Genomic DNA, 115,343 nt, shown 5'->3' on the forward strand with positions numbered 1-115,343 from the left:
ATGAGATTCATTTCCCTAAACGTTTTACCTATATATTGAAATGTTTAGCTTGTTTACCTTCGGGATTGATTAACAATTTACTTGCGCCTAAAGCGCAGAAGCACACTTAAAATGGTTAAAACTGAGATTTTGACCTCTAGAACAGTATAAATGGTCTAAAACAATAATAATCATAAAGGATTAATATGAAAAAAATTGCAGTGGTTGGATCAGGTATTTCAGGGTTAACATGTGCTCATTTACTCAGTCAATTACATGAAGTGACTGTATTTGAAGTGAATGACTATATCGGTGGGCACACGGCAACAATTGATGTCGAGGTTGGAGGGAAACCCTACGCCATTGATAGTGGTTTTATTGTATTTAATGACCGTACTTATCCAAGATTTCAGAAATTAATGGCACGTTTAGATGTAAAGTCTTTGCCTACAGAAATGAGTTTCAGCGTTCAAAACACCCAAACAGGTTTAGAGTACAATGGCCACACGCTTTGGAGCATGTTTGCTCAGCGTCGTAACTTATTAAAACCTGATTTTTATCGATTTCTAGCTGAAATCGTTAAGTTTAATAATCAATGTAAAGCCATTTATGATGCAGAAGACTATCAAATTGACACGTTAGGCGAGTTTTTAGATAGCCAAGGGTTTTCTGATTTTTTCAGTGAACACTACATTTTACCTATGGGCGCCGCCATTTGGTCTGCCAGCATTAACGATATGCGTGCCTTCTCGTTACGATTTTTCATTCGATTCTTCCATCACCACGGATTGTTGAATATCAGCGACCGTCCGCAGTGGTATGTACTTGAAGGTGGCTCTCGTAGTTATATTCCTGCACTTATTGAACCATTCAAACAGCGCTTGTTTCTCAATTCTCCGGTAACGTCAATTGAACGTAAGCATGATGGGGTCAATATAAAAATTAACGATGGAGAAGTGCAGTACTTCGATGAAGTCATATTGGCTTGTCACAGTGACCAAGCGCTAGCTATGCTAACTGACGCTTCTGAAGATGAGCGTCAAGTTCTGGGGGCGATGGCTTATCAAGATAATGAAGTTGTATTACACACCGATGTGAACCTATTGCCAAAGCGAAAAGCAGCATGGGCAAGCTGGAATTATCGTTTACAAGGGGTTGATGCGAGTGATATTGCGAATAAACCCGCCAGTGTGACTTACAATATGAACATATTACAGCGTCTTCCTAAAGATGCCCCCACCTTTTGTGTCACCTTAAATCAAACTCATTTGATTGATGAGAGTAAAATTCTTCGCAAATTTAACTATGCTCATCCGGTATTTAATGAAGCGAGTATGGCAGCTCAAAAAGAGCGAAGCCGAATTTGTGGCGTGCGTCATACTCATTTTGCTGGTGCATATTGGTATAACGGCTTTCATGAAGATGGTGTGCGCAGTGGCTTAGATGTATGTAATAACTTCGGTATTAGCCTATGACATCAGTGGTAGAGTCTGACAAATTCCAAAGTGGTATTTACCAAGGAGAGGTAAGCCACAGACGGTTTACGCCTAAATCTCATTCTTTTGAATATGAGATGGCTTTGATGGCGATAGATTTAGATGAGGTTAACCAACTAGAAAAAGTCAGTAAAATTTTTGGTTTGTCGAAATGGAGTTTGCTGAAGTTTAATCCAAGTGATTATTTAAACAATCTTACTAGCCAATTTTCTAATGAAGCAGTGATTGAATTAATGGCAGATTGTGATGTTATGTCTCCTGAGGCTGGCTTAAAGCATCGAGTGCTTTGGACCATTACACAGTTGGGGGCTAGCACTCAATGTGACTCGGTTATCTTTGCTGGGCAAATCAGGCATTTTGGCTTTTACTTCAGTCCTGTTAACTTTTACTTTTGCTATCAAGACGGCGAACCTATCTATATGCTCGCAGAGGTGAGTAATACACCATGGGATGAGCGACATTGTTATTTAGTGGACCTGCAAGATACACAACACACTGATAAAGTGTTCCATGTTTCGCCTTTTCTTGATCTTGATATGCATTATCAATGGAAAATTACCCCACCCAGTAAGCGACTTAACGTCACGATTCAAAACCGAGATGACGCTAATAACAAACTATTTGATGCGAGTCTTTACTTAAAGCGTCGAACATTTACTGCCGCAAACATTCGCAAGATGTTGATAGGGTTTCCTATTATGACAGTGAAAATAATGTGGGGTATTTATTGGCAAGCTTTAAAACTGTTTGTAAAGCGGATCCCGTTTGTGGTTCACCCGCAAACTTAAATTAAACCAAATGACAACTTGTTACGTATATCAACATCATAATGATAAACAGATTAACGTAGGACGCGGAGAGTGATATGGAAAATACAGCAACAGGTGCCAACTTAGCTCAAGCAACTATTTCCGAAGGTTTTGCCAAGAAAATTTTATTAAGAGCATTAACGCATCTTTCTGATGGCTATTTAACGATTGTGAGCTCCGATGATCAAGCTAGCGCAGAACAAAGTGTGAGTTTTGGCAATTTTGATTCAGATTTACATGCCACTATCCAAGTCTCTCATCCTAGTTTTTACAAGCAAGTTATTTGGGGTGGTTCAATTGGCGCTGGTGAAGCCTACATCCAAGGGCATTGGTCCAGTCCAGACTTGACTAAAGTGGTTCAATTGTTTGCTCGAAACCTCGCACTTTTAGACAATATTGAGCGGTACTTTTCATGGTTTAGTGTTGGTGTTAATCGCATCAAACACGTATTCAACCGCAACTCTACATCAGGCTCTAAGCGTAATATTCTAGCGCATTATGATCTAGGTAATGCGATGTATGAGCAATTTCTGGATAAAGAAATGCTCTATTCAAGTGCGTTATATCCGCATAACAGCGCCAGCCTAGAAGAAGCACAACTACACAAATTGCACACCATTTGTGAGCGATTGGATTTAAAACCTGGCCAAACATTGCTTGAAGTGGGAACGGGTTGGGGAGCATTAGCGATTTACGCAGCGAAACACTTTGATGTCAATGTCACCACAACCACAATTTCAGACGCTCAGTATGAATACGCAGCTAACAGAGTCGAGCAAGAAGGCTTGAGTGATCGTATTACGTTACTTAAACAAGATTATCGATTATTGACTGGTGAATATGACCGGGTTGTATCGATAGAAATGATTGAAGCTGTGGGTCATGAGTATTTACCGAGCTTCTTTAAGAAGCTTGAAACCTTATTAAAGCCTGAGGGAAGAATGCTTATTCAGGCTATTACTATTGCCGATCAGCGCTATGACAGCTACCGAAAAGGTGTTGATTTTATTCAACGTTACATATTCCCTGGTGGTTGTTTACCATCAGTAAGTGAAATGAACAAACATGTTGCAAAACAAACCGATATGGTTGTTTGGTCAATTGATGATATGGGGAAAGATTACGCACAAACATTACTTCACTGGCATCAACGTTTTGATCACGCGCAGCAAAAAGTTAAACAGCTTGGGTACGGTGAAGACTTTATTCGTATGTGGAAGTTTTATCTAAGTTATTGCGAAGGTGGCTTTTTAGAGCGCACAACGAGTGCGGTGCATTTGGTGGCTGTTCGTCCCAAGTATCGTACTGCTTTAGCAAGCGGTGCTTAACAATGAAAAGCCATACTAACATTATTAATGCTTGTACATTTCAGGTTATTTGGTGGGCAGGTGTATTAGCCGGAAACCAATTAATTGTCATACCCGCATTGTTAATCGTATGGCATTTTGTGGTGAGTCAGCAAAAGAAGTGGGACCTTAAGGTTATGCTGGTAAGCGCCTTAGCGGGCTGTTTAGTCGACTCATTGCTGACGGTATTTGGAATATTTGAGTTCGCTTCATTCCCTATTTGGTTAGGGCTACTTTGGGCATATTTTGCTATCTCATTAAATTACAGTCTGGCACTGTTTAACCATTTGCCCGTTGCTATTCAAGCACTGCTAGGTGGCGTATTTGGCAGCTTAAGTTATATCGGTGGTGCTAACCTTGGGGCTGTGACTCTACCTCAAGGAACTGCTACAACGGCGATTGTATTGTTTGTAATTTGGTTTGTGTTGTTTCCATCTTTTTTGCATCTAGCAAAATCTATCGGTCTAAAGCAAGCTAAACACTATTCAAATAACGTCTTTAATCAGCTGTCATAAAGGAGGAAGGATCATGAAACTATATAGTAGAGCGGCAATGTTAACGTCATCAATAACGACAAAAAAACGTTGGTTAGCCAGTTTTAATATTAAACATGATACTAAGAATTCTTTGCGAACAATCGCTGCGACTTTATGCCTGACTCTGAGCCCATTTTCTTCAGCCGCAGTTACCGCTGATTTTGAAGCTGCAACGACAGCTATAACAGTTCAAGAATCAATGCCTGCGACTAAACAAGATACTAATGAATCAAGTGTGTTGAAAATGGTAGGGCAGGCAGATATGGACTTACTGTGGTTTTCTATTTATAGCGCAAAATTGATGTCTGTAGATGGAGAATACCAACAAGACCAATTTCCTTTAAAGCTTGAGATTGAATATCACCGCGATATTGATGCTGAAGATTTGATTGAAGCGACGGTCGACCAATGGCAGCACATAGGTATCGACAGTGAAGAAATTGTTCGATTACAACAGCAGATCGAACAAGCATGGCCAGATGTTAAGGAAGGCGATAGATTAAGTTTTATGATGCACAGCCAAGATAGAGGCCAGTTTTACTTCAATGAGCAAGCATTACCAATTATTCAAGAACCGGGGTTTGCTGCCGCATTTTTGGATATTTGGCTTTCGGAGCAAACCAGTAGACCAGAACTTAGACAGCAATTAATTGGAGCCAATAAATAATGACTCAACTAAATAGAATAAAGTCATTTTGCATAGCAACCTTGGCAGCTTTATCTTTAATGTCTTGCTCATCGGCTTCAATCGAGGATTACGATAAAACTACCCCTGTATTGGATTTGCAGCAGTTTTTTGCTGGTAAATTGACTGCTGCCGGCATTGTTCAGGATTTTTCAGGCACTGTGACTCGTAAATTTACAGTCTCGATGGATGCTAGCTGGCAAGATAATCAAGGTATTATTGACGAGCGATTTATTTATGATGATGGGGAAAAACAAACCCGAATTTGGCATATTACCGATTTAGGTAATGGCCAATATGAAGGAAAGGCTAACGATATTTTAGGTATTGCTACAGGCGAAGCTAAGGGCAGTGCGTTACGTTGGGCTTATGACATGAACTTGATTGTAGATGAGTCAGAATATGAAGTGCACTTTGATGACTGGATGTTCTTAGTGGATGAAAATACTATCATTAACAAAAGCGATATTATTAAGTTTGGGGTAACAGTTGCCCAAGTGACTTTGGTTATTCAAAAGCAACCATAGTTATTAAAAGAGTTATTTAAAAGAGTTATTTAAAAGAGTTATTAAAAAGCTAGCTAACTGTCTAAAATATCTATAGCAGATTGAGCAAAACTAAGGTTATTAAGAAGACAATAACCTTAGCAGTATCGCAATTAGCCTTTTAATTTTGAATTATCAGGCTGTTTTTTATCGTAATATTCAAATGGAAACACATTTCTAATTCGTTGGGTTAACTTATCTGGCACGTTGGCTGATACGTGTAATCTGACATCACCTTGCTTTTCAGCACGTACTGTACAAGTTAACTTTTCAGCTTTTGCTATGGCTTTACACTCTCTTGAGAAACGTTCAGGTATTTTGCCCGAATGTTTATTCAGTTTCCCTTCTTTGAAATGCATTTCAAATATTGTTAGTCCACGAGAACCTGAAAAAATAAGTTTGTAAGCAATGACAAAAAAACTAATACAAAGAGGACTTTAAAACCCGTTTCAAGCATATATCGATCCTTTTAATTTCAATCCTTTAAAGACACACTATCAATAATAAAGATACTCCGCTGATATAAGATTGCAATCCATTTAGGGCATTAATACGTTGGATGACGGTTAGATCACATCGCTGAAGCACGACATTTGAAGCATCATTGAATACACAATTGATCTTGGGTCGTTATGTCTATGAAACTTAGTTACTATTAACTTATTCGAGTAAGCCATCCCAATTATTGATGAGTCAGTTTTTGAGTGTTGGTTAGGTACTTATTTTCGTTAAAAGGTCATGCTATGCACCGAGTTCAAGATGCCTCTCTTTTTCGTCAACAAGCTTATGTTAATGGTCAATGGATTGATGGGGATTCTGGTTTCACTCAAGATGTAATCAATCCCGCTACCAATGAGCTTGTTGCCTGTGTGCCACAACTTAGTGAATCACAAGTTCATTCTGCGATTAGCGCAGCGCAGCAGGCATTAGCCCCTTGGCAAGCGTTAACGGCTAAAGCACGCCAACAAATACTGCTCAAGTGGCATCAGCTTATACTGCAGCATAGTGACGACCTTGCCAGGATTATGACGTTAGAGCAGGGAAAACCCCTCGAGGAAGCTCAAGCTGAAGTGAATTATGGCGCATCGTTTATTGAGTGGTTTGCTGAGGAAGCAAAGCGTGTCTATGGAGAGACTATTCCGGGGCACCAAGCAGACAAACGCATATCCGTCATAAAGCAAGCCATAGGTGTGACTGCGGCTATTACGCCATGGAACTTCCCCTTAGCAATGATTACTCGCAAAGCAGCACCTGCATTAGCGGCAGGCTGCAGCATGATTGTTAAACCAGCACCACAAACGCCATTAACTGCACTTGCACTAGCCGAGCTTGCTCATAGGGCAGGAATTCCTAACGGGGTGTTTAATGTGGTTATCGGAGAGGCAAAGAAAGTAGGTCAAATCTTGTGTGAAAGCCATCAGGTAAGAAAGTTATCTTTTACTGGCTCAACAGCCGTGGGGGTTAAATTAATGCAACAATGTGCCCCCACAGTAAAAAAGTTATCACTAGAGCTTGGCGGCAATGCGCCTTTTATTGTGTTCAATGATGCAGATATTGAAGCTGCTGTAACTGGGGCTATTCAAGCTAAGTTTAGAAATGCTGGGCAAACATGCGTTTGTGCAAACCGTATCTATGTGCAATCAGGGATCATAAAACAGTTTACTGAGAAGTTCGTCAAAGTGGTTACAGCGCTTAATGTAGGCGATGGCTTTGATGTAGAGACTGATATTGGACCGCTGATAAACCAAGATGCCGTTGATAAAGCCAAATCGCACATTGCTAATGCCTTATCACTTAATGGCAAAGTATTAGTTGGTGGTAAGCCACTTACAGACTCTGGTCACTTTTTTGCTCCCACAGTGATAAGTGATTGCCAGCAAAACATGTTAGTAGCAAAAGAAGAAACCTTTGCACCCATCGCCCCTATTTTTGAGTTTGATGATGAAGCACAAGTGATAGAAATGGCTAATGATACAGATTTTGGTTTAGCTGCATATTTTTATGCAAACGACGTTAGTTTAGTTTATCGGGTTTCAGAGGCGTTAGAGTTTGGCATGGTTGGGGTTAATACAGGGCTGATTTCAACTGAAGTTGCTCCGTTTGGTGGGATTAAGTCTTCTGGTATTGGTCGAGAGGGATCCAGACACGGTTTGGATGAGTACCTTGAAATGAAGTATGTTTGCGTTTCAATATAAAGCGTTTCTCTTTTTATCGAGCGTTTAGCGTTACATGCAGTAGCGCGTTTACAGCAAATAGATTGAATACGTAACACTAACCGCTCAATTAACCGAATAATGTTTTATTAATAAAGCGGTTTAAGCGTTAGAGAATGTGATGCATAATTAAACACATCACCAATAACCAATTGAGAGCGATGCTTTTTTCTTTATTCGATATTTTAGCGCTTGTCTGTTTCTTCCTTTGTTGGGTGGGATACACCATTTTTGCTCGAAAAAAGCAAAAAATACTAACTGTATTGCTCGATGCTTACACCAACACCGAATTCATTGGATGGCAGAGGTTATGACCAAGGAGATCCGCGTAGGTGAAGCGTCTTTATTGGCCAATTTAGAACGAAATATCGCATTTTTTGCCTCGACAACCTTACTGGTCTTAGCAGGTGTGTTAACGCTGTTTGCGCAAGTAGAGCGACTTGAAGACGTCATTAGCTCGATACCATTTGCTGCAGAGCCCAATCATGCATTAGTGCAAGTTAAGCTCGCTTTGCTTGCGGGTATTTTTGTATTAGCTTTTTTCAATTTACTTGGTCAATGCGTCAATATGGCTTTTTGAATGTGATGATAGGCGCAGCACCCATAGACCCAACAGGTCAAAATAAAAATTTAGCTGCCTATTCCCGACAAATGGCCACTGTAGGTGATCAGGCTGCTCATTCCTATAATTATGGTCTACGCTCTTATTATTTCTCAATGGCGGCGCTGTGTTGGTTCTGGAACCCTATGCTATTGATTGTGGCGAGCTTGCTGGTGGTATATACCCTTTATCAACGAGAGTTTAAGTCTAGAGCGGTCAGAGCGATTACGGCAGCTCAAACTCATTTAGAGATTGCCAAAGCAGTCAAAGACAAAGCCCATGAAAGGTCAACGTTATAAGCTGTGACTATTTGATTGGGAGTGTTGAACTCCATTTTGTTGAAAAATAGACATGAAAAAGCCGCTTAAATTTCTTTAAGCGGCTTATCAAAATTGGTGGCCCCTCCCAGACTCGAACTGGGGACCTGACGATTATGAGTCGTATGCTCTAACCAACTGAGCTAAGGGGCCTACTTAAGTTAGTCGTCACTACCAAAAGCGGAGGGAAGTATACGAAGTTTATTGTTACTTGTCACCACTGAATTTGCCAGAAATTGACTTCTGAGTATCGTTTGGTTATCTGTTAAGCAATATAGGAAGGCTATTGAATAGATATTGCTGATTTATAACAACAAAAAAGCCCGCTTTATGCGGGCTTTTTAATCTTTCGATTATCTTAGTTCTATTAAGACTTACTCGTCTAAGAACGACTTTAAGATTTCTGAACGAGAAGGGTGGCGTAGTTTACGCAATGCTTTCGCTTCAATCTGACGAATACGTTCACGTGTGACATCAAACTGTTTACCGACTTCTTCAAGCGTATGGTCGGTGTTCATATCGATACCAAAACGCATACGTAATACTTTAGCTTCACGAGCTGTTAGACCTGCTAATACTTCGTGAGTCGCATTCTTTAAACTTTCGCTTGTCGCTGAGTCTAAAGGAAGCTCTAAGGTATTATCTTCAATAAAGTCACCTAAGTGCGAATCTTCATCGTCACCAATTGGTGTTTCCATTGAAATCGGTTCTTTAGCGATTTTTAACACTTTAAGAATCTTATCTTCAGGCATTAGCATACGCTCAGATAATTCTTCAGGTGTTGGCTCGCGACCCATTTCTTGTAACATTTGACGTGAAATACGATTTAATTTGTTAATCGTTTCAATCATATGTACTGGAATACGAATAGTACGCGCTTGGTCAGCAATAGAACGAGTAATTGCCTGACGGATCCACCATGTTGCATAAGTCGAGAACTTATAACCACGACGGTATTCAAACTTATCTACTGCTTTCATCAAACCAATGTTACCTTCCTGAATCAAATCCAAGAACTGTAAACCACGGTTGGTGTACTTTTTAGCGATAGAAATTACAAGACGTAAGTTTGCTTCAACCATTTCTTTCTTCGCACGACGAGCTCTAGCTTCACCGATTGACATGCGACGGTTGATGTCTTTAATAGCACGGATGATTAAGCCGGTTTCTTCTTCGATTGCAGCGAGTTTAGTGCTACAACGAACAACGTCTTCTTCAACCATTCTTAAGCCTTCAGCGTAAGGCTTATTACTGTCTTTTTCAGCGTGGAACCAAGCTAAATCAGTTTCATTGCCAGTGAAGAACTTAACAAAGTTTTTCTTTGGCATTTTAGCTTGTTCAACACAAAGCTTAAGGATTAAACGCTCTTGAACACGAACACGATCCATCATGGTGCGCATGCTTTTAACTAAGCGATCAAACTGTTTTGGGATTAAACGGAATTCTTTGAAAAGCTCGCCAATCACGAATAAAGCGCCAATGGCTTCAGGGTGATCACGACCTTTCTTTTCGATTACCAATAAGCCTTTTTCGTAAGCTTCACGTAATTGGGTGAATTTTTCTTTGGCTTCTTCAGGATCAGGACCTTTTGGACCTTCTTCTTCATCGTCCTCGTCATCACCGTCATCATCTTCGTCTTCTAGTTCTTCTTCTGATAACTCAGAGCCTACGTGTGTTGCTGTTGGCGCAACATCGTCATCATCTGGGTTAACAAAGCCTGAAATAATATCAGTTAGACGAAGTTCATCAGCTTCATACTTATCAAATTGCTCAAGAATCATCGCAATGGCTTGCGGGTATTCAGATACAGAGCTTTGAACCGTATTAATGCCTTCTTCAATACGTTTTGCGATGACAATTTCGCCTTCGCGGGTCAATAGCTCAACCGTTCCCATTTCACGCATGTACATACGGACTGGATCGGTTGTGCGACCTAATTCGCTCTCTACCGTTGCAAGTGCAGCAGCTGCTTCTTCTGCTGCATCTTCATCGGTGTTGTCCTCAGACATCATCATTTCATCGGCATCTGGCGCTTGTTCATAAACGCGGATACCCATGTCATTGATCATCTGGACAATATCTTCAATCTGATCTGAATCGACCATGTCAGCTGGCAAGTGGTCATTGACTTCAGCATAGGTTAAATAACCTTGCTCTTTACCTTTAGCAAGCAACAATTTAAGTTGCGACTGCGGAGTATGCTCCATAGATATCATCCAAGTTGGGTAACTGAAATAACGACTGGACACTAGCCGAAGCATAAGTGCCAAGCAAATCGTCAATTATAGCTGTATGAACTAAAGTACGCTAGTCCATGACATTGCTTTACTGAACATTTTTGAAATAAAAAATGTGCTTACGCAATGCCTTTCATGATAGAAATCAGCTTCGTTAGCTGAATTTTTTCAGCTTTTGTTAGAGTTTGTTTAAGACTCAGTTCTTGATAGCGCTGTTCAATATATTGATTGTTCAGCCAGATCAAGGTTTGCTTAAACTCCTGAACTAAGTTTTCATCCGCCACTTGGTGGTCCCATTGGGCCAATTTTATCAAGGCACTTTTTTGTTCGTGCTCTCGATACATCTCAAGTAGTTGTGCGCTGTTAAACTGTTGTTCACGAGTTAAGTTTAGCAAATCAATGAGCAATGCAATGCCAGGGATTTGCAAATGGGCTAATGCGGGTTGAGCAGCTAGGCCAAACCCTAATTCAGGACGTTGCACTAATAATGCAATTGCTAATCGCAATGGCGTACCACGACCTTGTAAGCCCTTTTTATTCATAGGCTGCTGTTGTTTAACAGCAAAACCCAATTTTTTCTTTAAATCATCTGCGCTATTCATACCAATTTTATGCGCAAGATTCTCTAAGAGTAAATTCTGAAGAACGGTATCTTGTACTCGTTCAATGAGTGTAATGGCTTGTTTGGCCAGTGCACTTTTATCTGTGCCATATTGGGCTGTTAATGTCTCAAATAAGAATGCGGGCAAGTCGAGCGCATCGAGCATTAATTTTTCAAAACCGTCTTTACCAACTTGACGAACCATCGTATCTGGATCTTCGCCTTGGGGTAAAAACATAAACCGAACCACATCACCTGGTTTTAATAAGGGCAGTGCAGTTTCAAGTGCACGCCAAGCAGCGGCTTTACCTGCTTTATCACCGTCGTAGCAACAAATGACTTCTTTAGCACTACGTACAAGTAACTGAAATTGTTCAGCTGTTGTCGCAGTACCTAATGAAGCAACAGCATAATCTACATCAAATTGGGCTAATGCAACAACGTCCATATATCCTTCAACAATCAACACTTGTTGTGGATCTCGATGACGCTGTTTTAACTCATAAAGGCCGTAAAGCTCGTTGCCCTTATGAAATATGGGCGTTTCTGGCGAATTCAAGTACTTTGGTGTTCCATCGCCTAAAACTCGACCACCAAAGCCAACTACACGACCTCTGCGGTCGCGAATTGGAAACATTAACCGATCTCTAAACCGGTCATAGCGCTTACCGTTATCGTTGGCGATTAGCATGCCAGCAGTAAGCAGCTTGTCTTGTGCCGCTTGGTTTTGACGGTATCTACCTAATAGACCATCCCAACCATCTGGCGCAAAACCTATTCCAAATTGTTCTACTACTTTTGAAGACAGTCCGCGAAAATCTAAATAGTCGATGACTTTTTGTTTGTCTGAGTGCTGGCGCAATTGACTTTGATAGTAAAGATTGGCTTCTTCCATCAATTGATATAAATCGCGACTCAAACCTTGATCTTTTTGGGACCCGTACCTTGTTCTCTTGGTACATCTAATCCCAATTTACCAGCGAGTTCCTCAATGGCATCAACAAACTCCAATCGATCATATTCCATAATAAAATCGATGGCATTGCCATGGGCACCACAGCCAAAACAGTGATAAAACTGCTTATCTTGACTCACGGTAAATGAAGGTGATTTTTCGCTATGAAAAGGACAACACGCAGAGTGATTTTTCCCTGCTTTTTTCAAAGGAACACGATGATCAATCAGATCAACAATGTCTGTGCGAGCTATGAGCTCATTGATAAAGTCACGAGGTATCGCCATAAATGCTATAGGTCTCGCATTACCATGTAGATAAAACAAACAAGCCGCGCAATAATGCACGGCTTATTCAACATTAAAATTTAACTAGTTTAATTTAGCACGAATTTGGCTGCCAATGGCACCCATATCTGCACGGCCTTGAACTTTAGATTTTAATGCTCCCATTACTTTGCCCATATCCGCCATGGATGATGCACCTACCTGAGCGATAGCTTCATCAATAATTGCCGCAACTTCTTCTTCTGTTAAAGGAGAAGGCAAGAAAGTTTCAATAACTTGAATCTCTTCTGCTTCAGATGCTGCTAACTCCGGGCGACCTGCTGACTCATATTGAGCAATAGAATCGCGACGTTGTTTTACCATTTTGGTTAAAACGGCTATTGTTTGTTCGTCAGTCAGAGTTTCGCGGGTATCCACTTCAATCTGTTTAACGGCAGACAATGCCATACGAATAGTCCCCAAACGTGCCTTATCTTTGGCACGCATGGCTTCTTTCATTTGGTCTTTTAGCTGTTCAACTAGGCTCATAATGAGATTAGTATAAACGTACGCGACGTGCGTTTTCGCGAGAAAGCTTCTTAGCTAGACGCTTAACAGCGGCAGCTTTTGCGCGCTTACGTGCAGAAGTTGGCTTCTCGTAGAATTCACGAGCGCGAACATCAGCTAAGATACCTGCTTTTTCACAAGAGCGCTTGAAACGACGAAGAGCTACGTCGAATGGTTCGTTTTCACGTACTTTAATAATTGGCATACGCCATCACCCCTTAGGTGTAGTTAATTTGGCACTACCATCAAAGGTAGATTAACCAAGGCTATTTAAAATGGTGCGAAATTCTACACCGATAATGATGCTTTTGTAAACCCCCTTTATGGGCGACTTTGTGTAATTGGCTTGTCATATTTTGCAGTTAGTCCCTTGATGACTGGAATAACCTCTCATCAAGAGGTAGAATTGCCGCCCTTACATTTTTAGGAAGATGAGCTGCTATGCGGGTTTTAGGTATTGAAACATCTTGTGATGAAACAGGAATTGCTGTGTTTGATGACGAGCAAGGATTGTTATCACATGCTTTATATAGTCAAGTAAAGTTACATGCTGATTATGGCGGCGTTGTACCTGAGTTAGCCTCACGAGATCATGTTCGTAAAATTGTCCCATTAATTAAGCAAGCGTTAAAAGAGGCCAATTCAACGGTCGATGACATTGATGGTATTGCCTTTACCAAAGGCCCTGGCTTAATTGGTGCTTTATTAGTGGGGGCATGTGTAGGTCGCTCTTTAGCTTATTCATGGGATAAACCTGCGATTGGCGTACATCACATGGAAGGGCATTTACTTGCGCCAATGCTTGAAGATGATGCGCCAGAGTTTCCTTTTCTTGCTTTATTGGTATCTGGCGGACACTCGATGCTTGTTAAGGTCGATGGTATCGGCCAATACGAAGTGTTAGGCGAATCAGTGGATGATGCGGCAGGTGAAGCGTTCGATAAAACCGCTAAATTAATGGGGCTAGATTATCCTGGCGGACCTCGCTTAGCTAAGCTTGCATCAAAAGGTGTCGAAGCGGGTTACAAGTTCCCAAGGCCAATGACAGACAAACCAGGTTTAAATTTCAGCTTTTCAGGTTTGAAAACATTTACTGCCAATACAATTGCTGCAGAGCCAGATGATGAACAAACACGTGCTAATATTGCGCGTGCGTTTGAAGAAGCGGTAGTGGATACGCTTGCGATAAAATGTCAACGAGCCCTTAAATTAACCGGTTATAACCGACTTGTCGTCGCAGGTGGAGTCAGCGCCAATACTCGTTTAAGAGAAAATCTCGCGACTATGATGAAAAAGCTCAATGGTGAGGTATTTTATCCGCGTGGTGAATTTTGTACCGATAATGGTGCTATGATTGCTTTCGCTGGTCTACAGCGCCTAAAAGCAGGACAAACCGAAGATTTAGAAGTGAAAGGTCAGCCTCGCTGGCCTTTAGATACTTTAGATGCCATTTAATATTTATAACGTGTAATAGGCTTGGTGCTTTAAATGTAAGCGGCTAAAGTACCCGTAAAAAAACCTAAGCTACGGCTTAGGTTTTTTTATTTGATTTTTTATCTATCCAGTGTGAAGGGGATTAAATCAATTGTGTTCAGTTGATGCTTTCTTTTTCTCGATAACTTACTTTCTTCACCAATACGTAAGCGCTTTATGTTGTCTTTATGCCTAATTACAATTAGCAGTGACAGCATAGCAACAGGAATGGTAAACCTGTCATCAAGCCACCAAGTATAAACGGGAGCGAGTATGGCGGTTAAGATAGCTGCAAGAGATGAATAACGAGTCAAAAAGACAAAGACTATCCATGTGGCAATTAAACATAATGCTAAATCCCCGCCAATCGGTGCCATAGCACCAAATGCTGTAGCAACACCTTTACCGCCTTGGAAATTAAAAAATATCGGGTAGATATGGCCTAAACAGGCTGCAATAGCGATTAAGCCTAACGAAACGGCATCTTGTCCTAGCACATAGCTAAAATAACTTGGGGCTGCTCCTTTGAGCATGTCAAAAAATAACACTAATGCCGCTGAACTGGCACCACCAATCCTGAGCACATTTGTTGCGCCTGGATTCCCCGAGCCTTCCGTGCGGGGATCTGGCAAACCACGTAATTTACATACGAGAATTGCACTTGAGATAGAACCGGCTAAGTAGGCGGTTATAATCATCAAAATAGTGATTGTAACTGCGCTCAAATTGGTTTCCTTTCACTTCTTAGGGTATCATCGCCCATTAATTTATTTCACTTGAGACGTAACCTGATAATTGGGTTAATACGCTCTGTTACATCGTGACACGTTCAAAGATTACAGCCGTTATCCTACTGCGTAAATCGCTTAGGAAAAAGACGAGATCTATAATAACTGCTATTTGAGTTAATTTTCAGCCTTTTCAGCTGAAATATTTATGAAAAGACGTGTAAACCGTGGAGTTCACATGGATAAAGTATTAATACGCGAACTAAAAGTTGAAACTGTTATCGGTATTTATGAGTGGGAAAAGAAAATACACCAAACATTACTGATAGATTTAGATATGGCTTGGGATAACAAACTGGCTGCCGCTTCAGACGATTATCAACATGCTCTGTGTTATGAAACTGTCTCTAATCGTTTAACTGCGCTAATTACTGAAAAGCCGATAGAGTTGATTGAAACCGTTGCTGAAATGGTCGCTAATTGTTTAATCAATGAATTTAATGTTTTGTGGGTAAAGGTCGCTGTTATGAAACCGGGTGCAGTACCAACGGCAAAATCAGTCGGCGTAGTCATTGAACGTGGTCATATATGATGTCCATCGTTAATGGACTTTATTTAAGTGGTAATCACATTTAATTGACAGTTAACATGTTTCAATTAATCAAATATTCATAATCGCTCTGTATAATTTCGGATGAGTTAATGGCACGTATTTATATCAGCTTGGGCACCAACATTGATCCTGTTGAGCACATGCAGTCGGGACTAATTGACCTATACGAACAATTTGGTCAATTAACCCTATCAAGAATGTTTGAAAGTGAAGCTGTGGGCTTTAATGGCACTAACTTTTTAAATATGGTTGCTGCAGCAGATACTGAAATGAGTATTGCGGATGTGGTTGCCACTTTTAAACGTATTGAAAAACAAAATGGACGTATTCGTGGCGAGAAAAAATTTAGTCCGCGAAGTTTAGATATCGATTTACTGCTTTATGACAACGAGGTTTGCCAATTTCCAATTGAGCTTCCCCGTGGTGAAATTCTTTATAATGCCTTTGTATTATGGCCGCTTGCAGAAGTTGCGCCGAGTTTACAGCATCCAAAAAACACTAAAACATACCAGTCATTGTGGGAAGAGTACGATAAAACGAGTCAGAATATCTGGCCTGTAGAATTTGACTTTCCAGCAATACTGACTCGTTAATTATATTTAAAGGAACAACATGGAAACGCTTCAGGTTATCTTTTTAGCGCTTATTCAAGGGCTAACAGAGTTCTTACCCATTTCAAGTTCAGCTCATCTTATTTTACCTTCGCAGATTTTAGGCTGGGAAGATCAAGGTTTAGCCTTTGATGTTGCAGTGCATATAGGTTCATTGTTGGCTGTTGTGATTTACTTTAGAACAGAAATTTGGGCCATGTTGAAAGCCTGGATTGCCAGTATAACGAAAGGTGTTCACACCGATGACAGTAAATTAGCTTGGTGGATTATTCTAGCGACACTTCCAGCGGTATTTTTTGGCTTCATGGCAAAAGACTTAATTGAGACTTACTTACGTGGCCCTGGTGTGATTGCTATTACGACGGTTATTTTTGGTCTGCTTTTATGGGTAGGTGATAAAATGGCTCGTAATGAACTCACTGAATATCAAACGGGTTGGCGTAAAGCGTTATTAATAGGCTTCGCGCAAGCTATGGCAATTATTCCGGGTACTTCACGTTCTGGTATCACCATTACCGCAGCATTGATGCTAGGTCTTAATCGCGACGCAGCGGCTCGCTTTTCATTTTTAATGTCTATTCCTGTCATTTTAGGTGCGGCTATTTTAATGAGTAAAGACGTGATTTCTGGCGATCTCACCATGGATTACACTGAATTACTATTGGGCGTTGCCGTTTCTTTTGTTGCTGCATATACCTGTATTTTCTTCTTCCTAAAAATCATTAGTAAGATTGGTATGACACCATTTGTGTTGTATCGATTAATGCTAGGCGCCGTATTATGTGGCTTTATTTTCCTGTAAAATAAGCTATCTTGAAAAACGGGTGCTAGCACCCGTTTTTTGTTTCCTACACTTTTTCTTCGAAAAACTCATACCCAATACTGCCACTGTAAGGATGTTTTCTCGTTATGGATTCAATATTAGTTTGCCCGATTTGTGCTGAATCGCTGCAGTTACATGAGCAATCTCAAGGTTATTATTGCAATAACAAACATCACATTGATAAAAATGCTCAAGGCTATTGGTCGTTTGTCACATCGCCTAAATTTAAAGGCAGTTCCGAGAGTAGGCAGCAGCTTAGAGCAAAACGTTTTTTGAAGGCATCAGGTATTTTATCGCCGTTAGTTAAACAAGTATCGAGCGTATTTTCTGACGTAGCGGAAGGCAAAGACGAAGTTAATCATCTGAATTATCAGTGTAATGATGGTTTTTATATTCGATCATTATCAACACTATCAGCACAAGCTGAAGATAATGTTACACATTGGGGCGTATCTGAGGCGGACAATGCCTTATTTGCAGCGAGTAAAGATACCACTCCAGCAAATTTATTGTTAACACCGTTTAAAAAGCTTCCTTTTAAATCTGACGCAATAGATATTGTGACTGTTTTTGAGGCGCAGCTAAAAGGTAAAGAATGTTTACGAGTGTTAAAGCCAGATGGCGCTTTATTGTTACTTGTACCAGGCGCGAGACATTTATGGCAGCTGAAGCAAAAAATCTATCAAAATTTGCTTGAAAAACCGCAGCAACTCAATCTACCGAAAGATGTTGAAATAATTAACACAACCGAGATTAAGTTTAATGCAGATGTATCGGGTGAACAGGCAATAACTTTATTAGATATGAATAACCTTAGCTGGCGAGTAAACGACGAGTTGGCGCATCAAATTAAACAAACAAGCTTTGAACAACTAGAGTTTGATTATGTGTTACTGCACCTAAAGAAGCGCTGATAGGGTTATGTTGTTACTATTGGATTACTGCTAGTGAAGATGAATGAAATAGCAAAAAAGATGTCGTACTAGAAACAATTAAGGCTTGAAATATTCAATGACGGTTAAGTCAAATCAGTATTATCAAGCCTTAATAATCAACCTAAATAAATAAGCTAATTTTCATGTATTCTTACTTTTTGTAAGAAGAAGCCATGTTGTCGATGCGGTCGTTAGCACGCTTAGCTTCTGCTTGTGCGTCCATTGATGCAGCTTTTGCATCTTTAACATCAGCAGCGATTTTGCTTTGATCAGATTTTAAAGAGCTAACTTCAGCAGATAGTTGATCTACTTTGTTACCTAGGTTAGCAACACTTTCTTCAAGAGCAGTAGTGTTAGCACAGCCACCTAAAAGAGCAGTCATAGCAACACCAGCAATCATTAATACTTTCTTGTTCATGGAAAATCCCTTCATTATAGGTTGTATAAATTGCTGAGGTACAATACCCAGCAGCCGTTTAATTATGTCACAGCTTTTAAATTTTGCTATACTAAATAACAATAAAAGTGACAAAAAACATCGTAAATCTAATGGATTGAAGCATATTTACTTATCATTTAGGCTAAAACTGCTTAAAACGGCACCAGATTAAGATTTTAATGGCTTCAACATTTAGCTGACTAGTTTAGGTATTGAATTCATTGAAAGAATATATCTAGGCGCCATAGGCACTAAGTTTGGGCTTACAAAGTTTGCTTAAATTGCTTTATTGCCTCAATTCTTCGAACCGATAATTGCTGTTTAATCTCTTTACCTTGAAAGCCTGCTTTAATCACCTCTTGTACATTGACTTCTTGTGCAAGAATGAAACACTTTTTCAGGTAATCACTTTGAGGGTAATCAGCATTTTCAAACCCCGTTCTGCCTTGAATATCCGCTTGGCAGCAAATTAATAAGTCATCTAAGCGATGTGGTTTACGCCAAAAATCTGCTTTATCAAAAATTTTGATAATGGTTTCAGGCCTTAGCTCATCAGCATTGTGTATATTTTGATGTTGGTCACTACACAATAGTGCAAGCTCTTTGAATTCATTGGGTGTTTTAAGGCGCTGACATAGCTTTTTGATAATAGGTAAGCCTTTTTGGCCATGACCATGATGCTTAGGCCACAACTCTTTTGGTGTGATGCCTTTACCTAAGTCATGAACCAAAGCTGCAAAACGTATTGCTTTATTAGAGCTAAGTTTCGTCACTGCCTGCAATACCATCATAGTATGAATACCACTGTCGATTTCAGGGTGCCATTTTTCAGGTTGTGGAACGCCAAATAAGCAATCGATTTCCGGGAATAAAACCGCTAAAGCGCCACACTTTCTAAGTTGTTGGAAAAACACTTCAGGTCGTTCAGTTGATAACGCTTTATCTACCTCTTGCCATACTCTTTCTGGGGTGAGAAATTCAAGTTCTCCAGACTCGGTGATCTGAGTCATCAATGCCATTGTTTCACTCGCGATGTCAAAATCTAAATGAGCAAATCTAGCGGCAAAACGGGCAACCCTTAATACCCTTAACGGATCTTCAATAAATGCACTTGATACATGCCTAAGGACACGCGCTTCAATATCTTTTTGGCCACCATAAGGGTCGGTAATGTTACCTGACTCATCCTGAGCCATCGCATTAATCGTTAAATCTCGTCTGAGTAAGTCTTCTTCTAATGTCACGTTTTGGTTGGCATCACAACTAAAGCCTGCATAACCCTGTCCGTTTTTTCGCTCAGTTCGTGCTAACGCATATTCTTGTTGAGTCTTAGGATGTAAAAAAACAGGAAAGTCTTTGCCTACTTGGCTATAGCCTAAGTCAAACATTTGCTCTACGGTACTGCCTACAACGACAAAATCTTTATCTTTGATAGGAAGTGATAGAAGTGAGTCACGTACCGCGCCGCCCACAAGATAGGTTTTCATAAAGTGACACATCCAAAGTATGATAATGAAACAGATAAATAGAAGCAGGTTGTGTTACTGGCTTCGTCATTATAATTTTATACCTAAAGCTTATCACGAGTAACATTTCTACGGCTAAATTTTGACAAGTATCAGCGCAAGCTATAACGTGAGCCGTCAGTTTTAAATAAGGATTTTTGGCCAGATGTATAAAGCATTTTATGGATTAAATGATAATCCATTTTCAATCGCACCCAACCCGCATTATTTGTTTCTCAGTGATCGTCACAGAGAGGCCTTAGCACACCTGACCTATGGACTAGGTGAGACTGGTGGCTTTGTATTATTAACGGGTGAGGTTGGAACAGGGAAAACGACAGTATCACGTTGTTTGCTGAAACAGCTTCCTGAAAATACCGATACAGCCTTTATTCTTAACCCATCGCTGACTGAACAAGAATTGTTGGCAACCTTATGTGATGAGCTAGGTATTAGCTATGGTGAGAACCCATCCATTAAGCAGTTAACAGATTTAATCAGTCAGTATTTGCTAAATAATCATCAAAATAATCGCAACACAGTGTTGATTATTGATGAAGCACAACATCTTCGTGCTGAGGTACTTGAGCAACTGCGCCTGTTAACAAATTTAGAAACGGACACCAAAAAATTATTGCAGGTCATATTAATTGGTCAGCCTGAGTTGCAGCAATTATTAAAACGACAAGAACTCCGTCAATTAGCACAGCGTATTACAGCGCGTTATCATTTATTACCCTTAACAGTTGAAGAAATTCAATTGTATGTTCAGCACCGATTACAAGTAGCGGGACGTTTTGAGCCGTTATTTACTAAAAAAGCGTGTAAAGCATTGCATAAATTCAGTGGCGGGATCCCTAGATTAACCAATCTGTTATGTGAAAGAGCTTTAATGGCGGGTTATGGCCAATCTAAAGTGCCGATTGATCACAATATGGTTAAGCTAGCAGCTGCCGAAGTTTTAGGTGATTTACCCACTGAAAGTTCAAATAAATGGCCGATGATTATTGCTGCTTCTTTAGTGTTAGCTTTTGGCTCATCTTTATACTTCTTTATTGGCAATTCATCAGATATGTCTTCGAGTGGTGAAAGGGCTAAACAGTCAATTCCTCAAACTCAATCAAGCGAGTCAGCTCGACAGCCAAGCGGTAATCAAACCATATTACGAGCAGCTATGTCTCAAAGCCGCAGTATTGATAACGCCTTCGCGGGTTTATTTGCCTTGTGGGATAAACAACCCATTATCGGGCTAACCGCTTGTCAGGCTGCGCAGCAACAAGGCTTAATGTGTCATCAGCAGCAAGGCAATTGGAATAGTATTTCAAGGTTAAATTACCCAGCAGTGGTATATCTTCAAGATCAACAAGCACAGCCTTTTTACGGAGTTGTGGTTGCAAGAGAAGGTGAACAAATTTTACTGCAACTCAGTGAACAACAATTGTGGGTGAGTAAAGACTGGTTTAATCGATACTTCAGTGGCACCTTTGAACTGTTATGGCACTCAGACAGCACGTTGCCTCGAGAAATAAGCCGCACATCGAGCTTGTCTCAAATACAATGGCTAGAGAACAGTTTGGCATTGATAGAGCATAGAACGGCAAGATTAGTGAATGATTTTGATTCTACTCTAGAGCAAGCCTTGATGGATTTTCAAAGATTGCATGGTCTAAAGGCTGATGGTATTGCAGGGAATCAAACATTAGTGCAACTTAACCTGTATCTGAGCCAGAAAGGGCCAAGGTTAACTCAAAGATCAGGACGTAGTTAATGTCTATTTTATTAGATGCTGTGACGAAAGAAAAACAGCAACAAATGGGTGAGCTTCCTGATGCAGTATTAACTCCAAGGGCAAATTACCAGCAAGTTGGCGCTGCTAAATCTTGGGTTAAATATTTACTATTAATTGCGGTCATTATAATAGGTATTTTGGCAGCGTGGGCACTGGCAAAATTATTAAAGCCTGATGTGTCCGGCACGCCTGCTGTTACAAGCTCGCAAGTTAACGTTAATTCAGCTGAAGAAAAGCAAGCTGAAATTAGAATCGCTAATAAAGTGGCTTTACCAGTTGCAAAGCCGCTAAACCAACCTGAATATCGTTCAAGACAGGCGGTAAATCAGAGAGAAGAACAGTCTGTGACTGATGTGGTCTATGATTATCGGTTGAATGATAATCGAGGCGTTGTGACGGCGAGTCAAGCAGAGCCAAGTTTATCTGCGCCAGCAAAATCTCGAGCTGTACCAAGAGATACCACATCGAACTCATCAACAGAAACGCTTGCAGCATCGGTATCAAGAGCTGCTCAAGCGGAAACTCGTCTTTATGAATCACCTAGCGCTAATGCTGCCAACAATGACATTCCGTTAACGGCTGCTGAGCTGCAAGCACTGTATGGTGAAGATGCAATTATTCTTGGTGCAAACTCAAATTACAAAACTGCCTCAGACTTAGATGCCCTGAAATTAAAAGTGAGTGCTGCGGCAAGTGATGTCAATTTTGAGCAACAAGCTCAAGCGCCACAACAGGCGTCAATCAACCCAGATGAAAATGCCAATGTTGTAGATAATTCCAACAACTTAATGGCAGCGTTTGAAGCTGCTTTAAAAGAAGTTGAATATGAGCAATCAGCGAATGCACCTGTGACAGAACAAAAGCTTGATCCGATCCCAGAACCGAAAAAAGATGAAATCCCTCGCTATGGTCAATTACCTGCCAGTGTGCAACTACAAGTGCCAGAGTTTTCTATTCAGGCCCATGTATATTCTTCTGCAGCAGAAAATCGTTGGTTGAATGTTGACGGTAAAGAGCTTCAAGAAGGTGACAGTATTAAAGGCAAGTTAAAGGTCATCGAAATTAGACCAAGAGATGTTGTACTTGAGATTGATGGTGAGCAGTTCAAGGTGCCAGCGATATAATCATTTACCTTAATGACTTGTGAATCAGCAAGATTTAGCAAAATAAAAAAGGCGCATAATGCGCCTTTTTTCTATTTTAACTCATCGCTCAAGCAAAGGGTTATAACGCCTTTAATGCAGCAAATGCTTTATCTGCAGCAGCAAGTGTTAATTCAAGCTCTTCTTCACCGTGAGCCATAGATAAGAAGCCAGCTTCATAAGCACTTGGTGCTAAGTAAACGCCTTCATCAAGCATTAAGTGATAGAAATGACGGAAATGATCCATGTTACATTGAGTCACTTGGTCAAAGCTGGTGATTGGGTTTGTGTCTTCAGTAAAGAAGAAACCAAACATACCGCCCACTTGGTTAATGCTTAATGGAATACCATGCTTATCAGCAGCCGCTTTAAAGCCTTCAGCAATGCGCTTGGTCTTAGCGGTTAATTCTTCGTAAAGGCCAGGCTGACATAATGCGTCCATTTGCGCTAGACCCGCAGTCATGGCAATAGGGTTACCTGATAACGTACCAGCTTGATACACAGGGCCCGTAGGAGCAATGTACTGCATCACATCTTTACGGCCACCAAAAGCACCGACTGGCATGCCGCCGCCAATCACTTTACCTAGCGTCGTAAGATCTGGCTTCACATTGTAGTGGCCTTGGGCACCGCTTTTAGATACGCGGAAACCCGTCATGACTTCGTCAATGATCATTAATGCACCGAACTCATCACAAATTGCACGTAAGCCTTCAAGGAAGCCCTCAACAGGAGGGATGCAGTTCATGTTGCCAGCAACAGGCTCAAGAATGATACAAGAGATAGCCTCAGGATGTTCATTGAAGATAGCTCTGACTGAGTCTAAGTCATTATAAACAGCTGTTAGTGTGTGTTTAGCAAAGTCTTCAGGAATACCAGGAGAGCTTGGTTGACCAAGGGTTAAAGCACCAGAGCCAGCTTTAACTAATAAGCAATCAGCATGACCATGGTAACAACCTTCGAACTTTAAGATTTTGTCACGGTTGGTGAAACCACGTGCTAAGCGAATCGCACTCATTGTGGCTTCAGTACCAGAACTGACCATACGAACTTGTTCGATTGATGGCACCATTTCAATAACTTTTTCAGCCATTTTAACTTCAAGTTCAGTTGGCGCACCAAATGATAAACCGTTCTCTACCGCTTCTAATACTGCTTGGCGGATTTGCGGGTTGTTGTGGCCTAAAATCATCGGGCCCCAAGAACCAACATAGTCGATATATTTTTTGCCATCAGCATCGTAAATATAAGCACCATCAGCTTTTTCGATGAAAAGTGGCGAGCCACCAACACCATTAAAGGCACGGACTGGTGAGTTTACGCCACCAGGGATGGTTTGTTTTGCTTGTTCAAAAAGCGCTTCTGAGCGGGTCATGTGAAATCCTTCTAATTTCTTCAGCTGACTATCTATCAGCTTTTCGTGAATACCAATTAACTGGGCACTCGTGTTGTTTTAACTCGTTTTCAACACCAAGCGTTAACGCAAAAAGTGCCATTCGAATAAGTAGCCCATTGTCCGCTTGTCTGAATATGGCCAGACTTGGGTGGCTATTTAAATCATTATCTAATTCATTTGCTGCCGCGCGTGAGTCACGAGGTAATGGATGCATAATCACAGTATTGGATTTACAGTGTTGCGTGTAAATACTGTGGTTTAATCTAAACTTACCGCGATATTTGTCCGCTTCATCTTGTGATGGGAAGCGTTCTTCCTGAATACGAGTCAGATAGAGTATATCAGCTTGATGTAAATTACCTTCTAACTGATCTGTTATTGTGATCTTATGACCAGCATTTTCAATGTCACTGATCACATAGTCAGGCATTGCTAGGTCAGTTGGGGAAATTAATGTGAATTGAATGTCTTTATACATGCAAAGTAAGCGTGATAAAGAATGCACAGTTCGCCCATGTTTTAAGTCACCAACCATCGCGATATGCATTCCGCTGATATCTTGTCCATGATGGCTTAATTCTTTTTGGATGGTAAATAAATCCAGTAGTGCTTGAGTTGGGTGCTCGTTTGAGCCGTCACCACCATTAATGACCGGTACTCGACTGCCTTCGGCAAACTCTTTTACTGAAAAAGGTTCAGGGTGACGCATTGCAATCACATCGGAGTATGTCGATAACACTCTTGCGGTATCGTATAACGACTCACCTTTAGATAAAGATGATGAGCCCATCCCGACTGTTTCTCTAACATGACCGCCAAGTAAGTTAAATGCACAACCAAAACTGACTCGGGTACGTGTGCTAGGTTCAAAAAACAAATTACCTAAAATTGCACCGTCTAACACCTTAGTGCGCTTTTCTCGTAAAGCGTAAGGCGTCATGTCTTCAGCGACATTAAAAATAGTATTGATTGCATCAAGATCCAGTTGATTAACTGAAAGAATGTGAGAACCGCTAAACTGTGTCATCAGCCTGATTTCCAATTATTAGGAGAATAAATAGGGCTATTTATTCTGTGGTTATGTAGGGTGGCTGAGGCGAGATTTTAACAGAGAGTGAATGAATATTAAATCTCGCTAATGATTATTTATCACTTTTTAGACATAACACAGATTAGCGATACGAGAACAATAGGTAATGACGATGAACTAAGAGTAATTCAGTGTTTTGATATACTGATTACACCTGACCTGAGCGGATTTCTTGCCATAGGTTTGCCCAGCTAATAACCCCCACAATATGCTGATTATTGTCTCGGTAAATATACACTTCGCCACGACGCTTAATCGACAGCAACTCATATACTTCATTGAGAGTGGCAGTATCTGGAAATCCTTGCATAACATGGCGTGACAAGGTGGTTGAATCTTCAAAGGATTGCATTTCAAGGCTCAACATTTGAATTTGAGATTCTGCATTTCTGACTAATACCGGTCTGCCTTCTGCCCGTTTCATGACTTCTAGCAATAGATCGTCATTATCATTGACGATAACAAAACGTCTATCCATTAAAGCACGCACGCCTTTTTTCTGTAATCCTTGATTCACCGGTGGGACTTTATATCCAAGCCCCATAATATCCAGCTGTTTTAAAAAGACCGAGCTGGTATTAAAGCCCTGATAGGCAATCAAAAATGCAGGAATGGTCACAAACATTGCAGGAAGGATGATTGAGGCGTCGTTGGTCAATTCTAATAGTGCAACTAAAGCTGCTAAAGGCGCACTAAGACATACGCCCATCATGGCAGTCATGCCAATGACGGTATATAGGCCCACATATGGTGCAATAGATGGAAAAAATATCGCACTTACTAGTGCGAGTATTGCCCCAATAAGCGCGCCAATCCCGTAAAGCGGGCCGATTAAACCACCTGGAATACCAAAGCCTATTGCTGCAATAGTGGCAATAATTTTACCCACTAATAGTGCGAGTAAAAACAGTAAACTCGGATTATCAATAATGGTTGCCTGAATCGCTAAATCACCAGAGCCTAACGCTTGAGGCAAGAACAGTCCAATAAGCGTTGTGACACTTGCTGCTATCATTAAGCGATAAATAAGTGGCCAATGTTGGCCAATTGCCGTCATCTTTAATAATGAATGATTAAACCCTGCGGCTGCGCAGCCAAGTACGATGCCCCCAAGCGCTAGGATGGGGTAATGATCAAGCGGGATACGAGTCACCGTAATGAGATCGTATTCGTGGATGTTACCAAACACCAGTTGGCTTGAAAGTGCTCCGCAAATTGCTGATAGCATAATGGGGAAAAAATAATGGATTTTGTATTCACGGACTATGACTTCAAATACAAATAACACGGCAGCCAGTGGAGCGTTGAAAATGGCGGCGATACCAGCAGCAATACCGCTAGCGCACATAATACGTACACTGTTATCAGGAAGCTTGAATTTTTCAGCAAGGTAACTCGCGCTGGTCGCTCCTAGGTGAATCGCTGGGCCTTCTTTACCCACAGAGAAGTTGGCGATTAAAGCAATGAGCGCTTGAAAAAACTGGCCAGGAGCCGATTGAAGCGGCACTTTGCCATAATGTAGCTTGAAACGATGCAGTACATAAGCAATGCCCATTCGACGGTACCGCTTTGAACCAATGCCTGCCACAACCCATATGAGTAAGGCGCCAACAATAGGCAAATAAGTTCGCCAATCACTTACAGCGCTTGAAAAATCTGTTGCTTCAGGAATGGTATGTTCTTGAGCCCAACCCAGCGCAAGCCGAAATAGGATTATGACCCCAGATGCAATAATGGCAAATAGCAGTGCTATGACGCAAAGTTGCGCACTAATCTTCGCTTGAGAAAGCTTATCTCTCAAATCATTACGAAGATATTTGCGTGTCGCAGCTTTGGCGTGAATAATAGCGGCTTTATTTATCTTAATTTGCACTGTATTGCCTAAGATCCATTTAAGGGCGAATTGTTGTCATTGTATTTTATTAAGGGCTTGTTACCTAATGCTAAATTATCATCGCTTGCTTGACCGCTTGCAAGTTCAAGAACGTAAATTTCGCTCGTCTGGCTTATATCTAACTGCACTCATTGCCGTGAGCTTTCTTATTGGTGTGTTAAGCCACACGGTGTTTATTGCTGAGGTGGTGGAACCAGAGCAAACATCGGCAGAAATCACTAGCCTAAATACTGAACTTAAACGTCAATCCCATGTGGTTTCTCGCCTTGAAATGGCATTAGCGATTGAAAAAGAAGCCAATGCAAATATGAAGCAAATGTTCAGTAAACAAATTCAGAAACAGAAAAACCTAGAGCAAGAGTTGGCATTTTATCGCAGCTTGATGTCGCCGGAAAAAGAAGTCGATGGCATTGCCATTCATGGTCTTGAACTTTCTAAAGGTTTATTGCCAAACCGTTATCAATTACGCTTGATTTTAACTCAGCTACAAAAACGTAAAAATAGCGTGAAGGGTGTGGCTGATGTGGTACTTGTTGGCGTTCAAGATAATGAACAAATTGAAATTTCATTAAATGATCTCGACATTGAAAAGTTTAATTTTGGTTTTCGTTACTTCCAAATGTTTGATGCAGAGATTAGCTTACCTCAAGGGTTTGATTTACAGAGAATTAAAGCTGTCGTTCAAGTCAATGCAACCCGAGGAGTGAAAGGGGGACGTATTGAGCAAACGTTTGAGATCGCAGAGTTACTAGAAAGCTAAAAAAGAACTAAGAGTAATACTTGAACAAATTAGTCAGGTAATAGATAATTCCGACCTGAAACTGAAGTAAGAGGTAGTAATGACTGAACAAACAGATGCAGCAATGCCAATTCAATTTACAGACGCTGCGGCAACGAAAGTGAAGGGACTGTTAGAAGAAGAGCAGAACCCTGAATTAAAGCTTCGTGTATATGTAACAGGTGGCGGTTGTTCAGGTTTTCAATACGGTTTTACTTTCGATGAAAAAGTGAACGAAGGTGACTTCACGATTGAAAAGCAAGGAGTTCAACTGGTTGTCGACCCTATGAGTCTTCAATACTTGGTTGGGGGCGAAGTTGATTACACTTCTGGCCTTGAAGGTTCACGCTTTTTCGTTAAAAATCCTAATGCAACAACCACCTGTGGTTGTGGAGCGAGCTTCTCGGTTTAAGCTTTTAACAGTTTACGAGTCATAAAAAAGCCGTCTAAAGACGGCTTTTTTCATATCTGAATGGCAGGGTTTAGCTGCTATTAGCTGATAATATTAAAGTTCATTCTAGGTTTGAACCACTTTAAAACTGCTTTATCAAAACTTATCCATACCTGTATTAATGCAAGTACGATTAAAACTGTAAAGATGACCCAGTCAGATAACACCATTTGCATAAATCCAAAATCAACAGTCGTGGGGCCAGCAACGATATTATCGGGATCATACATGATGGCTGGTAAAGCGCTGTATAACGCGAGTTGTAATATGGCATAGGCTCGCAGCATATAAAGTGCAGCTTTTTGTCTACCCGCAACACCTAGCACCATCATCAAGGTCAATATGCATAATAAAACCCCTTGTTGAGCCATCAAACCGCTGACAGAGGTAATAACATACACACACATTAACGCGATGAGTCGCTTAGGAAAGAGAGGTTTGTCTTGCTCTTGAGGTGCTGGTGCGCTGTCTGTCATTTCTGAAAGTTGATCAGACGTACGGTTATTAGTGTTAAGTTCAGTTTCTTGCTGAGGGTTGTTTTTATTATCAGTCATAACGCCTTAACTTTATTGTTTATTATTCTTTTGTTTATTACTTTGACAGTTACGCCTTGTTTTACTTCATCATTTGCGCTGCAACGGCTGAGGGCATTAAAAACTAAGCTTATTAAGCACGCTTCATAAATGCTCATTATAAGTACTCATTATAAGTGCACTGATTGAGCATTTAGCCAGCTACAGCGTAAATGATAAAACTCGATTAATGTTTAGCTTGCTTCTTTGGCGTTAAACGTTGGTCAAGTTCATAAGGTGGGATAACAACCCCCAGATCTTCTTGAACGGGGAAAACGGCAACAAATAGGTCATCTTCTTCCATACCAGACACCCAACGTTGTTGGAATTCACTTAATGGAATTGATAGTGGTTCACAATCTTTCCACTCTTCAACAGCCCAAAGTTTTGCCGCTTCTTCAGAAGGCCACATCGGGATACAATCTTCATCTTCCGTTGTTAGCATGACACAGCCATCTTGATCTTGCAGGCTCCAGATTTGTTGTTCTTGTTTAACTTGCTCAACTAAATAGTCATAGCGTGCTTCAGGGGTCATATTAAGTTGGTCGGCAATTGATTTCATTTTGCTGCTCATGGTTGGCTCTCATAACAAGGTGTCGCAAATGTGGCGTACAGTAACGCAATTGGGTCATGATAACATTGACTGCTAAATTGAAAAAGAAAAGAGCACACTCGGTGCTCTTTGATAGATATAGCCTCACTCAATATATTAATGCTCGGCGGGTTGCTCAAAAAAGCGGAAGATCATAGCTGCGAGAATCGCCCCAGCGATTGGCGCAACCCAGAATAACCATAACTGCGACAATGCCCAGTCTCCAACAAAAAGCGCAGGACCAGTACTTCTAGCTGGATTTACAGATGTGTTAGAAACAGGAATACTGATTAAATGGATTAAAGTTAAGCCTAAACCTATGGCAATGGGAGCAAAGCCAGCTGGAGCACGTGCATCTGTCGCGCCAAGTATGATTAATAAAAAGAATAAGGTCATGACCACTTCTGTGATCATCACGGATGTCATGCTATAACCGCCTGGTGAATGTTCGCCAAATCCATTTGATGCAAACCCACCTGCAAGACTAAAACCATCTTGACCACTCGCGATTAAAAACAACACCCCTGCACCTGCAATCCCCCCGCGACTTGGGCAAGGATATATGGCGCTAGTTCCGCAGTCGGGAAACGACCGCCAGCCCATAATCCAAAAGATACAGCTGGGTTTAAGTGGCACCCTGAAATATGACCAATTGCAAAGGCCATCGTAAGAACGGTTAAGCCAAATGCTAAGGCAACACCTAATAACCCAATGCCGACATCCGGAAATGCCGCAGCGATAACGGCACTACCACAACCTCCTAATACGAGCCACAAAGTACCAATGAACTCTGCTAACATTTTTTGCTGAATACTCATTTAAATGTCCTTATAAAAATTGAATACTGCTGTTTAAAACACAATTAACGTCCACAAAGAGTTAAGCAGTAAACCTTTATAAATTCAATTGAACATCATTGATAAATTGATGGGAGCTTAAGTGATGAAAATGGGAAGGCTGCAGCGATGTATGTTCACTCGTCGCTGCATCATGTTATTGAATGAAGGTAATGGTTAATAAGCGCTGTAAAAATTACCTAAAATAGCGGCTCGTTTTGCCCCTGTCACAGCAGGTAAGTTGCCTGTTTTGCCTAATGCATGGCGCATTGCAAGCCAAGCAAAAGCGATTCCTTCAACCCATTTAGGATCGATACCAATGTCGCTGGTGGTAGAAAGTGACAGTTGAGGCAGTAATTGCTTAAGTCGCTTCATTAACTCTAAATTTAAAGCGCCGCCACCGCAGACAAACACTTCTCCATTTTTAGCAATGGCTTGAATGTCGTTAGCAATAGAGTGACAGGTTAAGTCAAGTAGCGTGGACTGAATATCAGCAGGTTGTAGATGAGAGAAGTTAGCCAATTGCTGTTCAAGCCACGCTTGGTTAAACAACTCTCGGCCCGTACTTTTAGGGTAATCCAATGCGAAGTAGGGGTGAGATAAAAGTTGCTTCAGAAACGCTGGGTCGGTGTTACCAGAGGCTGCCCATTGTCCTGATTCATCAAAAGGGCGTTGTAACTCTTGATTAATATACGCATCCATCAAGGTATTACCTGGACCTGTGTCAAACCCAATGACTGCTTCACTGTCTCCATTGAGGTAAGTAATGTTCGCTATGCCTCCAATATTGAGAATAAAGCGGTGACAATCTTTCTGAGCAAAGCTGGCATGATGAAATGCTGGAACAAGCGGTGCGCCTTGTCCACCTAAAGCAATATCTTTACGACGAAAATCTGCAATAACATTAATATCGGTTTCAACGGCGATGGTTTCAGGATCACCAATTTGCAGCGTAAAGCCTTGCTCTAAATTAGGCATATGCCGAATTGTTTGCCCGTGACTGCCAATGGCAGTAACTGCTGACTTATCAATTCCCGCACGGTCGACTAGCTCATTAACTGCTTGGGCAAATAACAGCCCCATTGCGCGATCTGTTCTTCCCATAATATTAATTTCATCAGAATTTGGGGAGCATAAACGATGTAGGTTATTTAATATATGAGCTGGAATTTCAAGGGTATGAGTTGCTATTAGCTCGATTTGATTATTTGAGAAGTCAACCAATACAGCATCAATGCCATCCATGCTAGTGCCAGACATTAACCCTATGAAGTAACCTGACGACTGCTTGTTGTTGCCGTCAGTTTGAGTTGTGTGAGTTTGTTTCTGAGATATAGCGTTCGTTGCATTCATGGTAATGCTCATTATCTTTGTAGTCATAAAAAAGGCAGCCAATACTCATGGTAAATAATCGCCGTAAATATTAACTTCTAGTATTACGATAAGAGGTGGATTCAAGGCTGTGCATTGAATGCTAGTTTGTCGAGTTACTGGCGTAATGCAATTGCTTGTTTTGCTCGATTTTAGCCATTAATTGCTTACTTAACGCATCAAACTGTGACTTCTCTTTTTTATCAATAGGCTGTGATTTTGGCAGCTTTATTGTGCGGGGATTACGGTGCACACCATTAACGATAAATTCATAATGCAAGTGTGCGCCAGTCACACGGCCCGTTTTACCTAAGGTACCAATAATTTGACCTTGTTTTACGGTATCGCCACGTTTTACTTTTCTTTTGGTTAAGTGCAAATATTTGGTTGTGTAAGTATCGTTATGCTTAATGAAAACATAATTACCGTTGTACTTGTTGTAGCTAGCCTCAACCACTTTACCACGACCAGCAGCTTTAATTGGCGTACCAATAGCGGCAACATAGTCGACACCTCGGTGCGCTTTCACTTGCCCTGTCACAGGGTGTAGTCGGCGTGGGTTAAAGTTAGAGCTGACGTACTTAAAATCAACTGGAGAGCGTAAGAATGCTTTACGCATGCTATCACCTGATTCTGAATAATACTCTCCGTCAGTGTATCTAACTGCGGTATATCGTTCGCCTTGGTTGTAAAACTCAGCAGCAAGAATATTCCCTGTGCCGATAAATTGACCATCAACGTATTCTTCTTCAAACATCAGCGCAAAATGATCGTCCTTACGGATATCCAGGGCAAAATCGATATCCCAACCAAAAATGTTTGCCAGTTGCATAATGTGATTTGCTGATAATCCAGCAGTGGCGGCAGCATTCCAAAAGTTACTGCTTATATTGGCTGTGATAAATTTAGTTTCTAAGGTGATGGTTTTAACCGTTACCTTTTCTTCGAATTTATCTTGGCTCTTCGTTATCACCAGGGTGGAAATCTTATCCATCTGATAACTCAGTTGCGTCACTTCGCCCTGAGCATCCTTTGTCACAGTGAGCTCTTCACCGGGCATAATTTTTAATAAATTCTTCTTCGACTTTGGCAAGCGAGTGATTTGATAAACATCTCGCGGTGTTAATCCAGCTCGGTTTGCCAGTCCGCCAAAGGTATCTCCTTTGGCCACTTTATAGCTTTTATGGGACAGTAAGTCAGCTTCTCGATACGGGACTGCGTTTTCTTGGTCTTTTGGGGTTGATAGTAGGGTATTATCCGAAACCGCTAATGGGTCAAGGTTAGCAATAGGATTACTGTCTTTAGATGGCGTTAAGGTATCCGTCTCTTGTCGTGTCATTTCAGACGCTGTGGATTGACGAGATTGGCCTGGCGGAGTGGGCGTTCTAAATGCAAGTGGCACAGAATATTCAGACTGTTTATTTGGTGATGATGACTGAGTATTATCTTGATTAGTGTGTTGTGCATTAATGCGAGCAGAGATATCAACACTACCAGAAGTGACTTGTTTTGACGCTTGGACATCATCAGAGGGGAATAGCACGATAATCATCGTGAAAATTACTAATAAACTGAGTGCAATTTGATGCGCTTTTGGCAGTAATTTGAATAAAGTGATTAACTTTGCCATTGACCTGAGTACCAATTTCTCTTTTTCGTTGTAATCCCCTTAGTGTACACACTTTCAATTAATGTGGCTAACAAGTAACATAGGCCTCTTATTTTTTAAAGCTGCAGGAGTAGGTGCCGAAATGGCTGATTTAGACCAAGTGTTAGCAGAACTTAAACGTGGTACCGACGAAATATTAGTCGAGTCTGAGCTGCTAGAAAAACTTAAAGAAGGGCGTCCTTTAAGAATTAAGCTAGGTGCAGATCCTACCGCTCCAGATATTCACCTAGGCCACACTGTTATTTTGAATAAGTTACGTGCTTTTCAAGAGCTAGGTCATGAGGTTATTTTCTTGATTGGTGACTTCACCGGAATGGTAGGTGACCCAAGTGGTAAGAATAATACTCGTCCTCCGTTAACTCGTGAAGATGTACTTGCAAATGCTGAGACTTACAAAGAGCAAGTTTTCAAAATCCTTGACCCAGCCAAAACTCGCATTGAGTTTAACTCAAGTTGGTTAGAGCCATTAGGTGCTGCTGGTATGATCCGTCTAGGCTCTAAGCAAACCGTTGCACGTATGATGGAACGTGATGATTTTAAAAAGCGTTATGCAGCCGGCCAGTCAATTGCTATTCACGAGTTTATGTATCCTTTACTACAAGGTTACGACTCTGTCGCATTAAAGGCAGATGTAGAATTGGGTGGTACTGATCAAAAATTCAATTTATTAATGGGCCGTGAGCTACAAAAAGCGGAAGGGCAAAAGCCGCAATCAGTCATTATGATGCCGCTATTAGTTGGACTTGATGGCGTTAAGAAAATGTCTAAGTCTGCTCATAACTATATTGGTGTGAGTGAACCTGCGAATGAAATGTTTGGCAAAATCATGTCTATTTCAGATGATTTAATGTGGAGCTATTTCGAGCTGCTTTCATTCCGTCCATTACAAGAAATTGCCCAGTTTAAAGAAGATGTTACTAATGGTCAGAACCCGCGTGATGTGAAGATTGCTTTAGCAAAAGAAATCATTGCAAGGTTCCATGACCAAGAACAAGCTGATGCTGCACATCAAGAGTTCATCAACCGTTTCCAAAAAGGCGCGATGCCAGAAGATATTGATGAGCTAGACCTTGAAGCTGGTGAAGGCCTAGCGATTGCTAACTTACTTAAAAATGCAGGTTTAGTAGGTTCTACGTCTGATGGCATGCGCATGGTTAAGCAAGGCGCTGTGAAAATGGATGGTGAAAAGCTGACTGATACTCGTCAAGTCTTTGAGGCGGGCGTGAGCGCTGTGTTTCAAGTCGGTAAGCGTAAATTTGCTAAAGTAACTCTGGTTTAATTTGAACTAAATGAGAAACGTTAAACTAAAAACGACTCAAATGAGTCGTTTTTTTATGGCTTGCTGTCAATAAACCCTGTGGCTACTGTGATTGTAATTGATCAGACATCGTTTGGTAGTCCATTAAATCAACTTGTTCTGTCATTCTTTCAGTATTCAAATCAAATTTAAGCGTGGTAACTCCAGGCACTGCTATTTCAATTATTTTACCTGGTTTGCCAAATTGATCACCTGGACCACGTAAGTGATAATTACCAATTAAGACAACCAATGAGCCTGTATTGAACATATGCTCGATATTGAAACGATACTCTAATACACCTTCGTGAGCACGCTCTAAAAACTCAATGATATGTCGACCGCCAGTGTAAGTGACGTTAGCCGTTTTATCATAAAATACACTATCACGATTATAAAAACGCCTTAACTGACGATAGTCATGATCGGTTAATGCTTGAATATATTGCACTGCTAATTGTTGTACTTTTGGCATCTCGCCGACAGCGGCTTGTGATGAAAAGCTCATCAAAAAAAGATACGCACTACATAGTAAACCAATTAATCGCACTCAGGGCCTCTTACTTTTTAAATCAAATGCAGGTAAAGACAAATGCCAGCGAATAGCACTTAGGCGAATAATTAAGGTGCTAAACATTGCAAAAAATAATGCGTCAATGCTATCCATTCCGACTTCAATACTCAAGGTATAACAAATCCCGCCTACAATTGATGCAGTCGCATAGATTTCAGTTCTTAAAACCATAGGGACTTGGCGACATAATAAATCACGAATTATACCGCCGCCAACGCCTGTAATTAATCCCATTATTACTGCAGACATACCGGATAATCCGAGCATTAAGGCTTTCTCTGCACCGATAACGGTAAACAGTGCTAATCCAAGTGCATCAGCGACAGGTAAAGTAAGAGTAGGGAGCTTATGGGGCTTTCTAACGAAAATAAAACATGCAAGTACTGTCGCAAGAATAACAATGATGTAATTAGAATCAGTAATCCAAAAACCGGTGTTGAGCCAGTTATCGCATCTCGAATGCTACCTCCACCAACAGCGGTAACAGATGCGAGAACAATAACGCCAAAAGGATCCATACGGTGTTTACCCGCAGCAAGAGCGCCAGAAAGGGCGAAAACAGCAGCTCCACATAAGTCGAATAGGTATATCCACTCTATGTTAATCATGGTTTTGCTCTGAACTTGCACGTTGCTTTTGGCTAAATTCTTCAATATGGATATTCAATGCATCTACGGATATGCGGATTTCGATAACCGATAAGATTAAAGAATAAAGCAAAAACAATAAGCTAACGCCAAAAACAATAGAGCCTGTATGGAAGAAACCTAAATAAATGAAAATCATGCTGATCACACAGATAGCAAAACTTACAACACCCGCTTCTTGCATGCGTCTAATGATACTGATGCGTTGGCGTAAATTTTTAATTTGCTCATTATCAACAGGCTTGCCTGAGGCACTCAGGCTGCGGATCAGTGCAGCAAGTGAAAAAAACGGTTGGTATAGGCTAACAACAATAATGAAATTGCAGGAAATAATAAGCCGGGTGTTGTTAACGAAATTTGGATGTTATCTAACAAAAAGGTTTGCCTCTAAATAGTGCTAACGCACGTCTAAGTCCGATATGATAACGCTTTTTCGCTAAAAATTACATTGATTGAACCCACCTTAATGCGGTCCATAAAATAGGAATAGCGATGGTAAAAGATAACCAAAAAGTGACAGCCCAAGTCGTTAAGCTAATTGCATTACGGACATCTGCAATGGTAGGCACTCTTGATGGGTTAATCTTAGTAATACTGACACGATATTCAGCATTTCCTATCGTCATCTTCTGGGGGCCACCAAGTTCAATTTGCAAGATTTTTGCGCCAAGATACAAGCTAGAAGCGCCATACACGCCTTGAATGTTCTTTGACTTTTTAAACATCGCGCCGAGATGACTAAGGCCGCCCTGAAGGACTAATGTTAGATTCCATAACCACTGAGGAACAGCAAATGCGATACGGTTAATCCAGTATACTGCTGCACCAAAGTAACGGTACTGCGGAACGTAATTAGGCCAACAGTGTTCAAGTTGTTTGAATAAATGCAGTAACAATACTAACGGAGTACCGCCTAACGCATAGAACAAAATTGTTGCGACAGTGCCGTAACTTGGGCTTATCAGCAACCGTTCTATTGTGGCTTTACATATCCCCATTTCAGATAAACTGGCTGTATTTTGCATCAACCAAGGGGAAAGGTAAGTTTTAGCTAAGCCTTTTTGTCCGTGCTCTAGTGCGCTAATGACATCTTTTGCAACGGGTTTAAATCCAGCGTCACTGATACAGAAATACAGCACGAGAAAGTCAAAAAACCAAGGGTAAGCAGCTAAAGAAAGAATAAAGTAAATAATAAACCAAATCGGTATAACTAATAGTGTGGTAGCCATTATTCCAGCAATTAATTGCTGCTGAGCTGAACGCTGCGGATGGTTTACTTTTTTACTGAGTAGTAAAGCAAATTGATGAAACCACACAATAGGATGTAGGTGGCGAGATAAAGGCGCAACTCTTGAAATGAGCAGCGCCATAAAGAGCACCAAGCAGCTTTTTAGTAAGTTGCCATCTGAGCGAAGCAGTTGTTCATAAAACGTGTTATCAGTGATTATGCTATCAAACATTCATCTTCACCCAGATATGCTAACAATGAATTGCTACAAGACAATTATAGTTGTTTTAATAATGCGATAACCATTAGCGCTGAGTAATGGCCTGCTTTAACAATATAAGAGTCAAAATCAACTGGTGAGTCATTATTTGCATTGTCTGATAATGAACGAATCACGACAAATGGTACGTTAAATTGATGACAAACCTGTGCAATCGCCGCCGCTTCCATTTCACATGCTGCCATTGTCGGGAAATTGTTTAACATGACTTTAGTGCGTTCAGGATCGCAAATAAAGCTGTCACCAGTGGCAATTAACCCTTCAATCACTTGTGCTTCACCTAGGGATGAAATTGCAGATTTAGCGGCATTAACTAACTTTTCATCAGGAATGAAAGCGGCTGGTTGAGAGGCCATTTGGCCAATTTCGTATCCAAATGCGGTAACGTCTACATCGTGATGACGTACTTCTGATGAAATGACAATATCGCCAATATTTAAGCTGTCGACAAAACCACCTGCTGAGCCTGTATTGATAACGGCATCAACCTTAAAGTTATTAATCACTAGTGTCGTTGCAATACTGGCAGCCACTTTACCGATACCTGAACGAGTAACGACGACGTTTTGTCCCGATAATTGACCTTCAACAAATTCGATTCCAGCAACAGTTGAGTGAACTGGATCTGTCATTGTCTCAATTAAATGAGCAACTTCTGGTTCCATGGCGCCGATAATAGCGATTTTCATAATTAAACTCTCAGTATGTGTAATTAGGCCAATGTTAAATGAGAATTGGCAAAAGGATAAAAGGCTTAAATTTGCTAAGGAAGACCGTCAATGGTTCGAACAAGGTTAAGCGGAACTCAATGGCGGCTAATATAGCATAAATGAAATTTGCAGAAGTGATATAGGTAAATTATTTCTAATAAAAAAGCGCATTTTTCAATGCGCTTTTTAGCTTGTTTGAGGTGAATTAACACATTAAAACATGATGTGTTTTTGTTTAAGCATCTTCAAAAGCGTTAAGTATTCCTTGGGCTGCATCACGACCTTCAGCAATGGCTGTTACCACAAGATCTGAACCTCGAACCATATCACCACCGGCAAAGACTTTCGGGTTTGTGGTTTGGAACGGATTATCATCAAACTTACTCGCTTTCACTAATCCCCATTCATTGGTTTCAATACCGTAGTCTTTAAACCAAGGGGCAGGGCTTGCTTGGAAGCCAAACGCAATAATAATGGCATCAGCTTCCAGTACTTGTTCACTACCTGGAATGATTTCAGCTTTTTGACGTCCAGATTCATCTGCAGCGCCCATTTGGGTTTCGACACATTCAATTCCAGTTACAACACCATTTTGCTCTTTAATCGCCACAGGTTGGCGATTAAATAAGAAGTTTACCCCTTCTTCACGAGCATTTTGTACTTCACGGCGTGAACCTGGCATATTGGCTTCATCACGACGGTATGCACAAGTGACGTTTTTAGCGCCTTGGCGAACGGCTGTGCGGACACAATCCATGGCAGTGTCACCACCACCTAGTACAACCACATTCTTGCCTTCAAGGCTTTGATATGGATTTTCTGTGCATTGGGTTCCCATTAACTCATGGGTGTTGCCAATAAGATACGGTAAGGCTTGGATCACACCTTCACTGTCTTCTCCCGGAAGACGTGCTTTCATTGCCGTATATGTGCCCATACCTAAGAATACTGCATCGTATTCATCTAATAGGGTTTGGAATGGGATGTCTTTTCCTACAGTAACGCCCATCTTGAACTCGATTCCCATTCCTTCAAGTACACCTCGGCGAGTCTGCATGACATCTTTATCTAATTTAAAGGCTGGAATACCGTAGGTAAGCAAGCCACCAATTTGTGGATATTTATCGTATACAACAGCTTTAACACCATTTCGACTTAAAATATCTGCACAACCTAAACCAGCAGGACCAGCGCCAATGATTGCTACACGTTCTTTACGTGGAGTAACCTTGCTCATATCTGGTCGCCATCCTTGGCTAATTGCGGTATCAGTAATGTACTTTTCAACATTACCAATAGTGACGGCACCAAAGTCATCGTTAAGGGTACAAGCACCTTCACATAGGCGGTCTTGCGGACATACTCGACCACAAATTTCTGGTAGCGTATTGGTTTCGTGGACTAAGTCTGCCGCTTCAAGGATACGCCCTTGTTCAGCTAACTTAAGCCAATTAGGAATATAATTGTGAAGAGGGCACTTCCATTCACAATATGGGTTACCACAATCTAAACAGCGATCAGCTTGCTCTGCCACTTGGGGCTGAGAAAAAGGCTGATAAATTTCGATAAACTGTGTCGAACGCTCTGCTGCAGAGTGTTTAGTGGGATCTTTACGATCTACCTCAATAAATTGAAAATCATTACTCATCTAAATTACCCCGCCTTAACAGCTAGTTCCGGGCTCTTTTGCTCTATTTTCAGCAAGTCGGCAACGGCAATATTCTTAGGCTTAACTAAAACAAAACAGTCTAACCAGTTTTCGAAATCACTTAAGATCATCTTGGCATGCTCACTTCCTGTTGCAACGACATGGGCTTCAATCAGTTCTTTTAAGTGTTGCTGCTGGATTGACGATTCTAATTTTTGAGTATCGACGAGTTCGTTATTAACGCGACGACTAAAGTGATTGAAACGGTCAAATATATAGGCAAAACCGCCAGTCATACCGGCACCAAAGTTAACCCCAGTTTGACCTAATACCACTACAATACCGCCAGTCATGTATTCACAGCCGTTGTCACCCACACCTTCAACCACCGCGATAGCGCCAGAGTTACGAACAGCGAAACGTTCACCTGCTTGACCAGCTGCGTAAACACGTCCGCCTGTTGCACCATACAAACAGGTGTTACCCATAATGGCACTTTCTTCACTTTCAAATGGGCTACCCACTGGTGGATGAATAATAATTTCACCACCTGACATGCCTTTACCGACATAGTCGTTGGCATCACCAATCAATGTGAGATTCAGTCCTGGGCTATTCCATACGCCAAAACTCTGACCCGCACTACCGTTAAACTGCAGTGATAACGGAGCTTTAGCGCCCTTAAGGCCAATGTTCGTTGCAATAAAGCCTGATAATGAGGCGCCTACTGAACGATCGGTATTATTAATATTGTACTGTTTAGTGAAACTTGAGCCTTCAAGTACAGCTTGACTGCTATCGGCAACAATTTGTAGGTTTAAGTCACCTTTGTCATCCGGTGGATTAAGCTCTTTCCAAGTAATATCGGTGCCAGATGGGACTTTAGGTTGATAAAGAATAGGGGCTAAATCTAATCCTAGTTGCTTGGCTGTTTGACCTTCAAGGGCATATAACCAGTCGGTTCGACCGACGAGATCTTCAAACTTGGCAACACCAAGTTTTGCCATCCATTCACGAACCTCTTCAGCAACAAACTCGAAATATGTCATTACTCGCTCAGGTAACCCATGATAATGGTTGTCACGTAGGTTTTTATCCTGTGTTGCCACACCTGTTGCACAGTTATTTAAATGACAAATTCGTAAATACTTACACCCAAGCGCAATCATTGGCACAGTACCAAAACCAAAGCTTTCAGCACCTAGTAACGCAGCCTTGATGATGTCCATACCTGTTTTTAAGCCGCCATCAACTTGTAGGCGGATCTTGTGGCGCAATCCGTTTTCAACAAGTGCTTGATGCACTTCTGCTAAGCCTAATTCCCAAGGAGAACCTGCATACTTAACTGAGGTAATTGGACTAGCACCAGTACCACCGTCATAACCAGAGATGGTAATCATGTCTGCATAAGCTTTAGCTACACCCGTCGCAATTGTGCCGACACCCGGCTCTGAAACGAGCTTGACTGAAACTAATGCTCTTGGATTGATTTGCTTTAAATCGAAAATAAGCTGGGCTAAATCTTCAATCGAGTAAATATCATGGTGTGGAGGCGGTGAAATCAACGTAACCCCAGGTCTTGCATGGCGCAGACCGGCGATTTCTACACTGACTTTATGACCAGGAAGTTGTCCACCTTCACCAGGTTTGGCGCCTTGTGCCACTTTAATTTGCAATACATCAGCATTCACTAAGTAATGAGCTGTCACACCAAAACGACCGGATGCAATTTGTTTGATTGCTGAATTACGGTCGCTATTAAAACGACTAGGATCTTCTCCACCTTCACCAGAGTTAGAGCGTCCGCCTAGACGGTTCATTGCTACAGCTAGTGCTTCATGTGCTTCAGGACTTAATGCACCAATACTCATTGCAGCACTATCAAAGCGCGGGAATAAGTGCTCAGCACCTTCAACGCTTGCAGCATCGATTGCAGCTTTGTCACCTTTAACACCAATTAGATCTCTTAATGTCGCGATTGGTCGATCATCAACGAGCTCTGCAAACTTCTTATATTTTGGATAATCTTTATCTTTTAAGCTTTGTTGAAGTGTATTAACCACATCAGGGTTAAAGCTATGGTACTCGCCGCCCTCAACATATTTCAGTAAGCCACCTTGTGGTAATGGCACATGGGCACGGTAGGCCGCTTTATGAAGTGCTTTTTGATCTGCAGCTAAATGCTCAAAGCTTGCCCCTTCGATACGGCTTATGACACCTTTGAAACATAATTCAATCACTTCAGATGACAAACCAATAGCTTCGAATTGTTGGCTGCAACGGTAAGAACCTACAGTACTGATGCCCATTTTGGACATAATCTTACGAAGGCCTTTTTCGATGCCTTGACGGAAGTTCAGCATCAATAAACTATCATCTTCAACTTGGTTCTTTTTTGCCATCGCTGAAATAGATTCATATGCTAGATATGGGTAAATAGCGGTCGCACCAAAACCAAGTAACACAGCAAAATGATGTGGGTCACGAGCCGAAGCTGTTTCAACAATGATGTTAGTATCGCAGCGTAAGCTCTTATCAACTAAGCGTTGCTGCACTGCGCCAACAGCCATAGCTGCTGGAATGACTTGTACATTTTTAGCAGTGGCTCTGTCAGATAAAATAAGTAGCGTTGTTCCGCTTCTTGCCAAGCGCTCAGCATCATCTGTTACACGTTCAATGGCTTGCTGTAAGCTTTCGTGTGCATCGTAATTTAAATCAACGGTGTTTGCTCGGTAGTAAGAACTATCTAAGCCTAATAATTGGTTGAAATCACTGAATAGCAGCACAGGTGAGTCAAACATCACTCGATAAGCAACACCTGTTGTCTCGCAAAATAGGTTTTGCTCACGCCCCACACAAGTGGTTAATGACATTACGTGTTTTTCACGTAGAGGATCGATTGGTGGGTTAGTTACCTGGGCAAACTTTTGACGGAAATAGTCATATAAAGAACGAGACTTCTTAGACAATACAGCCATTGGGGTATCGTCACCCATTGAACCGGTTGCTTCTTCGCCTTTTGATGCTAATATCCAAATGACTTGTTCGAGCTCTTCTCGGCTATATCCAAATTGCTTTTGATATTGAAGCAATACTTCAGGTGTAAACTGACTAGCACCTTGTTGAGCTGCTTCAATTTGATTTGCAGGGATAAGTGTTTGACTATTTTTAGCCATCCACTCTTTGTATGGATGGCGACGTTTTAAATCATTATCAATTTCAAATGATGAATATAAACGGCCGTTCATCGTATCTAGGACTAATAGTTCACCTGGACCAACACGACCTTTTTCTACAACCTCATCAGCTGAGTAATCCCAAATGCCGACTTCTGATGCCAAGGTTAGAATTCTGTCTTTAGTAATCACATAGCGAGATGGACGCAGACCGTTACGATCGACGGCACAGGCAGCATGGCGACCATTACTCATCACGATACCAGCAGGTCCGTCCCAAGGTTCCATATGCATTGAGTTGAAATCGTAAAATGCTTTTAACTCGTCATCCATTTCAGGATTACTTTGCCATGCAGGTGGAATCAATAAGCGCATCGCACGGTATAAATCCATGCCACCAGATAATAGCATTTCTAGCATGTTGTCTAATGAAGAGGAGTCAGAACCCGTTTCATTCACAAAAGGTGCGGCTTGTTGTAAGTCAGGTAATAGTGGCGAGTTAAACTTATAAGCACGCGCACGAGCCCATTGGCGGTTACCAGTAATGGTATTGATTTCGCCATTATGAGCTAAGAATCTAAATGGTTGTGCAAGTGGCCATTTAGGTGATGTATTAGTTGAAAAGCGCTGGTGGAAAAGACAAATCGTACTTTTAAGACGAATATCAGCAAGATCGGTATAAAAAGACGGCAGATCTGCAGGCATCATTAAGCCTTTATAGACGATGACTTGTCCTGAGAGACTCGCGACATAAAAATCCCTGTCATCGACAATTTGTTGCTCAAGTCGGCGTCTAGCCATATATAGACGACGTTCTAAGTCTTTTTCACGCCAGCCAACAGGGGCGTTAATTAATACTTGGTAGATCTCTGGTAAGCTCTTGCGACCAATTTCGCCGAGCACGTCAGGATTGACTGGTACCTTTCTCCAGCCTGCAACACTTAATGTTTCACGTTGTAGTTCTTTTTCTAATATAGCTTTAGACGCTTCAGCTTTAACTGGGTCTTGGCTAAGAAACAGCATACCAACAGCAAATTTACGACTTAGATGCCAATCATTTTCTATTGCTACAGCAGCAAAAAAGTCTTTTGGCATCGACATTAATAGTCCACAGCCATCACCTGTGCGACCATCCGATGCAATACCGCCACGGTGTTTCATTCTGTCTAAACCGTGAATAGCAGTACGGACAATACGATGGCTAGCATCGCCATCCATTTGGGCTATTAAGCCGAAACCACAATTGTCCCGCTCAAAGCTGGGATGATATAAGCTCATACAAAAACTCCCTAAACCTAACTTAATACGACTCGGATAATGCGGAGAAGTTCTCATAGATATGCACCCGAACCACTCAAATTAGCCCGATAATGAATAAAGGTCAAACTTAAATTACTCAACAAAATGAATTGTTATGTCTATTACAGATGTTAAAAAAACCAGCCTTACGTTAACGTAAACTGTATTTTTGTTCGTATAACCTTATGAATAAAAAGAATTTTAAAAAAGTCAGCTTTTTGATTTTACTTTTTGTTAACACTTTAGTCTAATTGATTTAGTTTTATAAATAGTGAATTTATTTTCAAGCACAGTTGCAGTGAACTATTTATTTAATTTGCGTATTTATTCACTTTGATAGTTGCCTTTAAATTAATCAAATTAACCATTTGTGAAGTTGTACTGACATTGGTTGAAAAATAATCGCATTAATTCATCATTTCTTGATATAGCACCAAGTATTTACTCTTTAAGCTGTATATCATCGGCCACTTTTTGAAAATTGAGGATTGGCAGTGGGTTTAGATGATTACGTGAATACATTTGGTGCTGTATGTAAACAGCAATACGGTGGACGGATCAGAAAGCTGACTATCGATGCCAAATTCACTTGCCCAAACAGAGATGGCACCCTTGGCAAAGGCGGCTGTACATTCTGTAATGTTTCTTCGTTTAGTTATGAGCAAGGGACTGAGGCCAGCATCTCAGAACAACTGAGCCAAGGTAAGCAACGTTCAGTATTAGCAAATGCACCCGCTTCTACCTCTAAATATATAGCATACTTCCAAGCTTATACTAGTACTTACGATGAGTATCAGGTGTTAAAGCAAAAGTATGACGAAGCGATAAAAGATGCCGACATTGTTGGATTACATATTGGTACCCGTCCAGACTGCGTGCCGGATGATATATTGGACTTACTTGTCAGCTATCAAGATAAAGGAATTGAAGTCTGGTTAGAGCTTGGTTTACAAACGGCGAATAATGGAACTTTAAAAAAATTAACCGCGGCCATGATTTTGATAGTTATAAAGACGCTGTTATAAGAGCAAGAAAACGTGGTATTAAAGTCTGTGCTCATTTGATTCTTGGTTTACCTGACGAGACGTTTGAAGATTACCTTTCCAGTTTAACGCAAGTTATATCAACAGGTGTTGATGGTATAAAATTACATCCATTACATATTGTTGAAGGAAGTGTCATGGCTAAGGCTTGGCGACATAAAGGAATGCCTTTGTTGAGTCTGGAAGATTATGCTCACTACGCGAGTGAGTTAATTAGACATACTCCAAAAGAGATAATTTTTCATAGAGTCACAGCATATGCTAAAAAACCGATGTTACTTGCTCCAGAGTGGTGTGCTTTTCGTTGGGATGGCTTAGTAGCAATTGTCAAAAACTTAGCCGAGAATGGCGGACAAGGACATTATGTTACCGGCGGAACAGTGTAAAAAGTAACCAGTTTGCATGTTTTGCAGTGATTTATATGGGCGGATTTTAATTTTTTGTTAAAATCATGTAATTGGTTTACGAAAATTGGACTTGAAAAGCGCTGAGTTGTTGCATAGGCGATTATTGCGAGTATTATAAATTCCAATTTTACAGAAATAAATTAGAAAGAGGTGCCACAATGGCCACAGTCCAGCTAGAGTCTATTTTAGATCTCAATACTTTAGAGCAATATTGTAGTGCTATTGGTGCAGGTACTTTATTAAAAAGTGTCGTGTTATTTGAGCAATTAATGCCTGAGTATGTAGGTAGTTTAGTTAAAGCAAATGATGTGAATGATAAAGATACATTATGCGCAGAAGCTCATAAATTTAAAGGCGCTGCTGGTTCAGTTGGTTTGAAGCGCATTCAGCAGTTTGCACAAAAACTGCAGCATGGTGAAGAGTCATCATGGGAAGCTGAGCACAACGCTTGGTTAGCTGAAATTGTTGAGCATGCTGGTTCAGATTTACAGCAATTAAAAGCATTCCTAGAAGCCAAAGCATAATCACTGCTGGTTTATAGCGACATTAAAAGTCCCGCAAGGGGCTTTTTTTGGTCTTTTTTTGAGAATAGTAAAATTGAGCTATGGATCGTGCAGCTGTGATTGTTATTTGTTGTGACTTAATTCATTATTTAAATGAAATCTTCTTAGGGTAATCGATTAAATGAAAAACCTACCGAGTTTAAAAAACCTATTCTATCTGGTTAACTTGCACCAAGAGCAAAATTTTAACCGAGCTGCCAAGTCATGCTTTGTTAGTCAATCTACTCTATCGAGTGGCATTCAAAATCTTGAAGAACAACTGGGCTACCAATTAATCGAGCGAGATCATAAATCATTTATGTTCACAGCAATAGGTGAGGAAGTTGTTGAAAGAGCGAGAAAGCTGCTTACTGATGTTGATGACTTAGTTGAATTGGTTAAAAATCAGGGTGAGCCTATGACTGGAGAGATCCGCTTAGGTTGTATTCCAACTATTGCACCTTTCTTATTAAGCCGTGTAGTAAAGCAATGTCAGCAAGATTATCCACAATTGAGTTTATTGCTAAAAGAAGACACTACCGACAGCTTATTAGACTCATTAGGAAAAGGGGAGCTGGATTTATTGATACTTGCATTACCAGTAGATACTACTGGATTTCACAGTATGAAAGTGGGTATTGATCCTTTTAAAATGGTCGTTCATGAAGAGTTATCGGGTGGGATAATAAACCCGATTGATTATCAAAAAATGCCAGATGAAAGTATTTTCTTACTGCAAAGTGAGCACTGTATTACTGGTCATGCTATTACTGCTTGTCAGTTAGGCAATAGTGCCAAAATTAACCCTTTTGCTGCGACCAGTCTACATACATTAGTTCAAATGGTTGATAGCAAATTAGGCACCACATTCTTACCGCAAATGGCAATTGATGCTGGGATCTTAAAAGATACTGAGTTGAATATAATGAACCCGCCAGGTGAAAGCCCTTATCGAGATATCGGCTTGGTGTGGCGTCAAACAACTAGCAGAATCGCCACATTCAGAACATTAGGCTTAATGCTAGAGAACTTACTTGCTAAACCTGAGTAGCCTGTTGTTGAAAGGGAATTTATTAGCAAGTTCATCTAGATAAATACCTTGTTATCGGTAAGAAGCGGCTAGAGAGGTACTTGCTTCTTACAAACCATGATTGTTCCGTTCGAACCCGTTTTACATCGTAGCTAACGGGTTTACTTTTTATCTGGGAACAACAAAAGGAATAAGAAGTTTATAAGGCGCGCTTTGTACTTTTGAGTAAGCTAAGGTGAACTGGAGAGGAGCAAAGGCAAGAGGCGCTAACTAGGGATATTCAATTATATTCCTTAAGTTGCTTGTTTAGGGCTTTTTAGGGCTCACACCATACACTTCAATTTCATGCTTTTTGCCTTTGAGCTTCATAGCGCCTAAATCTGATAACTCAAATCGACTATCTTGTCTTTCTAGGCGGTGTGCAACTTCCCCAGAAATAAGCATTCTTTGACCTAGCGGGTTACATTGGTCTTGTAGTCTTGCCAAGGTATTTAACACATCACTGAAAAAGCTAATTTCTTGCTTTTGAACACCAACCACAGCAGCAACAACTTGGCCGCAATGAGCTGCCGCTTTAAATTTAGGCACAAAGCCATAGTGTTCTTCAAAGTAAGGTCGATGCCAGTTAAGTTGTTGGCTAAATTCGTAGTAAATATTCATACAGCGATCTTGTTTGATCCCATCTTCAAGAGGCCAATGAATCAAAACTGCATCACCCATATAGCGATAAATTTCAGCATCATTATCAGTTACTGTATCAGCCAGCATACTAAAACTGTCTTGAATTAATCGACTAAAGCGATAGTCGCCTAGTGTTTCAGCGTGGGCAGTTGAAGATACCATATCAACAAAGAGGAATAGTCGATGTTCATATCTTGGCTGATGGTACTTACCTAAGCCAATGTTCATCAATACTCGAGGGCCCACAAGTAGTGCCATTTGTTCGATAAAGGCAAGGCCTACACGTACAGCGACTAGATATATGATTAATGCTTGAAAAGAAGGACTATAAAGGATGTGCGCTGTGAGCATTTGTCTTAGCGTGACAAGATGATTTTCAATAGCCCACATATTTAGGAATTGGGTAACATAGGCAAGCGTCATTGCGCCTAACAGTAGAAACAAGCCTTTAAAAATAACTGAGAAGATATAGGGTAAACGACTGATTGCACTAAAGTCAGCGATTAAATTCGACATCCAATGCAGACAACCAAACACAAAACCCATGAAGATGGCTAATGTGGCAAGGTCTGATTTTCCCATAGCCCATTGGGGGAGTTCAGGGGCTTGTGAATAACGAAAAAAGACAAATGCGCCCATGGCTAAACACCATGCTAATATCGCAAATAATAGCTTTCTCGTCTGTCGACGTGCTTTCACTGGTTTATATCTGATCCGTTGATATTTTGAGACAGGCTAGTTTATAGAAAATTACCCTACTTGTCATAGTGTTATTCTAATAACTTTCAAAATAGATTATGAATGTTGATTTATTGTAATGTTATCCAAACGCATTTGTTAGTATTTGGTGGGTGAAATTGATCTTTAAATAAAAACCTCTTGGATTAGATAGTTTAATTAAGCCATTTTCTGCAATTGATTCAGTTAATGAGTGACTATTTGCAGCCTTAGGTCTTAGTTGTAATACTTCTCCGTGTCGAGCTGTCACTTTTTCAACTTGCCCTAATGCGATCATCTCCATTATCTCTTCCCAGTCTTGTTGTAACGCGGTTAACTGTTCAGGATTTGGGCTCCATAGTACAGGGGTGCCTATTTTTCTGTTTGCTACCGGAATACTTCGATCACCTTGTACTGGTATCCATAAGACTTGTTGTAGCTTATGAAATACGACACTGTTTTCCCATGTAAGGCCCTGGATATTTGTTAACGGTGCAACTGTGACATAAGTTGTTTCAATAGGGCGACCAGATTGGTCTATGGGAATAGTTTTAAGTTCGACCCCTAAGTGCAAAAAATCTTGCTGGGGTTTAGAACCTGCTGTTGCGCCGAGTTCCATCTCAATCAATTGACCTATCCAGCCTTTATCTCTCTTCAAATTATCAGGTACATTGAGTTGATGCTCATTTGCAATATCTCCTAATGAGACACCGGCCATATCATTGGCTCTTTGCATTAATTCTGCGATGGAATTTGGCTGGCTATTCATCATTATTGCTTACTTTCCCCTAAATAGGCTTGGTCATTATAAGTTTACTTGTTTGGCAGTTTTTACGCATCTATTGTTACTGGTCATTAATTGCGCAACGATTTTATTGAAAGTTATTCACTGAGTAAAATAATCCCAATATACTGATTAATAAGTTTTTTTGTTTAAATTGGTCAATCTGTTTTACCAATTTATGAAGTTACTCTCCTTTTGCTCTACTATTTCACACATAGTTATCCACAGATTTGATGGATAACTTTAAAAAAGTATCACTTAACGGATAATTTTTTGTTCGTCAATGCTTAAAAATAGCTTTATTTTAATATTAATGAAATAAAACTCTTGTTTTTTGTGTATAACTTAAAACCTATAAAATGAATTTATTAATAAGTAATTTGCCTGGTCAAAAAGTGACCTTTGGTTGTCTAGGATAACTATAGTTAGTCTTTCTTTTTAGTTATGTTGTTGAATTTTATGGTTTTATTGTGAATGTTTAACTTTTTTATTATACGGTAGCTTATGCTCTTTAATGCAGGTTTTACTGTTATTAGTGAGTTTCGAACAGAGATATCCACAGATTTTGTGGATAATGTGCATTAATATTTTTCCCTTCTGTTGATAAAAGTAATAATTCTTAAATTTTATCCCAAGTTATGCCGTTATTAGTTGATTGCCCGTAGCCGTGCTTTATGAAACAATCTAATCATTAATTTGTAGTGACATTGGAGTCCATGTGATTGATAGCGACGGCTTTCGCGCAAATGTGGGCATTATAATCTGTAACAAATTTGGTCAAGTTATGTGGGCCAGACGGTTTGGACAACATTCATGGCAGTTTCCACAAGGTGGCGTTGATGACGGAGAAAGTCCTGAACAAGCTATGTACCGTGAATTGTATGAAGAAGTTGGTTTAAAGCCGGAAAATGTACAAATTTTAACGTCAACACGCTCATGGTTAAGATACCGTTTACCAAAAAGATTGATTAGACAAGAAAGTAAACCTATTTGTATTGGTCAAAAACAAAAGTGGTACTTATTACAGCTTAAAGATAGCGATGACAGTATTAATTTGAACTCCTGTGGACACCCTGAGTTTGATGACTGGCGTTGGGTGAGTTATTGGTACCCAGTAAGGCAAGTTGTTTCTTTCAAACGAGATGTTTATCGTAAGGTTATGAAAGAGTTTGCATTCACCACTTTAGCGTTTCAAGGACGTGAGCCTAATCGCAAACGAGGGCGACACCGTAATTAATGTAAACTGATAGGGGATAAAATCGTGTTAAACACGCTCAGGGATATAACTCAAGCGGTTGCTGGAGCTAGCAGTCTTGAGTCTGCACTGACACAGTTGGTTTCGCAAACAAAGTTAGCGATGCAAACTCAGTGCTGTTCAGTATATATTCTTGAGCAACAACACCTTGTCTTATCGGCGACAGACGGCTTGGCTGTTGCCGCCATCAATTTTGTTAAAATGCCCCTTTCTGAAGGACTGGTGGGGTTAGCTGCTGAAAAAGAAGAAGCCGTTAACCTTGCCGACGCCAAAACACACCCACGCTTTAAGTTTTTTCCAGAAGTAGAAGAGGAAGAGTACCGAGCGTTTCTTGCTGTTCCTATTATTTTTCAAAAACAAGTGGTTGGAGTTATTGTCGTTCAGCAGCCACAGCCTCGACAGTTTAGTGAGAATGAAGAAGCCTTTTTAATGACGCTGGCAGCGCAGCTGGCGGTGGTCATTCGTAGTCTCAAGAACAAAGCGGCGATTAGCAATGTTCAGCAACAAGTCGTTTTCAAAGGGGTTAGCGCATCTAAAGGGATCGCCATTGCAGATGCATTTGTATTAGGCGGCGCGATATCTTTAGTGCAGCCAGATCAACAATGTAGCGATACCGAGCAAGAAACCCTTAGACTGAAAGCTGCAATGCAGCGTTGTAAAGATGCAATCAGTGCCTTGTCCCAGCGTTTTGACCGTGAAAACGTGGATGATATAGCATCTATATTTTCAGCGTTACAACTTTTGCTTAATGAGGCTAGTTTAGGTGGTGAATACATACGAGAGGTGAGTTTAGGCTGGCAAGCTGAATCTGCCGTTAGCCGCGTTTCAATTCGCTATATTGATCAGTTTATGGCAATGGAAGATCCTTACTTAAAAGAACGCGCTAGCGATATTCGCGAACTCGGACAAAAAGTATTACGCCAACTTATAGAGCCAGATAAGTTAGATTTAGCCCCTTCAAAACCTGTTATTTTAGTTGCTAAAGAAGTGGATGCGACACTACTAGCTGAATTTCCACGAGGGAAACTAGCAGGGATCGTCACCGAACTTGGGGGAGTTAACGCCCATGCCGCTATTTTAGCTCGTGCATTGGGCGTGCCAGCCATTGTCAGTGTTGATCAAGTCATTGCGGCTAATATTGACGATAAAAAACTCGTTCTTAATGCGACTAGCGGTCAGCTTCTTGTTTCTCCTTCAGAGTCTGTGCTTCGTGAATATTACACTTTAATTTCGGAAAATCAGGAACAGCAACGCCAATTCTCAGCTGAATTGTCATTACCTGCTCAGACAACGGACGGCCATCGTATTCAGTTATATCTGAATGCTGGTCTATTAAGTGGGTTAAGTACCGACATGGCCGAGGGTGCAGATGGGATTGGGCTATATCGTACGGAAATTCCATTCATGCTACATCAGCGATTTCCGAGTGAAATTGAACAAGTTCATGTGTATAAACAAGTGTTATCAGCTGCTCGTGATAGACCTGTGGTTATGAGAACATTAGATGTGGGAGGAGATAAACCCTTACCTTATTTTCCTATCAATGAAGATAACCCCTTTCTTGGCTGGCGAGGTATTCGATTATCCCTTGACCATCCAGAGTTATTTTTGATGCAGCTACGGGCAATGTTAACGGCAAATGTAGACTCATCACAGCTACAAATTTTGCTACCTATGGTCAGTAACCTTGATGAAATTGATAGGACTTTATTATACCTAGAACAAGCTTATTCAGAATTAACAGACGAATTACAGCGTAGAATCCCTAAACCTAAAATTGGGGTTATGTTAGAAGTGCCTTCGTTACTTTTTCAGTTAGAAGATGTGGCTAAGAGAGTCGATTTTGTTTCAGTAGGCAGTAACGATTTAACTCAGTATTTACTCGCCGTTGATAGAAATAACCCCAGTGTTAGCTCACTTTTTGATAGCTTTCACCCTGGTGTGTTAAGAGCGTTAAAATGGACAATTACTGATTGTAAACGCTATAAATTGGATGCCAGTATCTGCGGAGAGCTAGCAGGTGAACCCATGGGGGCATTACTCCTTGTCGCTATGGGCTATGACAAATTGAGTATGAACCAAGGCAGTATTGCTCGAATTAATTATTTATTACGCCGGATTGATAAACAGTCATTAGAACAAATTTTGGATACCGCCCTGACACTCTCTAACGGGGAGCAAGTCAGGACATTACTCAATGACTTTTTAGCTGAAAACGGCTTATCTGCCATTTTGCATTAGCCGATTTAGCTATACACGGATAAGGTTTTACTGTGGACAATCTTTTACTGATTTTTTCAATCTGCTTGTTACTGGGCTCATTTGTCGGTTTTATGGCTGGTTTATTAGGTATCGGTGGAGGCTTAATCATTGTCCCAGCCCTTTTATATCTTCTCCCTTGGGTTGGTGTTGAGTCATCTCAGTTAACCCATGTTGCTATTGCAACCTCATTAGCCTCAATTATTTTAACTTCTTTTTCATCTGCGTTAGCTCATCACAAACGTGGAAATGTTCCATGGAATCTATTTAAACCCATGTTGCCGGGTATCATGTTAGGGGCATTAGCGTCTGGGTTTATTTCAGAAAAAATTCCATCTGCTGATTTACAAACCGCATTTTCGATATTTGTAATACTTATGGCCATACAAATGGCGTTCCCATTCAAGCCTAAAGCAAATGAGCAAATGCCTGCATTTACCGTGTTATTTTTGGTTTCCTCGATTATTGCTATCGTTGCTGGATTAATGGGCATTGGTGGTGGGGTACTGTTTGTGCCATTTTTGAGTTATTGCGGTATTCAAATGCGCAGTGCTGTAGGGTTTTCTTCGGTAACGGGTTGTCTTATTGCATTAGCTGGTACCACTGGGTACATCATTGCAGGCTTAAATGCACCTGACTTACCCCAAGGCACCATTGGCTTTATATACTTACCCGCTTTGTTTGGGATCATTATCAGCTCAATGTTAGTCGCACCATTAGGGGTAAAAATGGCAAGCGTATGGCCGACTGCTGTGCTTAAAAAGATATTTGCACTGTTATTAATGGTTATTGGAGTAAAAATGGCGATAACCGCATAAAATTCTTGTTATCATCTACCCAATAATCGGAGACTGTCTCTTCAGGTAACCGAAACTTATCGAGCTTTTATATAGGAATGTACAATGCGTCAGTATTTAGATTTATGTCAGAACATCGTAGACAATGGTCATTGGATAGAGAATGAACGCACTGGAAAACGTTGTTTAACCATCATTAATGCTGATTTAGAGTACGATGTTAAAAATAACCAATTCCCAATTATTACCACTCGTAAAAGCTTTTATAAAGCTGCGATTGCTGAGCTTATTGGCTATATTCGAGGTTATGATAATGCTGCAGATTTTAGAGCTTTGGGTACTAAAACTTGGGATATGAACGCGAATGATAATGCTAGCTGGCTTGCTAATCCACATCGTAAAGGAGAAGACGATATGGGGCGGGTATATGGCGTTCAAGGTCGACGTTGGCAGAAAACCTCAGGTGGTACTGTCGATCAGTTAGCCAAGATTGTTGATAACTTGTCCAAAGGAGTTGATGACCGTGGTGAGATTATTACATTTTATAATCCAGGTGAGTTTGATATGGGTTGTTTACGGCCATGTATGCATACACATACCTTCTCATTACTAGGTGATACTTTGCACCTAACGAGTTATCAACGTTCATGTGATGTGCCATTAGGGCTTAACTTTAATCAGATTCAAGTGTTTACCTTTTTAGCATTAATGGCACAAATTACCGGTAATAAGGCGGGTACCGCATACCATAAAATTATTAATGCACATATTTACGAAGACCAATTAGATCTAATGAAGAATGAGCAGCTAACTCGCGAACCATTTCCTTCACCACAATTAAAAATTAACCCAGACATTAAGAGCCTTAAGGATTTAGAAACTTGGGTGACAATGGATGATTTTGAGGTTGTGGGTTATCAGCATCATGATGCGATTAAGTATCCATTTTCGGTCTAATGCTAATCAGATAAGCTAACTCATTGTATTAACGGTTTTTCACTTATGATAAACCGTTAAAATCATTTGGTTATTGTAAATTACACTGTAATGACAGCTAAACTTCCTCAAATTCACTTCATAAACTACTACACTGATTCGTGTTAACTCACTTCATTTTTTGTCTGAGATTGCATCTGGAAGCCTAAAAAACAAGCTAAACTAGTTGTATCCTACTTGGTTAGCATTTTTTGCGCTTTTGACACTGTATTTCACTTCTGTTTAAAACTCACAGTGAATTCCTATACTGATTAAATATTAATAGTTATTCAATGGAAAGCAGTCATATCAGCTTAAGTTTGTTTGGCTGATTATGTTAATAAATAGCCTTTTATTCTTGCTGGATTTTTTCGATAGTTTTTTATTAATAATTCATCAGCTAAAACAGTGTAATGTATGTTATTTCGTCAGTTGAGCAATTTATTGTGAATAAATAAATATGCGCCTAAACTTGAATAATGCGCATATTCCGAGTTAAACGTCGATCTGCTTCGCGTTTAGCGGGTGTTGTGTGATTAATCTCACTGCATTTTGATACATACCTCGAAAATACCGAGGTATTAATGCGAAACTAACGATTATGATTGTTTGAAAAATTCCGATAGACTCGAATTAATTGTTTTTTTTGGAGTGAATTATGGAACGTGCAATTAAGAATTTCTTAAGTCAAGAATCTGCAGGGGTATCATTTTAATGATCTCTGTAGCACTGGCTATGTTAATGGCAAACTCGCCATTAGCTGGTTTATACAGTGGATTCCTTGATACAGAAGTCCAAGTGCGTATAGGTTCATTAGATATTGATAAGCCATTATTATTATGGATTAACGATGGTTTGATGGCACTTTTCTTCTTATTGATTGGTTTAGAAGTAAAGCGTGAATTATTAGAAGGCGCACTATCTAGTGTTGCTAAAGCTTCATTACCAACTTTTGCTGCTGTTGGTGGCATGGTATTTCCAGCTTTATTTTATCTAGCATTTAACTACTCAGACCCTGTTACTCAGGTTGGTTGGGCTATTCCAGCTGCAACAGATATCGCCTTTGCATTAGGTATTATGGCCTTACTTGGTAGCCGTGTGCCTGTTGCTCTTAAAGTCTTTTTATTAGCCCTAGCTATTATGGATGACTTAGGTGTTATTGTGATTATTGCATTGTTCTACAGTGCTGATTTATCAATGACAAGTTTAATTGTCGCTGCTATTTCTATCACATTAATGGTGGCGCTGAATCGTAAAGGTGTTAGCTCGTTAATCCCTTATGGTTTGTTAGGCGTTATCCTTTGGGTAGCTGTACTTAAGTCTGGCGTACACGCGACATTGGCTGGTGTCATTATCGCATTCTGTATTCCGCTGCGAGCTAAAGATGGCTCATCTCCTTCAGAGCATTTAGAGCATAGTTTGCACCCATGGAGTACATTCTTTATTTTACCTGTGTTCGCGTTCGCTAATGCTGGTCTATCGCTATCGGGAATGAGCATCACTTCATTAGCAGAGCCTGTGACTATCGGTATTATTTTAGGTCTGTTACTTGGTAAGCCTGTAGGTGTATTACTGTTTAGTTTTGTTGCAGTTAAACTAAAATTAGCTGAGCTACCTCCTGGGATTAGCTGGAATCAAATTATCCCTGTTTCAATTATGTGTGGTATTGGTTTCACTATGTCAGTGTTTATTTCATCACTTGCATTCGAATCGGCCCCTGCACAATTAGGTGACTTTGCTCGCTTAGGTATTCTAATGGGATCTATGCTAGCTGCGGTTATCGGTTATGTATGGCTTGATAAAGTACTTCCTAAAGCTAAAGCAAAGTAGTATCGGAGCAAAAATGAAGACAAAACTGTTGATGTTAGCCTTAGCAATGGGTGCGATTACCGCACCCGCTCAAGCAACCTCGTTTAATGTTTGCCAAGCAAACGTTGAGTCAAGCGAATGTAAAAGTTATTTAGACGGCGTTGTAGATGGTGCGTTGATGTATCACACTGATGCATCAAGCAGCCGCCTTGAAGCTGATAGTGGATATGAGTCTCGTGCACTTAAATATCGAGCAGGTAAACGTTATCAAGAGGCTAATCGCAGTTATTGTGCAGACAGAAAACCGCATAAAGATGAAATCGTTTTAGCTATTCAGGAACAAACCGCCGCTAAAAACGTTAACAACTTAAATGAGTTATCGATATTAATTGATAGCTTGTTGGACTGTCAGCGATTAAAATAAACCAACGCTCTTAGCTGGTTTATTTACATGCAACATTTAAATTATAACCATCTATATTATTTTTGGATGGTTAGAAAGAAAGGTTCGGTGGCTAAGGCCGCCGAAGCTTTATGTCTCGCACCTCAGACCATAACAGGTCAAATCCGCTCATTAGAAGATCGTCTCAACGGCAGTCTTTTTAAACGAGTCGGCCGCTCGCTAGAACCCACTGAACTTGGTGAATTGGTATTTCGCTATGCAGACAAAATGTATAGCTTAAGTTATGAGATGCTGGATTTACTGGCTTACCAAAAAGACGAATCAATTCTATTTGAAGTTGGCTTTGCTGCTGCTCTATCAAAAGCACTTGCGAGTCGTGTCTTACTGACTGTTATTCCAAATGATGGTTCAATGCACCTAAGTTGTTATGAATCGACCCATGAAAATCTCATTCAACGCTTACGAGAACACAAGTTGGATATGATTTTATCTGACTCGGCTGGTGAATCTTTAAAATATCCTGAGATTTTATCTAAGAAACTAGGGCAGTGCGGCATCAGCTTTTTTGCGGCATCTAAACCATCTTTAGACTTCCCTGCATGTTTAGAGCAAGAAAAGTTACTTATTCCAGGTAAAAGAACATCGCTAGGTCAGCAGTTACATCGATGGTTTGCTGAAAAAAACCTTGATGTCAGTATTCTTGGTGAATTCGATGATGCTGCGATGATGAAAGCATTTGGTTTATTCCAGCGAGGAATTTTTGTCGCTCCATCTATTTATCGACATGATATACTGTCCCAAGGCATGGTTTTGATTGGTGAAACTGAAGATATACATGAAGAATATCATGTGATGTTTGCTGAGCGAATGATTCAGCATCCGGCAGTTCAGCGTCTTTTAGACACTGACTTTACCGATTTATTTGCAGGTGTCGATCCCCAAATACAAGATGTTGAATACAGAAGTTCGCATCAAAGATAAAGTATCCGCAGAAGATGTTAGGAGAATAGCGTTGGAATTAATGAATATTGCTAGAGTTCGTTGGGCTTGTCGTCGTGGGATGTTAGAGTTAGATGTCTTGTTTCAACCTTTTGTTGATTCACAATATGAAACACTTTCCGATACCGATAAACAAACCTTCATAGACTTACTGGCATGTGAAGATCCGGAATTATTTGCATGGTTTATGGGCCACGAAGTTTGCCCCGACCCAGCGCTAAGAGAAATGGTCAATACTGTCCGTGGTCGTCCTCAACCTTAAACATTCTATCCATTTATTCGCCATGAGACTCCCAGATAGCCTGATTAATTTCGGGCTTAATTTCAGGAGTATTGTATGCCGTTCACGTTAACAACCTCATTCAGCCAAGTGCTTTCTCATCTTGTGCTTATCGCTATTTGTTTGACGAGTTTTATTCTTTGGCCGGATATCCATCATTGGGCTTATCAGCTTGTATTTGCAGTAACGCTGACAATAGCATTGATTTTTTTCATTCAGCATTTGTTTACTTTACGCCAATTTCACACTCAATTTGTGTTACTAGAACAAGGTGTGGGGAAGCTAAATCATCAATATGAATTTATTCAATGGCGAGCACCAATAGTGACTGTTTTTGCATCCGTAATATTTATTGAGTTCGAAATAACGGCGGCTAAAAAGCTTAAAAAGACCAGGCAGTTAGTGATTGTTTGGTCTGATATGTTGAGTGATAAAGAGTACAGAAGTTTGTGTAGAGAGTTAGTGAAACTGCAGTCTACGCTTTGACATTAAATGGGCTAGCAGTTTGCTATAGCTGTTTGCTATAGCTGTTTGCTATAGAACGCTGGCTTATTTCAACAGAGAAACAAGCCAGCATTACGAGCTGAGATTGCGATTATCGCTCAGGTTGTAAAATTGTCGGCTGAGGATTATCTAATTGCTCTGGGTAATCAGCATTATAGTGCAGGCCACGGCTTTCTTTTCGCTCCATGGCGCAGCGAATAATTAATTCAGCAACTTGAACTAAATTACGTAACTCTAGTAAGTTATTACTCACTCTAAAGTTACTGTAATACTCTTGAATTTCTTGTTGTAGCATGGCGCAACGTCGTAATGCTCGTTCTAGCCTTTTATCGGTACGAACAATACCGACGTAATCCCACATGAATAATCTTAACTCATGCCAGTTATGGGCGATAACCACTTCTTCATCTGAATTACTGACTTGGCTTTCATCCCAATGGGGTACGGGACCTGGGGCTGGAATTTTACTGAGTAAACTTTCAATATCTTGTGCAGCAGCACGGGCAAAAACTAAACATTCTAATAACGAATTACTCGCAAGGCGATTCGCGCCATGCAGCCCAGTGTAGGCCACTTCACCAATGGCATATAAACCATTGATGTCTGTCTGACCGTGTAAGTCAGTCATTACACCACCACAGGTATAATGCGCCGCTGGTACCACAGGAATAGGATCCTTTGTGATATCGATGCCAAACTCTAAACATCGTTTATGTATGGTAGGAAAATGCTTGATGACAAAGTCGGCAGGCTTATGGCTTATATCAAGGTACAAGCAATCGGCACCTAAACGCTTCATTTCATAATCTATCGCACGGGCAACAATATCGCGGGGTGCAAGTTCGGCGCGTTCGTCAAACTCAGGCATGAAGCGTGTGCCATCGGGACGTTTTAAGTAAGCACCTTCGCCACGTAAAGCTTCAGTAAGCAGATAGTTGCGAGCATCAGCATGATATAAGCAAGTTGGGTGGAATTGATTAAACTCCATATTCGCTACACGGCATCCAGCACGCCAAGCCATGGCAATACCGTCACCACTGGCAATATCGGGATTTGAGGTATATTGATAAACTTTCGAGCTTCCACCTGTGGCAATCGCGACAAACTTGGCTGTGACAGTTTCAACGTGCTCAGCATCTCGATTCCATACATATGCGCCAACAACACGATTTCCAGGGCGATTAAGCTTTCTCGTCGTAATTAAATCAATGGCGTTATAACGCTCTAGTACCTTGATGTTCGGATGCGCTAATGCCTGATCTTGAAGTGTCGTTTGGACCGCTTTACCCGTTGCATCAGCAGAGTGAAGAATACGTCGATGACTATGACCACCTTCTCGAGTTAGATGATAAGGTGCTGAACTTTGGTCGCCGTCACTGGTTTCTTCTTTATCAAAAGCAACACCGCATTGAATTAGCCATTTCATCGACTCTTTGGCATTCTCAGCGGTATAAGTCACCACATCTTTGTCACAAAGCCCTGCACCAGCGATAAGCGTGTCGCTCACATGTGACTCAATCGTATCTGATTCATCAAATACAGAGGCGATTCCGCCTTGTGCATAATAGGTTGAGCCTTCAGCTAAAGGTCCTTTCGAAAGGAGAATAACTTGTGACTTTTCAGCTAGATGGAGTGCAAGCGTGAGTCCTGCTGCACCACTACCTATAACCAAAATATCAGATTGGTGTTCAACTGCTTGTTTCATAAGGTATCATGGGTGACTTAATATGGTTCTATAATGGTAAATCAAAACCGCTTTATTGGGTACTGAGACATTACTATTAAGCGAGATTTAGCCATTTTTTATAAAAAATTAAATTTTTTCATTCAATATCGAACTTTTTCAAAGCATGCGAGTCTACTTTAATGTGAATATGATTCGAGCGACTGAGAAATCAGTATTATAGATTTAGGAGTAGTCGGCTCGGATGAGTGGACAAATAAGTGATCAACAGTTAGTTGAGCGTGTACAACGTGGCGATAAAAACGCATTTAATCTGTTAGTACAGAAATACCAAAATAAAGTAATGAGCTTGATCTCACGCTATATCAGAAATCAAGCAGACATCAGTGATGTGGCACAAGAAGCCTTTATTAAAGCTTACCGTGCATTACCTAATTTTCGTGGTGAAAGTGCTTTTTACACATGGTTGTATCGCATTGCAGTAAACACTGCAAAAAACCATTTGGTTTCTCAAGGCAGAAAAACACCGGCTAACAGTGTTGATGCAGAAGAAGCTGAATACTATGAAGGCAGCGATGCATTAAAAGAATTTGCATCACCAGAACGTCTCGTTTTGTCTGATGAAATTAATAAGGTGATTTTTGAAACCTTAGAAACGTTGCCAGAAGAATTGAAGATAGCAATTTCTTTACGTGAACTTGATGGTATGAGTTACGAAGATATTGCCAACATCATGGATTGTCCTGTTGGTACAGTAAGATCACGTATCTTCCGTGCTAGGGAATCAATCGATAAGAAACTCCAGCCTTTGCTGGAACAGTAATAGTCTTTATTGACACAGGTGAAAAATGCTTAAATCAGGTCAAGAATGGGTTTCATCAGCAGTTGATGGCGAAGTTGATGCTAAAACATTAGCAGAGTTATCAGCAGACGAAAGCTCACATAAGCAATGGCAAAACTATCACATGATTGGTGATGCTATGCGCGGAGAGTTACCGCAGACAATTGATTTAGATCTAACAGCAAGCATTGCTGCTGCTATCGAACTCGAACCTGCGATAATTGCACCGCAAACTGATACCGTTTCTCAGCATGATGAAAAAGTCACAGAAGTAGAAACCAAGAAGGACAATGTTGTTCCTTTCTTCAAGCAATTTGGCCAGTATGCGATTGCGGCTACAGTTGCTATGGTTGCTATTGTTGGTGTACAAAATTACGGTCAAGATCAAAATGCTGATTCGCCACTACCAGTACTGAATACTCGTCCATTGATTGGTACAGCTTCTCCAGTAAGCTTGCAAACCGGTGCAGTACAGAGTCAGTCGGCTGTAAACAATGACAATGTTGTAGAGCAACGTCGCAGAATAAATTCATATATTCAGGACCACATGCTACAACAAAGGTTGAATTCAGGTGTTGTTGTACAGCACAATAACGATACTGATAACAACATTAATAATTAATCTGGAGTTAGCTTGCGTCTAATCCTGTTAGTACTTGCTGCAATGGTATTCCCTGTTGCAGCAGAAGGTATCCCCGAAGAAGAAATGTCTGCGAAAGCTTGGCTTGAAAGTATGAGCCAAGCACTTCAAACCAAACAATACAAATCTTCCATTATCCAGTTACAAGCGGATCATATCCGTCCTCTCGTTTATCTACACGGCACGGTTAACGACAAAGAAGTCGCCTTTTTAGAATATTTGAATGGTCCTCCTAAAAATGCTGTGCGAGTAGCTGATACCGTGACGTTTATCGAACACGATCAACCTGCATACAGTATCAATGCGCCCCGCATTCAAGGGATTTGGCCAACGATTTTTGCGACAGATGTGGCATCACTTGAGCGTGGCTACCAATTTGTGCTAGGAGGTCGCAGCCGCATTGCTGGGCGTCCAGGTCAAATGATTAGAATCATGCCTGTTGATGAGCATAGGTTCATGTCTCAGATATGGATTGATATGGAAACCCGTCTGCCACTTCGTTATGACATGATCAATCAAGATAAACAATTGATTGAGCAAATGATGGTGATTGAACTATTAGAACTTAATGAACCCGCCAGTATTTTAATTGAAGCTGAACGTCAGGGCTTGCCGCCAGTGATGAATCCTGCTGAGCGTATTGCTGGCCAAAATTGGCAATTTAGCTGGTTGCCCGCAGGTTTCCATATGGTGGTTAAGGACCATCACCGCTTGTTAGGTAGCGACGAGTCGGTTGAATATATCGCATTGACAGACGGCTTAGTTAATATCTCTGTGTATGTTGCCAGAATGGGGGACAGCCCTATGCCTGATGAGTTGATTACACGTAATGGCTTAACCATGGTGGTTGAGCAAGTCGGTAATGTTGAAGTTGTTGCTGTCGGTAAAGTGCCTTCTGATACCTTAAACCGTATCGCTAAAAGTCTTATCTTAAAATAAGTAAGATTATGGCCAATCAATCTACGCCACCAAAAACTACCCCAAATGACAATACGTCAACGCAGCTTGAATCAAACGAGTTGCTTGATGCAAGTCGTTCTGCATCACTATCACAATCTATGTTAGAAGAAGTGGCGACCGTTATTGCATATGATGAAACGGGGTGGGTAACGGTTGAAATTGAACTTAAAAGTGCCTGTAATCATTGTTCAAATAATGAAAATTGTGGCACTTCGACTGTGGCTAAAGCTTTTTCTATTAAGCGCCAACAGTTTTCCCTTAAGAGTGACAAAACTTGTGAAGTAGGGGATTTACTCAAACTTGCGCTGCCAGAGAGCGTGATTCTTAAGGCCGCATTATTAGTTTATATTTTCCCTTTAATCGGATTGTTTATCGGTGCGTTAATAGGACTTTGGTTTAGCCATTTACTACTAATTAACCCTGACTATAGCTCGATGGTTATGGGAGCCTTAGGTGGAATAGGCGCGTGGCTTCTTGGTAAGCGACAAGCATCAAAGTTAGAAGCTGAATCCACCCCAGTTATTACGGCTTACTTGGGCCAAGGTGTGAGTTTGCAACGCGGTTAAATGCGCATTCTTATCCGTTATTAGGTGCTTTTTTATATTCATTTCTACAGTGTCATTTATTCTGATTGGTATTAACCCCTTATTCAGGTACAATTTGGCACCATTATTTCCATCATTTTAGTAGTAGTCATTTCAGCCAAATGAAACACATTAGAAACTTCTCAATTATTGCCCATATCGACCATGGCAAATCTACATTGTCTGATCGCCTTATCCAATTTTGTGGTGGTTTATCAGACCGTGAAATGGCCGCTCAGGTTCTCGATTCTATGGATATCGAACGTGAGCGTGGTATTACCATTAAAGCACAGAGTGTTACACTCGACTATAAAGCTGATGATGGCGAAACCTATCAACTGAACTTCATTGACACACCAGGTCACGTTGACTTCTCTTACGAAGTATCACGCTCACTTGCTGCATGTGAAGGTGCATTATTAGTTGTTGACGCTGGCCAAGGTGTCGAAGCCCAAACTCTTGCTAACTGTTATACCGCTTTAGAAATGGACTTAGACGTGGTGCCGATTTTAAATAAAATCGACCTACCTCAAGCTGATCCTGAGCGTGTAGCTGCAGAGATTGAAGACATTGTCGGCATCGACGCTATGGAAGCTGTTCGCTGTTCCGCGAAAACAGGTATTGGTATTAAGGATGTCCTTGAAACAATCGTTTCAGACATTCCACCGCCTGAAGGTGACATTGATGCACCGCTTCAAGCGCTTATTATTGATTCTTGGTTCGACAGCTACTTAGGCGTTGTCTCTTTAGTGCGTATTAAACATGGCGTATTGAAGAAAGGCGATAAGTTTAAAGTCATGTCAACCGGTCAGAACTACAATGCTGATCGCGTAGGTATTTTTACGCCAAAACAAACTGACACCCCAGAACTTAAAGCGGGCGAAGTGGGTTTTGTCATCTCTGGTATTAAAGAGATTCACGGCGCTCCAGTCGGTGATACCTTGACCCATGCTAAGCACGGTGCAGAAGAGCCGCTTCCTGGTTTTAAAAAGGTTACGCCGCAGGTTTATGCTGGTGTATTCCCAATTTCTACTGATGAATACGAAAGCTTCCGTGAGGCATTGAATAAATTAAGCTTGAATGATGCGTCATTATTCTTCGAGCCTGAATCATCTTCAGCATTAGGCTTTGGTTTCCGTATTGGTTACCTAGGTTTATTGCACATGGAAATCATTCAAGAACGTCTAGAGCGTGAATACAATCTAGATTTAATCACCACAGCTCCAACAGTAGTTTATGAAGTTGAGATGACACGTGGTGAAATCTTGTATGTGGATAATCCATCAGATTTACCGCCGATCAATAACATTGCTGAAATCCGTGAACCTATCGTAGAAGCAAACATGCTTGTACCAAAAGAGTACTTAGGTAACGTCATCACCTTGTGTATTGAAAAGCGTGGTGTACAAACCAATATGGTTTATCACGGTAATCAAGTATCTGTGACTTATGAACTGCCAATGGCTGAAGTGGTTATGGACTTCTTCGATCGCCTTAAGTCTACCAGTCGTGGTTATGCATCGCTTGAGTATAACTTCATCCGCTTTGAGCCTGCTGACATGGTACGTTTAGATATCATGATTAATGGCGACCGTGTTGATGCGTTAGCAATGGTTATTCACCGTTCTAATATTCGCCATCGTGGTTTAGCGCTTGTGGATAAGATGAAAGAGCTTATTCCAAGACAAATGTTTGATATTGCGATTCAAGCCGCTGTTGGTAGCCAAATTATTGCCCGTTCTAACGTCAAAGCAATGCGTAAAGACGTAACTGCTAAGTGTTACGGCGGCGATGTTTCACGTAAGAAGAAACTCTTACAGAAACAAAAAGATGGTAAGAAACGTATGAAGCAAGTCGGTAACGTCGAAGTGCCTCAAGAAGCGTTCTTAGCCGTGTTAAAGTTGAATGACTAAGCTCTTAATTTGTCTGTGAAAACTGATTTAACATTAAGAGTGATAACAACGCCGCTGCTTGCGGCGTTGCTATTAAAAAATCATTAAAAACGTGAGTTAAAAAATGATTATTAACCGGCATTAATAATCGTTTTTATCGTTTGATGAGCAAAAGTTAATTTTCCATATGAAGTGATTTTATATACTTTGTAACATTACTCAGAGTGAACCTAACAGCACGACATAGGATAATCACTTTTTATTAGTGTCATACACTGAACTATATACAGTGTTAAGGCAGGAGCTTAAACCCTAATGGCAGCCCATTTTTCTCTTATATTAGTTATTGTAACCTTAGTCAGCGGCCTAATTTGGCTTGTTGACGTAATAGCCTTCGCCCCTAAACGACGTGAAAAGTTAGCACTCGCTGAAGCGCAAACGCCTGATTTATCAGACGAAGCAAAAGAAAATATCACACGTGAATCCGTGGTCGTTGAATTTGCTCACTCTATCTTCCCTGTGATTGCCTTTGTATTGATCCTTCGCTCATTCATTTATGAACCGTTTCAAATTCCTTCAGGCTCTATGAAACCGACACTGCTTGTTGGTGATTTTATCTTGGTTGAAAAATTCAGCTATGGTTTGCGAGATCCTGTTTGGCGCAGCAAATTAGTTGAAACAGGGGAACCAGAACGCGGTGATGTGTTTGTATTCAAATACCCTAAACAACCAGAAATCGACTATATTAAAAGAGTTATCGGTTTACCGGGCGACAGAGTTGTTTATCAAAATAAACAGTTTCTGATTCAACCTAAATGCGAAGATAAGTCAGCGTGTCCTGGTGCTAAAGCGATTAAGTTAAGCAGTGTTAATCGTGGTGAGTTTACTCAAGAAGGAATTCCTTTATCTCGTTACACTGAGCAATTAGGCGACGTTGAACATGATATTTTAATTAATCCTTCGCGCCCTGACTTTAGTAATCACTTCTTTGAACAGCCTGGTACAGCGGTAGGCGAATTTATTGTCCCTGAAGGACAATATTTTGCCATTGGTGATAACCGTGACAACAGTACAGATAGCCGTTTTTGGGGCTTTGTTCCTGAAGCCAATTTAGTCGGTAAAGCGGTTGCGATTTGGATAAGCTTTGAGTTTGAACGTCCTGCTAGTAGTTGGTTACCAACTTGGGTGCCAACAGGTGTTCGTTTTGACAGAGTAGGTGCGATTAAGTAATGGAACCAATTAAAAATTTACCTCGTTTATGTCGCACATTAGGTTATGAGTTCAAGAATATAGATTTACTGACTCATGCTTTAACTCATCGTAGCGCATCATCAAAGCATAATGAGCGTTTGGAGTTCCTAGGTGATTCGATTTTATCTATTGTGATATCTGATGCTTTATATCACCAGTTTCCGAAAGTCACAGAAGGCGACTTAAGCCGTATGCGTTCAACCTTAGTGAAAGGTGAAACGTTAACCGTGATTGCAAAAGAGTTTAAATTAGGTGATTACCTTTATTTAGGCCCTGGTGAGTTAAAAAGTGGTGGTTTTAGACGGGAATCTATTTTAGCCGATGCTGTAGAAGCCATCATCGGTGCGATATACCTGGATGCCGATATCGAAACGTGTCGACGCTTATTACTGACATGGTATAAGCAACGATTAGCTGAGATTAAACCTGGTATAAATCAAAAAGATCCTAAAACCATTTTGCAAGAGTACTTGCAAGGCTATAAAAAGCCGTTACCCGAATATAATGTGGTTGATGTAAAAGGTGATGCGCATAATCAGACGTTCACGGTCGAATGTCGTATTTCTGAATTAGATAAAGTAGTGACGGGTGTCAGTACTTCAAGAAGAAAAGCTGAGCAGCTTGCAGCCGCTCAGGTATTGGAGTTAATTAATAAATGACCAAAAAAACAGACTTGCCAGAAAGCTCGCCAGTAGAGCCAAGCTTAGATGAATTATTGGCAAGGATGAACGGTGCTGCACCAGCTGCAAAAGCCAAATATGAAGTGACTTTTTGTGGCATGGTTGCAATTGTCGGTCGACCAAATGTAGGTAAATCTACACTATTAAACAAGTTGCTTGGGCAGAAGGTCAGTATTACTTCTAAAAAGCCTCAGACAACTCGTCACCGTATTATGGGTATTCATACAGATGAAGAGAAACAAATCATCTTTATTGATACCCCAGGTCTTCATATTGATGAAAAACGCGCTATTAACCGTTTAATGAACCGTGCAGCTGCCAGTTCTCTTGCTGATGTGTCTATGGTTGTATTTGTTGTTGATGGTATGACTTGGACTGAAGATGACGAAATGGTGCTTAATAAGCTGCAACAAGGCAGTGGTAAGCGTAAAACGGTTTTAGCCATTAACAAAGTCGATAATATTAAAGATAAAGAAGCGTTATTTCCTTATCTAGCTGAGCTGTCTGAAAAGTTTACCTTTGATGAGATATTGCCAATATCTGCAACCAAAGGCACCAATGTGCAGCGCATTTTAGATTTAGCGCAAGCCTCATTACCTGAGGGGCAGTTTTATTTCCCTGAAGACTATGTGACAGATCGCTCTCAGCGTTTTATGGCATCTGAAATTGTTCGTGAAAAACTCATGCGCTTTTTAGGTGACGAGTTACCTTATGATGCTACCGTTGAAATTGAGCAATTTAAGATGATGGATAACGGTGTTTATCAAATCAATGCACTAATCCTTGTGGAACGCACAGGCCAAAAACGCATGGTAATTGGTAATAAAGGTGAGCGTATTCGTACAATTGCCACCCAAGCTCGATTAGACATGGAAACCTTGTTTGATAATAAAGTCTTCCTCGAAATTTGGGTCAAAGTTAAATCGGGTTGGGCTGACGATGAGCGTGCACTTCGCAGTTTAGGCTATGGCGAAGACTAACCAAGTGTCAGTACCAGTTTTGTTTTACGCTGTTCATAACTAACATGTTACGCGGATATATACTTCATCATCGACCATACAGAGAATCCAGTGTGATTGTTAATCTGTTAGTCGATGGTGTTGGTCGCATAGATGCACTTGTTCGGGTGGGCAGCGGTAAAAAAACCTTAAAAGTATCATTCAACCTTTTCAGCCACTGATATTTCAATTCAATTCAAAATCTGACACTTCAGATTCAAGCCTTAAATTTATAACCCAAATAGAGCCTGCTGCCCCTGCATTACCGTTAACTTCTACCAGCTTGTATTCCGCGATGTATCTTAATGAGTTGTTAGTAAGGGTGCTTGATTCTGGGCAACATGCAGAAGGTCTATTTATTCATTATCACCGTTGCATTATGTCGCTTGCGAGCGAATTTAGCTCCGAGCATCTGCGCTATTTTGAAATGGAATTATTAGCTGAACTAGGGGCGTTACCTTCATTAGATTATGATACTCAGGGTGAAAAAATTGAACCAGTGATGAGTTACCGTATTATCGCTGATGAAGGTTTCTTACCTGTTGCTCAGCAAGCGAGCACGCATATTACCCACAGTAAGCAACTGTTATCAGGCGAAATGCTGATTAACCTTAAAGCTAAGACATTGACGCCTGAAAACTTGGTACAAGCAAAAGGGCTAATGAGATTACTTTTGTCACCGTTATTGGGGACAAAGCCATTACTAAGTAGAAAACTATTTATTAAAAAATAAGCTAAGTGAATTTATAGAAGTCATTTAAGCTAGGTGAATGAGGTTAATAACCCATTTACGCTAAATATTATTGTGATTAAGGAGCGCTACCGTGAGTGGAATTTTATTAGGAATTAACATCGACCATATTGCTACTCTACGACAAGCGCGTGGTACAGATTATCCAGATCCTGTACATGCAGCAGCAGTCGCAGAACATGCAGGTGCAGATGGTATTACTATTCACTTAAGAGAAGATCGTCGCCACATTGTTGACCGAGATGTATATCTTTTAGCAAAGACGCTAAAAACCAGAATGAATTTTGAATTTGCTGTGACTGAAGAAATGATTTCTATCGCCTGTGATGTTAAACCTGCTTATGCGTGTTTAGTTCCAGAAAAGCGTGAAGAGTTAACGACTGAAGGTGGTTTAGATGTTGCCGGTCAGATGGATAAAATCACTGATGCAGTGACGCGTTTAGCAGGCCATGGGATTAAGGTGTCTTTATTTATTGATGCTGATAAAGCGCAAATCGATGCAGCTGTGGCCTCTGGTGCTCCATATATTGAAATTCATACTGGTTGCTATGCTGACGCTAAAACTGATGAAGAGCAAGCATTGGAATTAGCACGTATCACTGAAATGGCTAAGTATGCGCATAGCAAGGGCTTAGTTGTGAATGCGGGACACGGTTTGCATTATCACAATGTCAAAGCGATTGCTGCTATTCCTGAACTGTATGAGCTGAATATTGGTCATGCAGTGATTGCTAGAGCAGCAATTGATGGCTTAGCTGTCGCAGTTAAAGATATGAAGAAACTGATGCTAGAAGGTCGCAGAGGCGAGTAATGGCAATCAAGGGACTTGGCACAGATATTGTTGAAATCAATCGCATTGAACAACAGTATGCCCGTTTGGGAGATAAGCTGGCAAAGCGAGTACTCACACCAGTAGAGTTACAAGTGTATATAGCCTCAAGTGCGCCTCATCGTTTTCTTGCAAAGCGATTTGCTGCAAAAGAAGCGGCAGCAAAAGCATTAGGTACAGGTATTGGCCGAGGTGTATCGTTTCAGCATATTCACATCAGTAATAACGATAGTGGTGCACCGCAAGTGAGCTTTACCGACGGGGCGCTTGCACGAATGCATGAACTCGGCGCCACAAACGGGCATCTGACAATTGCTGATGAGCAGCACTACGCAGTTGCTACCGTGGTTATTGAGTCCTAACGAGTTGAATCGACAATAACTCATTTTAGTTTTTATAAAAGCGCTTCGGCGCTTTTTTTATTTGTGCCGAAAATTAAATAACTGGTCTAAAGGCATTGATTGAAAAACCTAGAGCTTGAGCTCCACTGCTAACTTGAGGTAAGTTAACAAGGTGTTACATAATAATGATAATAAGGACTCAAGATGAAATCGGCCGTAGAACAACTCGCAACCTATAAAAGTGTGCATTTAAACCCAAAAAACATTCGAACCCACTTCGTCGGTGTACCGTTAATTATTTGGTCAGTCTTTTTGTTGCTTAATCTTATTCCTGTTAATTTTGTCTTATTCGCTGAAGAGGGCATTAAGCTGAACGTAGCAACTCTATTCGCCATAGGCACTTTAGTTTACTACTTTATATTACACAGAGGACTAGCCTTAGGTTTGACGATTTTTATTATTCCTGTGTTAATCACATCCTCATTAGTGTCACAAATTAATGGCGCTTGGATGATAGGCGTTGGCGTATTTTTTATTGGTTGGGTAATTCAGTTTATTGGTCATAAATACGAAAAAGCAAAACCGGCTTTTATTGATGATTTGAATCAGTTATTAATAGGTCCGTTTTTTTAATGGCTGAACTGTACTTTATGCTGGGTATGAATAAAGCACTCGAGCAAGAGATTACGCCGATTGCCCGAGACAAACGTCGCGCACTTGAGGCAAAAGAAAACAAGCAGCGTAAACGCCGCCGTTCTCCCATAAATAAAGGCGCATTTTGCGCCTTTATTTATGGGATGAAGAAAGCGTTGGTGTTTTACTCTTCAGCTTCCTCATTGGTGGGTTCTTTCACTAATGGAATGACCTTAACCGTTTTTATCATATTATCTGAGACATCTATGACTTCGATATGGTAGCTATCAATCGTTAAACTGGTACCTGCATCAGGGATATCTTCAAGGTACTCAATAATGATTCCATTCAGCGTTTTTGGTCCCTCTGTCGAAAAGTCCCACTTCATTTCTTTATTCAAATCACGAATGTTGATTGTGGCATCAATAATGAAGCTACCATCTTGTTGAATATCAATGTCTTCGCTGGCAGTGGTAATCATCGAAGTGGTAAAGTCGCCGACAATTTCCTCTAAAATATCTTCAAGGGTGACTAAGCCTTGTATATCGCCATATTCATCAACAACTAATCCAAAACGCTCTTTGTTTTGCTGAAAATTCGATAGCTGCACAGTCAGAGGAGTGCCTTCAGGGATGAAGTATAATTCTTTAACGGCTCTTAATAGCGATGACTTGCTGAATTCTTCTTTTGACTGCAGGCGTAATGCATCACGTAAATGAATAAAACCGACAGCATCATCAATATTATCTCGATATACCAAAACCCTGGTGTGTGGGCTTTGGGTGACTTGTTTATTGATGGTTTTAAAATCATCATTAACATTGATTGCGTAAATATCTGAACGAGGGATCATAATGTCTTCTACCGTGACTTTTTCTAAGTCTAAAATCGATATCAGCATCTCTTGATGTCGTTGTGGAATAAGGGCGCCAGCTTCATGAACAACAGTTCTTAACTCTTCTTGGCTTAAGGCATCATTTACACTGATATTTTTAATGCCGAGTAAGCGAAGAAAACCAGAAGTGATTAAGTTAATCGCTTTAACAAATGGCCATAATACTGAGAGTAGGGCACGTAACAGCCAGCTTGATGGAAAAGCAATTTTTTCAGGGTGTAAGGCTGCAACGGTTTTTGGGGTTACTTCTGCAAAAATCAGTACCACTAATGTGAGTACACCTGTGGCAATGGCAACGCCCACATCACCAAACAAGCGTATTCCAATGATCGTAGCGATTGCTGAGGCAAGAATGTTAACTAGGTTATTACCGATAAGAATTAAACCAATAAGCCTGTCTGGTCGCTCCAACATTTTTAGGGCGCGTTGTGCCCCTTTATGACCATTTGCAGCAAGATGGCGAAGTCGATAACGATTTAATGTCATCATCGCCGTCTCTGAGCCTGAAAAGTAAGCTGAGATTAGGATTAATACCAGAAGAGAAAGGAAGAGTGCGCTGGTAGAAATAGCGTCCAAAAATAGCTCCAGTTAATGTAGTAAAAAAAGACGAATGATGAGTATCAATCATTCGTCATAAGTGTCAAGTTTGCTTGCGGCTAATTAAATAATTATCGGGTTATCGCAAAATGAGCTCGGTTACTATTCGTGCGCCAAAATAAGCAAGCGATAACAAGGCAGCCCCAGAAAGCGTATAAATAACGGCAGTGCGAATACGACAACCGATAGTGTAATGCTGCCATAACATGATGCTGTATACGACCCAAGCGAGAATAGATAAAATCGCTTTATGGCCTTTGCCGTCTTCAAACATGTCTTCTAAAAAGATAAAGCCTGTTGCTAAAGATAAGGTTAGTAACATCACACCAATAGTAACCAGGTGATATAACTGCTTTTCAACCGTCATTAATGGCGGCATACCAGGGCTCATCATGGTCTTTTTGTTTTTTAATTTATTTTGAATTAGCCATAATTGAATCGCATAAAGTGCGGCAATCATCAGGGCACTGTACGCCATTAATGATAAAACAATATGGGCGAGAATTTCTGGGTGGCCATCAAAATGAATAATGTACTGTGGTGGAATTAACCAGAGCACGGCAACTGATATTACCGAACAAGCATAAACCACAGGCACGACAACAATCACTTTTAAACGGTGCATTATGATGGTGAAGCTAAAGGCAATGATCCAATTAACTAACGAAATGACATTCGTTAAACTAAAGTTCTGCCCTTCAGCGGTATAAATGGTTTGTGATAGTGCTATGCCATGAAGCACAACTGCAATAGAAGCAAAGATTGCGACTAATTTACGGTTGGGTCCTTCTGCATGAAACAATCGACTCGTAACAAGTACAAGTGCGATGCAGTAAAACAACATAGCCGAAGCTGAAAAAATGACCATCTGGAATAAACCTATCAAGTTAGTAGTGCAGGTTGTTTTTAAAAATAAAATCAGCACAAAATTATTTATCTTAGATTAACATGAACCAAGGTCATTAGGGCAGTGACCTAAGACCCAAAATTTAACAGTTTCCTCCATTTAACGCCAAATAATTTACGAATAATGACCTACATCAATACTCTGTCTGAAGGCTAATCTCGCATCTTGAAGTAGTTTGGGTATAATAGGCGCCAATTATCGAATCGTTTTAAGGTAAACAGCAGAGCATGTTTGAGAATCTATCCGACAGACTGTCGCGCACCCTCAAGAATATTAGTGGTCGTGGTCGCTTAACCGAAGACAACATTAAAGAAACCTTGCGAGAAGTGCGTATGGCACTACTTGAGGCTGATGTTGCATTGCCCGTTGTACGCCAATTTGTTAATAGCGTAAAAGAGCGTGCCGTAGGTCAAGAAGTCTCTAAAAGTTTAAGTCCAGGACAAGCATTCATTAAAATTGTCCAAAATGAACTTGAAAAGGCAATGGGTGAGGCGAATGAAGCTTTAGATTTAGCCGCTCAACCTCCTGCAGTATTAATGATGGCCGGTTTACAAGGGGCGGGTAAAACGACCAGTGTCGCTAAATTAGCGAAATTTCTGCGTGAGCGTGAAAAGAAATCTGTACTGGTGGTCAGCGCTGACGTCTATCGTCCTGCAGCGATCAAACAGTTAGAAACACTAGCAACTGAAGTTGAAGTTGAATTTTTCCCATCAGATGTTAGCCAAAAGCCTGTTGATATCGCAAAGGCGGCTATTGCTCATGCGAAATTAAAGTTCATTGATGTGGTGATAGTCGATACTGCGGGTCGACTCCATGTTGATGAAGCGATGATGGATGAGATTAAAGATCTCCATGCCACGATTAACCCTGTTGAGACTTTATTTGTTGTTGATGCAATGACAGGTCAAGACGCAGCTAATACGGCAAAATCATTTAATGAAGCGCTACCGTTAACGGGTGTCATTCTGACAAAAGTCGATGGTGATGCTCGTGGTGGTGCCGCACTATCTATCAGAAACATTACCGGTAAACCAATTAAGTTCTTAGGTGTTGGTGAAAAAACTGATGCACTAGAACCTTTCCATCCTGAACGTATAGCATCACGTATTCTTGGTATGGGCGATGTATTGTCGTTGATTGAAGAAGTTGAGCGTGGTGTTGATAAAGAAAAAGCGATGAAGCTTGCTTCGAAAGTGAAGTCTGGTGGTGGATTCGACCTTGAAGATTTTCGTGAACAACTGCAGCAAATGAAAAACATGGGCGGCATGATGGGCATGATTGAGAAACTGCCTGGTGTAGGCCAACTTCCACCAGAAGCATTAGCTCAAGTTCAAGATGGTAAAATGACCAATCAAATGGAAGCCATTATTAACTCTATGACGCCTGGCGAACGCCAACGTCCAGATATTATCAAAGGATCGCGTAAGCGCCGCATTGCATTAGGTTCAGGTACTCAAATTCAAGACGTTAACCGTCTATTGAAACAGTTTACCCAGATGCAAAAAATGATGAAAAAAATGTCTGGTAAAGGTGGCATGAAGAAAATGATGCGCAGCATGGGCGGAATGATGCCTCCTGGAATGAAGTTCCCAGGGCGTTGATTCGTAGCCTTATTCAACAAAGACTTTTCAATTTGTCCCGTAAAGATTGAATTTTCATTGATGCAACCTTAAATGTCTTGGTTTAAAAAACGACGGATTTGGTTGCATTAATTGTAAAATCAGGTAAAATCTTGCGGCTTTCTCTGGGGCCCTTCGCGAACACGGAGTCCCAGTTTTTATTTTGCTAACTAGCAAATCATTAGAGGAATTAAAACGCATGGTTACCATTCGTTTAGCTCGTGGCGGCGCAAAAAAGCGTCCATTTTACAATATCGTTGTTGCTGATAGCCGCAATGCTCGTGACGGTCGTTTCATCGAACGTGTTGGTTTTTTCAACCCTTTAGCTAAAGGCCAAGAAGAAACTTTACGTTTAGATCTAGACCGTGTAGATCACTGGGTTGCTACTGGTGCAGCAACTTCAGAACGCGTAGCAAAGTTGATCAAAGACGCTCGTAAAGCTGTTGCTTAATAGCGTTAAGGTATAAATAGATGAGTAGTAATCAACAACCCATCGTACTAGGCAAAATTGGTTCTAGTCATGGTATTAAAGGTTGGATGAAAATCACTTCTTATACCGATTCTGTTGAAGGTATTTTTGATTATTCGCCTTGGCTAATTAAAGAACAAGGTGAATGGCGTGAAGTTAAGGTCGCTCAGTGGCGTTATCAAGGTAAAGCAATTGTTGCTTGTCTTGAAGGCGTAAACAACCGAGAAGATGCGCAACTGCTTACTAACTGTGAGATTGCCATCCAGCATGACCAAATTAAAGACTTGTCAGAAGATGAATTCTACTGGCGTGACTTGATTGGTTGTACTGTGACAAACACTAAAGGCTATGACATGGGTAGTGTTGACCAGATCGTGGAAACAGGATCTAACGACGTGTTACTTGTTAAAGCTAACGTTAAAGATGCTTTTGGCAAAGCGGAACGCATGATTCCCTTTGTCCCTGAGCAGTTCATCCTTGAGGTGAATGTGCAAAGTAAACAGATATTAGTGGATTGGGATCCAGACTTTTAAGTCGAGGTACAACATATGTGGTTAGGGGTTGTAACCCTGTTTCCTGAGATGTTTCGTGCTGTTACAGACTTTGGAGTGACGGGTCGAGCCGTTAAAAACGGACTGTTAGAGTTGCAAACATGGAATCCTCGTGATTTCACACATGATCGACATAATACTGTTGATGACCGTCCTTACGGTGGTGGTCCTGGTATGTTGATGATGGTGCAACCGTTACGCGATGCTATTCATGCTGCGAAAGCAGCTGCAGGTGACGGTGCGAAGGTGATTTACTTATCGCCTCAAGGACGCAAGCTGGATCAGCAAGGTGTCAGTGAGTTAAGTCAATCATCGAGTTTGGTACTGGTATGTGGTCGATACGAAGGTGTTGATGAACGTATCATCCAATCTGAAGTTGATGAAGAATGGTCAATTGGTGATTATGTGCTTTCGGGCGGAGAATTACCTGCGATGACTCTCATTGATTCAGTTGCAAGGCTAGTACCTGGTGTACTAGGTAAGCAAGCATCAGCAGAGCAAGATTCTTTCTCTGATGGTTTATTGGATTGTCCTCACTATACTCGCCCTGAAAACTTGGATGGTGTTGGTGTTCCGGCAGTGTTGTTAAGCGGTGACCACGAAAAAATTAGACTCTGGCGGTTGCAACAAAGTCTTGGTAGGACTTTTTTACGACGACCAGAATTATTTGAAAATCTAGCTCTGACTGGCGAACAAAAGACTCTTTTAGCAGAGTTTGTTAACAATTTAGACAAGCCTGTTTAGTCGAAGCTCAGTTAATCCTAGAACGGAGTAAGTTATGAACAATATCATTAAAATGCTCAACGATGAGCAAATGAAAACTGACGTACCTGAATTTGGTGCTGGTGATACAGTAGTCGTTCAAGTACGTGTTAAAGAAGGTGAAAAAGAGCGTCTACAGGCGTTCGAAGGTGTGGTAATCGCTAAGCGTAACCGTGGTCTTCACTCTGCATTCACTGTACGTAAAATCTCTAATGGCGAAGGTGTTGAGCGTGGTTTCCAAACTCACAGTCCACTAGTAGCTAGCATCGAAGTTAAGCGTCGCGGTCGTGTTCGTCGTGCTAAGCTTTACTACCTACGTGAGCGTTCAGGTAAATCTGCACGTATCCGTGAGAAGTTGGCAACTAAGTAATAGTTACCCGCTTGAAAAATTAGATGCAGTGTTCGCACAACAACCCGCCTATATGGCGGGTTTTTGTTTTATTAGTCAAAATTAAAAATTTTTAGGTTGCCAAGTGAACTTGAACAAGGCATAGTTAGCTCAATCTTGTAATGGTGTAGCGTTACAGTGGTATTTTAAATAGAGTTAACACGAACAGAAGTGAGTATAGAGCATGCAACAAGATACGATTAACAACGTCCACATTAGTTCTGAAAAGGTGTTGGTTACGCCAGCTGAGTTAAAAAATGAGTTACCGTTATCAGATCATGCTTATCAATATATTTTAGATGCTCGCCAAACGGTGGCGGATATTGTTCATAAGCGCGACAATCGTGTGCTAATCGTGACAGGTCCTTGCTCTATTCATGACATCGATGCAGCAAAAGAATATGCATTAAAACTTAAAAAACTTCACGATGAGTTAAGTGGTGAATTTTATATCTTAATGCGAGTGTACTTCGAAAAACCTCGCACTACAGTAGGCTGGAAAGGACTTATTAATGATCCTGATATGAATGAATCATTTGATGTCGAGAAAGGCTTAAGAATGGCGCGTGAGCTGATGATTTGGCTTGCAGAGCTTGAACTGCCTGTGGCAACAGAAGCACTTGATCCTATTAGCCCGCAATACATGTCAGAGTTAGTTACTTGGTCTGCTATTGGGGCAAGAACGACTGAGTCGCAAACCCACCGTGAAATGGCATCGGGCTTATCTATGCCGGTGGGATTCAAAAATGGTACTGATGGCAAACTAGATGTGGCTATTAATGCATTAAAGTCAGCTGCCAGTAGTCATCGCTTTATGGGGATTAACCAACAAGGGCAAGTATCATTATTGCAAACGGCAGGTAACCCAGACGGGCATGTTATCTTACGTGGTGGTAAAACCCCAAACTATGACGCAGAAAGTGTCGCCGTTTGTGAAGAGCAATTACATAAAGCCAAACTGAATGCACGATTAATCATTGACTGTAGTCATGGTAATTCATCTAAAGATTACACAAGACAAACCTTAGTCTGCGAAGATGTGTTTCAGCAAATCGCCGACGGAAACCGCTCTGTAATTGGTGTGATGTTAGAAAGCCATTTAAATGAAGGAAATCAAGCTTGCGATAAACCATTACCCGAGCTTGCTTATGGCGTATCTGTCACAGATTCATGTATCAATTGGGCGACGACTGAGTCATTATTGCGTCGTAATGCTGAATCATTAAAAGCAATTTTACCTACCCGCTTTGCGGCTAAGTAGTTGACCAATACTGCAGAGATTGAACTACCATGAACGAAAAAACGACATTAGATTTAGAAAATTTACGAGAGTTAATAGATGGCGTAGATAAGCAGTTATTGAATTTGCTACGAAAGCGCTTAGATCTTGTTGCGCAAGTCGGCACGGTTAAGCATGCTGCAGGTGTCCCAATTTATGCTCCGCAACGTGAAGCTTCAATGCTGGCTAAACGCCGTAAAGAGGCGAGTGAGATGGATATTTCTCCTCAACTTATTGAAGATATTTTGCGTCGTTTAATGCGTGAGTCTTATTTAAATGAGAAGGATGTTGGTTTCAAGCAAGTTAAAACGGATCTTGGTCATATTGTTATTGTAGGTGGCGAAGGTCAATTAGGTGGGCTTTTTAGTCAAATGCTGACGCTGTCTGGTTATCAAGTTAAAAGCTTAGATAAAGATGATTGGCATCGTGCTGATGAACTTTTTGATGGTGCTGGAATGGTGATTGTCACTGTGCCTATCAAGATTACATGCGATCTGATCAGAGACAAATTAAATAACTTACCTGAGCAGTGCATATTAGCTGATTTAACATCTATTAAGTCTGAACCGTTAAATGCAATGTTAGCAGCCCATAAAGGCCCTGTAGTTGGCTTACATCCAATGTTTGGTCCTGATGTTGGCAGTTTAGCGAAACAAGTTGTGGTTGTTTGTGATGGCCGTGGAGCGGAGTCTTATCAATGGCTACTTGAGCAAATAACCATTTGGGGTGCTCGAATTGTCAATGAAAATGCCGAAAAGCATGATAAAGCCATGCAGTTAGTTCAAGCAATGCGCCATTTTTCCAGTTTTGTTTATGGGGTGAATCTGTGTAAAGAAGAGGCTGATATTGAGAGCTTATTGCAGTTTAGTTCTCCGATTTACCGTCTTGAGTTAGCGATGGTTGGTCGCTTGTTTGCTCAAGATCCTGAGTTGTATGCCGATATAATATTTGCACAAGAAGGCAGCCAAGTTGCGATTAGTGATTATCTTGATAATTATCGTGATGCGCTGACATTACTTCAAACTGGTAATCGTGAGGCTTTCGTTGCCCAGTTTAAAGATGTGGCTAAATGGTTCGGTGATTTTGCTCCACAATTTCAACATGAAAGTCGTGCAATGTTGCAGTCAGTTAATGATATGAAAACGAATTAGTTTCAATTCGGTTGTAAAAGTCAGCTAAATATTGCGAAATGACGAAACTAGGATTATGGTTATAAGGGAGTTACGCTGAGTAACTCCCTTAAATTTAACGTGAATAGGAGTGAAGTCTGATGACAGAGACTGAGGTTTATACCGCAGAAGATTTATCACTCGGCCACTTTTTATACGCGCTCATGAGCGCATTTCCATTATTCTTTTTGCCTGTTTTCTTTAGTTTATTGATTAACCTGTCACAAACTAATATAGCGACACATTCATTGCTGTCATCGCATTTACGTTGGCAACGTAACAGTATTACTGGGTTAGTCACTTTATTGTTGATTGGTTACTTTATTCCTTTGCTCTGGCTCAGCATCCCGATTTTTTTGGCTGCTTTAACTTGGTTTAGCTACCGTATTTTTAAAGGTTGGTTAGGGCTAAATGACAGTGTGAATATGTACTAAACAACGGCTAAAGCCTTGCACCTAAAGTAAGGTCAAATACAGTAAGACTAAAAATAAAAAACCGAACTCTTTAGTTCGGTTTTTTGTTGTTTGTTAATTTAGCTAACTAAAGCTAACAGAAGCTAGATTTTAATAACAAGTTTGCTATTGATGCAATTGATGTAAAAGTTCAGTTTGTTGTGCTGTGTCGGTTAGTTGCTTATTGCCTATAATCAGTCCGTTTGCACTTAGCTGTTTAATCGCTTTAGCTTGTTGACTGACGAGATTATCTTCAACTGCAAAACTAGTGTTCCCAAGTATTGGTAAGTGGCTTTGTGCGATAACTTCAATTAAACCTGCAAGGTCTAGAGATAATTGCTCTGGTGTTGTAAAGCTTCTTACACCAGCTTCAACGAGTATTAATTGCTGATTACCTTGCGTCAGGATTTTGTTTGCCGATGCAAGCCAGTCAACGGTGCTCGCCATCGTATTTCGCTCTAACAATACTGGCGTTGTCACTGAGCCCGCAGAACATAATAATTCATCGTTATACATTTCTTTGCCTGAAATGTAGACCATATCAGCTACTTTCACCGTGTCGTTAATCTCGCTGACTGAATTTACTTCCACGACGCTAGTTAAGCCTGCTTGGTCTAGTAAGTGACAGTATTGCTTTATCTCAGATAAGGAAACACTTTCAGTTGCAGTATTAAGCATTAACACTGCTTGATATCCTGTTTCTTTGATTTGTTTCACTTGTGCTGCAAAGGCATCATTCGCCATTGGAATATCAAGTTGTTTAATGGCCGCAAACTCGCCTTTGCCGACGTTGAATTGTTTAACCTCTATGACCGTTTTTTGCTGGCGATATAAAGTTGAATGTTTTGGGGCATCATCGAGAGTGTTGCTTTTTTCACTGGTTTCTTTTGAGCTGACGGGCTCGATAAGTAATTGACTATTATTTAATTGAGTTGGTTTTACCGTTTCGCATGGGTAACAACCTAGCACTTTAATAAAGCGTGTTAAGCGTTCTAACTCTTTAAGCGCTTGTTGAAGCTCTGCAGTTGCTAAGTTTGCATCAACATCTAAATAAAACATCTCTTCCCAAGGGGTTCCAGGAATAGGGCGAGACTCTAATTTACTCATATTGATATTATGAGCTTTGAGTACGAGTAGCGTTTCAACTAGCGCACCAGGTTTTTGTCCTGTAGCCATAATCAAGGTTGTTTTAGCGGGTAATTGAGAAGGCACATCGACAGCTTTTCTAGCCACAACAATAAAACGGCTTTGATTTATTTTTTGATTTGCTAAACCGTTTTCAGCCGCACTTAGCTGATAAAGCGCTCCGCCTTCTGCACTACCAATAGCAGCAACGCTATTATCGTCAGCATCAATGACATTTTGCATCGCTTCAGCACTACTTGAGCGATATGCCAAGGTTAATTTAGGGTGTTGTGATAGCCAGTGACTGCATTGGCTAATGGGTTGCGGGTGAGCAAATACTGTTTTGATATCTTCTAGGCTTGCTCCGTCTTTGGTCAATAAGCAATGACCCACTTCAATGGTGGTTTCACCGACAATAGAAAGAGATGTGTGTTGTAAAACATCGTAAACTTCATTGATGGAACCTGATGAAGTATTTTCTATAGGCAGAAAACCTAAGTCAGCATGACCAAGCTCTACGGATTTTACGATTTCATCAAAGCTCTGACAGCCTAAATCAATCATTTCCACTTGTCTGCGCTGGCAAAAACGACTGGCAGCTAAATAAGAATAAGAACCGCGAGCACCTAGATACGCAATAGTCGATTGGGGTTGCTGAATTTCAGGGTTAGCACGACCGTGAAGATATGCTTGCTGATTAAGTACAGAGTCTTCGATAATGCTTTGATATAAAGAGATAACAAAATGTGCGTCTAAACCGTGTTCTCGACCTTGTTGCACCAGTCTTGCAAGTAACTCTTTTTCACGTTTGGTATCTCTGATAGGTCTGACATCGACTTCCTTACTACGTGCAACATCCAAGCTTAAACTTCTTCGTTTTGAGAGAAGTGATAGTAACTCTTTGTCTAGGGCAGTGATTTGCTCTCGGGTTTGATTTAATTCTGGCGCTTTTTTCATTATTGCCTCTATAAAGACTGCTTAGAGATACTTACTGCCGTATGCATCAGGAATAAATTAATAAAAAGCCCCCCAAGTGGGAGGCTTCTAATTTCATTTTCGTTTTTACACAAAAAATCCGCCTCAATGTGGGGGCTGAATAAAAAAGAAAATAAAATTGCTTGGAATGAATTTGTTCATGTCATTAAAACTAAAGTGCAGAGCAGGTTGTGTCAATTAAATTATGCTCAAGATTATCGATAAACTGAGGTTATTAATGCTAAAGACATAAAAAAGCGCATCCGAGGATGCGCTCTTGGTTGTTATGTAAATTGATCGTCAAGCTGCTGTTTCCTCCTTGTAGTCATACTCAAAATCATTATCGGTTTCAGCCATTGGCGAAACGTGACGTTGAGCTTGTGGTTTGTGGGTCAGGCGATTTAGCTGTTTTTCCAGCTTTTTACCCATTGCAGTAATTGCTGCGTAAAGGTTCTCGTTTTTCGCCTGGGCAAATAATTCTCCACTTGGCAAGCCTACAGAAGACTCAATTTTAAAGATCTGCTTTTCCTGAGTGATGATAACGTGTGGGTTAATTAATTGAATATCGTGTCGTGTGAGTTTTTCAAACTGTCCTTCAATACGTTCAAGAATTGGTGCAGTGACTTCAAGTTGCTTGCTAGTGATTTTCAGCATATTTCGAACCTTCTGTTGTTTGCTTAAGTTCAGATTACCAAGCTTATAAACAAAAAGTGTGATCTAAATCACGTTTTTAATCCAATAATAGACTGTTTGATTCATATTTGATCGCTTAGACGTTTTTGGTAAAAAACTCAGTAAAATTGCTTGAATTCCTGTTTTAATCGGCTCATATTGGAATGGATAACATGACTTACACCTCCAAGTGATGATTCATTTTTGACCCACTTTTTATAATAAAATGACCTCATAAATCCTCTCTTGCTCCATCACTTCTTTTTCTTTGCTTATGAGTGTCACTCTTTTTACTGATAGTTGACCGATGTTACTGTAAAAATGAATGGGCAAGCATGGAACTCACCTAGTTTGTACAGCCTTGGCTAAATAAGTTGATAAGCGGTTAAATTGACATAAAAAATTACGCTTCTTTACGCAAGAGCTCTATGAGAGCATGTCTAGTGTCTTTATACTGCTAAACAATCTATGAACTTTGATGACTAATAATATGAGTATAGAACAAAAGAAAATTAAGGTATGGGACATACCAACTCGATTATTCCATTGGTTAACGGTTGGGTTATTATTTTCACTTTGGTGGACTGCCGATAGTGGAGAAATGGAGTGGCATCAAATATGTGCCTATAGCTTCATGGTTTTGATTATATTTAGGCTGTTATGGGGTGTTATAGGCAGTGAAACTTCCCGTTTTAGTGACTTTATTGCAGGCCCTAAAAAAGTTATGGCCTATGTTACTGGAAAAAAGACTTCACCAGTCGTTGGTCATAACCCATTAGGTGGCTACATGGTATTGTTTATGCTGGCCGTGTTAAGCCTTCAATTGGTCAGTGGTCTATTTTCTAGTGACGACATATTTACTGAAGGTCCTCTATATTCAATGGTTTCTTCAGATGTTAGTCGTTGGTTTACATGGCTGCATAAAGTCAATTTTAACGTCATTTTGGCTTGTATCATCCTCCATATTTCAGTCATATTGATTTATGCCATTAGAGGCAATAATTTAGTTTCTGCGATGATTTCTGGTAATAAAAAGCTGTCAGATGAAGAGTTAAGCATGTTACCAAATACGCCGAAAATGGCTTCATCTATCTTAGCGATCAGCTTAGTGCTTATATTAAGTGCTGTAATTGGGTATTGGCTGATTGCACCTATTGTTGCTTTCTTATAAATCGATACTTAATTATTCTTATATTGATTTGTTAAGATCAAAAAGCCCACTTTAGTAGTGGGCTTTTAATTTGTATTGATTAATTAAATTAATTAATCTTTTTTATACATATCGTGGCAACCTTTACAGCTCTTGCCGGTATTACCAAAAGCCTGCTTGATTTGTTTTTTATCGCCACTTTGAGCAGCAACTGATAACTTAGCGGCATTCTCTTGGAAAGTCGTCATTTTGCCATCAAAGTCAGCTTTGTTTGACCAGATTTTGGCTAGCGCTTCAGTATCGCCCTTGTCAGATCCATCAATGAAGCCTTCATGTGGTATTTTTGCTAACGCTTCAAGGTTTGCTGCACGAGTTTGAAAAACATTAAGATCGAAATCTTTTTTACCTTTCAACATGGCACCCATGTCTGCAAATTGGTAACGGATTAAGCTAAATCCTGATTTACGATAATCAATCGCGTCATCTGCATCTTCAAAGTTGTGCGCATTGACACTTGGTATAAGTAGTGCACTCACTGCTATTGCTAATATCTGGCTTTTCATAAGCTTTCTCTTATTTTCTAGTTATATGGTTAAGAAATGTCATCTAGGTTCATGTCACATTTTACACATAATTTTGAACTGAGTGCGAGTGTTGTTTGTGTCTATTTGTAAGTAAAAAAAGTAAAACTTAGCAATTATAAAAAAGATTCAAAATTTTTTATTTCTATCGAGAAAAACTTGGTACACTTTGTACTGTTGAAGCATTACTAAAAGAGAGCAATATGCGCGCAAATTGGGAATCCGTGATTGAGAAGGTGTTGAGTTATCCTGATTCAGACGAGTTGAATGTGTTATTTCAATTGCTATTAACTGAAGAAGAACGCAGTGCCGTTGCAGGTCGTTTAAAAGTTTTCCAATTACTACTTCAAGGTGAACTCAGTCAGCGACAAATATCAGCAGATTATCAGGTCAGTATTGCTACAATTACACGATGTTCAAATTATCTAAAAAATATGAATAATGAACACCGTGAATTGATCCGTAATATGATTTTGTAAGGCTCGTTAATGATAAATGGGTCTTTAAGGTAAGGATAATTTTGATCTGATTTTGATTACCAACGCTGCATTTTAACGACTGGGACCTTATGGTGCCTGTAGCTAATTCGGCGCAGTAAAATGTATAAACCGTAGGTCAATAAACAGATAGAGAATACGACACCTGAATCTCGTGGTAGGAATCGAAATATAAGTCCCGCAGACATAATGTAAATGAAGGGTAAATAACCATAAATACTCTCAGGTAAAATCCCATCGATACGTTTTCGCTTCCTGTCGGTTCGGCGGTTACGCGAGCGTTGATTCCAAATGTGAGCGCCATAAAAATATACCAGTAACGATGCTATGATGGCATAAGGTTCTTTTAATAGGGCAACACTTCCAGCCCCAATAACCAGATAAGTTAATGGTAGGATTTCATAGATTGGTTTAATTAACATAAGCACTCCGTCGCTTGTTATTAATCATCAGCTAGTATCAAAAATTAACGCTATAATCTTTGTCGATACTCACTGCTGTTTTTTTATACTCCTTAAATAATAACTTAAAAAAAATACGTTACCCATGAAATTGGCTAACGTATCTTTGATTTCAAACTTTTGGCGTAGTGCTGAGAGCCTAAGTCATTGAATTAAGCATTAAGCACTTCACACCCGCTGTTGAGTTAGTGACAACCACAGCCACCATTGCCATCACAGCCAGGCTTTTCTGTATCACATTGCTCGTGTTCATGAGCATGATCATGGCCACAACCGCCTGCTGCATGAATATGTCCGTGAGCCACTTCTTCAGCTGTCGCTTCACGAACATCCATCACTTCGACACTGAAGTTTAGGGCTTGGCCTGCAAGAGGGTGGTTGCCGTCTACAACGACAACGGTATCTTTTACTTCTGTCACTTGAACAGGACGTTGACCCATTTCTGTTTCTGCAATGAAACGCATACCTGGAACGATATCTTCGATATCACCAAAAGCTTCTAAAGGCACTTCTTGTTTTAGGCCTTCGTGGTATTCCCCGTAAGCTTGTTCTGTTGGGATATTTGCATCGAATTTATCACCAGCAACTTTGCCTTCAAGTTCAACCTCAAGACCCGGAATTAATCCTTCTGTGCCATGAAGGTAAACCATTGGTTCTGCTTCAAATGAACTTTCAATCAGTTCGCCATTAGCGTCTGTTAAGCGGTAGTGAATAGTCACTGCTGAATGTTTTGTGATTTTCATATCGACTCCAATTCTTAATGTGGCGGCATGATAATACTTTTTAACTTTGTGTGCGATGATTTGTATCTGCTTTTGCTTATTCAATCACATGTTTCTGAATTTGTTTAAAATGAAACAATTTCAAGCAAGTTGATGATAGAGGAGGTTAAAACATCTTATTTTGTTGAGTTGACGGATAATCAGTACTGGTAATCGTATTATTCATGCTTTTATCTTTATTCGCCCTTTTTTGTACAGTTTAAGTAGCTGTTTTGTAGGTTTTTTTATGTTTGTGTACTCAGGGGGTTACGTTTACGTAAACAGGGGTTTTATGCGGGATTTTGTATTATTAGCGGATAAAAACTGTCATTAGCAGTTTATTTCTCAACGATATTAGAACAATCTGGAATAAGCGGTTAAAAATAAAGCTTTATTAGGGGTTGACAACAGAGGGCAAAAAAAGCAATTCTGTTATTAATTCAAAACAAGTACATATTTGCTCGTGTTAATTGCATTGTTTTTTTCAATTTAATAGCAAAAATAGTACAAAAGAAAACAAATTTTAAATAAGTAGAGTGTTCGAATGAATGTCCATCAATATGTTGTAGCTACCATTATTACTACAACCACCACAATTACTATTGTGGGGGCGGGCTAAGTACACCCTAAAGATTTTATCGAAAGCCCGCTTCCCACAAAGAAGCGGGCTTTTTTGTTTCTATGCATAAATTATGAATAAATTTAGCTAAAGCTAACGAGTTAATGGAGTAATAAAATGAAAGTAATGAAGTTTGGCGGCACCTCGTTAGCCAATTGGCAACGTTTCCTCATGGCGGCAGATATTATTGAGCAGTCATCGGCTCAAGAGTCTGTTGCAACAGTCTTGTCTGCGCCTGCAACCGTAACAAATGGGCTATTAGAATTAGTGGATTTAGCGCAGCAAGGTAAGGACTACAGCGCGACGTTAACTCAAATTGAGCAGGTGTTTATAGGGTTATTTTCCAATGCTGCACAGACGCTTATTTCTGCTGAGCAGAAACAAGTTTTAGATGAAAAGCTGGTTATGCAACTGGCGGATTGGAAGAATAAATTAACTGGAATCGCCTTGTTGAATGAATGTCCTGACCATGTAAGGGCGCAAGTTGTTGTATCGGGTGAGCGTCTTTCTGCTGCGTTAATGGAGCAGGTTATGAAGGCTAAATCGTTGACTGCTGCACAGTTTGATCCTCGGCAGCTTTTTTAGCTCATGGTAAGCCTTTAGAGTCAGTTGTTGATATTAAAGCAAGTAAACAACGTTTTGCTGCATTAAATTTAGAAGAGGCAAGAGTTTGGATTATGCCTGGGTTTACTGCGGCAAATGAGTCAGGTAAAACGGTCACTTTAGGTCGAAATGGCTCAGACTATTCAGCTGCAGTTTTGGCTGCATGTATAGATGCATCAAGTTGTGAAATTTGGACTGATGTCGATGGTGTTTATAATACTGATCCCCGTGTTGTTGCCGATGCTAAGTTACTTGAACAGTTAAGTTATCAAGAAGCCATGGAGCTGTCGTACTTTGGCGCTAAAGTATTGCACCCTAAAACCATTGCACCGATAGCTCAGTATCATATCCCTTGTTATATCAAAAACAGTTTTAATCCTTCTGCGCCTGGCACTTTAGTATCGAACGAGACTGACAAGACCGGATTGCAAGTTAAGGCTATTTCAAACCTTGACGATCAAACAATGTTTAATATCTCTGGCCCGGGAATGAAAGGCATGGTTGGTATGGCCAGTCGGACATTAGATGCCATCTCTCGCAGTGGTATTTCAGTCTCTTTGATCACGCAAAGCTCATCTGAATACAGCATTAGTTTTTGTGTTAATACAGATGAAGCTGAAAAGGCCAAACAAGCGCTTGAGCTTGAGTTTGAATTAGAAATCCAGTCAGAGCTGCTTGAACCAATCGAGCTAAGACAACATTTAGCGATTGTTTCATTAATTGGCGATGGCATGAAAACTCATAAAGGGGCGGCGGCGAAGTTCTTTAGTGCGTTAGCTAAAGCCAGTGTGAACATCGTAGCGATTGCACAAGGCTCATCTGAGCGTTCAATCTCGACTGTGATTGAACAACGTAAAACTAAGCATGCTATTGCAGCTTGTCATCAAGCTTTTTTCGATGTTCAACAATATCTCGATGTGTTCCTCGTCGGGGCGGGCAATGTGGGAGCGGGTTTATTAGCGCAAATTCACCAACAAGCTCAAATGCTGAAAGAGCAGCACATCACAATGCGAGTGTGTGGCATCGCTAATTCTCGTAAAATGTTGTTAAACAGTGACGGTGTTGATTTAACACATTGGCAAGCTTTACTCGCTGATTGTCAAACAAGTTATGATCTACCCGCTTTGTTTGCTTGGGGTAAAGAGCAGCAATTACTTAATCCTGTGTTAGTGGATTGTACTTCAAGTGAGCTGGTTTCAGACAGATACGTCGATGCAATGAACGCTGGTTTTCATGTTGTTACCCCAAATAAAAAAGCCAACACTCGTGATTATCAATATTATCAACAATTGCGAAGCACAGCGTTGTTGCAACGTCGTCAGTTTTTATATGAGACAACAGTCGGTGCAGGGCTTCCTGTTATTGATAACTTGAAAAAGCTGTTATTTGCAGGTGATAAATTGCAACGATTTAATGGCATATTATCTGGTTCATTATCTTATATCTTTGGCATGCTAGATGAAGGCATGAGTCTATCTGAAGCCACGTCGATTGCTCGTGAAAAGTGCTTTACTGAACCTGATCCTCGTGAAGATTTAAGTGGTATGGATGTCGCACGAAAAGTCTTAATTTTGGCGCGTGAAGTGGGCATGGAACTTGAGCTAGATGATGTCATCGTAGAGTCAGTATTACCTGCATCTTTCGATGCATCAGGGGATATCGACACCTTTATGGCAAACCTTCCTAAACTTGATGCTGAAGTGAGTGCGCGAGTTGAAACAGCAAAAGCTGCAGGTAAGTTACTGCGTTATGTTGGTCAAATTGAAGATGGAAAGTGCTATGTACGTATTGCTGAAGTGGATTCAAGTGATCCACTTTACAGTGTTAAAGGCGGCGAAAACGCCTTAGCATTTTACAGCCAATACTATCAGCCTATCCCATTTGTGCTAAGAGGCTATGGCGCTGGAACTGATGTAACAGCTGCAGGCGCATTTGCAGATGTATTAAGAACGCTTAATTGGACACGAGAGGTTGGGCTATGAGCATAACAGTTTATGCACCAGCATCTATGGGGAATGTCGGTGTCGGCTATGACTTACTTGGGGCTGCACTTGCTCCAATTGATGGAAGCTTACTTGGTGACCGGGTGATGATTGAGTCAGCTGAGTCTGGTGTACATTACTCTCAAACAGGCGTTTGGGCAGATAAGTTACCTGCAGATGGAAAAGACAATATAGTCTATCAGTGCGCTGAATTTTTTCTTAAAAAGCTAGCTATTCAACAAGGTGTTGCTATTAGGCTCGAAAAAAACTTACCAGTCGGCAGTGGATTAGGCTCGAGTGCCAGTTCAGTAGTTGCCGCTTTGTATGCGCTTAATGAACACTTTGAACAACCGTTTGACCAGCAAGCCTTGTTATTATTAATGGGTGAGTTTGAAGGTATGATTTCTGGCAGTGTTCACTTTGATAATGTGGCACCGTGTTATTTAGGTGGAATGCAGCTCATGTTGAATACTCCACAACAGGTCTGCGCAACGATCCCTAGCTTTAAACAATGGTATTGGGTTGTTGCTTATCCAGGGATTTCATTGTCGACGGCTAAAATGCGAGCGCTATTACCCGAGCAATATGACAAGTCCGTGGCGATTGACTTTGCAAGAAACCTTAGTGCTTTTGTTCATGCAAGCTATCAGCAAGACGCCTCATTAGCCATCAGTGTGCTAAAAGATGTTATGGCTGAGCCGTATCGTGCCAGTGCTATTCCGGGCTATACAGCAGCAAGAGAGGCATTAGCTGAGCTGGGTATGCTAACAACAGGTATTTCAGGCAGTGGGCCGACTTTATTTTCTGTGACCGATGATTTAGCCGTTGCAGAGCAAGCTAAATCGTGGCTTGAGAAACATTATTTATCACAGGCTGGTGGTTTTGCCCATGTCTCGCCAACTCGACGATGCTGGCACCCGTCGTGTGTAACTCAATTATTATTGTATAGGCGTACCAAAATGGAATTATATAATTTAAAACATCCTTCTCAAGTGGTCAGTTTCAGTGAAGCGGTACAACTTGGACTTGGAAAGGATAGAGGGTTGTTTTTCCCTAAATCAATACCAACAATATCGAATATTGATGAGCTGCTACAGCTTCCTTTTGTTGAGCGAAGCAAGAAAGTGCTGGGCGCTTGGCTCGCTGATGAAATCGGTCAAGCAAGTGTTGATAAGTTAGTTGAGAATGCATTTACTTTTGAAGCGCCGTTAGTTGCTGCTGATGATAAGCGCGCTTGTTTAGAATTGTTTCATGGACCAACCTTAGCATTTAAGGATTTTGGTGCACGCTTTATGGCCCAGTGCGTTAATTTACTTGCTGGTGATAAAAAGTTAACGATTTTAACGGCGACTTCTGGAGATACCGGCGCGGCAGTTGCTGATGCTTTTTATGGCTTAGATGCCGTACAAGTTGTGGTGATGTACCCAAAAGGCAAAATCAGTGAGCTACAAGAAAAAATGTTCACTACATTGGGACGCAATATTCATACTGTTGCGGTAACTGCTGATTTTGATGCCTGTCAAACCTTGGTAAAACAAGCATTTGATGATAGTGATGTTCGTGATGGGCTACATTTAAACTCGGCTAATTCAATTAACATCAGTCGGTTATTAGCACAGATTTGTTATTACTTTGAAGCGGTTGCACAAGCAAAGCAAAAAGGTAACGACGAGATTGTAGTGTCAGTACCTAGTGGTAATTTTGGTAATTTAACTGCTGGGTTATTTGCAAAAGCGATGGGCTTACCTATCAAGCGTTTTATCGCTGCAACTAATTCAAATGATACCGTTCCTCGTTATTTATCAGCTGGTGATTGGGCGCCAAATGCGACTGTTGCGACGATGTCTAATGCTATGGATGTATCTGAACCATCAAATTGGCCAAGAGTTGAAGCAATATGCGAAACAATGGGGTGGCCATTATCATCGATAACAGGCGTAGCGTTAACGGAATTGCAAACCACCAAAGCGTTAAGTGACTTATACCAATTAGGCTACCAATCAGAGCCACACGCTGCGATTGCGGCTCAAGCTTTGACAGATGAGCTTAAGGCTAACGAAACAGGCATATTTTTAGGCACAGCTCACCCTGCTAAGTTTAAGGATGTTGTGGATGAGCAATTACATATTAACCTTCCTTTACCTAAAGAACTTGAGGCGGTGGTTAATAAACCTATATTGTCAGCGGAATTAGCACCTGACTTTGAGCAATTAAAAGCACACTTATTTAAAACCTTAAATTAACGAGTAGGGCTTAAAGCTATAAAGCACCGTAAAGGTGCTTTTTTTATGGTAAAAATTGTTCAGGAATATGCTTTTTCATTGTTTTTAAAGGGGGTTATTACAATCATTTATTTTATGATCTTCGTCATAACAAGAATTCAACCACTAGTGTAGATTGTAAATACTCGAAGTGTGATTAATCTATATACATGAAGGAATTGTGGTTATGGATAAAATGATATTGAAAAGGCTAATGAATGATCATAAGCATATTGCAGTTTTACTTGATGTATTAGCTAAAAAAATCACAAACTTTCCCAAGGTGAAGCGGTTAACTTTTCGTTGATCAGAGATGTTGTCGAATATATGCAAGTCTATGCTGAGCATAGTCATCACCCTTTAGAAGACATCACTTACAATTACTTTGTTAAACAATTTTCTAGCCCCTGTAATACTCAACTACACGAAGAACACACAAAGCTTGCTGAGTATTCTGGTGCATTAATGTATAGCTTGAATCTTATTCTATCTGATGTGGTTATTTCTCGTGAAAAGTTAGTGACAGATTTGCAAGCTTATGTCGATATTCAGCGCAGCCATATGCACTACGAAGAAAGTGAATTGTTTCCTTTATTTGCAAAACAACTCACCGCGCAGGACTGGGATACGATTAAATCTCAATGTGAAAAGCAATTAGTGGATGATCCTTTATTTAGTGACAATGATGAAAGTATCTTTGAAGATTTAAAAGCGCACATAGGCTTAGTTTGAAATGTTAATTAAATGAAACAAAAAAAGAGCGCTATATGCGCTCTTTTTATTTTTTGATTTATGAATAACTATTCAATTAGTTTTAATGCTTATAATGGCATTGTTTCAAAATCAAAATCAAAACTTGTATCAATGTCTTGAAGTTCTTTGAGTAGACGCTGTTTGTCCTTTAACGCTTCTATCTCCCGCCATTTACGTTTTTTGTTTGAGCTTTTTGAGCGAGTTGGTCTTTCAACAACTTGGTCTAGCGCACCACCATAGTCTAAACGATCCATGGTAAACCTCCCTTGTTATTATGATGTCTCTATGCAAATAAGTATCATATTTCATCGCTATTGTGCAATAGCTTTGTTTCATTTTTGTTAATGCGGGCTGACAATTTAATGAAGCTTTACTGGCTAATTTAGTGACTTGTGCTATGTGAAGAAATAAGAGGGAATAAAAAAGCCAGCTTATGCTGGCTTTTTTAGGGTTTATATCTGACCTTGTCGATATAAATTAATTAATGCATTACTCGAACAATCTAGCTCTGAAGCGTCTTTCTCAGCTCCAATCCTATCAAGAACGTCATTTCCAAGTACCTTACCAAGTTCAACTCCCCATTGATCAAAAGAGTTAATTTGCCAAATAGCACCTTGAACAAAGGTTCTATGCTCATAAAGTGCGATTAAAGCACCTAAAGTGGTAGGGGTTAGCTTATCCATTAATAATGTGTTGCTAGGCTTATTGCCTGACATGACTTTGTGCTGTGAAATAAGGCTTTTTTCTGCTTCTGGCATATCTTTCTCTGCAAGTTCAGCGTATGCCTCATCATACGTGCGCCCTTGCATTAATGCTTGGGTTTGTCCAAAGCAGTTAGAAGCAAGTTGGTTATGATGTTCACCTAACGGATTATGGCTTTGAAGCGGCATAATAAAGTCAGCAGGAATGAGTGCAGTGCCTTGATGCAGTAATTGGTGATAAGCATGTTGACCATTGGTGCCTTCACCGCCCCAAATTACCGGACCAGTACTAAAGTCAACTTGAGTACCATCTAGCATGACTGATTTACCATTACTTTCCATATCAAGTTGCTGGAAGTAAGCCGGTAAACCACGCAGGTAATGGTCATAGGTTAATACCACATGAGACTGCGCATCATGGAAGTTGCCATATAACACTGATAGCATGCCCATAATGACAGGCATATTTTGCTCAAGTGGTGTATGAGCAAAATGTGTATCCATCTGATGAGCACCGTCTAGTAACTGTGTAAAGTTGTCGAAGCCGACTAGCAAGGCAATGGGTAAGCCAATTGCTGACCATAATGAATAACGACCGCCAACCCAGTCCCACATAGGGAAAATGTTTTCAGCGTCAATACCGAATTCTGTGGCTTTATCGACGTTTGAAGTCACTGCAACAAAGTGTTTTGCAACATCAGTCTGCGAGCCACCATTCGCCAAGAACCAATCTTTAGCGCTAAGCGTGTTGGTTAAGGTTTCTTGAGTGCCAAATGATTTAGATGACATAACAAACAGGGTTGTTTCTGCATCTAAACCTTTTAACTTTTCACAGATAGAGGTGGCATCAACATTGGCAACAAAATGACAATTAAGACCTTTAACCCAGTACGGGCGTAATGCTTGAGAGACAATTTTTGGACCTAAAAAGGAGCCGCCAATACCAATGCTGACAATATCAGTAATGGTTTTACCGGTATAACCCTTCCAGTGGCCATCTTGCACTGATTCAACAAACTGCTGCATTTTAGCCAGTGTCTGCTGTACTTCAGGTACGATATTCTTGCCTTCAGCCATTATTACCTGTTCAGGCTTACTGCGAAGTGCCGTATGAAGTACTGCACGGCCTTCTGTGTTATTAATAATGTCGCCATTAAACATGGCTGCAATCTTATCGCTTAGGTTAGCTTCTTTAGCTAATTTGAACAGCAAAGATAAGGTTTCATCATTAATGCGGTTTTTAGAATAATCTAGTAATAAACCACAGTCCTTAACACTGAGTTGCTCAAACCTTTGAGGGTTTTGAGCAAAAAGTTCGCGCATATGAGGCAATACAGATGCATTTTGAATTAACTGCTGCCAGGTATTACTCTGAGTTAAATGGGTCATGCAAATCACTCCATTGATTAATTAATTAGCCTAGCTTCTCGTTTAACATGACTTCAAGTTTCCCTTGGTCAATGGCAAAGTTACGAATGCCTTCTGCTAATTTATCTACAGCCATTGGATCTTGATTATATTCCCAGCGGAATTGTTCTTCAGTAAGTGGGGTTGGTGCTGCTTCAACTGACGTAGCTGGTGCTAACTTTTGTGTGATAGCTGCATCGCTATTAGCAAGCTCTTCAAGTAATGCAGGCCCAATGGTTAAGCGGTCACAACCAGCAAGTTCGATGATCTCGCCAATGTTACGGAAGCTTGCGCCCATAACAACGGTGTTATACCCATGACGCTTGTAGTAATTGTAAATGTCGGTTACTGATACAACACCTGGATCGGTCTCAGCAGTGTAATCTTGACCCGTGTCTTTTTTATACCAATCTAAAATACGACCAACGAAAGGTGAGATTAAGTAAACACCGGCTTCAGCACATGCACGTGCTTGAGCGAAACTGAATAGTAAAGTTAAGTTACAGTTGATGCCTTCTTGTTCAAGTTGTTTTGCTGCGCAAATACCTTCCCACGTTGACGCAAGTTTAATAAGAATACGAGATTTATCGATACCAGCTTCTTTATAAAGCTTGATTAACTTATGTGCTTTTTCAATTGAACCATTTTTATCAAATGAAAGGCGAGCATCAACTTCTGTCGAAATACGGCCTGGGACAATTTTAAGAATTTCAACGCCGATATTAACTGCTAATTTATCGCCTGCGTCTTCTACTTGTTGCGCTACTTCATTTGACTGAGCTTTAGCCCAATTAATTGCATCATCAATTAGTGGTGCGTACTCAGGGATCTGAGCTGCTTTTAAGATCAGAGAAGGGTTTGTTGTCGCATCTTCAGGTTGGTAACGTTTGATTGCTTCGATGTCGCCAGTGTCTGCAACAATAGTTGTCAGTGCTTTAAGTTGAGCTAACGTGTTCGCCATGGAAATTTCCCTCTCAAGTAACAAAGTTGTTTTGTTGAATGCGGTTATTAGAAGCGATTTTACTGTATTTTCCAACTGTATTTGTAAAAAAATTACATAAAAAAGTAATTTTTGAGCAACTAGACATGAAATCTTGTTATTTAATACCTGATTTATTAGCTATTTAGGTAATAAATAATGATTAAAAATAATTGTTACCGATAACATCCCTTTGCTGCTGTGGTTTTTAAATATGTCACTTTTCTTTCAAAATTAAAAAGTCGCTGCAAGCAGCGACTTTTATTTGGGCTAATTAAGCTTTGGTACTTATTTTAGTACAGGGCGTTTCTCAGCACCACTTACTACAGCATCAATACGACGGTTTTGTTTGTTAGCTTCAGGTGATGTGCCTTCCATAATTGGATTGTCTTCACCAAAACCAACGGCTTTTAATCGACTTGCGTCAATGCCGTATTTTTCAACTAAAGCGTCAACAACAGCTTGTGCACGGCGCTCAGATAAATCCATATTATAATCAGCATTACCAACTAACGATGCATGACCTTCAATCACTGCAGTTGTGTGCGGATTATCTTTTAAGTATTTAGCGCCTTTTTCTAGACGAGTGTATGATTCAGGTTTTAATACTGCAGAATCATTATCAAAATAAACACCTTCCATACGAGATGAAATAGGTGCATCTTCATAAATAGTACAACCTTGGGCATCTACTTTGTGAGTCGATGGGGTGTCTGGACATTTATCCATATCGTCTGTCACGCCATCGTTATCAGAATCAATTGGTGCAGCAACAACCGGTGCAACGACTGGCGCTGGAGCGGGTTTATCAACACCGAAACGATAGCTTAATTCAAGACCCCAGTAATTACTTTCCATATCAAGGGTATTGTATTTATCGTCATCTAAGTTTTCGTAGCGGCGATATTTAGCTTGTAACTTTAAGTTTTCAGTAAAGTTATATCCAATACCTGCACCTATGTATGGTGCTATACCACTGTCACTATAATATTCAGTATTATAGTTTTTCTTGTTTGAGATAAGGTAATTCATCGCACCAGCTTCAGCCGATAAACTCCACTTATCAGCAAATGGATAAAAACCGACTAAGCCTAATGCCATGCCTCTAGCGCCAACATCATTACGTTTGTTGCTGTAGTCAGTCCATTCTGCGCGACCTAAATCACGGTAACCGAGTTCAACACCAAAGTAATCATTGAATAAGTAACCACCGAAAACATCCCATGCATAAGGGTCGTCTTCACCACATACTTTCATTGTTTTTTGATCGCAGTTTGGTTCGTAATTATTAACACCAAGACCACCACCGACATACCACGGTGTTAACTCTTGCTCTGCTGAAGCAGCAAAAGGTAACAATGAGGTGAGTAGTACTACTTTTAATGTGTTCTTCATCATGTATAAGTCCATTGTTATTTTACTCCACCAAAACACATGTAAATAATTTGTTTGATACAAGTGTCGCTGACGCTTATGTGGTGTTCCTATTATGTTTTTGTCAGCGTGCTAATTATCGTCGTAATTTCAATGGTTTTCCATAGTAATAAAGAACAATGTTGGTATTAATTTAACAATCTTTGCTTTTTGGGCTGTTTTAAGGGGAGGGAGTTCGTAAGAATGTTGCAAGTAAGGCGTGCTTTTTAACAATTGTGTAGTTTGCTCGAAGTGACGCATTTGAGGTGAGGTAAATAAAATTTGAGGATATAAAGCGCCAAATGGCGCTTTATATCCTAGTCGAGTTATCGTTATCTACTAACCGTTATCGAGTCCACACCCAGTTTTCAATTTCTTGAGGGTCTACACCATTTGCTTTGATGTAGTTACGGTGCTCAACTAAGCGTTGTAACATATCGGTTGTGATGGCGACGTGCTGTGTTTCATCAATTACACCTTGTTGGAATAGCTTGTAAGCCATATCTATCACTAAATGATAACGTGAGGTGCCATTACGGACACCCATGTCAAATGGTGTCGTAGTAGAACCTTCTTCTTCGTAGCCTTTAATTCTAAAGCGGCGACTACCTTTATAATCAAATACAAGTTTCTTGATGGTATTTGGGTAACCATGGTAGTTAAATACCACGCCTTTATCTTCAGTAAATATTTCATCCATCATCCAAGGTTTAGCTTGGAAGTCTCGACTACCTAAACCATTACTATTGAGTTCAGTTACACTGACAAAACGAATGCGAACTCGAGGTAATAGCTCACGGATAAGTACTAAAGATGCCATACATTCCTGGGTGACATAATCACCGCAGCCAGCTAGAACCACATCTGGATTCTCATCCGATGCAAAATCCCAAACCATGACACCGTCTTGAGTTTGCTTACGTGCTTCATCTAACGATAGCCATTGTGGTAGTTCTTTTTTACCTGCAACTAAGATGTTTAACTTATCGCGATCTTCATAAGCGCGCTCTGTGTACGTTAGAGTCGAGTTACCATCTGCAGGTAAGTATGCTGAAATAATATCAGGGTGTTTCTCTAACATTGCCCCTAAAAAGGATGGGTTCTGATGAGAGTAGCCATTATGGTCTTGACGTTCTAATAAAGAAGACAACACAACGTTACAAGAAGGCACAGGTTTGCGGAAATGAACCCCTTGGCTTGCATATACATATTTACAGTATTGATCTGCCATTGAAGACACAACTTGTGAGAAGGCTTCATAGGTTGGGAACATTGCATGGCGACCTGTTACGGTATAACCGTGCATCATGCCGAATAACAAGTTTTCTGACAGTAATTCGATGACACGACCGTCTCTTGCCATATCTTGATCCCAGCTCTTAATTGGCCATTGCCAAGCACGGTCTGTTTCTTCAAATACAGCTTGAAGTTGGTTTGAGTAGGTTTCATCAGGGCTGAAGATACGTAAATTACGTTGATCACGGTTTAATTTGAGCGCATCACGCATCCATTCACCCATTTTGTACATAGATACACCTCGAGTGCCTCGTGGTGTTTCTGGCCCATAGCTCAATTGTTTTAAGTCAGGTTGCGCTAGAGCACGTACAACTTCTCCGCCGTAACTTAGATGCTGTCTACCGCAACATAAGTGCTTAGGTGGTATAAGCGATTGAATATCTTTATCGAAGCTAATTTGTCCATCAGCATTGATGTCACATAACTCATCGAACTTATAACTCTCTAGCCAGTCATTCAATGCTTTAAGATGGCTTGGATCCGTTGCGCATTTATTAACGATGACTTGATGCGACTCACAGTTACCTTCAAGCTTTTTACCACCGTGTTCTGCAGTGCCAGTCCAGCCTTTAGCTGTACGCATTAAAATAACAGGCCAACGTGGTTTGCAGACGTCTTCGCCATTTCTTGCGCGAGTTTGAATGTCATTGATCATTTCATAAGACAGATCCATTGCATTTGCCATTTGCACAAAGACATCTTCTTCAAGCTCATCATCGACAATAATTGGGTGATAACCTAAGCCACGAAACTCAAGATCAAGCTCTTCGTGATCCATACGTCCCATGCGAGTCGGACCAGAGATCTTGTAACCGTTGATATGAACAATAGGAAGTACTGCGCCATTGGTTGCAGGATCTACAAGTCGGTTAGCATACCAAGATGCAGCTAATGGACCTGTTTCTGATTCACCATCACCGACTAAGCATGCTGCGATAAGATTTGGATTATCAAGCACTGAGCCCCATGCGACAGAGAGCGAGTAACCTAACTCACCGCCTTCAAGGATTTGACCTGGTGCTTCTGGGTTAGCATGAGAAGGGTAGCCATAAGCTGCTGAGAATTTTTTACAAATATCTTCAATGCCAGATTCATTATAAGGAATGGTTTCTGGATAAAAGTGGCTTAATGAGCCTTCTACAAAAAGGTTAGCTTGTACAGCAGGGAAGCCATGACCTGGGCCAACCAAGTAGATGAAATCTCTTTGATGTTTAACAATGAGGCGATTGACGTTGGCGTATACGAAGTTAATACCTGGGCAAGTGCCCCAATGGCCGAGCAGTCTTGGCTTAATATCATCATGCTGTAATGCTCTTTTGAACAATACATTTTGTTTTAGGTAGATTTGAGATGTGGCAAGGAAGTTCGTTGCTCTAACAAATTTTTTCAGCGAAGTGATTTCATTTGCTTGTGTCATAGTGACCTCAGTATTTTTAAGATTTAAGTTGATTTGATACTTAATGAGAACACTGTATTCTTATTTTGGTTGCAATAATGTGGTCTTTGTCTAACTTTTTATTAAATATTTTTATAATTAAAATGGGTTAAAGTTGGTTTTGTGTTAAAGCTTATGGGTGTGAAGGGCGTAGGATTGTTATTTGAGATGCAGCTAAAGGCTGCTAATTAGATAAGTGTGATCTTGATCACCTGCTGGTTCAGATCTTCTATGCTAATTTTTTGCACCGAAAAATCAGCGATAAGAATTGAGAAAGTTTGCTAGGCATTCGTGCCTAAAAAAAGTAAAGTTAACTCGATCAAATCCTAAATAATAAATAACTAATATTTCGCTCACTGAAATTCAATGTGATAAGCAAATGAAATACCTGCTGAATTGAACTTGAGTGCTCTTATTAAAATAATACGATAATTTTATTTTGTCCGAAGCGTTTGTTTTGATGCTTAATCACAAGCCAACTTTTTACAAAATAAAGTTATTCGAAGGAATAATTTAAGCAAATGGCAATGTTAGAAACGATTGTGAATTTCATGAACGATTTACTCTGGGGTAAATTGTTAGTTTATGGGCTAGTAGGCGCAGGTTTATTTTTTACTGTACGCTTAGGCTTCATCCAAATTACGCATTTTGCGCATGGTCTCAAAATTTTATCCATTAGCCGCCGTCCAGGTCGCAATGGTTTATCTTCTTTCCAAGTTTTCTGTACCAGTATGGCGGCCCGTGTCGGCGCCGGTAATATGGCAGGTGTTGCTGTCGCAATTGGTGCAGCTGGTCCCGGCGCAGTTTTCTGGATGTGGGCAATTGCGATGCTAGGTATGGCAACCGCAATGATTGAGTCAACGCTTGCGCAAGTTTATAAAGTAAAAGATGTCGACGGTCAGTACCGCGGTGGTCCTTCTTACTATATGGAGAAAGGACTTGGCCAACGTTGGATGGGAATTCTATTCTCAATCCTACTGATAATCTGTTTTGGTTTAGTGTTTAATGCAGTTCAAGCTAATACAATTACTGGTGCAATGACTGCTGTATTTGATTTGAACCCGATTTATGTGGGTGTGGCAATTGCTGTATTAAGCGGTTTAGTGATTATGGGGGCCTTAAAAAAGTCGCTAAAGTTTCTGAGATTGTTGTACCTGTTATGGCATTAGCTTACATCGCCATTGCATTAGTGGTTGTATTGATGAATGTCGAACAACTACCTGCAGTATTTATGTTGGTGATTAACAGTGCGTTTGGTTGGCAAGAAGCCGCTGCTGGTGGTGTTGCTTATAGTGTTGCACAAGCAATGCAAGCAGGTATTGCGCGCGGATTATTCTCGAATGAAGCTGGTATGGGTAGTGCTGCAAATATTGCGGCAAGCGCATCGCCAAATCCTAACCACCCTGCATCGCAAGGCTTTGTGCAAATGATGGGTGTATTCGTTGATACTATCGTTATCTGTACAGCTACTGCGGCAATTATTTTATTGTCAGGTGATGCAGCTGGGAGTGGCGACGGTATTGCTAAAACCATTAACGCTCTGTCATCGCATGTTGGTGACTGGGGTGGAGCATTTATTGCTTTTGCTATTTTACTGTTTTGCTTTACATCAATTATCGCTAACTATTCTTACGCTGAAACTAACGTCATGTTCTTATCTGGCAATAAGAAAGGTGCATTACCAATCTTTAGATTAGTTGTGCTTGGCATGGTAATGTTTGGCGCCGTTGCAAAAATCAATATTGTTTGGAACTTAGCAGACGTGTCGATGGGCTTAATGGCATTGGTGAATATGATTGCACTGCTATTATTATCAGGTTTAGCTGTTCGTGTGATTAATGACTATCGTCAACAGATTAAAGCTGGTGAAGAGCCGATGTTTGATACTGATAAGTTCCCTGAGCTCGCAGAGCAGTTAGAAGACGGCATTTGGAAGAATAAGCCTGCTGAGTCATCAAAATAGGCATCTTTGTTATTGGCTACAGAGTTGACCCTCGCTAGGGATTTTTAAACTCTATTAGCGCAATCTAAAAAACCATGCATTTATTGCATGGTTTTTTTATTTAGCCCAGTATCATAGAGGTAAATTGAAAGAATGTACTTTACGGCTTAATAGGATAGTTAACGATGTTAGTATTAGTTTCTCCAGCAAAAACTCTCGACTTCGAAACCAAGGCTAACACAGCGTCTTTTACACAACCGACGTTGTTAGATCATAGCCAACAATTAATTAATGTGTGTCGTGAGTTGACTCCTATAGATATTGCTTCGCTGATGAAAGTTAGCGATAAAATTGCAGGTTTAAACGCAGCTAGGTTCATCGAGTGGCAACCTAACTTCACCCTAGACAATGCCAAGCAAGCGATGTTTGCTTTTCGTGGCGACGTTTATACAGGGCTAGATGCTGACTCAATGTCTGAAAAAGAAGTGAGTAAAGCACAACAACATTTGCGGATTTTGTCAGGTTTGTATGGCTTACTTAAGCCACTTGACTTGATGCAAGCTTATCGCCTCGAAATGGGCACAAGTTTAGCTAACCCTAAAGGTAAAAACTTGTACACTTTTTGGGGGGATGTGATCACCGATGAAATTAATCAGGCTGTTGCTGAGCAAGAAGACGATATCATTGTTAATTTGGCTTCGAACGAATACTTTAAAGCGGTAAAACCTAAAAAACTGAATGCAACATTGATTACCCCAGCATTTAAAGACTGTAAAAATGGTCAATATAAAGTGATTAGTTTTTATGCCAAAAAAGCGCGCGGTTTGATGGCAAGGTATATTATTGAAAATGACATTAAATCGTTAGCAGGGTTACAACAATTTGATGTTGATGGTTATTATTACAGCGAAGAATTATCAACGCCTGCAGCGCCTGTATTCTTACGTGAAGAACGTGTTTAGAGGTTGAGTATCAACCTTTTACTGTTGGATTAGCTAACCGTTTTTTTAAAACGAACAGACAATAAAAAAGCAGCGATTTCGCTGCTTTTTTATTGCCTAACAGTTTTGCTAAAAGGCTATTTTGGTTCTTTTTTGGCTAAAGGGCGTAAATCAAGTTCCGATTGCGCCATGATATACGCAAATTGAGCATAAGCAGCGACATTTTGGGCAAGCGCTTTTGGATCGATTTTATCCAACGTGTCGTTAGGGGTGTGATGATAATCAAAGTAGTCAGTACCATCTTGCCTTAATGATGCCACTGGCACACCTAAACCTGGCATCATAGAGACATCCGGGCCGCCAGACGCTTGGTTATTACCAAGTTTAACACCATTGATAGTCATTGATTGATGTTCAAGTTGAACTTGCTCAAATACGTTTGGGTTAACGTTAAAATCGATTTGATAAATTCTACCTGCACCAAAGTCTGACTCTGCTGCAATATAATGTTTTTCCAGCTCATCACTATGCTGTTTTACGTAAGCTTTACCGCCGACAAGGCCAACTTCTTCAGCTGCATATAATACAACTCTTATCGTTCTTGCAGGTTTTTGTGGTAAATCCTGGATAAGTTTAGCTGCTGCAGTAACAATGGCGACACCAGCACCATCGTCAATGGCGCCAGTCCCCTCATCCCATGAGTCAAGATGTGCCCCGATTAATACAATTTCTTCTGGCTTACTGCTACCAGTGACTTCAGCAATGACATTGTAAGAGGTTGCTACACCCAAATTTTTCGACGTTAAGTTAAGTGAAAGGGTGATATTGTCATCACGCTTGAGCATTGAATTAATCATATCAGCATCTGGTGCTGACAACGCAGCAGCAGGAATTTTTTCACCCCATCTTTATAACGCATCATACCTGTGTGCGCCATGCGGTCATGATCGGTACCAATTGAGCGAATAACGACAGCTACAGCGCCTTTTTCTGCTGCAGCAACAGCGCCTCTAGAACGACCTCCGACCGATTTTCCGTAGCCTTTACCGCTAATATGTCTCTCGGTTTTATGGTCGATAAATGCAATTTTACCTTTGACTAATTCAGGATCTGCCGCTTGTAAATCGGTAAGAGTGTCAAAGCGTACAATATTTGCTTGTATGCCTTCTTCTGGCGTTGAAACACTGCCTCCTAGTGCAGTGATAACAAGTGGTTGTTCATAGGGAGCTGTGATTGAAGCTTTCGCACTGCCTCTATACCACGCAGGGACTTGAACTGATTCTTTATAAACTTTATCAAATCCTAAACTTTTCAGTTTATCCATCGCCCACTCAACGGCAATAATATCTTTTTCAGAACCAGCTAATCGAGGGCCCACTTCGACTGTTAGTGATTCAACGATTTCATAACCTAAAGATGAATCTAAAGCTTTTAGGACTAGTTGTTGACTTACCGCATTATCTTTAGTGTTCTCGATTTTAGTTACTTGGGTATCATTAGTTTGATTCTGACATCCTGACAACGCAGTAAAAACCATTCCTGCAAAGAGTGCCTTATTGTAGTTTTTCATGAGTTTCCTTCATTTTTATTAGCTAAGTCTCATTTTTAAAAACAATCTACCAAAAAGTGTGCTTCATGTCGCTGCCCTATTTGTTAGGGAAGGCTATATTAGCGAGGGAGATGATTGAGGAGAACCAAGCGCGTGATGAATATAGAATTAATGCAACAGCGTGCAGATCATGCTGTAGTAATGCTTAAAGCACTAGCAAATGAACGCCGATTGTTTATTTTATGTCATTTGCTTAATGAAGGTGAAATGTGCGTTGGTGAGATGAACAAAAAACTGGGCCTAAGCCAATCTGCATTATCGCAGCATTTAGCTTGGCTAAGAAAAGATAATCTCGTTTGTACACGTAAAGAAGCTCAAACTGTTTTCTATTCACTTAAAAGTGATGAAGTTCGTGAGCTGATTAAAGTACTGGATAACTTATACTGCCACTAATGGCTTAGTATCTGCTCAGTGCTAAAAGCGTCTTAGTCAGTTACTTACTTAGGTAAGTGCTGTTGAGGCGTTTTTTTGCTTTCAAGAAGGCTCGTAAAAGCTTTTTATTGCGGTAAATACTTTTGAAGGGAGTTTTGCTGGATATCGTTAGCAGCCAATGCGGGTTGCCATGATCTGAATGTTGTTTATTAGCTACAATAAGCCTAATTGTATATGTTTACACTGAATGTAAGTATTAAAAATAGTGAAGGCTTGAGCTAAGAGTGATGTAATCGGGGGATAGGCTCAAATAGTGTCAAAGTTGAGTGAGTCATTTATTTTAGATATAAAAAAACCGACCTAAGTCGGTTTTTTAAAAACTAAATCACTAGATTAAGCAGCAAGTGCTTTGATTCTTGTGTTTAGACGTGCCTTTTGACGAGCGGCTTTATTCTTGTGAATAAGACCTTTAGTCGCCATACGGTCAACAATCGGTTGTGCTGCTGCGAATGCTTCTGTAGCCGCTTTGTGGTCACCGCTTTGGATAGCAGCGATAACTCTTTTAACGTATGTACGTAACATTGAACGACGACTAGCGTTATGCTGACGACGTTTTTCAGATTGAAGCGCGCGCTTCTTTGCAGACTTGCTATTAGCCAAGGTGCAACTCCTAAAACTGGGATTAATACTTTGAGGGCGAGGAATATGCCTGCTTTTATTCATTTTGTCAATGAATATGGCAGAAATATCGTCAAATAAACAAATATAACTACCTTGCGCGGTGATCTTCAACCCAACTCGTGTAAGATGTGGCGCATTCTAACAGTTCTTCTACCGCATAGACAGTAGTAGAATGGAAAATTTGAGATATATCCACGTTTAAAATATCGATAGCAAGCTGCTTCGGAGGCTGTTTGAGTAAAAAGTTATTAAAATCGGGTGCAATAGTCAGTGTGATGACTTTGGTATCAAGAGTATTAGGCCTGATCCGTGATGTTGTTATTGCGAATTTAATGGGGGCTGGTAGTAGTGCTGATGTCTTTATTTTTGCTAATAAAATACCTAACTTTTTACGTAGACTGTTTGCTGAAGGTGCATTTGCTCAAGCTTTTGTTCCTGTATTAACTGAATACCAACAAAAAAATACACCCGAAGAGACTCGTGAGTTATTAGCTAAAGTTGCTGGTACCTTAGGTGGCATTGTTAGTATTGTGACTTTAATCGGTGTTATTGCTTCGCCTTTATTAGCTGCACTGTTTGCTGGTGGTTGGTTTTATGACTGGTTAAATGATGGACCTGATGCTGGCAAATTTGAACTCGCTTCATTAATGTTGAAAATTACCTTTCCTTATTTATGGTTTATTACGTTAACTGCTTTAGCGGGATCGATTTTAAATACCCGAGGCAAGTTTGCCGTTTCTGCTTTTACCCCGGTTTTTTTAAACATCACCATTATTGTTGCTGCATTATATTTTGCGCCAACAATGGAGCAACCTGAACTGGCTCTTGCATGGGGGTATTTTTTGGTGGTTTAGTACAATTTTTGTTTCAGTTGCCATTTTTACTAAAAGAGAATGCTTTAGTAAAACCAAGTTGGGGTTGGCACCATCCTGGTGTTGTTAAAATTAGAACATTAATGATCCCTGCTTTGTTTGGGGTATCGGTGTCTCAAATCAATTTATTGTTTGATACCTTTATAGCGTCTTTTTTAATGACGGGCTCTATTAGTTGGCTTTATTACTCTGATAGGTTGTTGGAGTTTCCGCTTGGTTTGTTTGGTATCGCCATTGCTACAGTGATTTTACCTGCGTTATCAAAAAAGCATGTTGATGATAAAGGCACAGGGTTTAGTGAGACCATGGATTGGGGCGTAAGAGCGATTTTGCTGTTGGGCGCACCCGCGATGCTTGGGCTTATCATATTGGCTCAGCCTATGTTAATGGTGCTATTTATGCGCGGCGCTTTTTCAGTCAGTGATGTTGAGATGGCCTCATATAGTTTAGTGGCCTATGGTTGTGGTTTATTAAGCTTTATGATGATTAAGGTATTAGCACCAGGTTATTACTCTCGTCAAGATACAAAAACGCCGGTTAAATTCGGCATTATTGCCATGGTAAGCAATATGGTTTTCAATATTATTTTTGCCATTCCATTTGGATATGTTGGACTTGCAATTGCAACGTCATTATCGGCATTGTTAAATGCAGTATTGTTATACCGTGGGCTACACATTGCTGGTGTTTATAGAGTAACGAAATCAACTGTCATATTTTTCATCAAAGTGATTATTGCGACAGGGCTTATGGCAGTATTGTTGTTAAATACACTACCTGTTCAAAGTGAGTGGCTTGCAATGGACATGATGATGAAGATATTGACTCTTATAAAACTGATTGTTTCTGGCGCAGTTGTGTATTTATTGAGCCTAGTCATAATGGGGCTAAGACCTTGGAAGATGAAACGTCAATCATGAGTGCTGATAATCAAATCTATCTAGTATATAATCAGCCGATTTACAGTTGCAGTTAATTGGCGTAATGGAATTAATCCGCGGTATACACAATATTTTACCTTCGCATCATGGGTGCGTGCTCACTATTGGTAACTTTGATGGTGTGCATCGAGGCCATGCGCAAGTTCTTAATAACTTAGTTAATAAAGCTAAGCACTTTCAATTGCCCGCAGTTGTTATGACGTTTGAGCCACAACCTCAAGAGTTATTTCGTCAGCAAGATGCTCCAGCAAGAATCAGTTTGCTTCGCGATAAGATTAGCCTGCTTGATGAATTAAGTATTGACCGTTTATTGTGCGTCAATTTTAATAGTCGTTTTGCTAATCAGCCAGCTGAGCAATTTATTGAAGATTTGCTAGTAAAAAAACTAGGGGTTAAATACCTTGTTGTCGGTGATGATTTTTGTTTTGGTAAGAATCGTACTGGCACCTTTGATATGCTACTTGAAGCTGGCAAAAAGTTTGGGTTCACTGTTGTGAGTACCCAAAGCTTCATTTTAGGTTCGATACGCGTGAGTTCCACAGCTGTTAGAGAACAACTTGCTCTTGGTAATTTAGAGCAAGCAAGAAGATTATTAGGTCATCCCTTTGTGCTAACGGGTAGAGTGGCACATGGGCAAAAGTTGGGTAGAACCATAGGTTTTCCGACTGCCAATATTGCATTAAAGAGAAAGGTGTCACCCGTAAGAGGTGTGTTTGCCGTAAAAATGTATTGGGATGATAGCGATATATATGAAGGCGTTGCCAATGTTGGTTTTAGACCGACGGTTGACGGCCAAATTTGCCAATTAGAAGTCCATTTATTTGACTTCGATGGTGATTTATACAGTAAAAGAGTAGAAGTTGAATTAGTTGCTAAAATCCGTGATGAACATCCGTTTGAGTCACTTGAGGCACTAAAGAAACAAATTTTGAATGATGCAAATGAAGCAAAAGCTTTGTTTGGCAATGATGCAGGTTGAAATAAATCAGCCCAATTAATGGTATAGGATCAATGACCGACTATAAATCTACGTTGAATTTGCCGGAAACAGATTTTCCGATGCGCGGTAACTTGGCTAATCGTGAGCCAGAAATGTTAAACCGTTGGACTCAAAACGAACTTTATCAAAAAATTCGTGACAGTCGAATTGGACGCAAACCATTTATTTTGCATGATGGCCCTCCATATGCGAATGGCAATATTCATATCGGTCACTCAGTCAATAAAATTTTAAAAGACATCATTATCAAGTCAAAAACAATGGCTGGTTTTGATGCGCCATACGTTCCTGGTTGGGATTGTCATGGTCTGCCTATCGAACTTATGGTAGAGAAAAAGGTTGGTAAGCCTGGCCAAAAGATTTCTGCTGCTGAGTTTCGTGCAGAATGTCGTAAATATGCAGCTAAACAAGTAGACGGTCAACGTGATGACTTTATTCGTTTAGGTGTTTTAGGTGATTGGCATAACCCATATCTAACAATGGATTACAGCACCGAGGCTAACATTGTACGCTCTTTGTCAAAAGTGATTGAAAGTGGCCATTTACATAAAGGTGTTAAACCTGTTCACTGGTGTACAGATTGTGGTTCTGCGTTAGCTGAAGCTGAAGTTGAATATGAAGACAAAACTTCACCAGCAATTGATGTTGCTTTCAATGCTGTTGATGCAGCAGCAGTAGCCGCTAAATTTGGCGTTGAAGGCTATAAGACTCCAGTTGCCGCAGTTATCTGGACAACAACACCTTGGACACTACCTGCAAACCGTGCATTATCATTAAGCCCTGATCTTGATTACAGCTTGGTTGAGTTTACTAAAAATGGCGCAACTAAAACTCTAATCTTGGCTGAAGTACTTGTTGAGTCTTGCTTAACGCGTTTCGAAGCTGAAAGCCATAAGGTTATTGGTACTGCAAAAGGTGCTGAGCTTGAGTTGATGCGTTTTCAGCATCCTTTTTCGTCTTTCGATGTGCCTGCTATTTTGGGCGATCATGTTACGACTGATGCTGGTACGGGTATTGTTCATACTGCACCTGGTCATGGTCAAGACGATTTCGTGGTTGGACAAAAATACGGTTTAGAAGTTGCAAATCCAGTTGGTGATAACGGGGTTTATAAAGCGGATACTGAGTTCTTTGCTGGCCAGCACGTGTTTAAAGCAAACAAAGGTGTGGTTGAATTACTGGAAGAGAAAGGCCAGTTATTATGCCATGTTGCTTACCGTCATAGTTACCCACATTGCTGGCGTCATAAAACACCTATTATTTTCCGCGCTACGCCACAGTGGTTTATTTCGATGGATAACCATGGCTTGCGTCCTCAGGCGTTAGCTGAAATTGAGAAAACACAATGGATCCCTGATTGGGGCCAAAGTCGTATCGAAAAAATGGTTGAAAACCGCCCTGACTGGTGTATTTCACGTCAACGTACTTGGGGTGTGCCAATCACTTTACTGGTTAACCGTGAAACTGAAGAGTTACACCCAGATAGTGTTTCTATCATGGAACGCGTTGCTCATCGTATCGAGCAAGAAGGTATTCAAGCATGGTGGGATCTTGAGCTAAGTGAATTAATCGGTGATGAGGCTGATCAATACCGTAAAGTGACTGATACTCTAGATGTTTGGTACGACTCTGGCTCAACATTCTCGTCAGTGGTTGCATCTCGTCCGGAATTTAATGGTCACGAAATTGATTTATATCTAGAAGGCAGTGATCAACACCGTGGTTGGTTTATGTCTTCATTGATGATTTCAACTGCAATGAATGGCAAAGCGCCATATAAGCAAGTATTAACCCATGGCTTTACCGTTGATGGTAAAGGTCGCAAGATGTCAAAATCAGTGGGTAACGTGATTGCTCCTTTACAAGTTATCAATAAACTGGGTGCAGACATCCTTCGTTTATGGGTCGCAGCAACCGATTATAGTGGTGAAATGACGGTTTCTGATGAAATCTTAAATCGCAGTGCCGATTCATATCGTCGTATCCGTAATACTGCTCGCTTCTTGTTGGCTAACTTGAATGGCTTTAACCCTGAAACAGACATGATTGCTACAGAAGATATGGTGTCACTAGATCGTTGGGTTGTACGCCGCGCAGCTGCACTTCAAAATGAAATTATTGAAGCTTACGATCAATATAATTTCCACTCTGTTACACAAAAGCTAATGCAGTTCTGTTCTGTAGAGCTAGGTAGTTTCTATTTAGACATTATTAAAGATCGTCAATACACAGCTAAGCAAGATGGCCATGCTCGTCGTAGTTGTCAATCAGCGCTATACCATATTGCCGAAGCGATGGTACGCTGGATTGCGCCTGTACTAAGTTTCACTGCTGATGAAGTTTGGAAATTATTACCAGGTGAGCGCACAGAATTTGTCTTTACTGAAGAATGGTACCAAGGGCTTGAGTCAGTGACTTTAGCTGATGACTTGAGTGATGAATACTGGCAGCAGTTACTGACTGTACGTAATGAAGTTAATAAAGTATTAGAACAAGCTCGTCGTGATAAGCGAATTGGTGGCTCTTTAGAAGCTGAAGTGACTCTGTTTGCTGATGCTGATTTAGCAGCTCAACTTGGTAAGTTATCAGACGAACTTCGCTTTGTTTTACTCACTTCAAAAGCGAAAGTTGAGTTATTAGACAATGCTTCTGCTGATTCAATTGAAACTGAGCTTAGCTCGCTTAAATTAATGGTTTCAAAAAGTGAAGCTGAAAAGTGTGAACGTTGCTGGCACTACAGTGACGATGTTGGTTCTAACGAGTCACATTCAACACTATGTGGTCGTTGTGTTACTAACATCGAAGGCGATGGCGAACATCGTGATTTTGCTTAAGGGTTTATAATGCCATCGACTTGGAAAGAAAGTGGCATTCGTTGGTATTGGGTAGCTGTATTGGTTTTTTTGCTGATCAGCTATCTAAGCAATGGGTGTTAGCGAATTTTGAGCTGTATGATTCAATACAGCTTTTACCTTTTTTTAATTTTACTTATGTGCGTAACTACGGAGCAGCATTTAGCTTTTTAAGTGAAGCAGGTGGTTGGCAACGTTGGTTATTTACCATTATTGCCGTTGGCTTTAGTGTGCTGCTAACTGTTTGGTTAAGAAGACAGTCTTCATCACTTTGGCGTTCAAATTTAGCTTATACGCTGATTATTGGTGGGGCGATAGGCAATTTAGTTGATCGTTTAATGCATGGCTATGTAGTAGATTTTATCGATTTCTACTGGAATACAAGTCATTACCCTGCATTTAACATTGCTGACGCAGGTATATTTATTGGTGCGGTATTGATCATTTGGGAATCATTCAAGCCTGAAGTACCACCGACAGAAAGTTAGGGAGAGCTACATTGTCTGAGCAACACACTTTAACCCGTTCTATTTTATGTCATATGAATATCCTTCTAGAGGATGGTTCTACAGCAGATAGTACAAAAGCGTCTGGTAAGCCTGCTCGTTTTAATACTGGTGATGGCAGCTTAAGCCCTGCATTTGAGGCGCAAATTAGCCAATTGCAGCAAGGTGATAATCACACTTTTACTTTAGAGCCAGTTGATGCGTTTGGTGAAGCAAACCCTGATGCTATCCATCATATGGATAGAAACCGCTTTCCTGCTGATATGGAATTAGAAGTGGGCGTGATAGTCAGTTTTGGTGGTCCTGGTGGTAGCGAAATACCAGGTATGGTGCGTGAAATTGCTGGTGACTCCATCACTGTTGATCTAAACCATCCTTTAGCGGGCCAAAAAGTCACTTTTGAACTTGAAGTTGTAGAGGTACTTTAACATGCTAAAAGTTGACCCAACTTCTCCTGAATTGAATATATTGTTAGCTAACCCACGTGGTTTTTGTGCAGGTGTAGATAGAGCGATTAGTATCGTTGAAAGAGCACTAGAGTTATTTGAACCGCCGATTTATGTCCGTCATGAAGTGGTACATAATCGATATGTGGTTCAAAACTTAAAAGACCGTGGTGCAATCTTTGTTGATGAATTAGATGAAGTACCTGACAATTGCATCGTGATCTTTAGTGCTCATGGTGTATCCCAAGCGGTAAGAAAAGAAGCTAAGCATAGAGGACTGAAAGTCTTCGATGCAACATGCCCACTTGTAACTAAAGTGCATCTTCAAGTAACCCGTGCCAGCCGTAAAGCAATCGAGTGTATTTTAATCGGCCATGAAGGACATCCTGAAGTTGAAGGTACTATGGGTCAGTATGATAATCCGCAAGGTGGCGTTTATCTTGTTGAGTCACCGGAAAGCGTAGCGGCATTAGAGGTTAAAGATCCTGACAACCTGTGCTTTGTCACTCAAACAACCCTATCAGTGGACGATACATTAGACATTATTGAAGCGTTAAAACAGAAGTTTCCTTCTATTGAAGGGCCGCGAAAAGACGACATTTGTTATGCGACTCAAAATCGTCAAGATGCCGTTCGAAACATGTCTTCTGATGCTGACTTGATGATTGTCGTCGGGTCTAAAAACAGCTCTAATTCCAATAGACTGCGTGAGCTTGCAGAAAAAACAGGCACTCAAGCCTATTTAGTTGATACCGCAGCCGATGTTGATCAAGCTTGGTTTGATGGTGTATCTAAAGTTGCGGTTACAGCTGGGGCTTCTGCGCCAGAAGTACTTGTTCAACAAGTGGTTGATGCTATCGCTAAATTTGAGCCTTCGGTCATCACCGAAGTGGAAGGGCGAAAAGAAGATACTGTTTTTGCCGTACCCGCCGAGCTTAGATAATAATGACAGCTTAAAGGCCTGATACGAAAACAAAATAAGCTATTTATAAAACCGTGAGCTATTCTGGCTTGCGGTTTTTTTGTGCCTGTAACTAAAGCATGAGTAATTAGTCTATACTCTATAGATCGTTAAATTTAATCTTTAGCTAATATTTAGTATACAATACTTGTTAGTTTTGATTACATCTTGCTCGACTCTTATTTTACATTGTAGTATTTTGTATCTAAGTTTTAGATTTTAAACAAATAATTATAATCATTTTGTCAATATACTGGCAGAAAATGGAGGTTTGACACTCATGTCAGCGAAAAGGAATGGATTTTCCTTAATTGAAGTTTTAGTTTCCTTGGTTATTTTGACCGTAGGCTTAATTGGAATTTTTAATCTGCATATCGTCTCAAAACGCGGTAGCTTCGAATCATTTCAGCAAACTCAAGCTTCTTACTATGCCAACGACATTATCAATCGAATGCGAATGAATCGTTCTGAATTACTAAATTATGCTGGAACATATTCCGGCACCGCCTCTGCACCTGCAAAACAATGTGATGTCAGTGTGGGAGCAAATAGCATTTGCACGAGTATTGAAACTAGAGTGTGGGATTTATATCAATGGGAAAGAATGCTGCAAGGAGATACTGAAAAGTCATCAGGCTCTAACGTGGGGGGACTTGATACTTCAGTTGCTTGTATAGCTGTTAGTGGACGCGATGTCACTGTTGTTGTTACTTGGAGAGGAATTAGAGCATCTTCTGATGGGTTATCTGAAGGTAGCTCATTTGCTCAAAGTTGTGGTAGTTCAAGTGATAGGCGTCGTGCATTAGTGATTGAAACAGCGATTATATAAGGCTCTAATAATGTTCAAGAAATATACATATCAAGCAGGGCTATCGCTTGTTGAGTTAATGGTAACAATGGTGATCAGTTTATTTTTAACGATTGGTATTTTTACAATGTTTAGTATGTCTTCTAGCAATGTTTCTACAACCAGTCAGTTTAATCAACTGCAAGAGAATGGACGCATCGCGCTTACAATTATTGAAAGAGACTTAAGTCAACTCGGTTTCTTTGGAGATATCACAGGGACTGATTTAAACCTTGGGATGAATACAAGGGTTACAGCTACTGCAGTTGCAAATGATTGTGTTGGTGCTGGAGCTAACAATTCAAGCTTCCCGAATATTCAACCTTCTCATTTTAGACGATTATGGGGCTATGAAGCTGGTGTGAGTTCAGAAAGCCTAGCGTGTATAACACCTAAGTCTAATACTGATGTTATTCAACTAAAGCGTTTAGTCGGACCATCTGTAGCTGCAGCGGCTATGAATACATCACGTTATTATGCTGCTTCAACTTCCAATGAGATAGAGTTTTTCAATGGTAATGTTGCGCCTCCTACGTTACTCAATAGTCGTATTTGGGAGTTTCAACATCATGTTTATTACATCGAAGAAGACGGTGATATTCCAATTTTAAAAAGACGAACTTTGTCTATTGGTAATGGTATGAATAACGAAGAACAGTTAGTTGAAGGAATTGAAAACATGCGAATTTTGTATGGTTTTGATAGTAATGGTGATGATACTGCCGATAGTTATATGCCAGCCCAAAATGTAACAACATTGATGTGGGATAATGCTTTTTTCCAACGCTTAGTATCACTAAGGGTCTTTTTACTCGTCAGAACGTCAAGTAATGATAAAGACTATACCAACGACGTGACCTATAAATTGGGTGATAAATCTATTGGTCCATTGAATGACAATTATAGAAGAAAAGTGGTTTCAACGACTGTAGTACTTGAAAACCCTGTATTAATAAGAAATTAAGTTTTATGAACATTTAATTTAGGTGAAAACATGCAGATTTCATTAAAAAAACAACAAGGAATAGTGCTATTTTTTTCCTTAATCGTGCTTGTTATTATGACCGTGATAGGTGTGGCTTTAGCTGTTAATTCGACCCAGTCACTTAGAATGGCGGGAGCAGGTTCTGAAAGAATTGAAGCTATGATATCAGTGCAAGGTGGTCAAGAAAAAATGCTTGCCGATAATAGCGGAGCAACAATGGCTAATATGGTTGCCGAAACTGTCATGAATGATGCAGCTTTAGGTGTTCAGAACACCATTACACCGATGACAATGGGCGTCGGAGATGATGTTTGCCAGCGTTCAGCTAAAGCTAATTCAGT

At 40.5% G+C, this 115,343-nt stretch carries 91 protein-coding genes, 1 tRNA gene, 18 pseudogenes and 1 other annotated feature (2 of these 111 cut by a window edge); of the genes and pseudogenes, 69 read left to right on the forward strand and 41 right to left on the reverse strand.

Annotated elements, in window-relative coordinates:
* The 7 genes and pseudogenes from ACGEDC_RS14370 to ACGEDC_RS14400 all read left to right on the forward strand — a co-directional run.
* Window positions 1-110, forward strand: a pseudogene (locus ACGEDC_RS14370) (SDR family NAD(P)-dependent oxidoreductase) (it extends 654 nt beyond the left edge of the window).
* A 75-nt stretch (window positions 111-185) separates the two neighbouring features.
* On the forward strand, window positions 186-1,454 hold the full coding sequence (locus ACGEDC_RS14375; RefSeq protein ID WP_394494046.1) for an NAD(P)/FAD-dependent oxidoreductase: 1,269 nt from the start codon (window positions 186-188) through the stop codon (window positions 1,452-1,454).
* A complete protein-coding gene (locus ACGEDC_RS14380) occupies window positions 1,451-2,263 on the forward strand; it encodes a DUF1365 domain-containing protein (protein WP_394494048.1) in 813 nt (270 codons plus the stop codon). Before ACGEDC_RS14375 ends, ACGEDC_RS14380 begins: the two co-directional genes overlap by 4 nt.
* Before the next feature lie 77 nt (window positions 2,264-2,340).
* On the forward strand, window positions 2,341-3,612 hold the full coding sequence (locus tag ACGEDC_RS14385; RefSeq protein ID WP_394494050.1) for a class I SAM-dependent methyltransferase: 1,272 nt from the start codon (window positions 2,341-2,343) through the stop codon (window positions 3,610-3,612).
* A gap of 2 nt (window positions 3,613-3,614) precedes the next feature.
* On the forward strand, window positions 3,615-4,145 hold the full coding sequence (locus ACGEDC_RS14390; RefSeq protein ID WP_394494053.1) for a DUF2878 domain-containing protein: 531 nt from the start codon (window positions 3,615-3,617) through the stop codon (window positions 4,143-4,145).
* A gap of 13 nt (window positions 4,146-4,158) precedes the next feature.
* The gene (locus ACGEDC_RS14395) at window positions 4,159-4,833 is read left to right on the forward strand and encodes a chalcone isomerase family protein (RefSeq protein ID WP_372037440.1); all 675 of its coding nucleotides are present in this window, start codon (window positions 4,159-4,161) and stop codon (window positions 4,831-4,833) included.
* Window positions 4,833-5,378, forward strand: a complete 546-nt coding sequence (locus tag ACGEDC_RS14400) for a DUF3833 domain-containing protein (protein ID WP_065109014.1) — start codon at window positions 4,833-4,835, stop codon at window positions 5,376-5,378. Before ACGEDC_RS14395 ends, ACGEDC_RS14400 begins: the two co-directional genes overlap by 1 nt.
* Before the next feature lie 131 nt (window positions 5,379-5,509).
* Here the strand turns inward: ACGEDC_RS14400 and ACGEDC_RS14405 are convergent.
* Window positions 5,510-5,853: pseudogene (locus tag ACGEDC_RS14405) on the reverse strand (DUF3634 family protein).
* A 286-nt stretch (window positions 5,854-6,139) separates the two neighbouring features.
* On the opposite strand from ACGEDC_RS14405, the gene ACGEDC_RS14410 reads away from it, so the two are divergent.
* Window positions 6,140-7,591 carry an NAD-dependent succinate-semialdehyde dehydrogenase gene (locus tag ACGEDC_RS14410; RefSeq protein WP_394494056.1) on the forward strand — a complete coding sequence of 484 codons (1,452 nt, stop codon included), beginning with the start codon at window positions 6,140-6,142 and terminating at the stop codon, window positions 7,589-7,591.
* Between the two features lie 229 nt (window positions 7,592-7,820).
* Window positions 7,821-8,509 (forward strand): annotated as a pseudogene (locus ACGEDC_RS14415) (DUF599 domain-containing protein).
* A 94-nt stretch (window positions 8,510-8,603) separates the two neighbouring features.
* Here ACGEDC_RS14415 and ACGEDC_RS14420 read toward each other — a convergent pair.
* From ACGEDC_RS14420 to rpsU, 5 genes and pseudogenes are all read right to left on the reverse strand, one after another.
* A tRNA-Ile gene (locus tag ACGEDC_RS14420) sits at window positions 8,604-8,680 on the reverse strand.
* A gap of 221 nt (window positions 8,681-8,901) precedes the next feature.
* On the reverse strand, window positions 8,902-10,734 hold the full coding sequence (gene rpoD, locus ACGEDC_RS14425) for an RNA polymerase sigma factor RpoD (RefSeq protein ID WP_055024255.1): 1,833 nt from the start codon (window positions 10,732-10,734) through the stop codon (window positions 8,902-8,904).
* 149 nt (window positions 10,735-10,883) lie between these two features.
* Window positions 10,884-12,607 (reverse strand): annotated as a pseudogene (dnaG, locus tag ACGEDC_RS14430) (DNA primase).
* Window positions 12,608-12,691: 84 nt separating this feature from the next.
* Window positions 12,692-13,135, reverse strand: a complete 444-nt coding sequence (locus tag ACGEDC_RS14435; RefSeq protein ID WP_055024253.1) for a GatB/YqeY domain-containing protein — start codon at window positions 13,133-13,135, stop codon at window positions 12,692-12,694.
* A gap of 7 nt (window positions 13,136-13,142) precedes the next feature.
* Entirely contained in the window at window positions 13,143-13,358 is a 216-nt protein-coding gene (rpsU, locus tag ACGEDC_RS14440) for a 30S ribosomal protein S21 (RefSeq protein ID WP_055024252.1), read from the reverse strand.
* A 236-nt stretch (window positions 13,359-13,594) separates the two neighbouring features.
* Here rpsU and tsaD point away from each other — a divergent pair, with 236 nt between their 5' ends.
* Entirely contained in the window at window positions 13,595-14,608 is a 1,014-nt protein-coding gene (gene tsaD, locus ACGEDC_RS14445) for a tRNA (adenosine(37)-N6)-threonylcarbamoyltransferase complex transferase subunit TsaD (RefSeq protein ID WP_394494060.1), read from the forward strand.
* A gap of 98 nt (window positions 14,609-14,706) precedes the next feature.
* On the opposite strand, the gene plsY is transcribed toward tsaD, so the two are convergent.
* The gene (gene plsY / locus ACGEDC_RS14450) at window positions 14,707-15,351 is read right to left on the reverse strand and encodes a glycerol-3-phosphate 1-O-acyltransferase PlsY (RefSeq protein WP_394494062.1); all 645 of its coding nucleotides are present in this window, start codon (window positions 15,349-15,351) and stop codon (window positions 14,707-14,709) included.
* 241 nt (window positions 15,352-15,592) lie between these two features.
* On the opposite strand from plsY, the gene folB reads away from it, so the two are divergent.
* The 4 genes from folB to ACGEDC_RS14470 all read left to right on the forward strand — a co-directional run bounded on the left by folB (window position 15,593) and on the right by ACGEDC_RS14470 (window position 18,315).
* Window positions 15,593-15,946, forward strand: coding sequence for a dihydroneopterin aldolase (gene folB / locus ACGEDC_RS14455; RefSeq protein WP_055024249.1), 354 nt, complete (start codon window positions 15,593-15,595; stop codon window positions 15,944-15,946).
* Window positions 15,947-16,056: 110 nt separating this feature from the next.
* The gene (folK, locus tag ACGEDC_RS14460; protein ID WP_394494065.1) at window positions 16,057-16,560 is read left to right on the forward strand and encodes a 2-amino-4-hydroxy-6-hydroxymethyldihydropteridine diphosphokinase; all 504 of its coding nucleotides are present in this window, start codon (window positions 16,057-16,059) and stop codon (window positions 16,558-16,560) included.
* A 19-nt stretch (window positions 16,561-16,579) separates the two neighbouring features.
* Window positions 16,580-17,380 carry an undecaprenyl-diphosphate phosphatase gene (locus tag ACGEDC_RS14465; RefSeq protein ID WP_055024247.1) on the forward strand — a complete coding sequence of 267 codons (801 nt, stop codon included), beginning with the start codon at window positions 16,580-16,582 and terminating at the stop codon, window positions 17,378-17,380.
* 107 nt (window positions 17,381-17,487) lie between these two features.
* Window positions 17,488-18,315, forward strand: coding sequence for a hypothetical protein (locus tag ACGEDC_RS14470; RefSeq protein ID WP_055024246.1), 828 nt, complete (start codon window positions 17,488-17,490; stop codon window positions 18,313-18,315).
* Between the two features lie 172 nt (window positions 18,316-18,487).
* Here ACGEDC_RS14470 and ACGEDC_RS14475 read toward each other — a convergent pair whose 3' ends face one another.
* Together ACGEDC_RS14475 and ACGEDC_RS14480 are read right to left on the reverse strand one after the other, a co-directional pair.
* Window positions 18,488-18,754, reverse strand: coding sequence for an Lpp/OprI family alanine-zipper lipoprotein (locus ACGEDC_RS14475; RefSeq protein ID WP_055024245.1), 267 nt, complete (start codon window positions 18,752-18,754; stop codon window positions 18,488-18,490).
* Window positions 18,755-19,038: 284 nt separating this feature from the next.
* On the reverse strand, window positions 19,039-20,262 hold the full coding sequence (locus ACGEDC_RS14480; protein WP_394494071.1) for a multifunctional CCA addition/repair protein: 1,224 nt from the start codon (window positions 20,260-20,262) through the stop codon (window positions 19,039-19,041).
* A gap of 184 nt (window positions 20,263-20,446) precedes the next feature.
* Between ACGEDC_RS14480 and ACGEDC_RS14485 the strand changes: the two genes are divergently transcribed.
* Both ACGEDC_RS14485 and ACGEDC_RS14490 read left to right on the forward strand, forming a co-directional pair.
* A complete protein-coding gene (locus ACGEDC_RS14485) occupies window positions 20,447-22,048 on the forward strand; it encodes an ExeA family protein (RefSeq protein ID WP_394494073.1) in 1,602 nt (533 codons plus the stop codon).
* Window positions 22,048-23,193 (forward strand): general secretion pathway protein GspB, encoded by a 1,146-nt coding sequence (locus ACGEDC_RS14490; RefSeq protein WP_394494075.1) that lies wholly within the window; start codon window positions 22,048-22,050, stop codon window positions 23,191-23,193. Before ACGEDC_RS14485 ends, ACGEDC_RS14490 begins: the two co-directional genes overlap by 1 nt.
* 100 nt (window positions 23,194-23,293) lie before the next feature.
* Here ACGEDC_RS14490 and hemL read toward each other — a convergent pair whose 3' ends face one another.
* The 3 genes from hemL to ACGEDC_RS14505 all read right to left on the reverse strand — a co-directional run bounded on the left by hemL (window position 23,294) and on the right by ACGEDC_RS14505 (window position 27,570).
* Window positions 23,294-24,586 (reverse strand): glutamate-1-semialdehyde 2,1-aminomutase, encoded by a 1,293-nt coding sequence (hemL, locus tag ACGEDC_RS14495; protein WP_055024241.1) that lies wholly within the window; start codon window positions 24,584-24,586, stop codon window positions 23,294-23,296.
* 28 nt (window positions 24,587-24,614) lie between these two features.
* Entirely contained in the window at window positions 24,615-25,634 is a 1,020-nt protein-coding gene (locus ACGEDC_RS14500) for an aspartate carbamoyltransferase (protein WP_055024240.1), read from the reverse strand.
* Window positions 25,635-25,845: 211 nt separating this feature from the next.
* The gene (locus ACGEDC_RS14505) at window positions 25,846-27,570 is read right to left on the reverse strand and encodes a chloride channel protein (protein ID WP_065109023.1); all 1,725 of its coding nucleotides are present in this window, start codon (window positions 27,568-27,570) and stop codon (window positions 25,846-25,848) included.
* Window positions 27,571-27,637: 67 nt separating this feature from the next.
* Between ACGEDC_RS14505 and ACGEDC_RS14510 the strand changes: the two genes are divergently transcribed.
* On the forward strand, window positions 27,638-28,351 hold the full coding sequence (locus ACGEDC_RS14510; RefSeq protein ID WP_055024238.1) for a DUF6776 family protein: 714 nt from the start codon (window positions 27,638-27,640) through the stop codon (window positions 28,349-28,351).
* 79 nt (window positions 28,352-28,430) lie between these two features.
* A complete protein-coding gene (gene erpA / locus ACGEDC_RS14515) occupies window positions 28,431-28,781 on the forward strand; it encodes an iron-sulfur cluster insertion protein ErpA (RefSeq protein WP_055024237.1) in 351 nt (116 codons plus the stop codon).
* An 80-nt stretch (window positions 28,782-28,861) separates the two neighbouring features.
* Here the strand turns inward: erpA and ACGEDC_RS14520 are convergent, their stop codons facing one another.
* The 5 genes and pseudogenes from ACGEDC_RS14520 to ACGEDC_RS14540 all read right to left on the reverse strand — a co-directional run bounded on the left by ACGEDC_RS14520 (window position 28,862) and on the right by ACGEDC_RS14540 (window position 33,821).
* Window positions 28,862-29,296, reverse strand: coding sequence for a hypothetical protein (locus ACGEDC_RS14520; protein WP_055024363.1), 435 nt, complete (start codon window positions 29,294-29,296; stop codon window positions 28,862-28,864).
* A 283-nt stretch (window positions 29,297-29,579) separates the two neighbouring features.
* Window positions 29,580-29,966, reverse strand: a complete 387-nt coding sequence (locus ACGEDC_RS14525; RefSeq protein ID WP_055024236.1) for a DUF2750 domain-containing protein — start codon at window positions 29,964-29,966, stop codon at window positions 29,580-29,582.
* Between the two features lie 135 nt (window positions 29,967-30,101).
* Window positions 30,102-30,802, reverse strand: a pseudogene (gene aqpZ, locus ACGEDC_RS14530) (aquaporin Z).
* A gap of 195 nt (window positions 30,803-30,997) precedes the next feature.
* A complete protein-coding gene (locus ACGEDC_RS14535) occupies window positions 30,998-32,200 on the reverse strand; it encodes an anhydro-N-acetylmuramic acid kinase (protein ID WP_394494079.1) in 1,203 nt (400 codons plus the stop codon).
* 94 nt (window positions 32,201-32,294) lie between these two features.
* Window positions 32,295-33,821: a peptidoglycan DD-metalloendopeptidase family protein gene (locus tag ACGEDC_RS14540; protein ID WP_394494081.1), complete on the reverse strand. Its 1,527-nt coding sequence runs from the start codon at window positions 33,819-33,821 to the stop codon at window positions 32,295-32,297.
* A gap of 121 nt (window positions 33,822-33,942) precedes the next feature.
* On the opposite strand from ACGEDC_RS14540, the gene tyrS reads away from it, so the two are divergent.
* Window positions 33,943-35,139, forward strand: coding sequence for a tyrosine--tRNA ligase (gene tyrS / locus ACGEDC_RS14545; RefSeq protein WP_192022322.1), 1,197 nt, complete (start codon window positions 33,943-33,945; stop codon window positions 35,137-35,139).
* A gap of 82 nt (window positions 35,140-35,221) precedes the next feature.
* On the opposite strand, the gene ACGEDC_RS14550 is transcribed toward tyrS, so the two are convergent.
* The 7 genes and pseudogenes from ACGEDC_RS14550 to gltB form a co-directional block, all read right to left on the reverse strand.
* Entirely contained in the window at window positions 35,222-35,665 is a 444-nt protein-coding gene (locus tag ACGEDC_RS14550; protein ID WP_055024361.1) for a nuclear transport factor 2 family protein, read from the reverse strand.
* Window positions 35,666-35,707: 42 nt separating this feature from the next.
* Window positions 35,708-36,339 (reverse strand): annotated as a pseudogene (locus ACGEDC_RS14555) (trimeric intracellular cation channel family protein).
* Window positions 36,332-36,741: pseudogene (locus ACGEDC_RS14560) on the reverse strand (DUF2721 domain-containing protein). Before ACGEDC_RS14560 ends, ACGEDC_RS14555 begins: the two co-directional pseudogenes overlap by 8 nt.
* Before the next feature lie 80 nt (window positions 36,742-36,821).
* On the reverse strand, window positions 36,822-37,838 hold the full coding sequence (locus tag ACGEDC_RS14565; protein WP_119968893.1) for a cobalamin biosynthesis protein CobD/CbiB: 1,017 nt from the start codon (window positions 37,836-37,838) through the stop codon (window positions 36,822-36,824).
* Window positions 37,839-37,882: 44 nt separating this feature from the next.
* On the reverse strand, window positions 37,883-38,575 hold the full coding sequence (locus tag ACGEDC_RS14570) for a 5'-methylthioadenosine/adenosylhomocysteine nucleosidase (RefSeq protein WP_055024229.1): 693 nt from the start codon (window positions 38,573-38,575) through the stop codon (window positions 37,883-37,885).
* 256 nt (window positions 38,576-38,831) lie between these two features.
* Window positions 38,832-40,244, reverse strand: coding sequence for an FAD-dependent oxidoreductase (locus ACGEDC_RS14575; RefSeq protein WP_394494085.1), 1,413 nt, complete (start codon window positions 40,242-40,244; stop codon window positions 38,832-38,834).
* Window positions 40,245-40,249: 5 nt separating this feature from the next.
* A complete protein-coding gene (gene gltB / locus ACGEDC_RS14580) occupies window positions 40,250-44,698 on the reverse strand; it encodes a glutamate synthase large subunit (RefSeq protein WP_394494087.1) in 4,449 nt (1,482 codons plus the stop codon).
* 515 nt (window positions 44,699-45,213) lie between these two features.
* Between gltB and ACGEDC_RS14585 the strand changes: the two are divergent.
* The 3 genes and pseudogenes from ACGEDC_RS14585 (at window position 45,214) to oxyR (ending at window position 47,762) form a co-directional block, all read left to right on the forward strand.
* Window positions 45,214-46,148: pseudogene (locus tag ACGEDC_RS14585) on the forward strand (TIGR01212 family radical SAM protein).
* Between the two features lie 179 nt (window positions 46,149-46,327).
* Window positions 46,328-46,693 (forward strand): Hpt domain-containing protein, encoded by a 366-nt coding sequence (locus tag ACGEDC_RS14590; protein WP_055025581.1) that lies wholly within the window; start codon window positions 46,328-46,330, stop codon window positions 46,691-46,693.
* Window positions 46,694-46,853: 160 nt separating this feature from the next.
* Complete coding sequence (gene oxyR / locus ACGEDC_RS14595; protein ID WP_055025582.1) at window positions 46,854-47,762, forward strand: hydrogen peroxide-inducible genes transcriptional activator OxyR; 909 nt, start codon at window positions 46,854-46,856, stop codon at window positions 47,760-47,762.
* 285 nt (window positions 47,763-48,047) lie between these two features.
* Here the strand turns inward: oxyR and ACGEDC_RS14600 are convergent, their stop codons facing one another.
* Together ACGEDC_RS14600 and mutH are read right to left on the reverse strand one after the other, a co-directional pair.
* A complete protein-coding gene (locus ACGEDC_RS14600) occupies window positions 48,048-49,121 on the reverse strand; it encodes an adenylate/guanylate cyclase domain-containing protein (protein ID WP_055025583.1) in 1,074 nt (357 codons plus the stop codon).
* Window positions 49,122-49,242: 121 nt separating this feature from the next.
* Complete coding sequence (mutH, locus tag ACGEDC_RS14605) at window positions 49,243-49,911, reverse strand: DNA mismatch repair endonuclease MutH (protein WP_119968896.1); 669 nt, start codon at window positions 49,909-49,911, stop codon at window positions 49,243-49,245.
* 730 nt (window positions 49,912-50,641) lie between these two features.
* Here mutH and rppH point away from each other — a divergent pair.
* The 9 genes and pseudogenes from rppH to ACGEDC_RS14650 all read left to right on the forward strand — a co-directional run bounded on the left by rppH (window position 50,642) and on the right by ACGEDC_RS14650 (window position 59,186).
* Entirely contained in the window at window positions 50,642-51,160 is a 519-nt protein-coding gene (gene rppH, locus ACGEDC_RS14610; protein ID WP_055025584.1) for an RNA pyrophosphohydrolase, read from the forward strand.
* A gap of 24 nt (window positions 51,161-51,184) precedes the next feature.
* Window positions 51,185-53,419, forward strand: coding sequence for a phosphoenolpyruvate--protein phosphotransferase (ptsP, locus tag ACGEDC_RS14615; protein ID WP_055025585.1), 2,235 nt, complete (start codon window positions 51,185-51,187; stop codon window positions 53,417-53,419).
* A 32-nt stretch (window positions 53,420-53,451) separates the two neighbouring features.
* Window positions 53,452-54,255, forward strand: a complete 804-nt coding sequence (locus ACGEDC_RS14620; protein WP_394494092.1) for a sulfite exporter TauE/SafE family protein — start codon at window positions 53,452-53,454, stop codon at window positions 54,253-54,255.
* A gap of 84 nt (window positions 54,256-54,339) precedes the next feature.
* Window positions 54,340-55,191 (forward strand): thymidylate synthase, encoded by an 852-nt coding sequence (locus ACGEDC_RS14625; RefSeq protein ID WP_282166635.1) that lies wholly within the window; start codon window positions 54,340-54,342, stop codon window positions 55,189-55,191.
* A 676-nt stretch (window positions 55,192-55,867) separates the two neighbouring features.
* Window positions 55,868-57,039, forward strand: a pseudogene (nhaA, locus tag ACGEDC_RS14630) (Na+/H+ antiporter NhaA).
* A 13-nt stretch (window positions 57,040-57,052) separates the two neighbouring features.
* On the forward strand, window positions 57,053-57,442 hold the full coding sequence (locus ACGEDC_RS14635) for a hypothetical protein (protein WP_055025589.1): 390 nt from the start codon (window positions 57,053-57,055) through the stop codon (window positions 57,440-57,442).
* Window positions 57,443-57,469: 27 nt separating this feature from the next.
* On the forward strand, window positions 57,470-58,402 hold the full coding sequence (gene nhaR / locus ACGEDC_RS14640; protein WP_055025590.1) for a transcriptional activator NhaR: 933 nt from the start codon (window positions 57,470-57,472) through the stop codon (window positions 58,400-58,402).
* Between the two features lie 31 nt (window positions 58,403-58,433).
* Window positions 58,434-58,682, forward strand: a complete 249-nt coding sequence (locus tag ACGEDC_RS14645; RefSeq protein WP_119968899.1) for a succinate dehydrogenase assembly factor 2 — start codon at window positions 58,434-58,436, stop codon at window positions 58,680-58,682.
* A 75-nt stretch (window positions 58,683-58,757) separates the two neighbouring features.
* A complete protein-coding gene (locus ACGEDC_RS14650; RefSeq protein WP_119968900.1) occupies window positions 58,758-59,186 on the forward strand; it encodes a protein YgfX in 429 nt (142 codons plus the stop codon).
* A 109-nt stretch (window positions 59,187-59,295) separates the two neighbouring features.
* Here the strand turns inward: ACGEDC_RS14650 and nadB are convergent, their stop codons facing one another.
* Window positions 59,296-60,909 carry an L-aspartate oxidase gene (gene nadB / locus ACGEDC_RS14655; RefSeq protein ID WP_055025592.1) on the reverse strand — a complete coding sequence of 538 codons (1,614 nt, stop codon included), beginning with the start codon at window positions 60,907-60,909 and terminating at the stop codon, window positions 59,296-59,298.
* A 223-nt stretch (window positions 60,910-61,132) separates the two neighbouring features.
* Here nadB and rpoE point away from each other — a divergent pair, with 223 nt between their 5' ends.
* From rpoE to ACGEDC_RS14715, 12 genes and pseudogenes are all read left to right on the forward strand, one after another.
* Window positions 61,133-61,711, forward strand: coding sequence for an RNA polymerase sigma factor RpoE (gene rpoE / locus ACGEDC_RS14660; RefSeq protein ID WP_055025593.1), 579 nt, complete (start codon window positions 61,133-61,135; stop codon window positions 61,709-61,711).
* Between the two features lie 25 nt (window positions 61,712-61,736).
* Complete coding sequence (locus ACGEDC_RS14665) at window positions 61,737-62,351, forward strand: sigma-E factor negative regulatory protein (RefSeq protein WP_055025594.1); 615 nt, start codon at window positions 61,737-61,739, stop codon at window positions 62,349-62,351.
* A 12-nt stretch (window positions 62,352-62,363) separates the two neighbouring features.
* Complete coding sequence (locus tag ACGEDC_RS14670; protein WP_055025595.1) at window positions 62,364-63,308, forward strand: MucB/RseB C-terminal domain-containing protein; 945 nt, start codon at window positions 62,364-62,366, stop codon at window positions 63,306-63,308.
* Between the two features lie 119 nt (window positions 63,309-63,427).
* A complete protein-coding gene (locus tag ACGEDC_RS14675) occupies window positions 63,428-63,895 on the forward strand; it encodes a SoxR reducing system RseC family protein (RefSeq protein WP_394498360.1) in 468 nt (155 codons plus the stop codon).
* Between the two features lie 140 nt (window positions 63,896-64,035).
* A complete protein-coding gene (gene lepA / locus ACGEDC_RS14680; RefSeq protein WP_055025596.1) occupies window positions 64,036-65,826 on the forward strand; it encodes a translation elongation factor 4 in 1,791 nt (596 codons plus the stop codon).
* Window positions 65,827-66,120: 294 nt separating this feature from the next.
* A complete protein-coding gene (lepB, locus tag ACGEDC_RS14685; protein ID WP_065109037.1) occupies window positions 66,121-67,035 on the forward strand; it encodes a signal peptidase I in 915 nt (304 codons plus the stop codon).
* Window positions 67,035-67,715 (forward strand): ribonuclease III, encoded by a 681-nt coding sequence (gene rnc, locus ACGEDC_RS14690; protein WP_055025598.1) that lies wholly within the window; start codon window positions 67,035-67,037, stop codon window positions 67,713-67,715. The genes lepB and rnc overlap by 1 nt, the downstream gene beginning before the upstream one ends.
* Window positions 67,712-68,716 (forward strand): GTPase Era, encoded by a 1,005-nt coding sequence (gene era, locus ACGEDC_RS14695; RefSeq protein ID WP_055025599.1) that lies wholly within the window; start codon window positions 67,712-67,714, stop codon window positions 68,714-68,716. Before rnc ends, era begins: the two co-directional genes overlap by 4 nt.
* Window positions 68,717-68,760: 44 nt before the next feature.
* Window positions 68,761-69,467 (forward strand): annotated as a pseudogene (gene recO, locus ACGEDC_RS14700) (DNA repair protein RecO).
* 91 nt (window positions 69,468-69,558) lie between these two features.
* Window positions 69,559-70,296 (forward strand): pyridoxine 5'-phosphate synthase, encoded by a 738-nt coding sequence (gene pdxJ / locus ACGEDC_RS14705; RefSeq protein ID WP_055025601.1) that lies wholly within the window; start codon window positions 69,559-69,561, stop codon window positions 70,294-70,296.
* Window positions 70,296-70,676, forward strand: a complete 381-nt coding sequence (gene acpS, locus ACGEDC_RS14710; RefSeq protein ID WP_372037385.1) for a holo-ACP synthase — start codon at window positions 70,296-70,298, stop codon at window positions 70,674-70,676. The genes pdxJ and acpS overlap by 1 nt, the downstream gene beginning before the upstream one ends.
* 183 nt (window positions 70,677-70,859) lie before the next feature.
* Window positions 70,860-71,386 (forward strand): annotated as a pseudogene (locus tag ACGEDC_RS14715) (DUF962 domain-containing protein); the annotation flags it as partial.
* A gap of 86 nt (window positions 71,387-71,472) precedes the next feature.
* Here the strand turns inward: ACGEDC_RS14715 and ACGEDC_RS14720 are convergent.
* Together ACGEDC_RS14720 and ACGEDC_RS14725 are read right to left on the reverse strand one after the other, a co-directional pair.
* Entirely contained in the window at window positions 71,473-72,759 is a 1,287-nt protein-coding gene (locus tag ACGEDC_RS14720; protein WP_372037384.1) for an HlyC/CorC family transporter, read from the reverse strand.
* Between the two features lie 100 nt (window positions 72,760-72,859).
* Window positions 72,860-73,648 (reverse strand): cytochrome C assembly family protein, encoded by a 789-nt coding sequence (locus ACGEDC_RS14725; protein WP_055025605.1) that lies wholly within the window; start codon window positions 73,646-73,648, stop codon window positions 72,860-72,862.
* A gap of 266 nt (window positions 73,649-73,914) precedes the next feature.
* On the opposite strand from ACGEDC_RS14725, the gene ffh reads away from it, so the two are divergent.
* The 8 genes from ffh to ACGEDC_RS14765 all read left to right on the forward strand — a co-directional run bounded on the left by ffh (window position 73,915) and on the right by ACGEDC_RS14765 (window position 80,358).
* Complete coding sequence (gene ffh, locus ACGEDC_RS14730; protein ID WP_055025606.1) at window positions 73,915-75,288, forward strand: signal recognition particle protein; 1,374 nt, start codon at window positions 73,915-73,917, stop codon at window positions 75,286-75,288.
* A gap of 217 nt (window positions 75,289-75,505) precedes the next feature.
* The gene (gene rpsP / locus ACGEDC_RS14735) at window positions 75,506-75,757 is read left to right on the forward strand and encodes a 30S ribosomal protein S16 (protein ID WP_055025607.1); all 252 of its coding nucleotides are present in this window, start codon (window positions 75,506-75,508) and stop codon (window positions 75,755-75,757) included.
* Window positions 75,758-75,777: 20 nt separating this feature from the next.
* The gene (gene rimM, locus ACGEDC_RS14740; RefSeq protein ID WP_055025608.1) at window positions 75,778-76,308 is read left to right on the forward strand and encodes a ribosome maturation factor RimM; all 531 of its coding nucleotides are present in this window, start codon (window positions 75,778-75,780) and stop codon (window positions 76,306-76,308) included.
* A 15-nt stretch (window positions 76,309-76,323) separates the two neighbouring features.
* Window positions 76,324-77,070: a tRNA (guanosine(37)-N1)-methyltransferase TrmD gene (gene trmD / locus ACGEDC_RS14745; RefSeq protein WP_055025609.1), complete on the forward strand. Its 747-nt coding sequence runs from the start codon at window positions 76,324-76,326 to the stop codon at window positions 77,068-77,070.
* A 34-nt stretch (window positions 77,071-77,104) separates the two neighbouring features.
* Complete coding sequence (rplS, locus tag ACGEDC_RS14750; RefSeq protein ID WP_055025610.1) at window positions 77,105-77,458, forward strand: 50S ribosomal protein L19; 354 nt, start codon at window positions 77,105-77,107, stop codon at window positions 77,456-77,458.
* Window positions 77,459-77,660: 202 nt separating this feature from the next.
* Window positions 77,661-78,737, forward strand: coding sequence for a 3-deoxy-7-phosphoheptulonate synthase (locus ACGEDC_RS14755; protein ID WP_065109041.1), 1,077 nt, complete (start codon window positions 77,661-77,663; stop codon window positions 78,735-78,737).
* A gap of 29 nt (window positions 78,738-78,766) precedes the next feature.
* On the forward strand, window positions 78,767-79,906 hold the full coding sequence (gene tyrA / locus ACGEDC_RS14760) for a bifunctional chorismate mutase/prephenate dehydrogenase (protein WP_055025612.1): 1,140 nt from the start codon (window positions 78,767-78,769) through the stop codon (window positions 79,904-79,906).
* Between the two features lie 119 nt (window positions 79,907-80,025).
* Window positions 80,026-80,358 carry a hypothetical protein gene (locus tag ACGEDC_RS14765; protein WP_055025613.1) on the forward strand — a complete coding sequence of 111 codons (333 nt, stop codon included), beginning with the start codon at window positions 80,026-80,028 and terminating at the stop codon, window positions 80,356-80,358.
* Window positions 80,359-80,502: 144 nt separating this feature from the next.
* On the opposite strand, the gene ACGEDC_RS14770 is transcribed toward ACGEDC_RS14765, so the two are convergent.
* Both ACGEDC_RS14770 and hpf read right to left on the reverse strand, forming a co-directional pair.
* Window positions 80,503-82,458, reverse strand: coding sequence for a chorismate mutase (locus ACGEDC_RS14770; RefSeq protein WP_394494106.1), 1,956 nt, complete (start codon window positions 82,456-82,458; stop codon window positions 80,503-80,505).
* A gap of 59 nt (window positions 82,459-82,517) precedes the next feature.
* Window positions 82,518-82,631 (reverse strand) — a sequence feature (Phe leader region).
* A 145-nt stretch (window positions 82,632-82,776) separates the two neighbouring features.
* Window positions 82,777-83,130 (reverse strand): ribosome hibernation-promoting factor, HPF/YfiA family, encoded by a 354-nt coding sequence (hpf, locus tag ACGEDC_RS14775; RefSeq protein ID WP_055025657.1) that lies wholly within the window; start codon window positions 83,128-83,130, stop codon window positions 82,777-82,779.
* Window positions 83,131-83,638: 508 nt separating this feature from the next.
* Between hpf and ACGEDC_RS14780 the strand changes: the two genes are divergently transcribed.
* Window positions 83,639-84,319, forward strand: coding sequence for a cytochrome b/b6 domain-containing protein (locus ACGEDC_RS14780; RefSeq protein WP_394498362.1), 681 nt, complete (start codon window positions 83,639-83,641; stop codon window positions 84,317-84,319).
* 92 nt (window positions 84,320-84,411) lie between these two features.
* Here ACGEDC_RS14780 and ACGEDC_RS14785 read toward each other — a convergent pair whose 3' ends face one another.
* Window positions 84,412-84,861 (reverse strand): c-type cytochrome, encoded by a 450-nt coding sequence (locus ACGEDC_RS14785; RefSeq protein WP_211028493.1) that lies wholly within the window; start codon window positions 84,859-84,861, stop codon window positions 84,412-84,414.
* 221 nt (window positions 84,862-85,082) lie between these two features.
* On the opposite strand from ACGEDC_RS14785, the gene trpR reads away from it, so the two are divergent.
* Window positions 85,083-85,358 (forward strand): trp operon repressor, encoded by a 276-nt coding sequence (gene trpR / locus ACGEDC_RS14790; RefSeq protein WP_055025616.1) that lies wholly within the window; start codon window positions 85,083-85,085, stop codon window positions 85,356-85,358.
* 56 nt (window positions 85,359-85,414) lie between these two features.
* Here the strand turns inward: trpR and ACGEDC_RS14795 are convergent, their stop codons facing one another.
* A complete protein-coding gene (locus tag ACGEDC_RS14795) occupies window positions 85,415-85,798 on the reverse strand; it encodes a hypothetical protein (RefSeq protein ID WP_394494110.1) in 384 nt (127 codons plus the stop codon).
* A 224-nt stretch (window positions 85,799-86,022) separates the two neighbouring features.
* Window positions 86,023-86,580 carry an FKBP-type peptidyl-prolyl cis-trans isomerase gene (locus ACGEDC_RS14800; RefSeq protein WP_055025618.1) on the reverse strand — a complete coding sequence of 186 codons (558 nt, stop codon included), beginning with the start codon at window positions 86,578-86,580 and terminating at the stop codon, window positions 86,023-86,025.
* Window positions 86,581-87,334: 754 nt separating this feature from the next.
* On the opposite strand from ACGEDC_RS14800, the pseudogene thrA reads away from it, so the two are divergent.
* The 4 genes and pseudogenes from thrA to ACGEDC_RS14820 all read left to right on the forward strand — a co-directional run bounded on the left by thrA (window position 87,335) and on the right by ACGEDC_RS14820 (window position 92,795).
* Window positions 87,335-89,802: pseudogene (gene thrA, locus ACGEDC_RS14805) on the forward strand (bifunctional aspartate kinase/homoserine dehydrogenase I).
* Window positions 89,799-90,732 (forward strand): annotated as a pseudogene (gene thrB / locus ACGEDC_RS14810) (homoserine kinase). The pseudogenes thrA and thrB overlap by 4 nt, the downstream one beginning before the upstream one ends.
* Window positions 90,733-90,761: 29 nt before the next feature.
* The gene (gene thrC, locus ACGEDC_RS14815) at window positions 90,762-92,045 is read left to right on the forward strand and encodes a threonine synthase (protein ID WP_394494112.1); all 1,284 of its coding nucleotides are present in this window, start codon (window positions 90,762-90,764) and stop codon (window positions 92,043-92,045) included.
* A gap of 217 nt (window positions 92,046-92,262) precedes the next feature.
* Window positions 92,263-92,795, forward strand: a pseudogene (locus ACGEDC_RS14820) (hemerythrin domain-containing protein).
* An 89-nt stretch (window positions 92,796-92,884) separates the two neighbouring features.
* Here the strand turns inward: ACGEDC_RS14820 and ACGEDC_RS14825 are convergent.
* The 5 genes from ACGEDC_RS14825 to ACGEDC_RS14845 all read right to left on the reverse strand — a co-directional run bounded on the left by ACGEDC_RS14825 (window position 92,885) and on the right by ACGEDC_RS14845 (window position 100,029).
* Window positions 92,885-93,070: a DUF3545 family protein gene (locus ACGEDC_RS14825; RefSeq protein ID WP_055025622.1), complete on the reverse strand. Its 186-nt coding sequence runs from the start codon at window positions 93,068-93,070 to the stop codon at window positions 92,885-92,887.
* Between the two features lie 198 nt (window positions 93,071-93,268).
* On the reverse strand, window positions 93,269-94,906 hold the full coding sequence (gene pgi, locus ACGEDC_RS14830) for a glucose-6-phosphate isomerase (RefSeq protein ID WP_211028484.1): 1,638 nt from the start codon (window positions 94,904-94,906) through the stop codon (window positions 93,269-93,271).
* A 25-nt stretch (window positions 94,907-94,931) separates the two neighbouring features.
* On the reverse strand, window positions 94,932-95,885 hold the full coding sequence (gene tal / locus ACGEDC_RS14835; RefSeq protein WP_394494115.1) for a transaldolase: 954 nt from the start codon (window positions 95,883-95,885) through the stop codon (window positions 94,932-94,934).
* A 306-nt stretch (window positions 95,886-96,191) separates the two neighbouring features.
* Complete coding sequence (locus ACGEDC_RS14840) at window positions 96,192-97,301, reverse strand: OmpA family protein (protein ID WP_055025625.1); 1,110 nt, start codon at window positions 97,299-97,301, stop codon at window positions 96,192-96,194.
* Between the two features lie 361 nt (window positions 97,302-97,662).
* Entirely contained in the window at window positions 97,663-100,029 is a 2,367-nt protein-coding gene (locus tag ACGEDC_RS14845; protein WP_394494118.1) for a phosphoketolase family protein, read from the reverse strand.
* Between the two features lie 545 nt (window positions 100,030-100,574).
* Here ACGEDC_RS14845 and ACGEDC_RS14850 point away from each other — a divergent pair.
* Both ACGEDC_RS14850 and yaaA read left to right on the forward strand, forming a co-directional pair.
* Window positions 100,575-102,010: pseudogene (locus ACGEDC_RS14850) on the forward strand (alanine/glycine:cation symporter family protein).
* A gap of 164 nt (window positions 102,011-102,174) precedes the next feature.
* Entirely contained in the window at window positions 102,175-102,951 is a 777-nt protein-coding gene (yaaA, locus tag ACGEDC_RS14855; RefSeq protein WP_394494120.1) for a peroxide stress protein YaaA, read from the forward strand.
* 116 nt (window positions 102,952-103,067) lie between these two features.
* Here yaaA and ACGEDC_RS14860 read toward each other — a convergent pair.
* Window positions 103,068-104,500 (reverse strand): annotated as a pseudogene (locus tag ACGEDC_RS14860) (M28 family metallopeptidase).
* Window positions 104,501-104,635: 135 nt separating this feature from the next.
* On the opposite strand from ACGEDC_RS14860, the gene ACGEDC_RS14865 reads away from it, so the two are divergent.
* Window positions 104,636-104,932, forward strand: coding sequence for an ArsR/SmtB family transcription factor (locus ACGEDC_RS14865; RefSeq protein ID WP_055025629.1), 297 nt, complete (start codon window positions 104,636-104,638; stop codon window positions 104,930-104,932).
* Between the two features lie 372 nt (window positions 104,933-105,304).
* Here the strand turns inward: ACGEDC_RS14865 and rpsT are convergent, their stop codons facing one another.
* A complete protein-coding gene (gene rpsT / locus ACGEDC_RS14870) occupies window positions 105,305-105,571 on the reverse strand; it encodes a 30S ribosomal protein S20 (protein ID WP_055025630.1) in 267 nt (88 codons plus the stop codon).
* A 254-nt stretch (window positions 105,572-105,825) separates the two neighbouring features.
* Between rpsT and murJ the strand changes: the two are divergent.
* From murJ to ACGEDC_RS14915, 9 genes and pseudogenes are all read left to right on the forward strand, one after another.
* Window positions 105,826-107,384 (forward strand): annotated as a pseudogene (gene murJ, locus ACGEDC_RS14875) (murein biosynthesis integral membrane protein MurJ).
* A 64-nt stretch (window positions 107,385-107,448) separates the two neighbouring features.
* Window positions 107,449-108,384: a bifunctional riboflavin kinase/FAD synthetase gene (gene ribF / locus ACGEDC_RS14880; protein WP_055025632.1), complete on the forward strand. Its 936-nt coding sequence runs from the start codon at window positions 107,449-107,451 to the stop codon at window positions 108,382-108,384.
* Window positions 108,385-108,416: 32 nt separating this feature from the next.
* Window positions 108,417-111,239: an isoleucine--tRNA ligase gene (ileS, locus tag ACGEDC_RS14885; protein ID WP_394494123.1), complete on the forward strand. Its 2,823-nt coding sequence runs from the start codon at window positions 108,417-108,419 to the stop codon at window positions 111,237-111,239.
* Window positions 111,240-111,248: 9 nt separating this feature from the next.
* Window positions 111,249-111,745, forward strand: a pseudogene (lspA, locus tag ACGEDC_RS14890) (signal peptidase II).
* 11 nt (window positions 111,746-111,756) lie between these two features.
* Window positions 111,757-112,191 carry an FKBP-type peptidyl-prolyl cis-trans isomerase gene (gene fkpB, locus ACGEDC_RS14895; protein ID WP_394494125.1) on the forward strand — a complete coding sequence of 145 codons (435 nt, stop codon included), beginning with the start codon at window positions 111,757-111,759 and terminating at the stop codon, window positions 112,189-112,191.
* 31 nt (window positions 112,192-112,222) lie between these two features.
* Window positions 112,223-113,152: a 4-hydroxy-3-methylbut-2-enyl diphosphate reductase gene (gene ispH, locus ACGEDC_RS14900; RefSeq protein ID WP_197495528.1), complete on the forward strand. Its 930-nt coding sequence runs from the start codon at window positions 112,223-112,225 to the stop codon at window positions 113,150-113,152.
* A 298-nt stretch (window positions 113,153-113,450) separates the two neighbouring features.
* On the forward strand, window positions 113,451-113,999 hold the full coding sequence (gene pilV / locus ACGEDC_RS14905) for a type IV pilus modification protein PilV (RefSeq protein WP_119968914.1): 549 nt from the start codon (window positions 113,451-113,453) through the stop codon (window positions 113,997-113,999).
* A gap of 10 nt (window positions 114,000-114,009) precedes the next feature.
* A complete protein-coding gene (locus tag ACGEDC_RS14910) occupies window positions 114,010-114,981 on the forward strand; it encodes a PilW family protein (protein ID WP_119968915.1) in 972 nt (323 codons plus the stop codon).
* Window positions 114,982-115,011: 30 nt separating this feature from the next.
* Window positions 115,012-115,343, forward strand: partial view of a pilus assembly PilX family protein gene (locus tag ACGEDC_RS14915; protein WP_119968916.1) — the 5' portion only. Its footprint extends 115 nt past the window's final position; 332 of the gene's 447 nt are visible here — the first part of the coding sequence; the start codon lies at window positions 115,012-115,014; its stop codon lies off the right edge, out of view.

Origin of the sequence: Shewanella sp. ENK2 (genome assembly GCF_043568515.1) — a bacterium.
GTDB classification, from domain to species: domain Bacteria; phylum Pseudomonadota; class Gammaproteobacteria; order Enterobacterales; family Shewanellaceae; genus Shewanella; species Shewanella japonica.

Coding starts and splice junctions, on each gene's coding strand:
- ACGEDC_RS14375 (WP_394494046.1), top strand. CDS start 186: ATGAAAAAAATTGCAGTGGTTGGATCAGGTATTTCAGGGTTAACATGT.
- ACGEDC_RS14380 (WP_394494048.1), top strand. CDS start 1,451: ATGACATCAGTGGTAGAGTCTGACAAATTCCAAAGTGGTATTTACCAA.
- ACGEDC_RS14385 (WP_394494050.1), top strand. CDS start 2,341: ATGGAAAATACAGCAACAGGTGCCAACTTAGCTCAAGCAACTATTTCC.
- ACGEDC_RS14390 (WP_394494053.1), top strand. CDS start 3,615: ATGAAAAGCCATACTAACATTATTAATGCTTGTACATTTCAGGTTATT.
- ACGEDC_RS14395 (WP_372037440.1), top strand. CDS start 4,159: ATGAAACTATATAGTAGAGCGGCAATGTTAACGTCATCAATAACGACA.
- ACGEDC_RS14400 (WP_065109014.1), top strand. CDS start 4,833: ATGACTCAACTAAATAGAATAAAGTCATTTTGCATAGCAACCTTGGCA.
- ACGEDC_RS14410 (WP_394494056.1), top strand. CDS start 6,140: ATGCACCGAGTTCAAGATGCCTCTCTTTTTCGTCAACAAGCTTATGTT.
- rpoD (WP_055024255.1), bottom strand. CDS start 10,734: ATGGAGCATACTCCGCAGTCGCAACTTAAATTGTTGCTTGCTAAAGGT.
- ACGEDC_RS14435 (WP_055024253.1), bottom strand. CDS start 13,135: ATGAGCCTAGTTGAACAGCTAAAAGACCAAATGAAAGAAGCCATGCGT.
- rpsU (WP_055024252.1), bottom strand. CDS start 13,358: ATGCCAATTATTAAAGTACGTGAAAACGAACCATTCGACGTAGCTCTT.
- tsaD (WP_394494060.1), top strand. CDS start 13,595: ATGCGGGTTTTAGGTATTGAAACATCTTGTGATGAAACAGGAATTGCT.
- folB (WP_055024249.1), top strand. CDS start 15,593: ATGGATAAAGTATTAATACGCGAACTAAAAGTTGAAACTGTTATCGGT.
- folK (WP_394494065.1), top strand. CDS start 16,057: ATGGCACGTATTTATATCAGCTTGGGCACCAACATTGATCCTGTTGAG.
- ACGEDC_RS14465 (WP_055024247.1), top strand. CDS start 16,580: ATGGAAACGCTTCAGGTTATCTTTTTAGCGCTTATTCAAGGGCTAACA.
- ACGEDC_RS14470 (WP_055024246.1), top strand. CDS start 17,488: ATGGATTCAATATTAGTTTGCCCGATTTGTGCTGAATCGCTGCAGTTA.
- ACGEDC_RS14475 (WP_055024245.1), bottom strand. CDS start 18,754: ATGAACAAGAAAGTATTAATGATTGCTGGTGTTGCTATGACTGCTCTT.
- ACGEDC_RS14480 (WP_394494071.1), bottom strand. CDS start 20,262: ATGAAAACCTATCTTGTGGGCGGCGCGGTACGTGACTCACTTCTATCA.
- ACGEDC_RS14485 (WP_394494073.1), top strand. CDS start 20,447: ATGTATAAAGCATTTTATGGATTAAATGATAATCCATTTTCAATCGCA.
- ACGEDC_RS14490 (WP_394494075.1), top strand. CDS start 22,048: ATGTCTATTTTATTAGATGCTGTGACGAAAGAAAAACAGCAACAAATG.
- hemL (WP_055024241.1), bottom strand. CDS start 24,586: ATGACCCGCTCAGAAGCGCTTTTTGAACAAGCAAAACAAACCATCCCT.
- ACGEDC_RS14500 (WP_055024240.1), bottom strand. CDS start 25,634: ATGACACAGTTTAGCGGTTCTCACATTCTTTCAGTTAATCAACTGGAT.
- ACGEDC_RS14510 (WP_055024238.1), top strand. CDS start 27,638: ATGCTAAATTATCATCGCTTGCTTGACCGCTTGCAAGTTCAAGAACGT.
- erpA (WP_055024237.1), top strand. CDS start 28,431: ATGACTGAACAAACAGATGCAGCAATGCCAATTCAATTTACAGACGCT.
- ACGEDC_RS14520 (WP_055024363.1), bottom strand. CDS start 29,296: ATGACAGACAGCGCACCAGCACCTCAAGAGCAAGACAAACCTCTCTTT.
- ACGEDC_RS14525 (WP_055024236.1), bottom strand. CDS start 29,966: ATGAGCAGCAAAATGAAATCAATTGCCGACCAACTTAATATGACCCCT.
- ACGEDC_RS14535 (WP_394494079.1), bottom strand. CDS start 32,200: ATGACTACAAAGATAATGAGCATTACCATGAATGCAACGAACGCTATA.
- ACGEDC_RS14540 (WP_394494081.1), bottom strand. CDS start 33,821: ATGGCAAAGTTAATCACTTTATTCAAATTACTGCCAAAAGCGCATCAA.
- tyrS (WP_192022322.1), top strand. CDS start 33,943: ATGGCTGATTTAGACCAAGTGTTAGCAGAACTTAAACGTGGTACCGAC.
- ACGEDC_RS14550 (WP_055024361.1), bottom strand. CDS start 35,665: ATGAGCTTTTCATCACAAGCCGCTGTCGGCGAGATGCCAAAAGTACAA.
- ACGEDC_RS14565 (WP_119968893.1), bottom strand. CDS start 37,838: ATGTTTGATAGCATAATCACTGATAACACGTTTTATGAACAACTGCTT.
- ACGEDC_RS14570 (WP_055024229.1), bottom strand. CDS start 38,575: ATGAAAATCGCTATTATCGGCGCCATGGAACCAGAAGTTGCTCATTTA.
- ACGEDC_RS14575 (WP_394494085.1), bottom strand. CDS start 40,244: ATGAGTAATGATTTTCAATTTATTGAGGTAGATCGTAAAGATCCCACT.
- gltB (WP_394494087.1), bottom strand. CDS start 44,698: ATGAGCTTATATCATCCCAGCTTTGAGCGGGACAATTGTGGTTTCGGC.
- ACGEDC_RS14590 (WP_055025581.1), top strand. CDS start 46,328: ATGGCCACAGTCCAGCTAGAGTCTATTTTAGATCTCAATACTTTAGAG.
- oxyR (WP_055025582.1), top strand. CDS start 46,854: ATGAAAAACCTACCGAGTTTAAAAAACCTATTCTATCTGGTTAACTTG.
- mutH (WP_119968896.1), bottom strand. CDS start 49,911: ATGATGAATAGCCAGCCAAATTCCATCGCAGAATTAATGCAAAGAGCC.
- ACGEDC_RS14625 (WP_282166635.1), top strand. CDS start 54,340: ATGCGTCAGTATTTAGATTTATGTCAGAACATCGTAGACAATGGTCAT.
- ACGEDC_RS14635 (WP_055025589.1), top strand. CDS start 57,053: ATGAAGACAAAACTGTTGATGTTAGCCTTAGCAATGGGTGCGATTACC.
- nhaR (WP_055025590.1), top strand. CDS start 57,470: ATGCAACATTTAAATTATAACCATCTATATTATTTTTGGATGGTTAGA.
- ACGEDC_RS14650 (WP_119968900.1), top strand. CDS start 58,758: ATGCCGTTCACGTTAACAACCTCATTCAGCCAAGTGCTTTCTCATCTT.
- nadB (WP_055025592.1), bottom strand. CDS start 60,909: ATGAAACAAGCAGTTGAACACCAATCTGATATTTTGGTTATAGGTAGT.
- rpoE (WP_055025593.1), top strand. CDS start 61,133: ATGAGTGGACAAATAAGTGATCAACAGTTAGTTGAGCGTGTACAACGT.
- ACGEDC_RS14665 (WP_055025594.1), top strand. CDS start 61,737: ATGCTTAAATCAGGTCAAGAATGGGTTTCATCAGCAGTTGATGGCGAA.
- ACGEDC_RS14675 (WP_394498360.1), top strand. CDS start 63,428: ATGTTAGAAGAAGTGGCGACCGTTATTGCATATGATGAAACGGGGTGG.
- lepA (WP_055025596.1), top strand. CDS start 64,036: ATGAAACACATTAGAAACTTCTCAATTATTGCCCATATCGACCATGGC.
- lepB (WP_065109037.1), top strand. CDS start 66,121: ATGGCAGCCCATTTTTCTCTTATATTAGTTATTGTAACCTTAGTCAGC.
- rnc (WP_055025598.1), top strand. CDS start 67,035: ATGGAACCAATTAAAAATTTACCTCGTTTATGTCGCACATTAGGTTAT.
- era (WP_055025599.1), top strand. CDS start 67,712: ATGACCAAAAAAACAGACTTGCCAGAAAGCTCGCCAGTAGAGCCAAGC.
- acpS (WP_372037385.1), top strand. CDS start 70,296: ATGGCAATCAAGGGACTTGGCACAGATATTGTTGAAATCAATCGCATT.
- ACGEDC_RS14725 (WP_055025605.1), bottom strand. CDS start 73,648: ATGGTCATTTTTTCAGCTTCGGCTATGTTGTTTTACTGCATCGCACTT.
- ffh (WP_055025606.1), top strand. CDS start 73,915: ATGTTTGAGAATCTATCCGACAGACTGTCGCGCACCCTCAAGAATATT.
- rpsP (WP_055025607.1), top strand. CDS start 75,506: ATGGTTACCATTCGTTTAGCTCGTGGCGGCGCAAAAAAGCGTCCATTT.
- rimM (WP_055025608.1), top strand. CDS start 75,778: ATGAGTAGTAATCAACAACCCATCGTACTAGGCAAAATTGGTTCTAGT.
- trmD (WP_055025609.1), top strand. CDS start 76,324: ATGTGGTTAGGGGTTGTAACCCTGTTTCCTGAGATGTTTCGTGCTGTT.
- rplS (WP_055025610.1), top strand. CDS start 77,105: ATGAACAATATCATTAAAATGCTCAACGATGAGCAAATGAAAACTGAC.
- ACGEDC_RS14755 (WP_065109041.1), top strand. CDS start 77,661: ATGCAACAAGATACGATTAACAACGTCCACATTAGTTCTGAAAAGGTG.
- tyrA (WP_055025612.1), top strand. CDS start 78,767: ATGAACGAAAAAACGACATTAGATTTAGAAAATTTACGAGAGTTAATA.
- ACGEDC_RS14765 (WP_055025613.1), top strand. CDS start 80,026: ATGACAGAGACTGAGGTTTATACCGCAGAAGATTTATCACTCGGCCAC.
- ACGEDC_RS14770 (WP_394494106.1), bottom strand. CDS start 82,458: ATGAAAAAAGCGCCAGAATTAAATCAAACCCGAGAGCAAATCACTGCC.
- hpf (WP_055025657.1), bottom strand. CDS start 83,130: ATGCTGAAAATCACTAGCAAGCAACTTGAAGTCACTGCACCAATTCTT.
- ACGEDC_RS14780 (WP_394498362.1), top strand. CDS start 83,639: ATGAGTATAGAACAAAAGAAAATTAAGGTATGGGACATACCAACTCGA.
- ACGEDC_RS14785 (WP_211028493.1), bottom strand. CDS start 84,861: ATGAAAAGCCAGATATTAGCAATAGCAGTGAGTGCACTACTTATACCA.
- trpR (WP_055025616.1), top strand. CDS start 85,083: ATGCGCGCAAATTGGGAATCCGTGATTGAGAAGGTGTTGAGTTATCCT.
- ACGEDC_RS14795 (WP_394494110.1), bottom strand. CDS start 85,798: ATGTTAATTAAACCAATCTATGAAATCCTACCATTAACTTATCTGGTT.
- ACGEDC_RS14800 (WP_055025618.1), bottom strand. CDS start 86,580: ATGAAAATCACAAAACATTCAGCAGTGACTATTCACTACCGCTTAACA.
- thrC (WP_394494112.1), top strand. CDS start 90,762: ATGGAATTATATAATTTAAAACATCCTTCTCAAGTGGTCAGTTTCAGT.
- ACGEDC_RS14825 (WP_055025622.1), bottom strand. CDS start 93,070: ATGGATCGTTTAGACTATGGTGGTGCGCTAGACCAAGTTGTTGAAAGA.
- pgi (WP_211028484.1), bottom strand. CDS start 94,906: ATGACCCATTTAACTCAGAGTAATACCTGGCAGCAGTTAATTCAAAAT.
- tal (WP_394494115.1), bottom strand. CDS start 95,885: ATGGCGAACACGTTAGCTCAACTTAAAGCACTGACAACTATTGTTGCA.
- ACGEDC_RS14840 (WP_055025625.1), bottom strand. CDS start 97,301: ATGATGAAGAACACATTAAAAGTAGTACTACTCACCTCATTGTTACCT.
- ACGEDC_RS14845 (WP_394494118.1), bottom strand. CDS start 100,029: ATGACACAAGCAAATGAAATCACTTCGCTGAAAAAATTTGTTAGAGCA.
- yaaA (WP_394494120.1), top strand. CDS start 102,175: ATGTTAGTATTAGTTTCTCCAGCAAAAACTCTCGACTTCGAAACCAAG.
- ACGEDC_RS14865 (WP_055025629.1), top strand. CDS start 104,636: ATGAATATAGAATTAATGCAACAGCGTGCAGATCATGCTGTAGTAATG.
- ribF (WP_055025632.1), top strand. CDS start 107,449: ATGGAATTAATCCGCGGTATACACAATATTTTACCTTCGCATCATGGG.
- ileS (WP_394494123.1), top strand. CDS start 108,417: ATGACCGACTATAAATCTACGTTGAATTTGCCGGAAACAGATTTTCCG.
- pilV (WP_119968914.1), top strand. CDS start 113,451: ATGTCAGCGAAAAGGAATGGATTTTCCTTAATTGAAGTTTTAGTTTCC.
- ACGEDC_RS14910 (WP_119968915.1), top strand. CDS start 114,010: ATGTTCAAGAAATATACATATCAAGCAGGGCTATCGCTTGTTGAGTTA.